General features: G+C 45.6%; 72 protein-coding genes and 1 pseudogene (2 of these 73 cut by a window edge). 9 read left to right on the plus strand and 64 right to left on the minus strand.

The genetic code is table 11. From position 1 onward, the window contains the following. The 6 genes from A8708_RS15090 to A8708_RS15115 form a co-directional block, all read right to left on the minus strand. Positions 1-411, minus strand: partial view of a carbohydrate ABC transporter permease gene (locus A8708_RS15090; RefSeq protein ID WP_068664775.1) — the start only. It extends 483 nt beyond the left edge of the window; only the first 411 of its 894 coding nucleotides appear in the window; its start codon is at positions 409-411; the stop codon falls past the left edge of the window. A gap of 13 nt (positions 412-424) precedes the next feature. Further along, a complete protein-coding gene (locus A8708_RS15095) occupies positions 425-1381 on the minus strand; it encodes an ABC transporter permease (protein WP_068664777.1) in 957 nt (318 codons plus the stop codon). Positions 1382-1408: 27 nt separating this feature from the next. Beyond that, positions 1409-2992, minus strand: coding sequence for an extracellular solute-binding protein (locus A8708_RS15100; RefSeq protein WP_068664779.1), 1584 nt, complete (start codon positions 2990-2992; stop codon positions 1409-1411). A gap of 116 nt (positions 2993-3108) precedes the next feature. Next, on the minus strand, positions 3109-4701 hold the full coding sequence (locus A8708_RS15105) for a response regulator (RefSeq protein ID WP_068664781.1): 1593 nt from the start codon (positions 4699-4701) through the stop codon (positions 3109-3111). 47 nt (positions 4702-4748) lie between these two features. Then, positions 4749-6503 (minus strand): cache domain-containing sensor histidine kinase, encoded by a 1755-nt coding sequence (locus tag A8708_RS15110; protein WP_068664783.1) that lies wholly within the window; start codon positions 6501-6503, stop codon positions 4749-4751. Positions 6504-6590: 87 nt separating this feature from the next. Next, positions 6591-8378: a family 43 glycosylhydrolase gene (locus tag A8708_RS15115; RefSeq protein WP_068664785.1), complete on the minus strand. Its 1788-nt coding sequence runs from the start codon at positions 8376-8378 to the stop codon at positions 6591-6593. A gap of 224 nt (positions 8379-8602) precedes the next feature. Between A8708_RS15115 and A8708_RS15120 the strand changes: the two genes are divergently transcribed. Then, entirely contained in the window at positions 8603-9442 is an 840-nt protein-coding gene (locus tag A8708_RS15120) for an AraC family transcriptional regulator (RefSeq protein ID WP_068664787.1), read from the plus strand. Positions 9443-9656: 214 nt separating this feature from the next. Here the strand turns inward: A8708_RS15120 and A8708_RS15125 are convergent, their stop codons facing one another. Continuing rightward, complete coding sequence (locus A8708_RS15125; RefSeq protein WP_068664789.1) at positions 9657-10481, minus strand: phytanoyl-CoA dioxygenase family protein; 825 nt, start codon at positions 10479-10481, stop codon at positions 9657-9659. Between the two features lie 150 nt (positions 10482-10631). Between A8708_RS15125 and A8708_RS15130 the strand changes: the two genes are divergently transcribed. Beyond that, positions 10632-11426 carry a helix-turn-helix domain-containing protein gene (locus tag A8708_RS15130; RefSeq protein ID WP_239696714.1) on the plus strand — a complete coding sequence of 265 codons (795 nt, stop codon included), beginning with the start codon at positions 10632-10634 and terminating at the stop codon, positions 11424-11426. Positions 11427-11438: 12 nt separating this feature from the next. Here A8708_RS15130 and A8708_RS15135 read toward each other — a convergent pair whose 3' ends face one another. From A8708_RS15135 to A8708_RS15175, 9 genes are all read right to left on the minus strand, one after another. Then, positions 11439-12383, minus strand: coding sequence for an ABC transporter permease (locus A8708_RS15135; protein WP_167355891.1), 945 nt, complete (start codon positions 12381-12383; stop codon positions 11439-11441). Continuing rightward, entirely contained in the window at positions 12376-13314 is a 939-nt protein-coding gene (locus tag A8708_RS15140; RefSeq protein WP_068664793.1) for an ABC transporter ATP-binding protein, read from the minus strand. The genes A8708_RS15135 and A8708_RS15140 overlap by 8 nt, the downstream gene beginning before the upstream one ends. A 403-nt stretch (positions 13315-13717) precedes the next feature. Next, a complete protein-coding gene (locus A8708_RS15145; RefSeq protein WP_068664795.1) occupies positions 13718-15991 on the minus strand; it encodes a glycoside hydrolase family 3 C-terminal domain-containing protein in 2274 nt (757 codons plus the stop codon). Between the two features lie 38 nt (positions 15992-16029). Beyond that, on the minus strand, positions 16030-16920 hold the full coding sequence (locus A8708_RS15150) for a carbohydrate ABC transporter permease (protein WP_068664797.1): 891 nt from the start codon (positions 16918-16920) through the stop codon (positions 16030-16032). 11 nt (positions 16921-16931) lie between these two features. Beyond that, positions 16932-17864, minus strand: coding sequence for an ABC transporter permease (locus A8708_RS15155; protein WP_068665223.1), 933 nt, complete (start codon positions 17862-17864; stop codon positions 16932-16934). A gap of 176 nt (positions 17865-18040) precedes the next feature. Next, positions 18041-20332: a glycoside hydrolase family 2 protein gene (locus tag A8708_RS15160; protein ID WP_068664799.1), complete on the minus strand. Its 2292-nt coding sequence runs from the start codon at positions 20330-20332 to the stop codon at positions 18041-18043. Positions 20333-20430: 98 nt separating this feature from the next. After that, positions 20431-21945, minus strand: coding sequence for an ABC transporter substrate-binding protein (locus A8708_RS15165; protein WP_068664801.1), 1515 nt, complete (start codon positions 21943-21945; stop codon positions 20431-20433). Between the two features lie 139 nt (positions 21946-22084). Next, entirely contained in the window at positions 22085-23686 is a 1602-nt protein-coding gene (locus A8708_RS15170) for a response regulator (protein WP_068664803.1), read from the minus strand. A 17-nt stretch (positions 23687-23703) separates the two neighbouring features. Then, positions 23704-25434 (minus strand): sensor histidine kinase, encoded by a 1731-nt coding sequence (locus A8708_RS15175; protein WP_068664805.1) that lies wholly within the window; start codon positions 25432-25434, stop codon positions 23704-23706. A gap of 304 nt (positions 25435-25738) precedes the next feature. Between A8708_RS15175 and A8708_RS15180 the strand changes: the two genes are divergently transcribed. Then, the gene (locus tag A8708_RS15180; protein WP_239696697.1) at positions 25739-27640 is read left to right on the plus strand and encodes an acyltransferase family protein; all 1902 of its coding nucleotides are present in this window, start codon (positions 25739-25741) and stop codon (positions 27638-27640) included. Positions 27641-27915: 275 nt separating this feature from the next. Here A8708_RS15180 and A8708_RS15185 read toward each other — a convergent pair whose 3' ends face one another. From A8708_RS15185 to A8708_RS15240, 12 genes are all read right to left on the minus strand, one after another. Continuing rightward, positions 27916-29973, minus strand: a complete 2058-nt coding sequence (locus tag A8708_RS15185; RefSeq protein WP_068664807.1) for a beta-galactosidase — start codon at positions 29971-29973, stop codon at positions 27916-27918. After that, a complete protein-coding gene (locus tag A8708_RS15190) occupies positions 29973-30878 on the minus strand; it encodes a nucleoside hydrolase (RefSeq protein WP_068664809.1) in 906 nt (301 codons plus the stop codon). The genes A8708_RS15185 and A8708_RS15190 overlap by 1 nt, the downstream gene beginning before the upstream one ends. Before the next feature lie 31 nt (positions 30879-30909). Continuing rightward, a complete protein-coding gene (locus A8708_RS15195) occupies positions 30910-31674 on the minus strand; it encodes a discoidin domain-containing protein (protein WP_068664811.1) in 765 nt (254 codons plus the stop codon). Positions 31675-31686: 12 nt separating this feature from the next. Then, the gene (locus A8708_RS15200; RefSeq protein WP_068664814.1) at positions 31687-34347 is read right to left on the minus strand and encodes a glycosylhydrolase-like jelly roll fold domain-containing protein; all 2661 of its coding nucleotides are present in this window, start codon (positions 34345-34347) and stop codon (positions 31687-31689) included. Between the two features lie 70 nt (positions 34348-34417). After that, the gene (locus A8708_RS15205; RefSeq protein ID WP_068664816.1) at positions 34418-36001 is read right to left on the minus strand and encodes a type 2 periplasmic-binding domain-containing protein; all 1584 of its coding nucleotides are present in this window, start codon (positions 35999-36001) and stop codon (positions 34418-34420) included. Between the two features lie 66 nt (positions 36002-36067). Next, positions 36068-36937, minus strand: a complete 870-nt coding sequence (locus tag A8708_RS15210; RefSeq protein ID WP_068664818.1) for a carbohydrate ABC transporter permease — start codon at positions 36935-36937, stop codon at positions 36068-36070. Between the two features lie 2 nt (positions 36938-36939). Then, positions 36940-37821 carry an ABC transporter permease gene (locus A8708_RS15215; protein ID WP_420848566.1) on the minus strand — a complete coding sequence of 294 codons (882 nt, stop codon included), beginning with the start codon at positions 37819-37821 and terminating at the stop codon, positions 36940-36942. Positions 37822-37999: 178 nt separating this feature from the next. After that, positions 38000-39583, minus strand: a complete 1584-nt coding sequence (locus tag A8708_RS15220) for a response regulator (RefSeq protein WP_068664821.1) — start codon at positions 39581-39583, stop codon at positions 38000-38002. Then, on the minus strand, positions 39580-41439 hold the full coding sequence (locus tag A8708_RS15225) for a sensor histidine kinase (RefSeq protein ID WP_068664823.1): 1860 nt from the start codon (positions 41437-41439) through the stop codon (positions 39580-39582). Before A8708_RS15225 ends, A8708_RS15220 begins: the two co-directional genes overlap by 4 nt. 417 nt (positions 41440-41856) lie before the next feature. Next, the gene (locus tag A8708_RS15230; protein ID WP_068664825.1) at positions 41857-42333 is read right to left on the minus strand and encodes a GyrI-like domain-containing protein; all 477 of its coding nucleotides are present in this window, start codon (positions 42331-42333) and stop codon (positions 41857-41859) included. Between the two features lie 56 nt (positions 42334-42389). Beyond that, positions 42390-43337, minus strand: a complete 948-nt coding sequence (locus A8708_RS15235) for a helix-turn-helix transcriptional regulator (protein ID WP_068664827.1) — start codon at positions 43335-43337, stop codon at positions 42390-42392. 169 nt (positions 43338-43506) lie between these two features. Continuing rightward, positions 43507-44616, minus strand: coding sequence for an SGNH/GDSL hydrolase family protein (locus tag A8708_RS15240; RefSeq protein ID WP_068664829.1), 1110 nt, complete (start codon positions 44614-44616; stop codon positions 43507-43509). Positions 44617-44883: 267 nt separating this feature from the next. On the opposite strand from A8708_RS15240, the gene A8708_RS15245 reads away from it, so the two are divergent. Beyond that, complete coding sequence (locus tag A8708_RS15245; RefSeq protein WP_068664831.1) at positions 44884-47265, plus strand: AraC family transcriptional regulator; 2382 nt, start codon at positions 44884-44886, stop codon at positions 47263-47265. Between the two features lie 66 nt (positions 47266-47331). On the opposite strand, the gene A8708_RS15250 is transcribed toward A8708_RS15245, so the two are convergent. The 11 genes from A8708_RS15250 to A8708_RS15300 form a co-directional block, all read right to left on the minus strand. Beyond that, positions 47332-48384 (minus strand): zinc-binding dehydrogenase, encoded by a 1053-nt coding sequence (locus A8708_RS15250; RefSeq protein WP_068664833.1) that lies wholly within the window; start codon positions 48382-48384, stop codon positions 47332-47334. 83 nt (positions 48385-48467) lie between these two features. Next, a complete protein-coding gene (locus A8708_RS15255; protein ID WP_068664835.1) occupies positions 48468-56015 on the minus strand; it encodes an Ig-like domain-containing protein in 7548 nt (2515 codons plus the stop codon). A 131-nt stretch (positions 56016-56146) separates the two neighbouring features. Continuing rightward, entirely contained in the window at positions 56147-57703 is a 1557-nt protein-coding gene (locus tag A8708_RS15260; protein WP_068664837.1) for a DUF3502 domain-containing protein, read from the minus strand. 86 nt (positions 57704-57789) lie between these two features. Further along, on the minus strand, positions 57790-58698 hold the full coding sequence (locus A8708_RS15265) for a carbohydrate ABC transporter permease (RefSeq protein ID WP_239696699.1): 909 nt from the start codon (positions 58696-58698) through the stop codon (positions 57790-57792). A gap of 12 nt (positions 58699-58710) precedes the next feature. Next, positions 58711-59610, minus strand: coding sequence for an ABC transporter permease (locus A8708_RS15270; RefSeq protein WP_068664839.1), 900 nt, complete (start codon positions 59608-59610; stop codon positions 58711-58713). 262 nt (positions 59611-59872) lie between these two features. Next, complete coding sequence (locus A8708_RS15275; RefSeq protein WP_068664841.1) at positions 59873-60634, minus strand: DeoR/GlpR family DNA-binding transcription regulator; 762 nt, start codon at positions 60632-60634, stop codon at positions 59873-59875. A 44-nt stretch (positions 60635-60678) separates the two neighbouring features. Then, entirely contained in the window at positions 60679-61707 is a 1029-nt protein-coding gene (locus A8708_RS15280; RefSeq protein WP_068664843.1) for a DUF4432 family protein, read from the minus strand. A 10-nt stretch (positions 61708-61717) separates the two neighbouring features. Then, complete coding sequence (locus A8708_RS15285) at positions 61718-62266, minus strand: D-lyxose/D-mannose family sugar isomerase (protein ID WP_068664845.1); 549 nt, start codon at positions 62264-62266, stop codon at positions 61718-61720. Continuing rightward, entirely contained in the window at positions 62263-63477 is a 1215-nt protein-coding gene (locus A8708_RS15290) for a carbohydrate kinase family protein (RefSeq protein ID WP_239696701.1), read from the minus strand. The genes A8708_RS15285 and A8708_RS15290 overlap by 4 nt, the downstream gene beginning before the upstream one ends. A 2-nt stretch (positions 63478-63479) precedes the next feature. Further along, positions 63480-64637, minus strand: coding sequence for a Gfo/Idh/MocA family protein (locus A8708_RS15295; protein WP_068664849.1), 1158 nt, complete (start codon positions 64635-64637; stop codon positions 63480-63482). Between the two features lie 25 nt (positions 64638-64662). Further along, positions 64663-65496 (minus strand): class I fructose-bisphosphate aldolase, encoded by an 834-nt coding sequence (locus A8708_RS15300; RefSeq protein ID WP_068664851.1) that lies wholly within the window; start codon positions 65494-65496, stop codon positions 64663-64665. 191 nt (positions 65497-65687) lie between these two features. Here A8708_RS15300 and A8708_RS15305 point away from each other — a divergent pair, with 191 nt between their 5' ends. Continuing rightward, the gene (locus A8708_RS15305) at positions 65688-66593 is read left to right on the plus strand and encodes an AraC family transcriptional regulator (protein ID WP_068664853.1); all 906 of its coding nucleotides are present in this window, start codon (positions 65688-65690) and stop codon (positions 66591-66593) included. A 2-nt stretch (positions 66594-66595) separates the two neighbouring features. On the opposite strand, the gene A8708_RS15310 is transcribed toward A8708_RS15305, so the two are convergent. The 8 genes from A8708_RS15310 to A8708_RS15345 form a co-directional block, all read right to left on the minus strand. After that, positions 66596-68140, minus strand: coding sequence for an ADP-ribosylglycohydrolase family protein (locus tag A8708_RS15310; protein ID WP_068664856.1), 1545 nt, complete (start codon positions 68138-68140; stop codon positions 66596-66598). Between the two features lie 216 nt (positions 68141-68356). Continuing rightward, on the minus strand, positions 68357-70840 hold the full coding sequence (locus tag A8708_RS15315) for a hypothetical protein (RefSeq protein WP_068664857.1): 2484 nt from the start codon (positions 70838-70840) through the stop codon (positions 68357-68359). Positions 70841-70856: 16 nt separating this feature from the next. Beyond that, the gene (locus A8708_RS15320; RefSeq protein ID WP_068664859.1) at positions 70857-72299 is read right to left on the minus strand and encodes an L-fucose/L-arabinose isomerase family protein; all 1443 of its coding nucleotides are present in this window, start codon (positions 72297-72299) and stop codon (positions 70857-70859) included. A gap of 206 nt (positions 72300-72505) precedes the next feature. After that, positions 72506-73390 (minus strand): carbohydrate ABC transporter permease, encoded by an 885-nt coding sequence (locus tag A8708_RS15325; RefSeq protein WP_068664861.1) that lies wholly within the window; start codon positions 73388-73390, stop codon positions 72506-72508. Between the two features lie 14 nt (positions 73391-73404). Further along, positions 73405-74304: an ABC transporter permease gene (locus tag A8708_RS15330; RefSeq protein ID WP_068664863.1), complete on the minus strand. Its 900-nt coding sequence runs from the start codon at positions 74302-74304 to the stop codon at positions 73405-73407. A 73-nt stretch (positions 74305-74377) separates the two neighbouring features. After that, positions 74378-76075, minus strand: a complete 1698-nt coding sequence (locus A8708_RS15335; protein WP_082927530.1) for an extracellular solute-binding protein — start codon at positions 76073-76075, stop codon at positions 74378-74380. A gap of 180 nt (positions 76076-76255) precedes the next feature. Then, positions 76256-77923 carry a response regulator transcription factor gene (locus A8708_RS15340; protein ID WP_068664865.1) on the minus strand — a complete coding sequence of 556 codons (1668 nt, stop codon included), beginning with the start codon at positions 77921-77923 and terminating at the stop codon, positions 76256-76258. Positions 77924-77926: 3 nt separating this feature from the next. Further along, positions 77927-79693, minus strand: coding sequence for a sensor histidine kinase (locus A8708_RS15345; RefSeq protein ID WP_068664868.1), 1767 nt, complete (start codon positions 79691-79693; stop codon positions 77927-77929). A gap of 230 nt (positions 79694-79923) precedes the next feature. On the opposite strand from A8708_RS15345, the gene A8708_RS15350 reads away from it, so the two are divergent. Then, positions 79924-80712 carry an AraC family transcriptional regulator gene (locus tag A8708_RS15350; protein ID WP_068664870.1) on the plus strand — a complete coding sequence of 263 codons (789 nt, stop codon included), beginning with the start codon at positions 79924-79926 and terminating at the stop codon, positions 80710-80712. A gap of 143 nt (positions 80713-80855) precedes the next feature. Beyond that, positions 80856-81953: an SGNH/GDSL hydrolase family protein gene (locus A8708_RS15355; protein ID WP_068664872.1), complete on the plus strand. Its 1098-nt coding sequence runs from the start codon at positions 80856-80858 to the stop codon at positions 81951-81953. A 92-nt stretch (positions 81954-82045) separates the two neighbouring features. Here the strand turns inward: A8708_RS15355 and A8708_RS15360 are convergent, their stop codons facing one another. The 14 genes from A8708_RS15360 to A8708_RS15420 form a co-directional block, all read right to left on the minus strand. Further along, positions 82046-82708: a zinc-binding dehydrogenase gene (locus A8708_RS15360; RefSeq protein WP_204787539.1), complete on the minus strand. Its 663-nt coding sequence runs from the start codon at positions 82706-82708 to the stop codon at positions 82046-82048. Continuing rightward, positions 82669-83013: an alcohol dehydrogenase catalytic domain-containing protein gene (locus A8708_RS36135; RefSeq protein ID WP_204787540.1), complete on the minus strand. Its 345-nt coding sequence runs from the start codon at positions 83011-83013 to the stop codon at positions 82669-82671. Before A8708_RS36135 ends, A8708_RS15360 begins: the two co-directional genes overlap by 40 nt. 81 nt (positions 83014-83094) lie before the next feature. Further along, on the minus strand, positions 83095-84075 hold the full coding sequence (locus A8708_RS15365; protein ID WP_167355892.1) for a hydroxyacid dehydrogenase: 981 nt from the start codon (positions 84073-84075) through the stop codon (positions 83095-83097). A gap of 14 nt (positions 84076-84089) precedes the next feature. Then, complete coding sequence (locus A8708_RS15370; protein WP_068664876.1) at positions 84090-85154, minus strand: Gfo/Idh/MocA family protein; 1065 nt, start codon at positions 85152-85154, stop codon at positions 84090-84092. A 24-nt stretch (positions 85155-85178) separates the two neighbouring features. Beyond that, positions 85179-85979 carry a sugar phosphate isomerase/epimerase family protein gene (locus A8708_RS15375; RefSeq protein WP_068664878.1) on the minus strand — a complete coding sequence of 267 codons (801 nt, stop codon included), beginning with the start codon at positions 85977-85979 and terminating at the stop codon, positions 85179-85181. Between the two features lie 21 nt (positions 85980-86000). Continuing rightward, positions 86001-86918 (minus strand): carbon-nitrogen hydrolase family protein, encoded by a 918-nt coding sequence (locus A8708_RS15380; RefSeq protein WP_068664880.1) that lies wholly within the window; start codon positions 86916-86918, stop codon positions 86001-86003. A gap of 63 nt (positions 86919-86981) precedes the next feature. After that, the gene (locus tag A8708_RS15385) at positions 86982-90440 is read right to left on the minus strand and encodes an endo-1,4-beta-xylanase (RefSeq protein ID WP_204787541.1); all 3459 of its coding nucleotides are present in this window, start codon (positions 90438-90440) and stop codon (positions 86982-86984) included. Positions 90441-90541: 101 nt separating this feature from the next. Beyond that, entirely contained in the window at positions 90542-94021 is a 3480-nt protein-coding gene (locus A8708_RS15390; protein WP_068664884.1) for a right-handed parallel beta-helix repeat-containing protein, read from the minus strand. 197 nt (positions 94022-94218) lie between these two features. Then, positions 94219-95736 (minus strand): extracellular solute-binding protein, encoded by a 1518-nt coding sequence (locus A8708_RS15395; RefSeq protein ID WP_068664886.1) that lies wholly within the window; start codon positions 95734-95736, stop codon positions 94219-94221. A 75-nt stretch (positions 95737-95811) separates the two neighbouring features. After that, positions 95812-96678 (minus strand): carbohydrate ABC transporter permease, encoded by an 867-nt coding sequence (locus tag A8708_RS15400; RefSeq protein WP_068664889.1) that lies wholly within the window; start codon positions 96676-96678, stop codon positions 95812-95814. 27 nt (positions 96679-96705) lie between these two features. Then, on the minus strand, positions 96706-97665 hold the full coding sequence (locus A8708_RS15405) for an ABC transporter permease (RefSeq protein ID WP_239696702.1): 960 nt from the start codon (positions 97663-97665) through the stop codon (positions 96706-96708). Positions 97666-97809: 144 nt separating this feature from the next. Next, positions 97810-99408: a response regulator transcription factor gene (locus A8708_RS15410; protein WP_082927531.1), complete on the minus strand. Its 1599-nt coding sequence runs from the start codon at positions 99406-99408 to the stop codon at positions 97810-97812. After that, complete coding sequence (locus A8708_RS15415; protein WP_068664893.1) at positions 99399-101189, minus strand: sensor histidine kinase; 1791 nt, start codon at positions 101187-101189, stop codon at positions 99399-99401. The genes A8708_RS15410 and A8708_RS15415 overlap by 10 nt, the downstream gene beginning before the upstream one ends. Positions 101190-101377: 188 nt before the next feature. Then, positions 101378-105550, minus strand: coding sequence for an RCC1 domain-containing protein (locus A8708_RS15420; protein WP_068664895.1), 4173 nt, complete (start codon positions 105548-105550; stop codon positions 101378-101380). Positions 105551-105794: 244 nt separating this feature from the next. On the opposite strand from A8708_RS15420, the gene A8708_RS15425 reads away from it, so the two are divergent. Beyond that, positions 105795-107543, plus strand: a complete 1749-nt coding sequence (locus tag A8708_RS15425) for a sensor histidine kinase (RefSeq protein ID WP_068664897.1) — start codon at positions 105795-105797, stop codon at positions 107541-107543. Further along, positions 107524-108639, plus strand: coding sequence for a response regulator (locus A8708_RS15430; RefSeq protein WP_068664899.1), 1116 nt, complete (start codon positions 107524-107526; stop codon positions 108637-108639). Before A8708_RS15425 ends, A8708_RS15430 begins: the two co-directional genes overlap by 20 nt. Before the next feature lie 156 nt (positions 108640-108795). On the opposite strand, the pseudogene A8708_RS15435 reads toward A8708_RS15430, so the two are convergent. The 3 genes and pseudogenes from A8708_RS15435 to A8708_RS15445 form a co-directional block, all read right to left on the minus strand. Next, a pseudogene (locus A8708_RS15435) lies at positions 108796-109398 on the minus strand (Type 1 glutamine amidotransferase-like domain-containing protein); the annotation flags it as partial. A gap of 356 nt (positions 109399-109754) precedes the next feature. Continuing rightward, positions 109755-110363, minus strand: a complete 609-nt coding sequence (locus A8708_RS15440) for a class I SAM-dependent methyltransferase (protein WP_068665233.1) — start codon at positions 110361-110363, stop codon at positions 109755-109757. 206 nt (positions 110364-110569) lie between these two features. Then, a protein-coding gene (locus A8708_RS15445; RefSeq protein ID WP_068664901.1) for an S-layer homology domain-containing protein crosses the window boundary here: on the minus strand, positions 110570-115343 show its 3' portion. It continues 557 nt past the right edge of the window; 4774 of the gene's 5331 nt are visible here — the last part of the coding sequence; its start codon lies beyond the right edge, outside the window — the gene reads right to left on this strand; it ends in the stop codon at positions 110570-110572.

Raw genomic sequence — 115343 nt, forward strand, 5'->3', positions numbered from 1 at the left:
TTTTACAAGGAGATACGACGGGATGAGTCCCCCGCTGAAAAACATCGTTAGCGTAATAAATACCATAAATATGCCACGCCCAGGCAAATCTGGCCTCGACAACGGATAAGCTGCCAACGTCGTCATAATCAAATTAATAATCGTTCCTACTGCCGTATACAAAATGGTATTGCCATAACCGTTCCATATTTGCTCGTTCTGAAAGACATTCTTGTATGCTTCTAACGTGATCTGTTTCGGCAGCAAAATCACTTCCCCATTCAGGACCAACGCAGGGTCACTGAAGGAGGCGCTAACGATAAATAGGAGCGGGTACAGGACCACGACGACGATAAGGAGAGCCAGGGAGTTAACCACGGCATCGAATATTTTCTCATCCGATTTCCTCTTTTTGAGTATTTGTGCCTGCATCATAGAACCCTCCTCACCATAGACTAGTCTCCGCCTTCTTACGGGCAAAACGGTTCACGAGTAATAATAATGCCAAGTTAATGACAGAGTTAAACAAGCCAATAGCTGCCGTATAGCTGTATTCGCCTTTTAAAATACCTGTGTTATATACGAAAGTGGAAATCACATCACTGGAATCCAAGTTCAAATTATTTTGCATAAGCAGTATTTTCTCAAAACCAACATTCATGAAATGTCCTACGTCGAGAATAAGCAGAATGACGATGACTGGCAGTATGCCAGGGATTGAAACGTGCCAAATGCGCCGCATCCGGCTGGCTCCATCCATTTTGGCCGCTTCATATAGCTGCGGATTGACTCCAGCTAGTGCTGCAATGTAGATAATGGACTGCCAACCCATATTTTGCCATATATTCGAGCTAATGAAGATCGGCTTGAACCACGCTGCCGAATCGAGAAAGCGAACTGGATCTCCGCCCAACGTCTCAATAATGGCATTCAATGGACCGCCACGCGGAGATAAGAACAACATGAGCATCCCGACCATGACGACGATGGAGATGAAATGTGGAATGTACGTAATATTTTGCACAATTTTACTGAATGACTTATTACGGATTTCGGTAACGATTAAGGCAAGTAGAATTGGAATTGGAAAAGCAAACAATAAGGAAAACAAGTTAATGGAGATCGTATTCCATAACAATCGCCAGAAGTAGTACGATTCTACGAATCGCTGGAAATGATCAAGTCCCACCCAGGCGCTTCCACTAATCCCCTTCGCTGGACTGAAATTTTTAAACGCAATTTGTAATCCATATAGGGGTCCATAATGGAATACTGCGTACCAAACAATGGGAATGAGCAGCATCAAGTATAGATCATATCGACTACTCATCACTTTAAAGAGGCTGGAGCGCCTCGTTTTGGTTCGAGACGCAACGCCTGCTGTCTTTGCTGTATTGTTCATGTGTAGCCCTCCAGCCGTCAGTCGTGCTTATTTTTGCCCTTTGAGGTTGTCATACGCGACTTGATACAGCTTCTGCAGTTCATCGATTTTCATTTTCTTCAATGTGTTCTGGAACTCTGCCCACTTATCAAAGCTGAGGGCGCCAGCAATAAATTTGGTGCTTTGCTCTTCGTAATATTTATCAATATCGTTACGAAGAATATTGATCTGTTGCGCAGTTTGCTCATCAAACATCGGTGCTGCATAGCGAATCTTCGGCATGAAAGGATCAAGCTTCTTCTGCGCTTCTTGAACCTGCGGTGGATTAATGTAAGAAGCGACCTTTTCACTGATCAGATGCGGTGCTCCACCACCCGCGTATGGGGTAATTTTGGACTGATTGCCTGAATTCAAGAACGCAGCTGTGTAATAAGGAATTCCATCCTTCAATTCATAATTCTCACCTTGACGGCCGAAGCGAAGTAAAGTGGAACCTTCGTCACTATAGAAATAATCAATCCAACGCATCGTCGCTTCCGGATTCTTGTTCACCGATGTGATCGCAAATGCACCGAAATCCCTTGGTACCGGCGCTGCCAACTGCAGACTGTCGCCATGCGGTCCTTTAACCGGAGCGATCCCGATATATTGCTCGTTCACTTTGGTATCCAACATCGGATTGTTCGTCTGATCGAAGAAGAAACCTGTGTTTCCTGTCCCTTGTTTCGTCAGATATTGCGCTTCTTTCTGTGTAAACAACTCTGGATCCAGCAACTTCTCGGCGTATAACTTGTTCAAATACATCAGTAATTCTTTATTCCGGTCGCTTCCCATCCAAATATTAACCTTGTCATTCTCTAAGTTAATGTTGTAACCCAGTTGGAAGTCCAAACCAAACGAACCTGCCATGATCGGTACAATACTCAAGCCATTCCGTGCTGTCATTGGCAGTTCATCTTGCTTGCCATTGCCATTCGGATCCTTATCTCGGAAAGCTTTCAATACTTCATAAAACTCGTCAGTGGTTTCCGGTACCTTCAAGTTCAACTTCTGCAACCATGCTTGATTCATCCACCTCTTATCGGTTCGTGCGGAGTTCACACTGACAATACCTGGAAGCGCATAAATGTGTCCTTCGGGCGTTGTAATCGCAGGTCGAATTTCTGGATACGTTTCCATCAATTTCTTCAAATTAGGCGCATAAGCGTCAATCAACTTCTCAAGAGGGATTAATTGGCCGCCAGTCCCATATCGAATCGCTTCTAAAGGTGTAAGACCTGAGCGATACATGACGTCAGGCAACTCATTCGAAGCAAATAATAGGTTCTTTTTCTCATTAAAACCATCCGTCGGCGCTTCAATGAATTCAACTTGAACATTACTCATTTTCTCATAATCCTGAAAGACAGGCATATCTTTGAAAGGGCCGTTTGTTGGAGCGATTCTTGTAAACATTTTCAATTTCAAAGGTTCTTTAACGATTGGAAAACCTGCTGTAGCAACACCTTTCGTCTCATCCGCTGGGGTTTTACCCTCATTCTCTTTACTTGGTTTGTCTGAACTGCAAGCGGAAAGTGTTAGGCTGGAAATGATCAATGTTGAAAATAGTACTGTCCCCCAATTTCTTTTCATGCTAGTGTTCCTCCGATCAAGTTTTTTTCTCCCCTATAAGAAAGCGTTTTCTAAGGGGTGATCTCAGTATAAGGAATTATGACGTTCAGTTGATTCAACAATTATGACTTTCCATTCTACTTTTTTGACTGTTTCAATTGATCCATATAGGCCTGGGGTGTCATCTCTGTAATCCCCTTAAATACTTTGAAGAAATATGTGTAACTTATAAAACCGACCTCACTGCTGATCTGTTTCAACGAATAGGTGCCTGACTCCATCAGCATGCAGCTTGTTCGAATACGAACTCGGTTTAAATACTCCGTAAATGTCATCTGCATTTCTTCTTTGAACAATCTGCTTAAATAAGATGAATTCAGATTGAGTGCACTTGCTGTCATGTCTAGGGAAATGTTAGATGCATAGTTATCCTTAATAAACTGAAGTGCCTTGGCTATATGGCGTGAATGAGAACCTTCTACACGCTGTTTCTTAATGGCCTCAATAAGACTTGCATAGTAATCCAGCATCCAGATTTCGAGTTCTTCGAAACTTCTCATTCGCCCAAGTTCTGCTCTATCAGGCATGTGTTCGATGTCTTCGAAAGCTGTCTGCGGATTAAACCGCTTCCATGTCATTTCTACGAGATGAAGCATTTCACTGACAATGATTTGCACAGTCATCCCATATACAGGCTGGCTGCGCAGTTCAGCAAATATCGTAACAATGAATTGGCTGACTCGTTCTCCATCCAATTGTTCTAGGAAAAGCAACAACTGCTTCTGTTCCTTCCTGAATACGGAGTCTTTCAAGAGGGATGTATTCAAGCCTTGGTCGTGCTGATGATTCAAAGCTTGGTTGGCTTTGATATAACTGGAACCCACCAGCCGTAAGTTTCCGCATAGCGGACCTATGGCATATACGCATTTTAGGTTAAGGAACTTCTCAAGAGAATGCGTGAGTGCGCTCATCGCTTGGTTCATTTGCGTTGTAACGGCATGCTCGCTTCGCTCTTCAGAGGAAAATAAGACGATAAAACGTCCTTCCCCTACGTAGCCAACCGTTCGTTTCTGAACATCACCAATCGCCATCTGCATGACTTCAATTGCCTGAAGTACAAAGCGATTCTTCTGTACATCGTTCAAAGTTTCCGTTAACAACAGAAAGGGAACGATTTGTACAGCCGCAGATCTATAATTAACTGCATGTGAATAGAGCTTATTATCTTGAGCATATGACTGTAGCACTTCACTCGCACTACCTGTATCTCTAGCCAAATTAGCTACATGCTCACGGAGAATAACTGGACTTAGACGTTCAATCATAATGGATTGCGCATTTCGAGCTTCTTCGCTCTGCAATTGCTGAACAGCTTTATCCAGAAGTGTCAGAAGAGCTGGTGCTTGCAACCGATGCTTGAGCAAGTAGTCGATAGCCCCATTCATCAGACAGGTTCGGACATAATCATAATCGTCAAAGCTGCTTAACATAATCATTTTAACCTTCGGAAATCTTTCCTTCATCTCTCGGCTTAGCTCTACCCCATTCATGATTGGCATGCTCACATCCATAATCACGATATGAGGCGTCATCTGTTCCATCATCGCTAGTGCCATAGATCCGTTATATGCCTCCCCGCATATCGTGAACCCATGCTTTTCCCAGTCCAACATACTCTTCACATCGTGGCGTGCCAACGCCTCATCATCGACCAATAATACTTGAAACATGATTATTATCCCTCCTAAAGCAAGTTATTCGTGTTATTAGAGTCATCCTAAGCCGGCAGTAAAGGAAATCTAATCTGTACAATCGTATACACATCTGGCTCACTCTCAACAAACACCCCGTAAGGCTCCCCAAACAATCGCACGATGCGTTCATGTACGTTCCGCACACCCATTCCGCTAAAGCGCGTATTCGTCTGGACTTTATTCACTTCAAATAGATGCTCAATCTGCTCCTTGGACATGCCTTTGCCGTTATCTCTGACTTCGATTCTCAATTCATCATTAACCTTATAAATACGAATGTCTACCGTACCTTCATAAGAGGATGCAGATAGCCCATGTACGATAGCATTTTCTACAAGTGGCTGCAGCATTAATTTCAGAACATTAAGCTGTAAAAGATCATCATTTTCCACCTCAATATTCAAATGCAATGGCTCTACATATTTGTACTTCTCAATCGTCACGTAATTGCGGACATACTGTAATTCTTCTTGCAGGGTAAGGAATTCATTCGTATTCCCGAGTACACCGCGCATGAGCTCAATTAGAGATTCAGATACCTCTACGATATTCGGAACACCGTTAATTTTGGCCAGATACTTGACTGTATTCAGTGTGTTATAGAGGAAATGAGGGCGGATTTGCGCTTGCAGAACAGCCAATTCCGCTTCACGTTTCTCCCGCTCCGTCTTCATAATGCCTTCAAGCAATCGCTTTAACTCTTCAACCATACTTTTGAAAACGAGATATAACTGCCCTATTTCATCCTTGGATTGAATCTCAACTGTTGGAAGCGTCATATTCCCTTCCATTACATGCATCATCATGGATCTTAACCTTCGAATATTTCTAGTTATTCTGGAGGAAACTTGCAGTGTTCCGATGACAATGAATATAAATACAATGATCGCTACGGTGGCTAGTACATTACGAATATGGGTCGTTTCCGTCAATAAAGACTTCATGGGAACGAGCGCGACCGTCGACCATCCCGTATAATCCGATTTGCGAGTAATAACGAGGTACGATTGCTGATTAATCACTTTCTCAACCGAGCCGTCTGTACCTGCTAACTGCTGATTGAATTGGATAAAAGCTTCCTTATCCAAAACACTAGTTTGAGGCTCATAAATGAATTCGTTTTTCCTATCCACCACGTACAGCATACTATCTGGAGTTGGTTTGACATCATAGATTTTCTTAATAAATTCGTCATTGAGATCGAACATGACCATACCGATTAAATTTCGGTTATACCGAAGTTCACGACCGGTAACGATTGAATTATTGAAACCTGTTTGATGAAAATAGGCATGCCCGGACCCATTTTGAAGTAAAGCATCCATCATGGGTGAGAATAATACGTTCTTATCTAGCCATGGAGAACCGACGAAGAACACTTTTTGATTTAACCCAATGACAGCTACGCGTGAAATGTAAGATTTATAAGCTATCAATGCCGCTAAAAATTCCTCGATCCGCTTCTGCTCCTGAAACCACTCGAAGCTTGGTTCCTCCGTCTTGCTAAGGAGCGTATCCAGTACCGTTTTATTCGTAGCAACGACTGTATTCAATCGACTAACCTCCTCCAAGCGGAGATTTAATGATTCATCAGCCTGTCTTATGCTCTCGTTAACGGAATTAATCGCATTATTCTTTACGGTTTCTCTCATGTAGAGATAAACAATACTTGTTACGGCAACGATTCCTATTAACGTAACTAGACTGAAGGCGACAAAGATTTTCCCCTGGATACTTCCCGTAGGCGAAATCAGCTTTTTAATAGAGAACATTTTCATGAACGGACGGCTCCTTTCCATGTCAATCAACTTATGAAAGAAAAAACATGAACCCAGCTCGTTTCGAGCTTGATTCATGTTTTTATATTACTCACAACAATGCACGATGCATAGTCCCGCTTCATCTTCTTCGACCTCAAGCGGGACAATTCCTGGACGCGTCCGGAAAGGAGCAGTACGGTCGTTGCCGAAAAATGTAGACATGAGTCTGCCCTCATGATCTATAAACATCGTTCCATGCCCGCCGTGCGGAACTGCTAATCGTCTTGGCGTATACGGACCGTACAGCTCATCCGCAACCGCATACATCAAATCGTAGGTACCGTCAACACGTTTGTCGCCGTTCCATTCGGCTGCACCCAGAATGTACTTGCCTTTATATTTGACGATGAATGCACCCTCGTAGCCTACGCGCTGACCATCGGCACATATCAACTTGCGAGGGTCTTCCGCGAAGCCCGTCATATTGGATTTCATCCTAGCTATTTTACCATCCTGCCAAACAAAATAAACGTGACCATCCTCATCTTGGAACAGACTGGAGTCAATATCCGTATTCGTCATGCGTCCCATATCGATATACGGTCCCTCTGCTAGTCCTGATTTACTTTTGATCATCCCCGTGCCACCGCCTTGAAGCGAATACGTGATCCAGAATGTACCATAGAGATAGATCATTTCAGGTGCCCAAAGACAAGGGTTCTCATATATGTTGTTCTCCCAAGTACCATTTTCGGACAAATCCCATACCTTCGCCACATGTTGCCATTCCTTCAGGTCTTGTGAACGCCACACATGAAGCTGGTTATTCCGATCCCAAAAATTGTGATAAGGCTGATCCGACGTCCCTGTCAAATAATAGGCGCCATCCGGACCCGTACTAATATGCGGATCACGAATGAGGAAGTCTGCGATAGGTTGAAGACTGCCTACGCCACCTTTTTCCAACCGCACACGCTCACTTGGTCGAATAAATCCTGACTTTACCACGGTCATAGGTACGACGGAAGGATAATGCTCAACCAGCGAATAGCTGCCGCAGCCCGAGAAGGAAGCATACAACTGATTGTCTGTATCCTTAAATAACGAGATTTGACCGCCATGAGGAAGTGCCAAGTACCGCCGACTGTAGGGACCATAGATGGATTCACTCACTGCGACGAATGTGTCTACCGCATCACTCCCCATCCTTGCCAAGGCGTCTGCGCAAAACATGAAATAAGTGCCATCCTGTTTATATATAAAAGCCCCATACGTTCCTACCTGTAGATTCTGACTAAATGAGGGATGATCTTCTCGTCCCGCAACCTTCCATGGTTGTACTTCTATCATGCGGGGCAATTCTATAAGTCCTGTCATCTCCGCTGTCATTCGAGCAATTTGACCATTCCCATATACCCAATAGACCGCTCCATCTTCATCCTCGAAAAGTGAAGCATCGTGGCCGTCATTTGTTATTTTCCCCATATCTTGGAATGGCCCCTGCATAGAAGTCGACAAGCTTCGTAACAATCCCGTACCGCCATTTTGCAAACCATAAGAAATCCAGAATGACCCTTTTACATAGTGAATTTCCGGCGAGCAGATGCCACTTGTACCCTTACTTTCCCTCTGCCACGTGCCTTCTTGCTCTAAGCTCCATACGTTCGACGGCCCCTTCCACGACTGTAAATCAAAGGAAGTCCACACTTGGATATAGGAACCATCTGTCGTTCCAGTCAAATAAAATACGTCATCCGGCCCTTTGCAAATACTCGCATCTCGCATAGAGACATCCAATATTGGGGCTATGGGTAAGGCTGATTCCGAATAGCCTGTACACGCAGACCATTCCGTCTCAGGATGCGGAGGCTGCATCACAAAATCACTCTTCATTTGCGCTTATTCCTTTCATCTTCCTGATTCTATTGTAGCTAAGTATACCGTGCTTTTTATAAACGCTTAATAGAGAAAGAGGTAGAGTAGGTGAGGAAAAGGGACATCGATGATCAAATAAGGAATTTGTACAAAATCGAGGGTTCTTGGTAGAATAACCGAGAGAAGATATGGATTACAACCGTACATACTATGTAAGAAGGAAGGGACTCCCCGTTCACGCAATGTTAAATAAACCCAATAAATCCGGACCTATCTATCACTTGCCTTTAGTTGGGGAACCCCCTCCTCTGAGCGTACAGTTCCTAGGCATTAACTATTGTGAAAAGGATTACAAGAATATTCGAATGCTTGCCACCATTACCGTCTTCGGTTATGTATTATCTGGCCAAGGCGTTGTTAAGGTCGACTCCCAATCTCACACAGCTTGTGAGGGAGACTTATTTATCCTACCGGCAGGCAGTTACCACGAGGTGATTGCTGATAACCATCACGAGGAACAATGGAGCTACATCTGGCTGAATATTAGCGGAAACTGGATGATTAAGATGCTCGAAGCCTATCAATTACTTCCTCATATTGTAACGAAGGACAGCGGTTTAGCTCATTTGTTCCATGAAGCTCTTGCAACTGCCCAGCAAACATCCGTCGAGAACATGCAGACCGAGCTTCAAATTATTCTCATGCGAATAATTGTTGATCTTTCTGACACTGTACGTAAGCGAGGCAATGCTTTAACAGCAACCGTGCAAGCAATTAAGCAAGTTTTGGATAACAGCATTCTTCATCCCTATGATTCGCGCGGACTCTCCTCCCAGATTGACCTTTCATTGAAACAAATGAATCGCTTATTCAAGCGTGAAGTCGGAACAACCATCTATAACTATGTCATTTCCAAGAAAATCGAATCCGCCAAGCTGATGCTGCTCGACACGCGAATGACCATAAGCGATATTGGATATAAGCTCGGTTACGAGGATCCACATTATTTCTCAAATCTATTTCAGAGCAAAACCAGTGTGAGGCCGAGCGACTTTCGTAGGATATTTAGTCAGAACGGATAGATGCGAGGACTGATGGTAGGAAGTTGCATACGGCTTTCGATCCCGTCTATGTGAAGTTTGGCGCTGCCGCTAGTCACATAGAGGAAAGCGCTTGTCGGTACACGATGCCAAACTTGAGAATAGTTCTCACTATGAATTGTCTATTCGTGAAACACAAAGAACGGTCCCCTTCTGTTAGCGGCCGTTCTATTGGATTTTGAAACGTGGAACGCCCTTATTTAAAATGACCCTTCGGCTTCATCCCGCTCCATCTTTCGTCTACCTTCTCATGGATGGATTGATACCTCGCATCCACACTGATCCGGTATTGATGCGTCGTATTTTCGAGCGAACAGTGCATCAAGAACATGCCGAAGATCAGTACATCCCCTGCCTGAAATTCGGTAGTCGCCCACTTACCGCCGAACTTCTCTGTTATGTGAAGCGGATCATCTGTATAATGGCCAATCCCATCTCGATCTGAATCTTTCGAACCATACGATTTCTTAAGCTGTTCAAATCGATGCGAGCCTAGGCAAATAGCTAATCCGCCCATGTCATAAGATATGTCACCTAATGGAGACCATACCGTGTAGACGTTAGGCGTACCTCTGCCCATATAGACGATATCATAATGGGCGCCTGTGAAGTCCCCCTTACCGACGGCGCGAAGCCATTTGTAATGGTAGGTTAACGAAGGTTCACCAAGAAACTCATCAAAAAAGCGCATGATATGTTCGCCATTTAGGACATTTAAAAGCGCAGGCAAGTCTTCATTGGTCCCGCCCATGAAAATAGTTCTCGAGCCGTCAGCCATGACGCCTTCTTCGAGTTTCGTATCTCGATCCAACTTGCCCATCTGAGCCATTTTCTCCAAGATACTCGTACGCGCTTCCAGCACTCTGTCCCGTTTATGAAATCCACGAATGAGCAGGTAACCATCCTCTTCCATTCGTTCACGCAACGCTGCAATATCATGAAAAATATCATTAGAGCTCCTAAGTTCCGTTAAGTGTTGACCATTGAGCTCTAGTTCCCGATTTCCTACTTTCACCATCATGCGTACAACCACTCCTCTTCGTTCATGTGATGACTACCCTGTCTTAACTGTACGTCATCACCACGAAATCTCCCATGGATTGCAGTATGCAAACCATGTATAATTGTACAAACATGATTAGCATTGGGGGGTGAATAAACATTGTCCTACATGGATATTCCTTATGGGTTACCTACCAAACATAAAATTTCTTCTTGTGAATTTATATCTATCTGGGAAGTACATGCGAACGATACTTATCACGTTACCAAACGTGAAGGCTTCCATGTTCCCGGAATATTTATTACCTACGAGGGAAATGGGATTCTTTCTCAAGCTAGCGAAACGAATGTCCTGCAATCTGGTACCTATTTTATCGTTCAAGAAGGCGTTCCTTCCACCTATCACTGTCAAAATAATGACTGGAAGTTTTATTTTATCAACTTCAGCTCGCTAGATATGTCCCGCTTTCTGGAACTTCCCATTAACGAAGTTGTATCATCAGGGAAAATCGGTTTGGCTATGCAAAAATGCGAGCATCTGATTGACCTTCTGATCGAACAGCAGCTTGGTTACGAATTTACCGCTTCGATCCTATTGCAAGAAATATTGCTGCTCTTCGCCAAAGAGCGACATGCGGCAACAACGCAACAGCATCAAGAGCTCAACAAAATTATTATTTACATGCATAAAAGTATCGATAAAACCATTCGAGTCGATGAACTCATAGCCATGAGCGGTCTCGCCAGAACGACTTTCTTCACACGTTTTCGATCCAGAACAGGGCTGTCTCCTAGCGATTACATGCTTAAGTTAAAACTAGAATCCGCTAAAGTATCACTTGAGACGACCAACTTATCGGTGAAAGAGATCTCGACTAATCTCCAGTTCTATGACGAATTCCACTTTTCTAAGCTATTTAAACGACATTATGATATTTCTCCAAGTGCGTTTCGGACTAAGTAGACATCATGTTGCTTAAGCCGCCACATCTCTTCGCGTAAACATAAGCCAGGAAATCAGATTAAACGCAATAAAGTAAACCGCAAGCATACTGATGGAGAACGAAAGCGTCATTCCACTTTGATAAGGTCTCCCACTCAAATATTGGGTGAGATCGGTGTTCGCAAACAGCAAGTACTTGCTCCAATTGAATCGTTGCAGCGCCTGCAGTAGTATGTTCCCTCCAAACAGGGCGACAATCGAGAAGCCTATAGCCATGGTGCTGCTGCGAAATGCAGATGAGATCATAAAGGCCATTGTGACATACAGAATCGTAGATACTCCGTTCATCAGGTAAGTTTTCCACAAGTTGAACACCATACTCTTCTCGACGATATACCCCTCATAGGTCACTTCGATCAATGGCAGTTTGAGATCTCCAAATCCAAACAAGATACCGTTGACTGTGACGGATACGGCAAAAAGAGTGAGCAGTAATAGCAACCCGAACAGCAAGGAAGAAATATATTTGGCCAGAAGGATTTTAAGGCGATTAGCCGGTCGTATGAGCAGCAGCTTAATCGTGCCCGTCGAGAATTCGCCTGCTAGGCTATCGCCTGCGATGATGATGGTGAAGACGGTGATCACGAGCACCAATGAGGCAGAGAAGTTGATGCCATCCCACATTGTACCATTCGGAGTGGATATGTTTTTCTCCAAATGATAGTCGATGAGCGCGATTCGCTGTAGATTATAAGTCCGGTTTTCTTCCGAAATATCAGGTTTAGTCAACAGTTCGTTTCGGTGCACTTTCTCCTGCTGCAGTTCCACTTGCCAGCTTTCACCTTGCGCTTGGGTTCGATCAGAATGCCATTCGATGATATTTACAAAAAGTACCAATGCGATCATAAATCCAACCAGAATCCACGTTCTTACCCTACGATAGATCTTCATATTTTCATTGCGGACAAGATTAACCAATCTGCTCCCTCCTTGTACCTGTAATTTGCAAGAAACGATCTTCCAATGATAGGCGAACCAACTGCACGCCATAGATGCGTATCCGCTGCTGCATTAATGCTGCCAGCATGTCCGGAACATGCTCACGGTCGGTCATGACCTCTATGACCCCCTCCTCGAGGAGCTCAATCTCCTGAATTCCTTCCATTTGTCCCAAGACGTCCAGCGCTTGTTCGATTGGCTGTGCTTCTATTCGATAGGTTGGCACCTGCTCGCTATCCTGAGTAAAATGGTGGGTAGGCTTCACGTCGATCAGCCTACCATGTTGTAAAATGGCTACCCGATCGCACATTAGTTCCATCTCGGATAACAGATGGCTGGAGACAATGACTGTTATTCCTTCCGAGCGGGTCAACTGTCTCAAATAATCGCGCAACTCCCGAATCCCTGCGGGGTCCAGACCGTTCGTAGGTTCATCCAAGATTAATAGAGATGGTCGATGCAGCAGCGCCTGAGCGACTCCTAGACGCTGACGCATGCCGAGAGAGTACTTCTTCACTTTGTCGTGAATGCGGTCTTCGAGTCGGACCAGCTTCACCACTTCATCAATCCGTTCTTTCGTCACACCTGACACCATACGGGCATAATGAACGAGATTCAAGTACCCGCTTAAATACTTATACATTTCAGGATTTTCAACGATGGCTCCAACGTGTCGGATAGCTTGCTCGAATTCGCTTTTAATATTTTTGCCTTTTATCAGGATCTGCCCCTTGGTTGTCGACATTAATCCGACGATCATGCGTATGGTCGTTGTTTTACCCGCCCCGTTCGGACCAAGAAAGCCGAAAATCTCGCCTTGCGGCACATCAAATGTAAGATCGTCGATCACAGTAGTTCGGCCGATCACTTTTGTCACATTCTGCAAACGAATGATAGGTTCGTTGCTCATACGCGGACCCCTTCCTTTACTTTACATGTTCCTTAACATGCACACTTTGAGTTAATGGCAAATTGAATCTAACATAAAATTTATCGAATTACAATATATAATTATTGTTATCACAGTAATTTGCATTGATTTCAGAATATGAATCTATACAATTGAGGGCCATCAACATTAGAGTTCTCCTAAATCAACAAACCATCGGAAATAAACTCGTTCTCTCAGGCTAGCCAACGTATAGTTGATGGATTAATTCAGCCACCGATTGTGCTCATGGTCATTTTAGACTTGTCTTGGGTGGTAGAGCCTGTATCGGCCCTCCTGGATTCCGTAGTCCATCTGCGACTACACAAAAAAAACGATTTTCCTCCGATCCACTAAGGTCGGAGGAAAATCGCGAAAATCCAAACTATTTTTTATTAAGCTTGAGGACTGCCTTATCTAACATCTCTTCTGTCAGTGCGCCTCCGCTAAATGCAGCTAGCCCTCGAAGCGGTAAATATTTAAGAAAGGCAGCCATCATCTCAGAACTCGAACTTTCCTCTCCATTATCTGCTGGAGAAGCGAATGGAGAATGCTGCACAAGCTCCATAATAACCGGTGCTAGTTCTGGATGCTCCATCACGTCACCAACCGTAGAATTACGTGTAAATCTTGGCTGTATGACAACTGAAGATGTCACATGAACGGTTTCCTTCAAAGCGATGTCCGCAGAAGATTTACCGATGAGCACCTCAAAGTCGCCTGTATCGACAACCCAATCCTGGAATTCAACGTGGTAATAAGCAAATGCTCTTTTACTTAATGTAAACGTCACTTGTTTCTCTTCACCTGGCTCGAGGGAGATCTTCCCAAAGCCTTTCAGCTCTTTATCTGGTCGGGATATATGGCTTACAACATCACGTACATACAGTTGAACGACTTCTTTCCCAGCAAGTGTGCCACCATTCTTCACCTTAACTGACACAAGTATTTCGTCGCTGTCTTTCACATGTGTCTGATCAACAGTCAAATCGGAATATTCAAAACTTGTATAGCTTAGGCCATGTCCAAAAGGGAATAACGGTCGCAGCATCTTTGTATCATAATAGCGATACCCGACATAAATACCTTCATTGTACGTAACGGTATCTCCATTGCCCGGGAAATAGAGATACGATGGATTGTCACTCAATTGCACTGGAAATGTCTCGGCTAGCTTCCCGCATGGATTGGCATCGCCAAACAGCAGATCGGCAATTGCCCCCCCCATAGCCTGCCCGCCTAAATATGCCTCCAAGACACCGTTAACATTGCTAAGCCAAGACATCTCAATCGGAGCGCCGTTACTTAGCACGACAATTACGCGACCTTGTACCGCAGCGACAGCCTCAATCACTTTGATTTGATTGTCTGGAATCCGCAGATGCTGGCGGTCAAATCCTTCTGACTCATAACGCTCGGGCAAACCAGCGAAAACAACAACGACATCCGCTTCTTTAGCAACATGGGCAGCCTCTTCGAGCAGCACTGAATTAGAATCATCACTATCCAAGTCATACCCTTTGGCATATGTAATCACTGCCTGACTCCCCGCCGACTTGGTTAACTCCTCCATGATGTTATCCAACTTCGTAGGTTTGATGTGTGAACTGCCCCCACCTTGGTAACGAGGCTGATTGGCTAATGCCCCAACGACAGCAATGCGTCCTTCCTTCGCTAGCGGGAGAATGTTGTTCTCATTCTTCAGCAATACCATGCTTTCCCTAGCTACTTCTCTAGCCAAGCGGTGATGTTCTTCTGCATCGTAAGATGCGTCCTGCTTCTTATGATCAACTGCCTTAAAGATTACATGGAGTAGTCGTTCAACAGCAGCGTTCAGACTCTCTTCGGAAAGTTGCCCACTTCTGACCGCATTTACGATCTTCTGGTCTCCCGAGCCGCCAGTAGATGGCATTTCCAGTTCAAGACCCGCACGCAACCCATCAACTCTCTCATTCACTGCGCCCCAGTCGGAAACAACAAATCCCTCATGTCCCCATTCTTCCTTCAAAATATCGGTCAGCAGACGTTCATTCTCCGCACAAAATTCATCGTTAAGCTTGTTATAAGCGCACATCACGGTCCATGGCTCACCTTGTTTAACAGCTCCCTCGAAACTTGCCAAATAGATCTCGCGCAGCGTTCGTTCATCGACAATCGCGTTCGTTGACATTCGGCGGTGCTCCTGATTATTAGCAGCAAAATGCTTTAAAGATGTCCCTACGCCTTGACTTTGAACCCCTTGGATATGTGCCGCTGCCATCTCGGAGGACAAATATGGATCTTCTGAGAAATATTCGAAGTTTCGCCCGCATAGCGGCGATCTTTTGATATTGGCGCCAGGACCAAGCAAGACACCAACTTCCTCGGCCTGACACTCCTCGCCTAGCGCAACACCTACCTTGCGAATTAGTTCTCTATCCCAAGAAGTCGCAAGCCCTGCCGCAGACGGGAAACATGTGGCCGGCACACTGTCGAAGAGGCCTAGATGATCGGCGGAAGCTCGCTGTTTGCGAAGACCGTGCGGCCCATCCGTCATCATGATGGATGGAATCCCGAGCCTCTCAATTCCTTTGGTGTTCCAAAAATCAAGACCAGAACAGAGCCCGGCTTTTTCCTCTATTGTCATCTCAGCAACAATACCTTTTATATTACGTTTCATCGATTTTAACCCCTCTCATTTATGGTCCTAACTTCGGATTAACCTTTCACAGCCCCAATGGTCATCCCCTTCACGAAATACTTTTGGAAAAACGGATACGCGATAAGGATCGGAATAACCGCGATGACAGCGATGGCCATACGGAACGTTTCGCTGGGCAGCTGAGCGATCTTAGCTCCTGCGCTTGCGCTTAATTCACCATTGCTTGCAAGGAATTGTATGTCGCTCATAATGCGATTGAGCACATTTTGCAAGCTGAACAATTGAGGATTTGTCACATAAATCAACCCGTTGTTCCAATCGTTCCAATACGCCAGCCCCTGGAATAAACCGACCGTGGCCAGAATCGGGAGTGATAGCGGCAGGACGATTTTATAATACATTTTGAATTCCGTTGCTCCGTCAATACTCGCCGATTCAAGTACCGGCACGGGGATCGTCGTCATGAAGAACGTCCGCATGAGGAGCACATTAAAGCCATTCATCAACAGCCCTGGCACGATTAATGCCCAAATCGTATTCTTCATATCCAGCAGCTGCGTGTAGACCAAATAAGTTGGAACAAGGCCTCCATTAAACAACAACGTGAAGAACAAGACGAAAGCGAAGAATGTTCCGCCTGGCAAATCCCGTCGTGATAACGGATAGGCAAGCATTGATGTGATAGCTAAACTTACCACGGTTCCAACGATCGTAATGAGAAAGGTAATCCCGTAAGCGTTATAAATAAGCGCAGATTGCTCCCATAGATACTGATAGGCAGTTAAACTAAAGTTTTCAGGAAAAAATGAATAGCCGTTTTGCAAAATGGTAGTCTCGTCGGTGATCGAGGACATGACGAGCAACGCGAACGGAAGCAAGCACGTTAATGAGAATAAGATCATCACCGTATGGGCTGCCCATTGCCAACCTTGATTTTCTTTATGCATGGTGATCCCCCCTAGAACAAAGCATTTTCTTTATTTATTTTGCGAACAACATAATTCGATACAATGACAAGCACGAATCCAACCAGTGATTGATAGAAGCCCGCCGCCGAAGACATTCCGATATTGCCCAGCTGCAGCAGTCCGCGGAATACGTATGTATCAATGACGTTCGTCGTATCGAATAAGGCGCCTGCGTTCATTGGAACTTGATAGAATAGTCCGAAATCCGAGTAGAAAATGCGGCCAATCTGCAAGAGTGTCAGCATGATGATGACGGGAGTGATGAGCGGAATCGTGATCAAGCGGATTTGATGCCATTTGGATGCCCCATCTAGCGTCGCGGCTTCGTAATACTCTGTGTCAATTCCGATAATAGCTGCGAGGTAGATAATACACGCATAGCCGGCCCCTTTCCATGTATGAACTAGAGTTAGGATAATAGGCCAATATTTCGGCTCGTTGTACCACGAGATTGGATCTATGCCCAGCAGCGGTAAAATCGTCTTGTTCATAAATCCGCTCTCCATACTCAGCATGGAAAATACTAAATAACTAACTAAAACCATGGAGATCAGGAACGGTAAAATAATAAGACTTTGATACAATCGCGAGGCAAATTTACTTTTGATTTCATTAAGCAGAATGGCGAAAGCGACAGCAACGACAAGTCCGATCACGATAAATGCCGCATTGTATAGAAGCGTATTTCGCGTAATAATGTAGGCGTCTGACGTTTGGAAAAGGAATTTAAAATTCTGGAATCCAACCCAGTCACTCCCCCATATTCCCTTCGCGAAGTTAATGTCTTTGAAAGCAATGACAAGTCCGAACATGGGTAAGTAATTGTTGATTAACAAATAAGCAAGCCCTGGCAGCATCATGAGATATAGTGGACTGTACTTCCATATTCTCTTCACTGCTAAGCTCTGCGCGTGCTTTCTCATACCAGTTTCCCCTTTCAATTTCGACAAGTTGTTAGGTCTCTTTGTGTAACTTAATAGTAATCGATCGCCCGTTCTGCTCACTACCGTTCCCACGACTTCCGATTTGCACTTTGCCGACTATCCCGCTAGTTCGAAAAAAGCCCCGTCAGGCCATATGGACCCAGCGAGGCAATTGATTATGATTTCGAGATGATGTTCAATTCATTTTGTATGACTGGCAGCAACTCGTCAGGTATTTCGTAAAAAGCGAGCTGGGACATCTTCTCGATCGACATGACACCTTTGGTCACCTCGAAGAACGGATTGTTTGTCGTATGACCGAAATATTTGAGAAATACCCCTTTCGCATCAACATGGCTGTAGAGGTCTTCGATGGTATCATAGATGGAAAAAAAACCATCCTTTAGCTCAATTTGCCCGCCGCCGGACAGGTCGAAGTTCTCAAACCAATTAACTACATGCTTGGTTTTCTCTTCTTTGACATGAATGTAACGCTGGTCCGCTTCTATGACAGAAACCAAAAGGATTTCGTCGATATGAACGACAACCTCTTCTTGAATACCCTCTACGCGTATACGGTTTTCCCCGCGAACCAGCGTAACATCCTTCACTTCGAACATGCGGTCACTGCCCTTCATTTCCGATAGCAGCTCATTGTTGTGATAGACACGGATATGGGTCATATTCGATAAAACTACGATGTCATTCCGTTCCTGATGTCGATGAACGAATCGACGCCCGGCCAAGTATACGAATGGATCTTGAGACCAATATGCCTTGCATAAATAGAACGAATCCTTTTTCAAAGTTCGATCAATCGTAATGAGTCCTTTCAAATTCTTGCCTTTCTCCCCACCTTCATTCCGGTTTGCGCTACCGAAATCAAACATGTTCCACACATACCCGCCAAGTACATATGGCCTTTCCTCGAAAGTCTGCAGCGCGTTGTGATGAAACTTAAGCTGATATTCTTCCGTATAATCCTGAACTTTCGGTTCGTAAGCGTGATAGTTCGGGTTGGTGTCCACGCCGTATTCGGAAACTAACACAGGAACGTTCGGACTCGTCTGGTGAAATTCATCAAGTCTCGTGCCTAAATCTTGGATCTCCCCATAATACCAACCGTAATACAGGTTATAGCCGACGAGATCCGTAAAACGATTAATTACGCTGTCATCCGCCACCCCATTAATATTCGCCTGAACGACGAAGCGACTGCGGTCCAATTTCCTGGTGATGCCGACCAGCTTTTGGATCGTTCGATACGTATTCTCTGTTTCCACAGCAATCGTGATTTCGTTCTGAACTCCCCAACAGTAGATGGAGCTGTGGTTGTACGCCTGCTTAATCAAGCGTTCCAACTGTTCAACCGCGTTGCGGCTCTCCAGATCTTTCGTAGACGGAATGCTAATGTACGGAATTTCAGCCCATACCAGAAGCCCGTATCGGTCACAAAGGCTGTAGAAATAGTCATCATGCTGGTAGTGAGCGAGCCGAATACTATTGGCGCCTACCTCCCTGATAAGTTCCATATCTACATCCATATGCGCTTTGGTTATGGCATTCCCTACGCCTCCGAAGTCTTGGTGTCGGCACACTCCGTTGATTTTGATTGGTTTACCGTTCAAAATGACTCCACGTTCGGAAGACAACTCAACTGTTCGAAAACCAATGTCGATTTGACGTGTATCGAGCACTTGTCCTTGCACTTTGATTGCAATATGAGCTGAATATAAGTACGGACATTCAATACCATTCCAAAGAACTGGACTTAGGATCTCACCTGTAAAGGAAAACTCGCTATTCCCTATTAGGGCCAGCACCGAATTGTCGTGCCAAACCGTATTCCCCTCGTGATCTCTGAGCTCTACCTCTACAGATGCCTGTATCGTTCTAGAAGATTCATTCACAATCCGGCCATGAACATCGAGTTGGTAATTCCCTTCCCCCAGTGAACTCTGCGTAAGATAAACACCATCGCGTCCATTATCCATCAAATCAAAGTGAATGTCGTCCATCACTAAAAGCTTCACTTCACGGTAGAGACCTCCGAAGAAAGTAAAATCAGCTAGCAGCGGATATACTTCATTATCATAGCTGTTATCCACTTGAATTGAGATGAGATTGTCCCCAGCTTTTAAATACGCATTTAAGGGTACACGGAACATTGCATATCCACAGCGGCTATCCCCTGCAAGGTGGCCATTGATATACACATGGCCGATATTGCCAGCTGCACCGATCTCTAGATAATATCGTTTACCCAATTCTTCCTCGCCAATCTCTAGCGTTCTTTGATACCAACAAGCACCGCGGTAATAAGGTTCTTCTCCGCCCTGTCCATCTTTATCATTCCACGTATGTGGCAACGTAACCATTTGCCATTCTCTTAATCCCTCACTTGCGTTAGCAGGATCATTTTCTTTGGTGAACATCCAGCAATCATGAAGCAGCCTCGATTTATTCATAAGATTATCCTCTTTTCTTTAACATGGATTTGCGAGTAAAATGGCATGAAAAATGCCCAATCAACCTGCAAGTTGACGGGCATTGGTAAGACGGTAACTTATTTATTGTTTTTCGCCCATGCATCAAGTTGCTTTTGTTTCTCTGCAATAATTTTGTCGATTCCTGCTGATTTCAACTTAGCGATGAATTCCGGCAAGGTCTTGTCTGGATCAACGCTACCTGTTTCAAGTGGAAGTTTATACTGCGTAACAACGCTTGCCACCGCGGCATATTCCGTCTTAACCGCACTTGCATCAAATGTAAAGCCTAGTGCCTTGGATTTTAACGCCGATTTGTTGAATTGGTCCATATTGGTCCATATCTTTGGATCATTTCCGTTAAAAACATAGGACAAGAATTGGTTGCCGAATAAATAACCCATATTCAAGTTGTAACCCGAGGTTTTCGCATCTACGCCTTGCGGGAAGTCGATCACATTGTCTGATTTCACCACGTAATGTTGTCCCTCAATGCCCCAGTTGAACAAGTTCACGATATCTTTATCCGTATACAGCAGATTCATGAAATCCATCGCTTTTTCTTGCGCTTTGGAATTAATCGGAATTCCCCACATGACATTGATTACGCTTGCGGTTCTCGATACAGGTGGTACCAAAGTGGATGTCACCAATGGCATACCTGCAGCAGTAGATTCCGATTGTTCGAAGCCTAATTTCATATTAGCCAGGTACGCGAAAGCCCGATTCGACTTGATATAATCATATTGCGAAGTCTTGTTCGTTGCTGCATCTTTCAAAATCAGCCCCGAATTGTACCAGCCTCTTACCTTTTTGAGTAGCTGCGCATATTCCTGAGTCTCATATAAATTAACGACTTTCAAGTCGTTATCGTAATTCGGCAGTACACCCATCGAGTCGCCGAGATCATCATATGTGCGGTATCTGTCAAGAATGGAAACCCCAATGTTACCTGGAATAAGCGGCGTCATATTCGGTTCATTTGCTTTAATCGTTTTCAGCGTTGCTTCAACGTCGTCTAGTGTTCGGATGCTATTGACATCAATATGATACTTGTCGACAAGATCCTTCCGCATGGCTATCCCTTGACTTGAGGCAAAGTCGCGAATCGTCGGAACCGCGTAAATAGATCCGTTTATTTTCGTCGCATTTAAATAAGCGGGATCCATCGTTTTCATGATTCCTTGACCACGCTGCTCAAGAAGTTTATCAAGCGCAATAATTTGCCCTTTCACAACCAAGCTGCTGTAATTATTGTTCCCGACAATCATGAGATCCAGCTTCTCACCACTGCTCAGCATCAAGTTCACTTGTTGATCCCAGTTTCCATAACTAATCGGGGTGAGTTTCACGGTCGCATTAATTTTCTGCTGGGTGATTTTGTTAACTGCATCTTGAACAAGTGACATATCCTTGGGAATCGTCCCGATGACTGGAAAAGCTACATTTAATTCTGTCGTTTTCTCTGCAGGTTTCGAAGAGGCATCTCCTGTGGAAGCTGTGCTCGTGCTGCTAGCGTTATTTCCCCCACATGCAGTTAATACGATCATGGATCCAAGAATAAGTACACTTGCTGACTTTATGCTTTTTCTCATAGTTTTCCCCCATTTTCATTTTGTTGCTCGCTTTCAGAAACGATACTTGGATTCATTGGCGATATCTTTATTTTACCTTCACCCCACCTCATCTTCTGCCCCGTTCACGACTTTTCATTATGCATTTGCCGACTATAAGTCAAAGCTCCGATTGCTGGTGCAATTGACGGTATTCATTGGGATTCATATCCGTATATTTCTTAAACATGCGGGAAAAATGCGAGAAATTCGCGTATCCGATATGTGAGGCAACCGCACTGATCGGCATCTCAGTCTTGATGAGCAGCTCTTGCGCAAGCTTAAGTCTCTCTTGAAAGAGATAGTCAGAAATGGCTAAACCTGTCTCCTTCTTAAAGATGCGGGTTAAGTAATCGGGATTAAGAAACACGTGATTGGCAATATCTTCACGCGACAAATCCTCGGCGATGTGACGTTTAATGTAGGAAATGACGCGATTAACTACACTCTCCGATTGTTCAATGGTGCCTAAAAATTCCACCGCTCTGTCTATCGTGTGCTTCATCCACGCAAGCAAGTTCGTCACTGAACGGGTCGCTGTTTCAGTAAAGCTCAACGAAATAGAATCGCTAAACAATTGATGCGCTTGAATGCCCTTATTTTGAAGAGCCACATACATCATCTGTTGAAAATCTTGAAAGAAAAGTTGCAGCAGCTGTGCATCCAACCGATCTTGCTGCACCTTTTGCTCCAAATAGGCGGTTGCTTCTTGCAGCACTTTGATAAACGCCATTTCCTTCAGCATAACCGCCCATACCCCCATATTTGGCAGCTCGTGTTGTGAGAACCGGACTTGGAAGTCGGACAAGTGAAACACTTTATTATTGTAGGCGACATTACTCTTCTCAATATCGCGAAGCTGATTAACCATCGCGTACATGTCTTGGCCATGTACAAGAGACCCCATATAACAAGAAAGATCACAATAAAAGTACTGACCGCAAGCTTCAATATAGCGTTCACACTTACTTTTCAAGAGCAATTCGAACTCAGCATGGTTGTCTGCTGGTAATATGACTAGCAATCTTCCGCTTTCGAGAGCAATGACTTGACCGTTCTGTTTACGACCGATTATCAATTCTTCAGCAGCATTCTTGAGCGCGTATTCCATAATTTTCTCTTCGCGCAAAGTAAGCTTCTTATGCCACCTCTGCACACTAATAAGAATAGGGACAACCGTCATCGCTTCATCATAAGGAATGTTCCGCTCCGCGGCGGCATTCCGAACCGCCTCCGCGGCTGGGGGAATTGCTTGGTTGATCAGATCGATCCAGAAGCGCTCGATCAGCATAGGCTGGTGCTGAAACCAGAATTGGCCGTATTGACTGAACTGAGCTTGCTCCGAATCTTTTTGAATTTTATCTATCGCTTTTTGAATCGTGTCCTCTAGTTCTGTAAAGGGAATCGGTTTTAGAATATAATCGATACTTCCCAGTTGGAGCGCTTGTTTGGCATATTTGAAATCCGCATGGCAGGTAAGGAATATCGTCAATGTCTGTGGGTACTTTTCGTTAACCCAAGCTGTCAGCTCTAGCCCATTCGCTTGCGGCATCTCAATATCACAAAGCATGATATCGATTCGCTCGCTTTTGAATACATCCTTAGCTTGTTTCACCGTAAAAGCGGAAAACACGGACGAAATCCCAAGTTTTCCCCAATTGACACCAGACCGGATTCCTTCAACAGCATGAGTCTCATCGTCAACAATAAGAAGATGAAGCATGATGGTTCCCCCTTCTTTTATATCTCCGTTTCATAAGGCAGCTTGATCTCGACAACAGCACCCTGAGGATATCCATTGAAACAGGTAATCGATGCTTTTCCTCCATATAAAAGCTGCAATCTCTTCCGAACGTTCCATATCCCGATATGCTCCCCTTCTTCATCATGAACTGTATGTCCCGACTGAATGAGGGATAGAACGTGTTCTGAAAATCCTTTACCCGTATCCCGAATGACAATCTCAACGTACGGATCCAGACCATCCTCTTTCAAATCAATAGAAACGGAAATGGAAACGGGCTCTTCCAATGTCACACTATACTTAATCGAATTTTCCAAGAATGACTGTATCACGAGTGGAGGAATCGGGATGTTCTCCAAGAAATCTGGTACATCGATTACACACGTCAGGCTTCCCGGAAATCGAAGCTCTTGAATGCGAACATAGTTACGGACGTGCTGAAGCTCTTCACGAAGAGAAACAAACGTTAGATTGCTTTGAAACATAAACCGGAAATAACGGACCAAGCAGAGGGTCATCTCCTGAATCAACTCGTAGTTTTTCACTTGAGCCAGGTTAAACAGAATGTTTAACGAATTCATGAAAAAGTGTGGATTAATCTGAAGCTGTAGATGTTGCAGCTCCGCCTTTTGCTTGCTAAGCTGCTCCTCATAGACATGAATTTTGAGTTCCTCGATCTGCGCCATCATATGATTGAATGTTTGGTTCACCAGTAGAATTTCGTCAGAAGCTTTATGAGATTCAATCCGAACATTGACATTCCCATCATTAATCCTTTTCATAACCATAATCAATCGTTTCAAAGGAACCAGCAAAATATGACGAAGGAAAAAGAGGCTTAAGGGTAATAACGCAATCGAGATTACTGAAATAAACAACGTCAGTCGAGATAAATTCGGCAGGTTCTGTAGGATCTGGCTGTCTTTAATCACTGCGGCCAGACTAAAATTGCCTTCTTGTGAAGGTTCTCCGACGACGAGCAAACTATTCTTCACTCCAGTCATATAATACTGGTCAAAACTCTTTGTAAAGTCGATATGTTCGTCCGGCAGCGTATTCGTACTAATCATGAGCTCTCCCGTATTACTTACGAGAAGAGCACTCCCCTCTTGGCCTAAATCGATCAGATTAAGCGGTATCAACAGCGTCTTGGCATTTACCCAAGCTCCGATATAGAGACTACCTGACCGAAGGATACGCAGTGCATAAAAGTCTTGTCCGATTTTCCTTACAAACCATCGGCTTCCACCCTCTGCAAATTCTGGAGGACTTCCAAGTATCTCATGTAATTTCTGTTCAACCATATCCCGTTCAGCGAACTCGATGTTCGATTTGAATACATCAAGAAGATCCTTGCGTGTGTCAGAATACACAAAGAAAGCGTCAATAGATTTATAAAGCAGAATATCACTTGATAATTTAGTAGAAACACTGTGCTTCGCCAGTTGGTATTCGTCCTCTGAATTAGGAAGGTTCATCGACTGAATATCATAATCGGAAGTCACTAACCCGATCAGATTCCGCTCAGCATCTCTTAATTGCGTGTCGATCTGCCCCATATATAATGAGATCAGATTTTTATTGGATAAAGCCACTTGGTTGTGGACGACTCGAATACTATAAAAATTATTGTAGAATAGCAGCGTGATAAGAGGGACAGTTACCAGCAGTAAGCCCACAACCAGCTTGAAACGAATTGAGTTCCATGAAATATGAAGGATTTTCATTTCTCCGCCCCCTGTTCGGTCAGTTAAAAGACTGCCGAGCTAGGCTCAACAGTCCTTTACGTCTTCCTATTGTCGGTTATTTTGCGATTCCTGAATCATATCAAATTTTCTGATTAAGCACTACCGTTTTGACGACATCGGGCTGTGCATTTCACGACATTATGGTATCCATATAATGAAAATCCCCACACTCGAACCATCGGCTTGAATTTTTCTCAAATTCACGCCAACTTTCCTCGCTATCCCTCCGTCTAATTCTTATCTGAAATAGGTGAGCTTTGTTAACAGCAGGAGGAAGCAGATGATGAGAATGCATGTGGAAAGTGAATTGACAGCAAGTAACGATGCTAGTAAATGGAGGTATATGCCAGGGCTGGATGGGCTGCGTGCGCTGTCAGTTCTAGCTGTGATTGTTTATCATTTGAACAGTTCTTGGTTACCCGGAGGTTTATTGGGTGTTGGGGTTTTCTTCACCTTGTCGGGCTATTTGATTACCGATCAGTTACTTATCGAGTGGCGAACTACGAGGCGTATCGATCTCAAGACTTTTTGGATAAAAAGGGTACGAAGGCTCATGCCGGCTATGCTGTTCATGCTTGCCATCGTCAGTTTATGGTTACTTATTTTTGATCGAACCCGTTTGTTTCAATTACAAGGAGATTTCGTATCGGTATTCTTTTACTTTAACAATTGGTGGCTCATATTTCATAAGGTCTCTTACTTTGAAAGTTTCGGTCCGCCATCTCCGATCGGTCATTTATGGTCGTTAGCCATTGAAGAGCAGTTCTACTTCATCTGGCCACTGGTGCTGGCACTTCTCCTACGCTATGTTAACCGTCGAGGGATACTTCTCATACTCACGTTAGTAGGGGTATTCGCTTCAATGTTCGTTATGGCTTTCGTCTATCAGCCTGGTATGGATCCAAGTCGGATTTACTATGGTACAGATACACGTGCCTTTGCGCTGCTCGCAGGTGGAGCCCTTGCCATTATATGGCCTAGCAAGAAGATAACGAAGCAGACGACAGGCAAGTCAAGTGTGATCCTAGATCTGATTGGAGGCGCAGGACTAGTTGGAATCCTAGTTATGATGGTAACCACGAATGCCTATAACGCATCTCTTTATGTCGGTGGATTAGCCTTATTTTCCGTAATATCTGCGATCGTCATCGCTGTAATTACGCATCCAACCAGCCTATTGGGGAAAGTCATGGGCAGTAAGCCGCTGCGTTGGCTCGGTAAGCGTTCCTACAGTCTGTATATCTGGCACTACCCGGTTATTGTACTGACTAGTACATCTTTTGACAAACAGGAAACGCACATAAGTACCATCCTTCTACAGATTCTATTAAGCTTAATTTTGGCGGCTTTCTCTTATACCTGTATTGAGGAACCATTCCGACGTGGTGTCATCCAAAGACAATGGCTAACAAATCTCCGTTCTCCTGTGCGACTGCGCTATGTGCTGATGATCATTATTTTACCGATCCAACTTTTCGCCATCTCATGTTCCAATAACCTATTTGCTGTGAAATCGTCAGCTAGCGCTGCTACGATCCATTCAGAGGTAACGACTATCAACACATCAACAACAGATTCAACATTAGATATCCCATTTGTATCGTCATCTCAGATACAATCGTCAACAACATCGTCATCACAAGCAATCGTACAATCACCAACTCCACCACCAGCTGAGGTATCCCCTCCCCCTAAGCCACAAGTTAATAATGACCAAAGTGTTACAGCTATTGGGGATTCCGTTATTTTGGATGCAGCTCCGTTCTTGGAGAAACTGCTTCCAGGTATCGTTGTCGATGGGAAAATTGGCAGACAAATGTCCCAATTGCAAGGGGTTATCGATGAACTGAGGTCCAAGAATCTGCTGGGGAAAAGAATTATTATTGAACTTGGAACCAATGGCGCCTTCAATCCGGATCAATTGCGTGACGTCATGAGTTCGCTGGGGGATGCGAAACAGATTATTCTAGTGAACACGCGTGTGCCTCGCAACTGGCAAGATCAAGTCAACACTACATTGTCCAAGGTTGCCGCTGAATTTCCACAAGCGACGATCGTAGATTGGTATAAAGCAAGCAAGGGTAAGGAAAGCTACTTTGTCCAAGACGGTGTTCACCTCAAAGAGGAGGGTGCAAGTTATTACGCGTCACTTTTGAGCAAAGCGGTTAAAAGGGCTGGGAAGTAAGGCTTTTGGAGAACAAAATTAAATGAGGCTGTCTCAAAAGTCTATGTAGACTTATTGAAACGCCTCACGGATTAAGCGAATTCGGATGATTACCTGTATTTCCTGTAGTTAAATTTCTCCAATTATATCGCTTGTTCAAATTTCATAGAATTTACCTGAATGTTTTCCATCTAATCACGAAACACCTCAAATTCGAGCACATTAGCTGTAGTTTTTACATCTAAATGAGATGCGGCAGTGGACAGCCCCATCACATTCATCGTCATGAACCAACTTTACTTCTCTAGAATTAGAACCCCATACGGATCCATAGGAACCTCTTTATCAACAACACGCCCGTCTAAGAGAGATACAAATGGCCTTTTTACATGAACGGTTACTTGCTTATCTGAATAATTCAATAAGAACATATACGCCTTCTCTTGTGCGTATCGAATGCCCAACTCAACTTCGGAAGGGACATCCATATACGCAGCTACCGGAGATTTCAGACCTATTTCATCCAAAATAGCATCCACAACAGGCTCGTTGTAAGCGGCTCCGTAATACCATACTTGCCCCTTACCCACCGTTCTTCTTGTTAATGCAGGCTTTCCTTTGTAATACTCGGAGGCGTATTCCGCCATAATGACAACATCCGCTTGTTCAGCATGAAGAATTTCATTAAAGCCAACAGCTGTCGTTCCTGAAGGCAAGCTGCTGCTCCCCCTCCAGTTCAACTCGGCTGGCTTTACAGTTCCTTTGATTAACGTAAAATCATCAACTTTAATTCCGCACAGTTCAGCAACTGCACCCGGGAATGGCCGCATATAACAATGACCGCTCGGGTTCTTATATCCAGTACGCGCACCGAAGAATAACATACCTCCTTGTGCAACGTACTCTTGCAGAAGCGCTGCCGTTTCATCTGTCATGATCGCCGCATGCGGATAAACGATGGTTTTGTATTTCGTTAGGTCCTCCAGAACAGTTGTCGGTCGCAATGTGATCATATCGGTCGGCAGATGACGATATTGCAGCTGCTTATACCACGAACGAACACTTTGGTTATTTAGCGGACCGTGCCACTGATCCAGTTCTCCATCCCAACTATTATCATAATCCTGTAGGATGGCAATCTCCGCTTGATAGGTCGTACCCGCAACGAGCTCACCTATTTGGGCAAACTCTTCGCCTATCTGACCTACCTCTCTCACTCTGCGATTCGGTTCGTTCGCGTAATCGTTAATGCCATGCCAATACATTTCAGTCCCCATCGTTGCTGTTCGCCAGCGGAAATAGACAAGCAGGTCCGTGCCGTGAAGTACCGATTGGTACGACCATAGACGGATTTGCCCTGGCCTAGGCGTTCCCATTCCCTTGCTGTCCACCCAACCGCCAGGACCGGATTGCTGTTCCATCACACAGAAATTCGGCGACATCGAACGGACATTGGATAGCTTCATACTCCACGCGCGATCATTCAGTGGATTCTCATCGTCCCCCACACGAACCGTTGCAAACTGCGGGTAAGAATCATACGAGAAGAAATCCAATAGCTGATCCGTCATTTCGTGATTATCAATATGACCGAAGGTGCCGTTCGTCGTTACCCAATGATGCGGATCTAGTTCCCTGATAATATCCGCTTGCAGCTTGGCAAATGAAATCGTGATGTCCGAAATGAATCTCCTCTCATCCAAAGCCAAATGAGGATTCGGCGACGCACCGACCATGGTCCGCGTGAGATATACCTGCTCCCATTCGGTATAGGTCTGGCTCCAGAACACAGTGCCCCAAGCTTTGTTCAGGTTATCTAGTGTCCCATACCGAACTTGAAGCCATTCTCGAAAGGCTATATGATCCGTCTCTGCATAAAAAAGATCCATCTGGCAATTGAGCTCGTTATCAATCTGCCAACCAATAAGCGTGGGATGATGGCGATAGGCTTTCACCATGTTGCTAACGATACGTTCACACAGCTCTCTGTACTTCGGACTGGAATAATTCGTATGGCGTCGCATACCGTGCCGATACAGGACGCCATCCACATTCGCATTCAGCACTTCTGGATACGTATGCGTAAGCCATGCTGGAGGTGTTGCTGTCGGAGTTCCCAAGATTACTTTCAACCCATACTGATGCGCAAGATCCATGACATGCTCAAAGAAACTAAAATCAAAGTGGCCCTCCTGCGGTTCAAAAATCGTCCAAGCAAACTCCGCTAACCGAATGACCGAGATATTCATCTCTTTCATTCTTCTGAAATCGTCCTCCCACAGCTCTTCGGGCCAATGCTCTGGATAATAACAAACGCCTAATCGTAATTTATCCATTTGAATGGATTTTGCCATTAGTTTACCTCCGCATGAAACAATGCTAATTTGGCATACATATCCTCTAAAATAAACCGGACATCGATATCTCGATATACCCTGATCCGTCTCTCCATTTGATGATGAATATAGGACAAGTCAGCAGCTATGCGCGGAGCTGGCTTCATGTCATAATCAAAAGGCTGATCGTGCATCAACAGACCTACAGCCGGAGAATCTCCCAATGTCCATACTTCTCCTCTAGGCCATCCTGGATTGTTTGCCCATTGGTCGTTAGTCTCCACCAATTGTTGATATAAATAGCGGCCGATAGCGCCGCAAGGTTCTACTCTCGCTTTTAATTCCGCGATACTAACTCTCATCTTGGCGTAGACGTTTCTAGGAATTTGCCACAACGGGATCTGTGAACCCAGCACAACATTCGCAGCATGCATATCGTTCCCTAGATTAAATTCCTCGCCACCGTTTGGCCAAGCTCCTCCTCCAATCCATACCGCTGTCAAACGACCAGCAATCGTCGGGTTCAGTAGATAAGCAGCCGCTAGATCAGTGATGGCTCCTAAGAAAATGACGAACAATGGCCTTGGGTCATCCGACATAGCTTCTCGTACAATCAACTCAGCTCCTTCCGATAGGGCCGGTGTTGTTTCGTCTTGCATCGCATGTTCTGCTCCACAAAGAACGGGATATTCTCCCGTTAAACCCATGAGTTCCAATAGAAGTTCGATTTCTTTCACACTGTCGAGCATTGAAGTCTTGCTTCGCTCCGGGCCAAAATGAGCGCCAATTAGCCCTTTCACGATAAATTGCGAGGTTAATAGCGCATGAACGATGGCATACTGGTCATCGGCTTCATTCTTGGCATCACTGTTCACGATTAAGCGGATTTTCTTAAGCTCAGGTACCTCTGCGGCATATTTCATTAGCCTAACCTCACTTTACTTTTATTTGCAGCTATTCAATTACGCAGCGTACTTCCCCTTCGGTGATGCCTACTTCATTAAATGCATCAACCCTGACATAGAGCGATTGCCCTTTAATTAAAGCGCCAATTTGGACGGATTTCCTCTCAAAAACCATATAACTGTGATAAAGTTTGTCTGGTGCAAAGCCCCATAACACATTAAATCCAAGAGCACTATCACTCTCCCATGCTACGGATAGGTCTAACTCACTCAACAGCTTCGTTTGAACGTTGGATACTTGTTCTGGATGTTCCCCTTCACCTATCCCAAACACTCGCAATCCGGATATGCAGGTATGTTGATTGTAGGGAAGTTCTTTAACCGTACACTTGATATACCGTGCTTTTAAACCCTCTTCTTTCACAACAAAATCATGTGACAAATCAGAATCTACGCATGATTTATCTTCCATCACAAAATAGTCTTCTCCATCAATGGAACCCTCCAGAAGCCATCTTGTCACATGCATCCGTTCATCCAGGTATCTTTTCGTTATGTTGATGACTCCGTTTTCCATTGGTGTTACCCCATTTGGAAACGAAAGGTCTAATTGATCATCCGCAAAATTAATTTGTACAGCTCGTAAGTCACATACATGCTTTAGATCAATCTCAAGCCATTCACCCGGTTCATTGGATGCTGCCCTCCACCAGCTCTGAGTATTTTCATCCGCTGCCTTCGAAGCCTCTTTCCCTACTTCACAAGAAGAGGCACGAGATGGCTTTGTCATCGATGGAAATTGGGTTACATACATATGTCATATAAGTTACTCCTTCAATGTTTTAATCACCCGAGCAGGCCCGATAAGTCCGCTTGGTTCTTGCTGTGCAAAGGCCGACAAGAAGTCGGGCAGCTCTTTCACCATCGTATTCGTAACTTCTACGACTAACTTATTGGTCCCCTTGTGGACAAGGCCATCGACTGCTAAAGCGTACGGTGGACAAATTCGAACACCCGCCTCTTCACCGTTAATCCATACTTGTGCGGTTTCATAGACTTCACCCAACTCTAATTGAAGGCCTTGATTCACCGTTTCATGCCACTCAAATTCCGTTTCATAACGGAAGGTTCCCGTAAATCGCGGCAAGCAACCAGCTTCACTCATATTGCTTAAAGCGGTCGTTTTCCCCCATGCCTCAAAATGAGGATATTGTTCCGCAGTAGCAATAGACACCGCCCATTCGCTGTTTATCTCCAATTCCGAACTACTTGCAATCTGCGGTGCGCCCACAAATCCTTCAAAATCAGTACCATGAATGAGTACGATAGACTCATACGGATGAAGGATGACTTCGATTGTTGTGCTCGAATCGTTCTCCTGCAAGGCATTGAGCTTTGTCAGTCGATTAATAAAGGCATCATAGGCATAGACATCGCCTTGGACTGGCAAACCGATCTTCCTGCGAATGATTTGATGCGGATGTTCGTTAAAGAACATAAATACGTCCAAACCTTCATGCACGTAATGATAGTTCCGTAGATACGGTTGGAATGCGTCAATTTGAATCTCATAATGTCCATCCGTAACAAGCGTTTGTGCCAAAACGTCTAGTGCAACAACCTTTACATTTCGGTGATTAGCAAGCTCAACCAGCTCAGCGGAAACCTCGCTGCCTTCGCTCGCTCGTGTCGGCAGTCCGCCTACAAAACGCACAGCTAAGCCTTGTTCGGCAAACGCTGCCAAACGGCGAATCGCCGCGGCTGGGAGCGCCTCTGCATAGGGCACGATAAGGCATGCAAAATCCTCGTTATGAACATGCAGCTTGCCCTCCTTCACGCTTGCCGCATCCATAAGGATATCGATTGGCAGGATTTCGCAGTCAATCTGATGCTGCATCAATTGCTTCACGGGCTTTTGGAAGGGCATCGCCTCGCCTGACCACTCAGCTTCCGCATGATACACGACGGCCGCAGTCGCTACATGCCTTCCACCTGAAATCAGGTGACTGATCCGATTCATGTAATGATTTAAGTACTTGTAATAGCGATACTGTGGATTCTTCCCACCCGCATACATATGCGGTGGACAATCAGGATCCGGATCCTTCTGCGTAAAAGCATGCGGAACAAAATAATTGACGCCGCGGACTAGCATATGGTCGGTAAGCCATTTCATGAGCTTCAGGCCCTCCGCCCAGCCGTATGCCCCATAGACTTCACACATCGTTCGGCCTTGCTTCTTCGGATCGAGGTGTCCCAGCGATACCCCAAGCTTGGCAAGCCCATAGTGGAAAAATTCACTATCCGTATCTCCGCCCGGCTTGCTGAAGGATAATTCATCAAAGCCAGGAACGATCTGCCACAGTACCACATCGAGGCCAGACATATCTTGCCCCCACATGGAACGGAAGAAGTGTCCGGCTCCTGAGCCAAGCCTTGCATGCACGTTATTGTCTTCGAGAACATGCCCAATATATTCGACTCCGCGATCTCTGCACCACTCTCCGATTTGACTGCAAAAGTTGTCCGCGTAGAGCTTGCTTACGATATTCATATAGGCGTACCGCACGACTTGAGTCTGTTCTCCCCCATCATGAAAGAGAAGATGAAGGTGTTTGCGGTAGTCGGCACCTAGCGCCTGCTCAAGTAGAACTGGCACATCACTGCTCCATGGCAGAGGCACGCCTTTTTTGCCTGGTCTTGATTGAAAGTCAAATGTTGTCTTGTCATTGTAAAATCCAGGTTCATCCGAGAAAAATCCGGCAAACGTCTTACCGAAATCAGCCTTGTATCTTTCATAGACAGTCTCATAAACAGTATCAATCAGAATGCGAACGGAATCCCGATCCAACGGATTCAAATAATCGTCTTGTTGCAGGCTCCCGCCATCCTTATTTTCCGTGATGATGAATACGCGCCAATACCCTTCAGGAATATCCCAGTATAGGATGCCGTCTTGCACGCGATCCGTGATATCGATACTATCGCTAAGCAAATCTCCACTTGTTGGGTCACGCCGGACCGCGACAACGGAGATTAGTTTATTAAGGCCAGTTGCCCGCTCCGGATGGGAGATCGTCGGTCGAAGGCCACGCATCAGTAAGGTATTCAGCAGCAGTGATGTGCCTTTGGCAGGGCCGAGCGTATCGATATAACGCTCAGCTAGAAACTTGCGATGAAGCGCTTCGGGAGCATCCTTTACTTTGCCTGCGGCATGTCCTGTTGGAAAATGGTCATCATCCAGCAGCCAAACCTTCATGCCGCGGATTCGGGCCTCATCCATAATAATGTCCATATCCGTCCACCACTTGGGTCCTAGAAAGTCCGGATGTGGACGAGCTTCTATACATAAGGCTCCGATGCCTGATTCATGCACACGGGCGATTTCTTCACGGATCACAGCTTCTTCCTCACCATGTTGCCACAGGAAAGGAAGAATGTAATTATTCTCTTGGCCTTGGAGCACTTCTTTCATACGATTACTCATGGGTACCTCCTATTTGTAACAAGATCCGCCCGACTTCGATAAGAAGCCGAGCGGATCGAGTCAATCCCTATTATTTTTTCACTTTTGCGTACCATTCTCTGGAGCGTTTCGTTACTTCTTCGCCACCCGTTTTGTTCCATTTTTCTACGAACTCGTCGAATTTACTGATCGGGAATTGTCCAAGGATAATCTTAGTTGCGTATTCGATAAACAGTGTACGGTTGTTAATGTCTGGGAAGCCGTCGTAAACACTTGCTGGCATACCATCGCCGGCAATCGTTTTTGCATACTTTTGTGCTTCTTGCATATTTCTATTCGTTTGATCAACAGCCCACATTCTATCATTGGAAGCTGTGCTTTTGTTTAGTTCAGTCATGAAGTCAAGTGTGGACAATTTGGAATATGGATCAAGAATTAGATTTTCCTGTGTGCTCTTGTCATCCGGAAGTTTAACCGCTTTGCCGTCCTTCATCGTATAGTGCATACCTTCTACACCAAGGAATAGGGAGTTCCAAGTCTTCTTGTCATACATGTTGTTCAACAACTTCAATGTTGCCATTAATTTCTTTTGATCCTTCGTGTTCTTAACAACCCATTGTGGCTCTAAGAATCTTTTCCACGTATAGAATCCTTTGTAGCCTGGCACCTCTGGCACAGGAAGGACTGCAAAGTCAGGTTTTACACCTGTGTTTTTGAACGTGTTTTCCATGTATAAATAACTTGTTTCTGCCCAGTGGAAGAAGTTCCCGGCTCTACCGTCATTTACTTTTCCATCCCACTTCGCCTTATCGTTAAGGAGAGATTCTTTATCAATCAGTCCGTCTTTATACAACTTAGCAGCAAATTCCAAAGCGGATTTCATGTTCGGTGTGACTGCAGCATAAGTCAGCTTGCCGTCGTACAGATCCCATTGTGGGTATCCTTCGAACATAGCTACACCATACATCGCGAACAAATGATCCATCCAGCGCGCTTCTTGACGACCACCTGTAGGAAGCTCGTCCTTCTGTCCGTTTCCGTTAGGATCCTTGTCTCGGAACGCTTCAAGTACCTTTACGTACTCATCTTGCGTTTTGGGCATCTGTAACCCTAATTTGTCTAGCCAATCTTTGCGAATCATCCCAGCATATCTGCCGTAGTCAACTACGCCAGGGATATAAAAGATTTTCCCTTGCCCCGTAGGGTCGTTCGCTTTCACGATATCCCAAATATCTTTCGGAATCGCATTCCAAAGATTCGGAGCATATTTAGGCAGCAGTTCTGTTAGATCCGCAATCGCACCATTTTTAGCTAAACTGTTTTCGATGCCTTCCTTAGGAAGGAATAAATCTGGTATTTCGCCGGCAGCGATTTTCAGGTTCAACTGATTTAGGTAATTCGTGCCCCCGTTCCATTCTACATAAGGATGAATGACACCTACACCGAGCTTCTCTTTATACAATTCATATAGCTTGCTGCCTTTGGTGATCGGTTTATAACCGATATTGGTACCCCACACTTCAATATCCACAACTTCACTGCCATTTGCATCCTGAACCTGTGCAGAAGGTGCAGTCGTACCGGAAGATTCTTTGTTTGCGCTGCTACAACCAACCACGGCCGTAATGGCAAGGAGACATGTCGCAGATACCAAACCTAACTTTTTAAAACCCATGTGTTAATCCCCCTATGAATTGAAATAATATGTTTAAGGCAAATGCCTAGAAACCTGAAGAATTTCTTACCCTTTTACCGAGCCAATCATAGCGCCTTTGACAAAGTATTTCTGAAGGAACGGATACACCATGATAATTGGTAGTATAGCGAAGATAACCGTAACTGCCCTCAACGTTCGCTCGTTATAATTCAAGTCAGCTGTAGAAGCTGCCCCAACCATAATCACGTTATCATCCGTGATGAACTGGCGAATCTTAATTTGCAGCGGGAACCAGTTAGGATCTTGCAAGAACAAGAGTGGATGCTGGAACTGATTCCATAACACAACTCCGTAAAATAGGGCCAGTGTCGCCAATACTGCTTTGGACAGCGGTAATACGAATTGAAACAACATTCGGAAATATCCGCTTCCTTCCATAAATGCCGCTTCCTCCAACTCTTTGGAAAATCCCTTGAAAAAGGATCTCATGATAATTAGATTGAAAGGATTCAGAATGTGAGGAATGATGAGCACCAACGGGTTATTATAAAGCCCAACACCTCGAACCGTCAGGAAGTAAGGGATGAGCGGTGCTTTGAAGATCATCGCGATGACGACAGCGATCATGATAACAGGTCCCCAGCGAAATTCCGATTTCGACAAAGGATACGCGAGTAAAGCAGTCATCAATAAAGCAAGCACCGTGCCTACGACCGTCGATATGAGCGTTAGGGAGAAGGATTTCCACAGGTCTACGCGGTCAATCATTTGCCCCCATGAGTCCAGCGTAAATTGTTTGGGCCAGATCGTGACCAAATTCATATCAACAGCACTTTTGGAACTTAATGATGTGGAAATGACGGACAGCAGCGGTATCAGTGCCATAATGGACAACAAGATGAGAAGGATCGTGATGGTTGATACGAATATTTTTTCTCCACGTGATTCAAACATATCTACCAGAGCCCCCCATCTGAGAATTTCTTCGAGAGTTTATTGAAGATAAACACCAACGTAAATCCAATTACGGATTGAAACAATCCAACAGCGGTTGCAAAACTATATTGTGCCTGCTGAATACCTGTTCGGAACACATAAGTATCAAGGATATCTCCTACGCTATAAGTCATTGGAGTCAGCATATTGAAGACTTGATCAAATCCCAAATCCAGGAAATTACCAATTTCTAGTAAGAACAGGACGAGCACTGTAGGAAGTAAGAGCGGCAACGTAATATGACGAATTTGCTTGAATTTTGATGCGCCATCCATCATAGCTGATTCGTAAAGCTGAGGGTCGATCGCACTAATGGCAGCCATGTATACGACTGTTCCCCAGCCGGCGTCTCGCCAAATGGATGAGATCACATAGATAGGACGGAAGTATGCACTCTCCTGCATCGCTAGCACAGGTTCATGACCAAACCACCCAATGACAATGTTGAACAATCCGCTGATTGAAAAGAAATCAAAGATAATACCAGAAACGATAACCCATGACAAAAAGTGTGGAATGTACAGCGCGGTTTGAATCCCTTTCTTGAGCGCTGATCTACGAATTTCGTTCATCATAAGTGCCAGTAGAACAGCGACCGGAAAAACTAGAACGATTTTCAAAAATCCCAAAATCATGGTGTTGCTGAACACCCTTACAAAATCAGGATGATGAATTAATGTCTTGAAATGCTTGAGACCTACCCATGGACTATCGATGAATCCTTTAAACACCGAGTAGTCTTTGAAGGCGATTACAGCGCCGGCCAACGGGATGTATTTAAATATAACGAGAAAAATGATTCCCGGAATCGCCATGACGTATAACGGCCAATACACCTTCATTCGATTGATTGAAGCTACTTTCACTGTGTTCCCTCCCCCGTATCTTCTCTTGTTGATATCGCTTACATGTATAATCATACCGCCAGGGGGGGCATCCCTCAATTGGGCAAATCCAAGTAAAAACAAGGTCATTTCTTAGAATTTGAAAAACCACTCCTGGTCGGAGTGGCCAATTACATTATGCATTTGGTATATTTTTTCTATATTCCCTTGGTTTGCATCCAGTTAGTTTCTCAAATAATCTAGCAAAGTGCTGGGTATCGGAATATCCAACCATCTCGCAGATCTCGTACACTTTTAAATCGGTACTCTGTAGAAGTTCTTTGGCTTTGTTGATGCGGATCTGAGTCAGAAAATTCACATATGTTTCCCCCGTCTTTTGTTTGAAAAACTGACTTAAATAAAGGGGAGAGATAAAAAAACGAGAGGCTAAATCAGCAATTCGGATCGGTTCTTTATAATTTTTCACAAGATAATCCTTGATCTCTGTTATAATGTCTTTCTTCTTGGGGATATTATGCTCCAATTTGAACGAGATAATTCTTCGAATGACTTTAAGCGTCCATTCTTCAAGGTGCTCTAACGTCCGAGACCGCGAAATACTCTCTAGAGATAGAATATGTCGGCCCAAGAAATCATTCTGCTGCAGCTGTTGAAAGGGCATATTTCGAACGCATGAGAGAAGTATGTTCAAACACTGAGACTGATGATCTGCCGCTCTCATGTTCTTTTCTGCTTCCATCCCTCGGAAGATCTCGCGAATGGTTTCTACGCAACCAGACTCGTCCATATTATCGAGACCGGCTTCCAGCTTGGCTATCAGCTCTTCAGGGACAGCATGACTTGGTCCTGTCAGGTTGTTGATCTCCGGAAACGGAATTACTTCATCGCTTCCTTTGATGAACTTGTAACTTAACGCATAACTGGCTTCTTCAAACGACTGACTGACTCCGGCAGCACTCTTCTGTATGGTTCCGATTCCTACGGTTGCAGACAGATTCAGTTCAAGTTGTACTTCTTCCTTCAAAAGGGCGCTCGCACGGACTAGATCCTCATACTTAATGGATTCACCATGAGCTATCACGATAGCCACTTGGGATCCCGCATAGCGAAAACGAAACACGCCTTGATATTGTTTAAAGATCCGATCGATATGCTCAAATACAGCATGTAAACTAAGTTCCTTCATCGCAGCGGCGCTGCCGTCTAATTCAAGAATGGCACACAGGAAAGAAGCATTCTCCATGGGAATCTGTGCCATCTGAAGCAACTCTTCCAAGAAATCCGAATTATCGCTTCCGAGATCTAGCACATCTCGCCAAGCTTTCTCTTGCTTACGGGTGAGTACCTCCTGCTTCAACTCATTCATTTCTTGCATCTTTGTTCTTTCTAAGCGAATCTTCTCCATGACCTGGCCTACGCATTCACGCAGTTGCTCAACTTCGACTGGTTTGTTGATATAGTAATGTACACCTAATTGCATGCCTCGCCTCGCGTATTCGAAATCGGTATACCCGCTTAAGAGGATGAATTTCGCCTGACTCCCCACGTCATTCAACATCTTAATCATGTCAAGGCCATCTGCTTTCGGCATACGGATATCCGTAATGACCAAGTCTGGTTGAAGGGTTTGAATTAATTCGAAGCCTTCCAAGCCATTATGAGCTGTACCGATAACCTCGCATTCCGGAATATAACGGTTTATCATTCTTCGGAGACCGTCTACAATACCTTTTTCATCATCTACTACGATTAGCTTCATTCCCCATGCCTCCCTCTCTTCGCATACTTATCCCCTAAGTTCGGAATACAAATTTCAACCGTCGTTCCACGATCCACGCCAGAACGAATCGTCAAATAATACTTGTCTCCGTAATGAAGCTTGATCCGCTCAGCAATATTTTTCAGACCTAGACCGCTATTCTCTGATTCATTATCCTCTTCAAGTTTGTATTTATCCAATACCACATGCTCCAACATGGCCAGGAGCTCTTCTTGCTTCTCTTCTGAGATACCTGCTCCATTGTCCCTTATCCGAATGATAATCTCCCCCTCATCCGTCCAGTCGCCTTCGATCACAATACTTATGGGATGACTATAATCCATAAATCCGTGGTTGATACTATTCTCAACGATGGGCTGAAATACGAGAGGGATAATCGTGCAGTGTTGAATTTCTTCAGGAATCCTGACACTTAAACTGAACATATTATCAAATCGGATGTTTTGAAGTTGCATATAATTAGCGGTGTACGCCAATTCATGCTGTATCGTATGGTATTTGCTCCCCTTGCCCAAGGCGAGCCGAAACATGCGAGCCAGAATCATGATCATACCGGCACTCTCCTCATCATCCTTGGCCAGTACTTTCATACGAATGGATTCCAACGTATTGTAGAGCATGTGAGGATTGATTTGATTTTGAAGCGCTAGTAATTTAGCTTGACGTTGCTTAATTTCCGCTAAATACACCTCTTCAATTAAGGTACGAATCGTTATAATCATTTTATTGTAGCTATATACGAGACTTCCAATTTCATCGTTAGCCTGTTCTCTTTCCAAAGGCAGATATTGACCTGCTTCTGCCTGCTTCATACTTCTGCGGAGGGCTTTAATCGGCCTGGTGATCGTGTAACTTAATCCGAAGGAGATTAGGGCTATGATCACACAGCTCAACAGGATGACAATTACAGTCACCCCTTTGATGCGATTAATTTTCTGAAGCAGTCTAGAACGCGGTATTTCCGTTTTGATATTTAGATCCCCTTCTATGGTAGTTCCAGTTAAAATAATCCGGTCTTTATCTTCACGATCCTTAACAAAGTCTGCACCAAACTCGAGTGTACGTTCCCATGTCATGCGACCGCTGGCCGCATCGGAATGGTAGACGATTTCCTTTTGACGATTACTGATAATGACACTCATCCCATATTTATCGCGTGCCAAGACAAAATCCGGATCAAGCTGCAGCAAGATGAAGGGATCAAGGTCAATCAGAAGTAAGCCGGCATAAGCCCCATCGGAGCTGAACAACAGCCTCCCTACCGTTACCACGGCTCCCTTGCCTTTATCCTCATAATAGGAACGATCATGCAATCCTGTAATAAAAAACGGATCCTCAGTGTTCCGATACCGCTCATTCCATACTTTAGCCTGGGAAAGTAAAGCGTTCTCATTCACTCTACTTGTTGTTGTCGTATATTGATATACATTGTTATCGCGGCTCACCAACATCAAAGTACTAATGTCAGACTTGAGCCATGTAACTCGCATCATCAGACGTTGAACCGCAATCTTTTGATTAATCAGTTCTTCCATGGACAGATTTTGCTCTCCAGCAAGATTGTATATCAAACCGTTCTCGACAAGAACGGACTTGGTCACTTTGTCATACTCTTCGACAAACTGATTCAACGTGGTCCGAATCTGAGATGTATACAGGGAAGCAAACTCTTCGGAGGAGTCCTCAAGGCCTGCTGCTGATTGATTAAATATGATAACGCTTACACTTATGAGAGGGATGACACAGGCGAGAAGGTAACCGAACATGAGTTTGTTTTGGAATTTCATGTTTCTGATGACGACAACTACTCTTTGTGTCCAACGATTGTTCCCCATGACTAGCCCATCCTTTTGTACACGTCTTATAATTGATTATTCGTAAAAGTTATTTTGTTTCTGTTCACACGAAAATATACCTAATTTGAATGATGAAATAAAGAGGTAATTAGTAGTTTTTACTAGGCCATTTCAAGGATATTTATATGTGTGAAAAAAAAACTAAGGTCTGAGCAGTGGTTATGTCTGCTCAAACCTTCTGGATCTTACTTGTTCTTCTTAATTCTGGTAAGCTCTCAATGGTTACTGCGTAGGAACACTCTTACCCAAGTACCAAACTTCTCCATCAACACATTCGGGAGATCCGGAACTGCTGAATGCAAGAACTCCTGTCCCCTTCGTATGAGCGAGACCTCCGAGGTTGAGAGCGATCTAATAACCCGGTGAAGTCGGATGATATGAAGTTGAACCTTCTTCCTACTTAATTGCTATAAAAATCTGTACCTGTGAATCATCTGAATGTCTGGCGTCATATAACTCGTAATCCCCTGTATATGCCCTTACTTCCTCTGAATCCTTGAAATAAGCCCAAATGTTTGCCCATGCCTGTGCAACCACTTCATAGACAGGGCCCTTTTCTGTCGTAAATACCAAGTATTTGCTTGCTGGCACTTGCACCTGATGGAACTTGTCTTCATCTCGTGAAATATTGTCAGCTACTTGGTGTCCTATCAGAGTGGTGTATTCGCCTGAAGCATCACTTTCATAATCCGTATATAACGCATAAATCAGATGAGAATGGATTGTCGGGATCAATGACGTTATTTGGCTTTGGAAATAGGTTTCCCACAGCTGCGGCAGCCTCCGATTCGGCCCTGCTTCCTCTGCGTTTGTTGTTCGTACATGAACACCTGTTAGTGTTATTGCTGGCTGTTCTGTTATACATGTGTGCATAATTACGTCCTCATCTCCTTGTATGTACCATCAGTATACACGGAGAAAGTGGACACCTATCTGTCCAGTTTGTTGTAACGTTCTATAATATTTCGTGCCCGATTCACAACTTCTTCGGCTACATGGTGCGGCTCTTCGACTCTGACATGTGCACCGTAACTCAGCAGCATGCCGTACAGCCATTCATCTTCGGTGAAGGATCCTTTTACCTGTAAAGAACCATCTTCCTGTCTTGTAACCTGTGCTGGATCGAAGCTATCCCAAACGCGATAGTGAACTCTCGAATGAAACCGAAATGTCATCTCTTGCACATTAGCGTTTGACCAATCTGACTCCCAGGCATAGCCCTCTAGCGAAGGAGCCTGTTTTCTTACAAAGGATTGATCCAGCACCAGCAACTCCTGTATACGAGAGAGTCGAAACACTCGAAATTCACTTCGAAGCGTGCAATAGGCCTGCAAGTACCATAAGTATCCTTTTAAAATTAAAGCGAGGGGCTCGACGACTCTCTTACTCTCTGTACCGTTCATATTTAAATACTTGAATTCAACCTTCTTGGTATGCACAATGGCTTTTCTCAGGTTGTTCACTTTATCACGTGCAAGGGGTCCTTGGCCCCACGGATTCAAATCAAAAACAATTTCCGCTCCCTGCTGTTCCATCTGAAGTCGGTCTCCTCGATTGAGCAGCGCCTTTACCTTATCCAACAGCGTGCCAAACATCCGGTCATCCATGGCCGTATGTATCCCTTTAACCGCTGCGACGATCGCTTCGATTTCACTGAGGGTTAAGAACTGTCGAGCCATCGTATAGGGTTCCATGATTTCAAATCCACCAGATATGCCCTTATGGGCGACAATTGGAATGCCCGATTGATTCAAGGTCTCCATATCCCGGTAAATCGTCTTCGTCGAAACTTCAAAACGGTCCGCCAATTCTTTGGAGCTGACTCGCCCGCGATTCAGCATCAACACCGTCATTGCCAGCAATCGGTCAATTTTCATATCAGATAGCACACCCCATTAGACTCTACATTGCATATACTCCGACTCATTTTAACCGAAAAAGGGCTTTCTGGCACTATCCCAGAAAAACCCTCTACAGCACTATGCGAGATCCGCTTGTTTGATCTGTCTTGTCACGGGATCGTTAATGGGATCGGTTACTCCGTTCTCACTTCACGATGCCGATAAGTCCCAAATGAAAATTCGTCCCCGTGCATTCCTCTCTGTTGCCATGAACAACTTCCAGTTCCATATGATGCGGCCCGTCCTCCAGATCATCCGCGATCCAGTAGATGCGAAACCAGCCGCTATCTCCGCACCAGTTCGGCCGATCCCGACACGTCGTGATAGGTGAACCTCCATCAAGCCTATACGTGAATTCAGCTGATTTTTTGCCATAATCGAAGGCTAGAGCCAACCCCTTGCCTGTAAAAGAAAAGGATAGCTTCGCCCCGATTGCAGATGTACATAAGATTTGATCTACTCTAGGCATGTGAGCCGTTGCCCGTCTAATCAGCCAAGGTCCTTCCAACTGAACCTCATCAAAGGAGAGCGTATGCACATCTCCCCAATGATTGCTGTTAAGCGGCGCTGCGAGCGGCGCAGAACTGTCACGCTTACCGTCGCCAAGAGCAGCCTCTGGAGCCACCAACAAATCTTTGGTCAAATAGTCGATCACACATTGTCCATAACTGAGACTCCCCCGATGCGTAGGATGCAGCCCATCCGGCAGCCACTCGTCCCAAGTCATTCGGCCCCTCTTCACTTCCTGCCAAGCATACAGCCCGACCCAAACCGTACTAATGCTATAATGCTCAGCTAGCTCTTCAAATTCAGCGATGCTGGCAGGAACTTTTCCCTGAGACATGTCCTCGTACATTCTCTGACTGTAGGTATAAATGAATAGGAGCTCACTTCGGCCATCTGCCAAGAGCTTGCGGATTAATCCTTCTCTTGCCCTCATCCGCTGTTCAGACGGTGTAAGGTAGTCATTAACGGCAAATTCAATGAAAATCAGATCACATTGATGATTGATTAAGTCCCGCTCTGCACGAAAAACAGCCAAATCGCTGCCTGTCGCACCAATTGCCGCATTCTCTACTGTGATACGTGCCTGAGGAAATGTTTCAACGAACCAACGCGCGACTGGCTCCGGCCAATTCGCCATCACTCCGCTGTCTGCGGTAATAGACCCACCAATGAAACCCAACGTTAATTGCCCAGAACGCAGCTTATTTCGGACTTGTGTTAAACGATTTCGAAGCTGTATGATCTCCATATCTCATTCATCTCCACGTGAATTACGAGCAGGGTGAGCAATCTCATTAGCCGTATACTCGTTAGCTTAAACATAGCGAATTCACGCTGGATTGTATACTACAAATTACGCCGATACTTCTAAAAATTGTAGTAAAGCGATGGAGAATTTGTACCCAAGAACTATATGATTTATGTTCATTACTATGAGATTCGCTAATATTATTTACTTTTACTTTTGTTTAAGGTATTCTCACTTCTACAAGGCATGGAAGGAGTAAGATCATTCATGAAATTAAACACCTCGTTTGCCTCGAAAAGCTTTCTTTTGAAAATCGTCATGTGGATCAGCGCGTCCGTACTACTCATCGTTGGCATTCTGTCCGTCATCATTTATTGGAATGCACAAAGCTTAATGATCAGCAAGGAATCCGACAACAGCAAAAAAATATTGCTTCAAGTCAAATACAATACGAACCTCATGAATGAAACCATAAGCCGACTCACGCAGTCCCTGTATATAAATAACGATATTACCTCCATTATGTATGCGGAGCAGGAGAATATGGTTGATGTCATCACGCGCATAAATAACGTCGTGAATTCACTAAACTCCTCCTACCCCTATATTCACTCCATCAGTGTATATAACCGTAATCTTAATCAATTCTATAATGCGGGCTCGCCCATTTTCTTTGATGATCCGCAAGTGTTAGCGTTGTTTAAATCAGATCAAATCCTTCCCAAATTAAAACCGATATTTCGCGATATTCACAAAGTCGTAAATGGCGGTAACAAAAGTGAACGCGTTCTTTCCTATTTTATGTATGAGACGGCCACGAAGATCGAAAATCCGAATGGCGCTGTGGTTATTAATGTGAAACCGGAATGGCTGCTGGGCAACATTAAGCAAATCAATATGGTTGATCGCCAGAAGGGAAATAATATTTATATCCTTGATTCGAATGGAAACTACATTAATGAGGATGACAACCAAGAAGATCCCGCCAAACTGACATGGTTAAAGGATGAGGTTAAACGTCACACGCAAGAAACTTTGTCGGCAGAATCCGAAAGTTCGTTCAAAAGCAAATACATGGACACGCAATATTTAGTTACTTACTTATATATCGATAGCATTAACATGACGTTATTGAAGATCCAACCAACCCTTGAAGTATACGGGTATATCCAGGGCTTTAAGACGAGCATTATCTTCATTACACTCATATTTCTTGTCATGGCTATTGTTATTTCTGTCAGTATTTCCCGTAAAATCTATAGTCCTATCGGCAATTTGGTGCAAACGATTTCATCCAATCGCCTTCATCCCTTTCAACAAAGAGGAAAAGGCGATGAAATCTCCTATTTAGATTACGTTTATAAGCAATCCATGGAAAAGCTGAAGCTTTATGATAAACAGCTCTACCAGTACGGAGATGTGATGAAGCATTACTGGTTAAACCGTATCCTTACGGAAAATTTGAAGTTGGATACTGCGGAGCTGGCAAGCATCTTTCAGGAAATGAAGATAGCCTTGCCACTGGACACATCTTATGCCGTTTTACTTTTAAAAATAGACAACTACAAGGATTTCCAGCAAAGATTTTCTTCCAAAGATAAAGAAACCATACGCTATGCGATGATCAACATTGCCTCGGAATGTATTTCTCGAACGTATATAAATGAAGGCTTAGACTTAAAGGATGACCATGTTGTCCTCATTCTGAGCATTCCCCAGGCGGCTGAACATGTTGAATCCACTGTGACATCCCTGATTCAAGAGGCCCAACAATACGTCGGTCAGTTTTATAAAATTACATTTACGGCGTCCATCAGCCCTTTATCTACTACGATCGAATCCTTACATAATCTCTATAACAAATCGCTGGATCAAACGGTATATCGTTTTCATTATGGTCATCATGCCATTCTGGATGCTACAGTGTTACTTCTACATGAAAACAACGCCAAAACAGGATATGCAAAGAAGTTAGAAGAAAACTTGCAAGACGCGCTCCGCAAACGGGACTTAACTGCAATTGATGACACGATGAAGCTGATATTCCATGAAATTCGCCAACTCAACTATTATAATGCGTTAGCTTCGACCTTCCGGCTCTTAGAAACGGTGAAAAAAACATTAGAATCAAGCTCAGAACCAGCTATGCCCTCTTTGATGATCGATCTATCTAGTTTTTCGCTTCAGCTAATGGAGAAAGAGACGTTAGACAGCATCTATGAAACGATCATGGACGCGCTGAAAGATTCCTTGCAAACCATGCCAGGGGAGCCAGCGAAAAAGTTAAATCATTATGTCGTAGATACCGTATCTGATTACATTGAGACCCACTATCATGATCCTTCCCTCTGTTTGGCATCCATCGCAACCATGATGAAAATATCGCAGCGACGTCTAGGCAATCTATTCAAAGAGGCCAAGCAAGTATCTGTTTCTGACTATATTAATGAAACAAGACTCGCGAAAGCAGCCCAATTACTCAGTGAAAATAACATCAGCGTGCGCGAAATTGTAGAAAAAATAGGCGTTATAAATGAAACGTATTTCTTTAGTTTATTTAAAAAACATTTTGGTGTAACTCCTAAAGAATACGCGTTAAAAAGCAATGTAAAGCAATTAATACATTCAAAGAACGATTTGGAATTCTAAAACAGAACATAAAAGACCGAACAAGGTACCACATCACAGGGTACCTTGTTCGGTCTTTATTCGTTATTAAGTCCAATCAAATACAACTGAGAAGACCTCATTCGGGTGTAAACGCAATTGTTCGTAGGCTGCCGGCGCTTCTGTATAAGGGACGACGCGATCGATATAAAGCCGAGGATCAATCGCTTTACTTCGAATCGCTTCAATCGCATTCAATCGATCTTCATTTCCTCGGTCCCCAGGCATGAGAAGGAGAACACCTTCCGACTGCAAATCAACTCTGGGGTCAAGGCTAAGTTTGTCTATGTAGGTGGCTTGATAGACGATACGCGGCCAATGACCGACAATACCTGAAATAGGGTTTACGTAATAGGTTTTCGGATCCCGAAACACATTTGGCGTTCTCCGAATTAGCTTATGAGCAAGCGCTACGCCATGTGTGGAGCCTGAAGCTTCCACCACAATGTTGGCCCCACCATCACAATAGGCAAGTATTCGTTCTAAGGCATCAGGATCTGAAGCCTGAACACAAGCGTGAACACCGTAGCTCAAGGAACGCTGAAGCCTAGATTCAGACAGATCAACAGCGATCACCCGACAGCCTTTGTTGACAAGAAAGCCCGCAGAGAAAGCCCCAATGACCCCTTGTCCGATGACCACTGCGCATTCATCACGTTGTGGTTGTGCTGCCATGACGCCTCGCAAGCTGATCGCCGCCACAGGGCTCACGACATAGTCCAAGGGATCTGATCCTCTGGGCAGCAGCATTGGCTTTTCTTCCACGCCAACCAGATGCATACTCGCCTGCCCTCCCCATTGCGAATTGATCTCTTTCAGGTTCGTTTGCGGATTGTAGCTCAGCAGGTCACCAACGCGGTACCCCTTTACATTTCCACCCACGCTAACCACCTCACCAACAGCCGTGTAGCCTGGAATAAGTGGAAATTTGTCAGCAGCGCCATAGTACCCTCCTAAGACGCGCGTTTCCGTTCCACTTGAAACAAAGGTATAGCGTGTTTTCACAAGCATTTGATTCTCATTCATTTCAGGCAGCGTAAAGGTACCGAAACCCACCTCGTTTACACGTTCAAATACGATAGCTTGAATTGTTGTTGTCATGGCTAGTAGCCTCCCTTATAAATTGCTGTATAAGGAAAACAAAACGAAGATCCGGAGACCTTCGTTTAGTCGTCCTCGCAAGCTTACATCTCAAATATGACTGTTGGATTTGTTGTAATTACCGCAACGATTTCTTTATAAATGCCGCCATAGGTTATCCCGAACGTATACGTACCAGGCAATAATTCCTTGCTGATCTCACCACCTGTTGTAGTTCCTACGGTCAACCAGCTGCCCGCATAATAGCTCACAATGCCGCCATCAATCAGATTGCCCTGGCTATCCTTCAATTGAACCTTCACTTTAATCGTTTGGAAGGCAACTAAGGGATCAATACCTACGTTCTGTACTTGCTCCTTATACGTCCCTTCATAGGCAATGCTAAAGGTGTAGGAACCAGGCAACAGCTCCTTGCTGACTTCGCCGCCAACGGTACTTCCCGTGGTCCGCCAGCTGCCCGCATAGTAACTTACATGGCCACTGTCGATCAGATTCCCCTGGCTATCCTTCAGCTGTGCCTTCACATTAACCGTCTGGAAGGCAACTACGGGATCAAGACCTACGTTCTGCACTTGCTCCTTATACGTCCCTTCATAGGTCATGGCAAAGGTATAGGAACCAGGCAACAACTCCTTGCTGGCTTCGCCGCTAACGGTCCCCCCCATCGACAGCCAACTTCCTGCATAATAGCTCACAGTGCCGCCGTCCATTAGCTGTCCTTGGCTATTCTTCAACTGTGCCTTCACCTTGACTGTCTGAAAGGCTACCACGCCGTTCGTTCCTGTATGCTGCACTTGCTCTTTATACGTTCCTTCGTAGGTCATGCTAAACGTATAGTTATTAGCAGGGAGGTTAAGGCTTACTTTGCCGTCGGTGCCCGTCACACCGAAATCCTTCCATCCCCCATCATAGTATGTCACGATGCCTCCACTGAGCGGATTGCCGTTACTATCTTGAAGCTGCACCACTAACGGCGATGTCGTTACCGGTGCAGTCGAATCCGTGACAACCGGTCGAACTTCCACATCGTCTAGATAATAGGAATCCAATCCCGAAGGTAAATCCGTGAACATGTACATAGCCATATTCGTAACATTTCCTGTCTCTTGAAGGGTATACATACCTTCTAGATGCATCCAAGACGAGGCACTTAAGGGTTGACTTGTTAGGATTATTTTTTGCTTCGTTACGCCATCTACCTTGTACGTCAGACCTAACCGCAGCACCACACCCGTTGTGGATTCAGGCGCCAATTTGGCCCAAGCCGAATAATAGTACGCATTTCCCTTCAGGATATTGGCAGGAAAGTTGATGCTTCCAAAAGCGTTCGTCTTGGTAATCTTTAACGACTGGCTTCCGCTATGAGCTTGGATTGTACTCATAGCTCTCACAATTTCCCAACCGGTATAAAGCGGCGTTGCCCCCTCCATACCCGCGTCGTTAATCAAGTTGCTGCCTAGATTCGGAGCAAGCACCGTCACAACAGCCGTTGCCGATTTCCCGCCCTTAGAAGCTATCACTGTGATCGTAGCTGTACCGGAACTAATTGCATGCACAGTTCCCGTCGCATCTACCGTCGCCACATTCGGATGATCCGAGCTCCACGTTACCGCATTGCTCGCATCCGACGGCAGCACGGTCACAACGAGTGCTTCTGATTGACCCAAGGTTAAGCTCAGCGAAGCCTTGTTCAGGATTACTTCAGTAACTTCAGTCCAACTGGTATTTCCTTTAAAAGAAGCCCAATCCGTCAAAACGCCCGTTAGTAAGGCAGGTTTGTTCGCATTCCCTAGCAAGCTGCCAGCCTGGGTTCCAATCGAGATTTTGGTTCCTACATTGATACTTCCCGCAAATCCATATAATTGATCCTTTCTCATGATGCCTTCCGTCAATACTCTTCCTGACTGTCCTGGTGCAATGGGCTCTAGTGCAATGCCGATGAAGCTCTCCGCAGAATCACCAGGTGTCATCAGGCGCACTGTCGTTGAATCCGTATCAAAAGATACAGCGGCAAACCGCGGAATGCCCATCTGCGTATGGTTCTCCAGCGTCATTTGTTTATCCGGCACTTGGGGATAATATTCGTTCCCGGTGACGTTATATTCTACCGCATAGCCTGAAGTACCCAACACGCTATTAATGACATTGATGATGTAAGCGTTGGTCTGTTCCGTATAATTCTCATTAAACAGGATGGTTTTAGTCGTGCCATTTTCAAAAAGTACTTGTAAGGTTTTCGGATTCACTGTACCGTCCCCAAGCCTTCTACCCAGCGTATTATTCACTTGGATATTGGAACTAGCACCAACTTTAATACCCGAGATATCCCAGTAGCCGTATAAGTACCCCTTCAGGCCCCCTCCACCATCACGAGTGGTATAAGCGCCTAGAATATCTGACACGGCACTCCCGCTCACCTTCACATTGGAGCTGCTTCCCGTGGATGAACTAAACAGCGCAAGTGCTCTCCCTCTGTGACCATCAACATAACCGATCGGTGTACTGTGATTGAACGTTACGTTATAGTCCGCGTGATTCGCATATTGATTTTCCGGTTTTTGCGTGATCCATGGCGAATCATTTTGAAGCAAATAGGTGCCTGTGAATTCACTGTTATTGAAAATCACTTCATCCTCTGTTCCGCTTCCCAAGGATTGTATAACAATCGGGTTTGACGTTACCGTTGAAACAACTTGGCTGTTATTAATGATATTTATTTGAGGTTTAGTAAAATCCTCACGATTATGCACATACCAGCCGGTAGCCTTAGAAACAAAGGTACTATCGTAGAATGTTTCGACTACACCGCTCGCTGAACCGTACCCCCAAGCATGGGAACCATTCCCGCTGCTTCCTCCCCAGACTTGAGCGGGATCTAAATCCGCTGGAGGTGTCACCCCCGGATGCGCTGCTATCCAATTCTTCCGATAGTCGACCGCTTCCAGATTCCCATAATGCTCAATGTAGACATTCTTGATCACATGGATGGCATCTTTATTTCGACCTGATTCCTCGCTATGAAGTGGATATCTCATATTTTTGGCTGTAATCTTCAGGTTCTCTAGATTAGCCGTTCCTTGCAACCACAAGGTTGATTGTTCGGTAATTTCACTATTCGTAGCCGATGGGCTGTTCTCTCCCTTGAGCCATACTAGATCCCGATCTGTGCCTCGAAGCGTCACATAGGGCTTCACGACCCAATTCTTCTCCGTATACACGCCTGGATAAATCTCAATCACATATTGTTTCTCAGCGCTGCTATCCTTAATACTGTCGTTCGCCAGCTTCGGTGAGATATAATCCCCTGTGCCGTCAGGCTTCACTGTTATCGTGACGATTTCGTTCGTTCTTTCAACAACGGTCACGGTACTGGTTGCTATTTTGCCACTATCCAACGTGATTGCCGTAATTTGAGCGACACCCAAACTTCGACCATATACAGCTCCATTCACGTCAACAGTGGCAACTTCCTGACGATCCGAATACCAGACAACCTCTTTATTAAACGCATCAACAGGCTGAATGAAAGGCAGCAACGTTTTGGTTTTCCCTTCCATAACAGTCGTAGAACTTGGATTCAGGCTCATATCTGTCACATATACCCATGCAGGTGATTCCTTATACGTGATTGGCCTTACCTCTACATCATCCAAATAATACATGTCATTCTCAGCTGGCGCGTCTGTAAACACATACATCGTGACATTCGTAACGTTGCCTGTCTCGTTGATGGTATGCGTGCCCGTCACCTGTTTCCACTCCGTACTGCTCAGAATAGGACTGGAGTTTAGAATTTGCTGTTTCACTACGCCATCTAATCTATAGGAGAGAGCAATCCTTAGCACTTTGCCAGGTGTCAAATTGGCTTGCAGTTTCACCCACGCGGAATACTCGTATTCCTTCCCTATCTCGATATTCACGGGAAACTGAACACTGCCGTATTGGTTGGTCTTCGTAACTTGCAGAGATTGGTGTCCGCTATGATACTGCTCCGTGTCCAGTTCCCTTATCGTTTCCCATCCGTTTGGAACAATCTCCGCTTCCATACCGGGATTAGCAATAATGTTATCTCCCTTCACAGCTACGCTTGCCGCCGTATCCAGCGTGATGGCATCAATGCCAAATTCTCCTTGGGCATTCGTCGGTATGACTTTGATTTGTTTGATCGTACCCGTCCAAGCCGGATGATTACTAGGGTCCCACACATATTCCCTGATGTTCGGATCATTCGGCAGCACGAATGTCGTTAGTTTATTTAGTGGGTTCCATTCGGAAGATGCCGTCGTCCTGAAGTATATTTGGGCTTCATTCCCGCTTGTGTCGTTCCTGAGCTTGATCTTAACCCGCTTAATCGCTGAAGCAGCGAAATTGATGTTGTCTGGCGATATGAGCTCAGGGCTACTACCCGTTGAGGTTGCTTGATAGATTCCCCCTGCTGTCTGACCTCCTGTCACTTGATTGTTCGTCGTCCACCCCTCCAAGGTGGTAAAATCCCAAATCTTAGATGTGGTATACATATCGACGCTCTGAGCATTCGAATCCCAATTCACAACATACCCGAAAGCTTGGTTGAAGAAATGCACGGGGATTAAAAGCTCGCCCGATGGCTGCAGTTCTGGCGCACGCTCCAGCAAGATAGTTTGGCTATCTTTGTAAGCCGTCTGATCACCAACCTTGAGTCTGTATACCTGATTGTCTTTCACACCAATTAACGTTTGCGTCGATGCCTCCCATTCTGTGCTGGCACCGATTAGCTTGAGCATCTCCCCCGCTGGTACCATGACAGTTTGATTAGCCATTACTGGTTTTTCATAAAACTGAGCTTTCTTGCCGTCGATTTTCACATTGATTCCTGCATCTGGTGAGTAAACGACCCCAATGGCATCTATGCTGAAATCTCCAGGAACTGTCATAGGATCGAATCGAATTTGCCGAATGATCCCTTCCCATTTGGCAATCTTCCACATATCCACCACATATTCGGTATACCCAGTTTCATTGCGTTCCACATAGAAGCTAATGGACTTGACCTCGTTCCAAGTCGTATCCTCATTGGTAATAAAGAACACCTGACCTGAAGACCCCGTCGTACTCTTCATTCTGATTTTCAGATAGGGATGCGCAGCAGCTTGAATATTCAAGTTGTCAGCAGACATAAGGCCAGGATCGATATTGTTCGCTGTGCCAGAGAAAGCGCCGTCGCTCACCCCAGCGTTGATGACCTGTTTCTCCACACGCCAACCTTCAGGATCGCCATTGGTATCGAACCCCCAGAACAACCCGTATTGGTCTGTAAGCGCTGGAGGTGCTGGGTTCTTTAATGGCAATACTCTCCCTGGCGGATGCAAGATGTTGATCCTATCCTTCTGGGCTTGCGTTGGCTGTACATCCGAATGCGCAGTACCGTTTGTGAATACATGGCTAATCGCATCCAGGTAGCCAAACCCCGCTAAGCCTGCAGGCATAATGAAATGCCCTTCCCCTAACTCATTCCAATTATCCAACATCACCATCTTCTTGCCTAAGTTACCCGCTGGCAACGATGGTTGCAAGGTATCCTTGGTCCACTGTACAACAGATTGGAACTCCGAAGGCGTGGTGTAGTAACCGGCATTTCCTCCCCAAGCCACATCATCTCTTCCCATGCTGAGCATGGGCAGCGCATCGATAATGCCTGTATCGCGTTGTGCAATCATGTAGGATTTCTGAACGTCTGCATGCCCGCCAACACTGCCCCAAGAATAGGCATAGACGGCATCGAATCCAGCCAGTTTGCGATCACTCATGGACGTTACATCCGATGCGGAAGTAGTCGTCAAGAGAATGATGTCATCAAATCCAAGCGCCTTGACTTCATTTCGCAAATAATCCATCTCCGCCTTGACGCCTGCCAAGGTACCGCCGAAATCCCTTTTGAGTCCGGTAAGGCTATAGATAGAGATCACCGGTTTATTATCAATCACCATATAACGCGGATCTTTGAAATAATACTCGATCCAGTATGGCACGATGTTCGTACGGAAATCTTGACTATCCTTCACTTTGGATGCTGCATTCTCCCACATAATAGCAAACTTTGTTTGATCGCTATATTGGGCATTGAAATACCCATCATGAAGCGAGTTATGCAGATAAGGCTCTTTGACTGGAACGCCTTCCCCATAAGAGGGTCTAAACCAGCATGAGATTTGGAAATCAACACCGTGTTCAGCCAACCATTTATTCTCCCAATCAGCCGTCTCTGGGTTCCCCTCGTCATAGTATCCCAAATACGGTTCCCGATCCGAGTAAGGCGTTATGGTATCCCAACCGAGATGGTTGCCTTCCCGCCAGATGGGACAGCTCTGAATGCCTATAGCCTGATCTGTCGAGACCGCAGGAGTCGGAGCAGGTACATAATCCGCTGGAAGCGCCAAATCTTCAAATACGAGAATATCATCGAGCCATATCACACCTTGCGTTGTTGCCGATGCCTTAAATGCAATTCCGTCTAGACTTGCCGTGGCAGCTGAGAATGGTACCCCTTGTGCTTGCCGTTTCCCATTGACATAAAGGTCTGCTGTTGCATTGGCCATATCCAACTTCACTTTAATTTCATACCACAGATTTGCCTTGTAATCATAAAAGGGGACCGGCTGGCCTACATCATTGATGTAATTGAGTTTACCATTCGCGGTTATCAGCTTCATCGCCGCCGTGCTGCCACTCAAGACCTCTGCTGAATAGCCGTCCTGCTTTTGCGGAATAAGCATCTTGTAGGCAAAGACGGTATTCGCCGAAGTGGAAGACACATTTTTCTTAAGACTCATCTCACCAGTGGCTCCAGCCGCATTCATTTTCAGACTAAATACATCGGGACGCACTGCGCTCTTCATTTCCTCGACCGCTACAGTTCCGCCAGCAGAAGCGATCTGCCAGTCTTCAGGCAGAAATCCCGGCATCAGGGAAATGAATCTTTCATTGACCGCGTATCCCTTGTGGATTTTAACAGGAGCCAGGAACATATCGCCTTTCGAAGACGCACCTGTCTGAATCTGCACATGATCGAGACTGGTGACAACATGCTTGAAGCCTGCATTGGAGGTTTTAAGATCACCATTAATAAACACATCCGTCGTATTTGCGCTGATATTTGCAATGACTTTCACACCATACTCTGTATTCGCCGTATAGGATTGCAAGGTCTGAATCGTACCGCCCGAGGTTTCCAGACGAAGCTCACCATTTCCCGTCACGATGCTGACAGCCTCAGTATCGTTACTACTGAGCTGCCATTTAACGCCATCCATCATCGCAGATAGCTTAAAGCGATACTCCATTGTAATAACACCGTCATTTTGTTGGATGAACTCCCGGCGTATCGAGACAGGCAACGTTGCATTCGTATCACTGATTTTGAACCAGTTCAGATAGGAAGAGGACAGACTGCCCCCCGCCTTGCGGACATCCCAACTAGAAGGCAAAACGTCCATCGTGTTGTTATTGGGAAAGGAAAAACTCTCGTCAACCAGATAGCCTACCCCTACCGGAACATCCTCCGCTTTCGCGGTAGGGGATTGTAGCATGAATACAAGTACCATTAGCATGCAAGCATAGATGATCGCCCCAGCGGCCCATCTTCTCTTGTTCATCAATGATCACGCTCCCTTTAATAATATAATGAATGCGCTTCCAATATCTTCTCGTCATGTCCCCCTATATCTGTTGGTTGCCATATGAAATTGGAACCGAGTAACAAAGTAGCCCGGTTCCAATTGTTTAATTACTTATTTTGCGCTTTCCAAGCGTCGAGCTGCTTCTGAGCTTCAGCTTTAATTTTCTCTAAGCCAGCATCTTTCAACCGCTGCTTCATATCGCCCAAGAACTTATCATAATCAGGCATCGCGCCGGAATATAAAATGGGTTGCAGTTCCGCATATACCGCATTGACTTGAGCTATTTCGGATTTTACGACTTCCCCATTAAAAAGAAATCCAAGGATCGACGATGTTTTGGCTTCATTATTGTTTTTTTGCATTTGCTCTAGGGATGCCTTTGAGTTCCAGCCCGAATCCCATTGATCCCACAGCGGCCCCAGCCAGTTATGCCAGATGGCCCAGGTTTGTTCTGCTCCGCTCTTCGCATCTACAGACATGGCATCTGTGCCAGCACCGGATTTAACCGTATAGTTCTTTCCTTCTAGCCCATAAGCCAACGTGTTGGAAAGCTTCTTGTCTTTCCAGACCAAATTGAGCAGTTCCATGGCTCTTTCCGGATTTTTGGATGTTTTGGAGATGGCGGTTGCCGCCCCTACCATATTACTTGTTGCTATGATGGGATAAAATGCAAGCGATTCTACTGTTGGGAACCCAAACAACGCCGTGGATTTCGAACCATCCTCCGTATAACCACCGGAATCACGCATGACCGCATATTTCCCGGACTTGGCTTCTGCAGTGAAATCCGTTTTGATTGCCGCATCTTTGGCTACATAACCTTTCACATAGTAATCGTGCATCGTGCGATAGTTGTTGACGAATTGGGGAATGTCCGTTTCCAAGACCAATTGGTTCGCCTTTTCATCATATCGGATCCCTTTGGTTACATTGGTATGGTCTGCAATAAAGTCACCTGGCGCAGAAACTGTTTTCGTGACCAGCAATGGCGTTATTGTAGGCTCATTCTTCTTAATCATTTCTAAATAGGGCTCAAGATCCTGCAAATTCTTTATTTTCTTATAATCCAGATTGTACTTCGTCACCAAATCTTTTTTGAACACAATGCCATTCGGCGTGGTAAAAGGTCCCTGACCTGGTACAGCCATAATCTTGCCATTATACGTAACCGACTTCCAAGCACGTTTATCCACTTTTGCAAGAATATCCTGCCCATATTTCTTCAGAAGATCGTCCAGTGGCAGGAACGCACCTTTTTGCACATTGGTGTCGATCGCATTCGTCCAGTTGGAGGTAAATACAAGATCGTATGGTTCACCGGAAGCTGACATCAGCTTCATTTTGTCTTCCCAGCTTGCTCCGTCAATAAAGTTAAAGTGCACATTCGCGTTTACAGCGCTTTTAATCGTTTTATTCGCTTCCGCTTCAATCGCCTCTTGATCCTTCATCGTATCAATCGGTTTACGCATGTACCAACTAAGGTTCACCAACTCTTTGGTTGGCTCGACTGCTGTAGTCGCATTGGGAACCGCTGAGGAGCTGCCCGTGACAGTTGGCTCATCTTTCTTATCTGTACTGCACCCGCTAAGTACCACGGAAACCACTAACCCCATCGATACCACGCCGCCTACCACTTGCTTTGTCTTTTTATTTCCCCTGCTCACAAACATACCTCCCTAAGAATATGATGTTCATTTATATATAACAGACACAGGACGAAAGATCCATGCGCTGGACTTACTTGTATTCGCTACCCTTTTACAGATCCAACCGTCAACCCCTGAACGAAATAACGCTGAAAGAATGGAAATATGACCAGCATCGGGCCTGCTGCAAGAATACACATCGCCATCCGCGCAGCTAGACTCGGTACTTGTTGTCCCGGCTTAACTAGACCATATTGCATCGCTTCGGCGCTGTTAAGGAACTCCATATTGCGCAAGACGCGAATAAGCAGATATTGCAGTTTCATCTTATTCTCGTGGTCAATGTACAACAGGGTTAACCACCAGTCATTCCAATACTGCAAGACCAGGAATAAGCCAAGTGTCGCCAACGCCGGTTTACTAAGGGGAATGACGATACGCGTGAAAATGGTAAGTTCGCTTGCGCCATCGATTTTGGCCGATTCAAATAATGCATCTGGAAGTGTTTGTAAGAAGCCTCTCATTAACAACACATGCCAACCTGTGATGAGGAATGGAAGAATCAGCGCCAAGAGGTTATTTTTCAAGTCCAGCCAACTCACCATCAATATATAAGAAGGAACTAGCCCACCTTGGAACAACATGGTAAAAAATACATAGAAGGAAAGCCCCTTCCGATACGCATAATCTTTCCTAGAAATCGTGTATGCGAAGCTTGTGGTAATCCACAGCCCTGCCACAGTCCCAATCAGCGTTGTATAAATCGTCACCATATACGCATTCAGCAAGACAGCAGGATCATGGAGAATCACACGATACGCAGTTAAATCGATCTTCTTTGGCAGAATAGAATATCCATACGTCATAATATCACTTTCATTTTGAAAGGAGGTGCCTATTATAACTAGAAAGGGATACAAGCAAGCGACACAGACTAGTATAAAAATGCCATGAATAATCCATGTACTGAGCATCAATGGTGAACGAGTGTTAGCAATCCGTGGTGTCATCATAGGACATTCTCCTTAAAATAATGAATTTTCACGATTAATTTTTTTCACGATAAAATTCGTCAACAGGACCAACATGAAACCAACCGTAGATTGGAAGAAGCCCGCAGCACCAGCCATACCAATATCACCCATATCGACTAACGACCGATACACGAACGTGTCGATGACATCTGTTGTTGTATACAGAGCGGATGAATTCAGGGTTACGTTATAAAATAATCCGAAGTCACTGTAGAAAATTTTTCCAATTTGCAAGATAACCATCATGATAATAATCGGTTTAATCATGGGAATCGAGATCGAAATGGCCTGACGCAGCTTGCCTGCCCCATCTATTTTGGCCGCTTCATAGTACTCCGCATCGACGCCCATCAGTGCTGCATAATAGATGACCGCACCGTACCCAAGCCCCTTCCATACCGCACCAATAATAAGAATAAAAGGCCAAAACTTCGGCTCGTTATACCACATAACAGGCGCTATGCCGAGCATCTCCAATCCCTTATTAAACACACCATAATCCATATCCAAGAGCGCCCGGAAGGCAAACCCAGCGACGACCCATGAGATGAAATAAGGAATGAACAAAACGGTCTGATACACCTTCACAAACCGCTTACTGACCTCCCGAAGCATTAATGCAAAAGTGACTGAAATCATGGTGCCTAACGTAATGAACGCCAGATTGTAGAGGAGTGTGTTCCTCAGCACGCGTTGTAAGACATCGCCCTTAAATAGAAATTGAAAATTGTCCAAGCCTACCCACGGGCTGTTCCAAATCCCCAGATCATATTTGTAATCCTTGAAAGGAAGCAATAATCCGTAGAGTGGCACATAATCAAAAATAAACAGTAGCGCGATGCCCGGAAAAGCCAATAAGGTTAAACTGAAGTTCTTTTTAAAAGTTCTCATGTATCTGCCCCTTCTTGCTAGAGTGCCTGTGATGATTGCGTTAGTGATACCTTTACTGTAGATAGTTGAGGACCGAATGTATATTTCGAAAAGTGTCTTTCTCTTCGAAAAATGACTTTCTTGCCTGCGAATGAGCTGCGATTCATGCCGATAGCTTCGATAATTACGCTATGGCTCGGGAAAGTGTGTTTACAGAACACAAAAAAGCGTTCAAATGACTACAGGGCAGTCAATTAAACGCTATTGGAATTACAATATTTTGCTATGAACAAACGAGCATTTCGACAGATGCTTCCTCCACAATCGTAAGAAGTTCACCTTGGGGTGGGTTATCTGAAATGATACGATGAACAGCACTTATATCGGCAAACGAGAATAAATCACGCACGCCATACTTCGTATGATCCATCATGACGTTTACCTCGGACGCTTGTTCGATGACAAGTCTCTTGATTTCAGCTTCGTGCATATTGGAATTGCTGAACCCATGCTTCGTCGTGAACCCCGTTGTTCCTATAAAGACGCGGTCAAATGCCATTTTGGCAAGAGCAACGGATGCCACAGGTCCGACCAGCGTTGATGTTTTATCCAACAGCATGCCTCCAACGACTATGGTCGTAATCTGCTTGCCTTGCAGCTCAACAGCAATGTTCAGCGCATTGGTAACCACAGTGATTGGCATCGCTGGTGTTAAATATCTGGCAACTTGAAGCGTCGTTGAGCCGCCATCGAGGAAAATGGACTCACCCGCTTCAATAAGTTGTGCCGCGCGGAGACCCATTCTCATTTTCTCTTCCATCATAACGCCTGTGCGATCCTGCAGAGCAATATCCTTGCCGATGAGGATAGCACCACCGAAGGTACGCCTAAGCAGCCCCATGGTCTCAAGCTTCTCGATATCACGACGTATGGTCATTTCCGTGACATCGAACATTTCTTTCAATTCAGCAATTCTAATCTCTCCATCAAGCGCCATGCGATCAAGGATTTGTTGTTGCCGCCCGTTTATCTGATTCGTAATCATGGTGAACCTCCGTAAATGTATCTTAGCTTCATTATCCCAGTCATTTAACTGAGGTTCAACCTAATTTCATAATGGACTGTTTCACCTGGTGCCAGATAAACCAAATTCCCTTGTTCACGTTCTTCTTGGCGTCCACCAACATGACAATTGGCAGGCTCTATGCCGAGCACATGCGTGCCTGCGCCTGGCATGTTCCACTGGACAAGCCTAGGAAGCGTTTGCGATGACCATTCGAGGGACGCTTGAAACCTCGTCGTTCCTCCGTTCAGTGGGAATCTCGGATTCGTAATCTGCACGGAAGGATGATTCGAAGTCACATGATAATAAACCTGTTCATGGGAAGCAGCATCAGGAGATTGCCACGCTTGCTCTACCCCCGCCTGAATGGAAGTATGGGACTCACGCGGGCTCACCTTATCGCTATTAAAGTGAACGTGTGTCTCTTCCATAAGTAACGGAAACCCAAAGTTGAAATGATATAAAATCATGTGCGGGCAAGGGGAAAACCCCATATTCCGAACGGTATCCTTAATGAGAATTGAATTTTCACCAACCCGGCTGCTTATTTCCCTTGATAATTGCAGCCATCCACCGAATATCGACGTTTCGTTAATTAGACCGGTAATACATAGATCCATCTCGTCTTCCTGCCAGCTGCTTCGTGCACATACTTCTTCTGCTGGTGTATGGTGATAGCGTCCATGAAGTCCTAGATGCTCACCCTCGTCATCACAACTAGCCCCTACTTGCATAAGACCACATGTCATGAGGAGTCCGCCCGATGCAGTCCGAAGCCAATGATTACCTTCCGCCTCATAGAACGCAGGATGGACATTCCCATTGGGCGATTGCCAGCTAATCGGCACACCATGATACTCAGCCAATGAAATGTCTAGGCCCTTGGAAGGGGTTACGTGATAACTCAAGCCAGCGCCTGTGCGCACCTGGATATGTTCCACGCCTGCTTCTTTACCCTCTACGCTAACGAACCGTTTGATGCCAGCTATTTGTTCAATCTTGCCTACTCGCGCTTCTAACTCTCTCCGTGACCATTCTCTTCCATATAAGTTCATAGGAATTCACCTATTCATCCTCGTGAATAACAGGCATCCGTTGGATATGGGCATCTGTGAAAATATCGAACTCATCCCGACTCGTACTTGAAAATTCAGAAATGATTGCCCCCTGTTCGCCAGCCTGGAACCAATGCTTTATGCCGGGTTCAATTGTATATTGCTCGCCAGGATACAAGACGATTTCATGCCTGACGGTGTAATACTCCTGACTGCCTGGAGGAATCATAGCAGCAATCACAGGAGTCGGCTCCCCCTCCACATAGAGATATACGTGTCCCCCGCGGCAGCGGAAGGTTTCCTGTTTACCTGGCTCATCCGCGATTGGCGGATGCAGGTGTTCTGGACATGTTTGTCTAGGAAAAAGAACTAATTCCTTCGCACAATAACGTTCGGTATTGATATAGGTTATGAGTTCTAACCCTTGTCGCTCAAGTTGTCCCAGCCCAAAGTCTGCCACTTCAATACGCACAATCTCTTCCGGAGTTAATTGAATGTGGGCTGCGTTTAACATCTGTTCAGCCCGCTGCTGAGCTATCTTGATCTCACTTCGCTTCATTCACTTATCACGCTCGCTTTCGAAGACTTATGATGGGGGCCAATCCATAACTGATCCCCATTCGCATGCCAATTGGTCAGGTTTAACTTCATCGCTTGTTTCTTCCATCCGTTGTTCATTCGTTCCCTTATCGCTGCCCATTCCGTTATTCCACTCGTTGCGTCTGCTTGTTCAACATTGCATGCACCGACGCCAACGGCGCAATGCAGCGTCTCACTCAGTGTTAAGCCTTGGGTTAGTCCGAAAAGAAAACCTGCTATCGTGCAATCGCCTGCACCTGTCGTACCTACAACATCGACCTCATAACAGGAGGAAATTATCTCGCAGTTCAACCAATCTTGCTCCGGGGCATCTAGTCCCATCTGGGGTAATCGCCTCTTATCCGATGTTGTTCGTACATAGATCCCATGCTCCCCGAGCTTAATGACCACAATCGCCGCGCCCATGCCAATGAGTTCGGAGGAGAGACGAGCTAATAATTCACCGTCTGCATAAGATAGCAGATCCCCCTCTGGCGCTTCTTGTTCCATCGCATCGAACAGTTCCCGATCGAGCATATACACCAGTTCCTCGAAGCTAGGTAAACATACATCAACAAATGGCATTGCCTGTGTCAGAATAGCACGCCAATCTACCCTGCCAGCAGGGGATGATGGATCCGGTTTAGCCAAATCAAGCGAAACGGTTACGCCGCTCTCTTTGACTTTCTTCAATAATCTAAGAAGTTCAACCCCTTCATGTTCATACATTTTCTTCATCAGGGGTGGATAACCAAAATGAAATAGTCTTGCTCCTTGCAGCTGTTCCTGATTCAAATCAGCGGCCGAAAATGTATCATTGGCTCCTGTCGCGTGGAGGAATGTACGGTCCCTGTTCGGCGGGGAAATCACAATGGAGTACGAACTCGTCTCCTTCGGCGATACAATCATCCCTTCGACGAGCGAAGGATCTTGCCCTCTAAGCAGGGTAAGAATGATCTGGCCGAAGGGATCCCCGCCAATCTTACCCATTAATTTCACTTGGCTGCCCAGACGGTGAAGCGCAATGCCAGTATTCGAAACCGCGCCTCCTGTCGACATAACGGCAGGGCCAATGTTAATCAGTTTGCCTGGTAGCAGCAGTGCAGCTATGTCTGATTGCGACTCATACATGGTCGGTATCATATCCAAGCAAATATGCCCAGCCACGATGATATCCGCTGGTCCGCTCACATTCATTCCTCCCAATGCAGCGATATGGTTTGACCCGTTCTATTGGATTCTAGCGCGGCAGTAAAGATATGATGACTCGACGCCGCTTCTTCTGGCGTTGCGCAATGGAAAGGCTGCGCCATCTTGCTACGATGTGTTAACTCATCACAGAAAGCAGCCCACATTTGCAAGATGGAATCCGAGAAACCGAATTCAAAGATGCCTCCTGTAAGAGTTTCATACGCCGATTTATAAGGTGTATCTGTGATGTGCCAGGATTGAACACCACCTGTTTTGTACGGTAATGAACGAACTTGCTTTGGATTCTTGGTTGTAAATTCAGCAGAGAATTCTGTGCCCATAATTCGAATAAACCACGTGTTTGCATGTCCGGGAGCGATACGCTTGGTCGACAAGACCATCGGAAATTGCTGATCACCGGTGTCTACCTCGCAGGCCAATATGGCATTGTCCCACGTCTCGCAAGGCACCATCTCCCCTTTGCCGTCGGGACGTTCCCGTACAATTTTGGACAGCAGCGCTCGTACCGAATTCGGTTTCCAGCCAAAGCGCATTGGCAAATGAAGCACATGCATCCCAAGATCGCCCATACAACCATATTCGCCATTCGTCGCGATACGCCTCTTCCAATTGATGGTTTTCGTGGGATCCAAGTCGCTTGAATGCCAGAATCCAGCCTCGACCTCAATAATTTTGCCGAATTTATTCTCTCCCACCCATCCCACAATTTGCTGAACGCCTGGGAAAAAGGGGAATTCCGATGAGCATCGGACGATGACATGTGGATTTCGATCAATAGCTTCCATAATCAGCTTATTGGCTGCCTGATCGATACCGAATGGCTTTTCACCAAGCAAATGTTTACCCGACTCAATGATATCGATATAGATTTCAGCATGAAGATTGTGGGGAACCGCACAATAAATGGCGTCGATGGTGGGGTTAGCAAGCATTTCCTTATAATCCGTATAGGTTGCTTCCACACTAGCTAAATTGTCTTGGAACCACCCCGTCGCTGCCGGATTCGCATCACAGACCGCTACAATTCTGGGTTCACTATCGATATGGGTAAGATGACACCATCTTGCAGCGCTACTGGCAAATTCCTTGCCCATGAGACCACAGCCGATAACGCCAAAGCGAATTATTTTCTTTTGCATCGCGTGAAGACCTCCTCTAGGTAACTTAGTTGCTTAATAGCGCAAGTGCCTGCTCTTCCGTTGCTCCATGATGAACAATGGACATTAACGCTTTGGTCATGCCAGCAGGATTGGGATGCTGAATGACATTGCGGCCATACACAATACCAGATGCGCCTTGCTTCATCAGTTCCACCGTGCGACTCATAATTTCCTCATCGCTCGCTCTTCCTCCACCTCGAACAAGAACAGGAGTACCGGATGCGATTTCAATGACACGATGGTATTCTTCCACATGATGGCAAGGATCGGCCTTAATTACATCTGCGCCAAGTTCAACAGCTTGCCTTACGAGCGGTAAAATTTTATTGATATCGCCATCGACAGTATAGCCGCCATTCACTTCGTTGGCTAACATAACTAAAGGCTCGACCATGAGGGGCATACCGTATCTTTCGCATGCTGTTTTGAGAAGGGATACATTGCGCGCGCACTGATAATGAAGTTCCGGCTGATTAGGTAGTTGCAAGAGATTCACACAAACAGCCACAGCATCCATTCGTACGGCTTGCTCAATGGCGTTATCAATCACTTCACTGAATAGAAACTTCGGCAGCACCTGCCCATAAATATTGGCAACATCCGTTCGAAGGACAAGCCCCGGTTTATTACTGCCAGGTATGGATTGCAGATGTTTGGCTTGACCTAGGCTAAGTTGAATACAATTGGGAGCCGCATTTACAATTGTTTCAATAGCGTCCTTCATATTCTCGATACCCGTTAGAAATTGAAATTCATTAAAAAAGCCATGATCAATCGCAACATCAAAGCATTTCCCCTGCTCACTAAACATGCGGTGGAATCTTGGTTGCACGGACATGTGTGCCATCCCCTTTTTTGAAATGTTTTAAAATAACATTATTAAGTTAGTTTATAACATTATAATACGTTATTTTGTAACATCCGTCTATGTGAATTTCCTGTAGTGATCTTGCCACGATGAAAAACTAAGGTATGATATAAAGTGACTGGATTACGTCATGCTATTCTATAGAACTTGAAGGTGCCCATATGGAATATTTGCTGCTATCTCGTTTAACCCGACTAGATGTGAAATGGATCTCCGAATTACAAGGGAATGAACACTTTGGGCTGCACAAATCCAACCCCTTTTTTGAACTTATTATGGTGACCGAAGGGCCTATCTATTTGCAAGTAGGTGAGGAAGCCTTAGAACTTCAAAGCGGGGAAACTTTCCTGCTGATGCCGTGGGAGAAGCATGGTGGCTGGCAACCCATCGCTAAACAAAGCGGATTCTATTGGGTTCAGTTCGCTGCTGATCCTGGATTGCTCTTACATAAGGAAGAATTAGATGAGGGAGTGCCTTTCACATCTGCGGCGCATCAAGACTTAAGAACTTCCTCGACGGAAAGTCTGACTGACTTTCTACTGCTGCCTCGTCGCAGCAAGCCCTTCAATCGCTATGAGATTTTGGGTATTTTCGAGAAAATCCAACAACAATTCAGCGCCCCCAAGGGGTATTTTCGTTATCGGGCTTCCCTATGGCTTGGACAAGTCTTAGAACTGCTGGCCCAGGATTTAGTAGATCAGAGACATATCAAATCCGAAGTCTCTTCTACTTTTCTGTTGTACAGGCGTCTGGTGAATGTACTGGATGAATCCTATACGTCCAATCCCTCCAGTAAGGAATTGGAGCAGAAGCTCTATCATAGTTATGATTATTTAAGTCAACTTTTCAAACGACACACTGGGATTACGATTGGTTCTTACATCCATCAATTACAAGTACAGAAAGCGAAGCATTTACTTTCGAGTACCACCAGCATCATTCGAACCATTGCCGAAGAAGTTGGATTTCAAGATCCCTTCTACTTCTCCCGGATATTCAAAAAGCTGGAAGGCATTAGCCCCCAGCAATTTCGAGATTCCGTATTAAATAGGCAAACAAATGAATGATTTTAACGAGATGAAGGGCCATTCATAAATACAAGAGGGATAAGGCCTTTCGTTGGACGTCCTTGAGATGTGATTTCTACAATGAGATCATATCTCGCTTCTTCCAACCCACTTGGCGTGAATGAAAATTCAAGTTCGGTTCTACCAACATGGCAGTGATATTGCTCAAGGGAAGCAGCTATTTTCGCTCCGGGAGTTATCGTCCACCCTGATGGCAGATGCCATTTGAATTGTAACCATTGCTGCATAAACAACTGATTATCTATAATAATTTTGATTGTTTTTGTGGTACCTTCTTGAATGAATGGCGCCTCTTTGTAATCAACTATTGCAGAGAAAATAACAAAATCATAGGCAACTTGAAACGGACTTTCGTTCAGTTTATCGGCAAAACTCCGATGCGTCCAAGCATTGATTTGCTTCGATTGACTAAATAGCTGTTCCTTCTCTTTCACCTCAATGGTATACCCATCTGTAGGCGTTACGACATCAACCAACTGACTGCCAAGAAAACTTGGCGTTAATCGAATAATTCGATCCGTCAATTCTGTCACTGTTTTGGGAATTTGCAATCCCTGATCACCTAGATTCAAACACAATGTCTTGATGGAATCTCCAATAGGATCTGTCCATTTGGTCGGAATACGCTCAGCTCCGCCGATTATTCCTAAGATTGAACCTATCGTAGCCGCTGTACAATCCGTATCTTCCCCACAGTTATTCGCAATACAAATACTGTTGCCGAAATCACCTTCGCCGTACAACCATCCAATAATCGTAATGCCTACATTACTTGGTGCATCATAGCCCATTCTGCCGATGGGTACATCCGATGGTAAATCTTCCCGTCGCATGGCGAGAATTCCGAAACTTCCCGGTACATCATTGAGCACTTGGATTCGTGCTTCCTGCCAAGACAATCCCCTTGCATAGGCATCTCTCGCTGACGCAACGCCTTTGGCTACACCGGAGTCGGCAGGGATATAAGACAGGCCTATATTTATTAAGGTATCTCGATCACCCTCTACAAAGGCTGCGCTTTCAATAGCTGCAAAGAATATTTCTGCATATACGCCTTCGCTGCAATGATCGACAATAGCATCCTCATACGCGTATTTAACGGCCACATCTGGATTGCCAGGGGCGAGACAAGCCCATATTTCGGATCGAATATATGCCCCGTTACTATCACCGAAAACATTATTTACATAGCCAGAAAGTGGCGGCACAAGACCTTGTCTTAAATTATTTTTCCCTGCTCCGTATTCGCCCCAGTTAGGAACAATATAGGAGAGCCAATATTCGCCCAAGATTGTCGCTGTGAGATTACGGCCATATTTCTCTGCCACATTCAGCCACACCAGTTGTAAATCGAGATCATCGTTCGGCAGCGGTTCTCCATTCAAATCTTGTGTATAAAAATCAACTTCGAATACGCCACGTTTGCACTCGAAAGGCGCTCCTAAAGTGCCACCTACATTCTTGCCAATCCAACAGCCTAATAATTTGGATCTGTATTCCTGTAAACTTAGTTTTTTGGTATTCATCCTGATAATTCCTCCTATATTGTCATACTTGCTAATTGAAGTATAACAAGCAATGTCATACGGCTAACATGAAGGAAGGATAGTTCTATTTGTTAAAAATCTGTCTTTTGTCCATCATGGAGACAATGTTTACCATGCAAAATGAGATCAAACACATGTCATTGTATGACGACATGCGTTTGATCTCAAATAATGGAACAACTAAGATTTAGCTCATTACCATGAAACGTGAATCGTTCCTGTTATACCTACCAGACGCAACCGATTATCTTCCTGTAAGCCGTTCCAATCCAAGATACTGCCATCTCCACGTTTAATCTCAATGTTTCCCGACTCTAACATGTCTAAGGGTGGATATACCGTCACATCGGCATGCAATAAATTGCTAATGCTGATGGTGCGAATCATGCGTTTCATCTTGGACGGCGTTGGCTGATTCTCGCGGCACGTCACTCGGCTCCGCTCTAGCTGGTTCACGAACACACGGCATTCATCGCGAAACGTTCGGTCAAGCGAATACTGCCCAGCAGCTCCGTTGCCAAGTATGACCGTTTGTCCTGGGAACAAGGGAACCCCATCGGGAAACCGCAATTGGAGTTGTACCGACGAATCCTGCTTGCAACCTGTCACAATGAAACCGTTCTGATGCCGCGATACGAATAGAAGCGCCGATTGCGATTCCTGATCTTGCTTCACTTGGCGCAGGGAGAGGCCAAAGTCCTGCAACATGTATCGCAGAATCATGGACGTATCCATCCATTCGATATCCTGTCGCACCGGTAGATGCGTAATGCCAGCCTGAACGAAAGGCAGCGAACCGCGTACCCAGCCAATGCGCCCGCCGTTCCATTCTAGCAGCGAACGGGACAAGGCGAAGATCCGTTCTTCCCCCTCCTGTACAGCGACTGCACCGACCCGTGTACCGGCATCTTCCTTGTTGCGCAGCGTTACCCCCAGCGTACCATCTCCGAGGTCAGAACGATGCCGCAGCTTGCGCTCGCCGCTGTCGCTGTATACTTCGTCTTCCTCGAAGGAAAGCGCTAGGGTCAAATCTCCCTCTAGCCCGCCGCCGTCGGCAGCTTGAAGATTCAACAGCTCCAGCAGTTGGGGCTGCCGCACATCGCCGTAAAGCAACACCTTGCCGCCGTTTTGGACGATAGCTGCCAGCTCGGCAATCCTCGCGTCGTCCAACCACATCGCCGATACGAATAGTATCGTATCTTTGAGCTTACGCCGAGCTTCGGCTGACATTTCACGGAACGTGTCTGTACCGAGTACCGTGTTGACCGGGAAACCATGATTAATCGCGCAGCGCACGAACCAATCATGGAAAAACACGCGGCCGGAAGCTTCATTATCCTCTTGGACTGCCTCATGGAGCTCACGGAACGGATACAGCCAAGTGACAAGCCCCGGTTCATCCGGCGCTTCACGGAAAGCCTTTTGCATATGAGGAATAACCTCCGCAGGCCCGTCACCCCATAGCTCACCTTTCTCCGTATCAATTGTCAGAATTTCCACGATGCCCGGCATTTCTGCTGCACCATCAGCATTAATGCGTGTTACCGAGAGAGGTCCGTAAATATCGTGAGGCTCCCGATCATAGTAATCCCACCACGGATTCTGCCAAAACCATGGATCATTCACGTAAAAACGATACGGAAACGTTTCTCCTGGCAGCTCGGCAATTCTAGACATGTAACCTGTCAGCTCCAGCCCAAAGTCGTAGTTGAGTGCACCCCAAGGCGAGTTTGGCGGAGGAAATTCAAGATACTTTTTCTCATATAGCTCAAGCAGTGGAATGTAATCTTTGGCCAAGTCCATGCCGGTTCCGTAATTGGTCCCTCTCACCTCTGTCCTTACTCCTGGGCATTCCTTCTTGAACAGATCCCAGAACGACATGACTTTAGAGGAAAGCTCGCTATAATCGGCTAACGGCATATCCGTCCCGTTATAATTAGCACCGAGATATGTCCAAGGGAAATAAGATAGGGCAAAGCCGTTCGAGAACCAGATATAGTCGAAACCGATCGCAGGTAGGAAACTTGCGCATTGGCGACCGAGAAACTCTCCAAACGGCGTGCCTTCTGGAATTCCACCAGGATAAGCAGCATATGCAGTTCCATCAGCATTTAACTTGGACCAGGAACAGACAACGGTATAATCGGCTTTCAGCGATACATACGTACCGCCAAGCTCCGCACGATTAATCTCTGGATGGTCTTTATATTTAAAATCAGAATAAGCAAACTCCGGACCCGCATCGAAAGGAATACCTATCTCCAGTCGAACACCGAATTGGTCTGCTGCAATCCGTTTGAATGAATCGACTACTCGGCGCAAATCACCGTATGTAAATCGAACCGGATTGTCGGTATATAGGCGGGCAACGTGAGGATCGCTCTTGTCCTTGATATGACTGAACATCTCTTCGTTGGCAAAACCGATATAGCGAGCCCACTCGAATTCGTCTTCGTGCTGACCGTTCCATGTTAGAATCTCACTGCCATCCGAAACCCACAGCAGCACCGAAGCTGAATCTGCCATGCCGATGAGCGGTTGCCATTGTCGCAGTGCTTCCGTACAAACTTCATCAATCGCAGCCTGTTCAAGACTCCTGAACGGCTTCAGACTCATTTCCAGCGTAGCGCGCTTCAACTGCTTAGCACCGCTGTTAGCTTCCTGCGTCACCTTATTCAAGCCAGTTCACTCTCCCTTATACGATTTCCAGTTCAATGCCCAGCACTTTGGCAACATTGCGGATTTTCGGAGCGACATGCCCAACGCCTAGCGCGAAATGGTGAGTTGGACCGGCCGAGCACCACTTCTCAACGAATTCGGCAACGGAGCAGCCGAAACTACAGCGCGTGTTCGTGTTGCCTGTCTGTGGAATTTCTCCTTTGATCGACTCGCCTTCCGTGGCGATCATCTTGAACTTGCCGTCTACCGTCTGTGAAATCCCCAGCAAAGTGACTGGGCCTGACTTGATGCTGAACTCAACGCCGATGCCGGAACCGCGCTTGCCGTGGAACAAGTCCAGCCCGCGAATAATCGGACTGCCATCGCTGATTTTAATGTTATGCGGTCCGTCATGGCCCACTAACACGATGTCATCTACGAAATCGCAAGGGTGCAGCTCCGCGAATGAGCCTCCTGCATCGAGCCTGTCCATGATCAGCATCGCTGCGCATGTTTTGAGATCCGCTTCGCCCGCAAGCGGGATGCCTTTACCTGTCAGCAGGGAATTCCCAAGCACCATATTGGAACCGATTCGTTCGTATTCATTGCCATCCAATCCTCGGTAATAATACGCGAGTCCCGTTAAACCATTCTCCGCTACAAGCTTATCGAGCCCGACAGCAACCTTGGCTGACCAATCCAAATCTTCCGGCTTAATTGGTCTTGTCACAGGATCGATGAACGGATCGGAGATCGTAAATATGCTCTTAATCTCGTCGAGCTTATTTGCTGTTTCAGCGGCGGTTACCCCGTTCACCAGCTTAGCCAAATCGCACATTTCCAGCATCTGCACATGGGAGCCAAATGCGGCTGTAAATGCTGTCGGGTCCGAATTCATATCATACATACCCTCGTAGGTATGACCCAAGTAACCAATTCGTGCATGCTTGAAAGCACGACGCGCATTCGCGACCTGGCACCATGACTTCAGCTCATTCGCAGCTCGTGGATCATCATGCAGCGTACCAACGATCATGCCTGCTGCAGGTTTTCCTGCGCGGATGAGTACTCCGCCGATTTCAGGAAGCGAACATATATTATCGTTGGCTAGCTGCATGTACGTTGTTGTGTTTCTATAATCAAGCCGTTTTCTCGGCTGAAGCGCTACCAGAACCGTTGGCACGCCGACATTCAGAATGGCCGTTGCTGCCGAGGATGAGGTTACATAAGTGCTCAAAAAGACAAACAGGAAATCGATATCTTGACGCTTTAAATGCGAAGCTGCCGCGAATGATTTATCAACATTATCTACAAAGCCAGCCGAAACGACTTCAACCTCATGAACGCCTAGCATCGCTTCGAACTCTTTACCGTAACCGATCAATTCTTCCCGAAGTCCAGGAAATTGCTCCCAATAGGGCTCATGCCCTACGTTCATGACGCCTACGCGCGCTGTTGCACGTTTGAATGATACACTCATTTTCAGTTCCCCTTTGATTGGTAATGACTACACTTATAGAGTATTAAATCAGCGCTTTTTTAACAATGAACAGAACAATTATTATTAGAGTAATTCTACGAATTGATATCTATAAAAAAAAAACAATCAGCTCTTGTTTCTGCTGATTGTTTATCGCTTATTCTTCGGAGAATACCAGCACCGTTGCAAGTAATAGACTTCTTCCCCTACTCCTTCACACTGCCCAGAACAATCCCTTTCGTAAAATACCGTTGTAGAAATGGATATACAATTAAGATTGGCAACGCACCAAGAAAGATTTGAGCTGCACGTGCGGTTCTGTCAGAAACGAGCGCGATAACCTCTAGATCGATATTACTCTTAACCAGCGAATCGAGGCCGACCACGACCGTGTACAAGTAGCTTTGAAGCGGATAATGCGTTGGCGAATTCATGAAGAGGATACCGTCAAACCAAGAATTCCAATGTGAAACAATAGCAAATAGCGTCAATGTCGCTAAGGATGGCGTAGATAACGGCACAAAAATGCGCCACAGAATGCGCCAATGTCCGGCGCCGTCCATCAGAGCAGCTTCCTCCAATTCCTTGGGTAAACTGCGGAAGAAGTTAAGCAGGATTACGACGTTGAATACGGGAACGGCGTTATGGAGTACGAGTGCCCAGATCGAATCAAGCAGCCCAAGCGAGCGTATCGTCATATAGAGCGGAATAATCCCCCCGCTAAACAGCATCGTAAATACGAATAGCCAGACGTAAATTGTCCGTCCTTTGAGCGCATTTCCCTCCTTAGAAAGTGGATACGCGACCAAGATTGTCAATACCATATTCAGTGTCACGCCCAGTGCAACCCTCTTGAGGGTAACGAACAGCGATGTCAGAAATGCTGGTTTACTCAAAATAAAATCATACGATTTCCAAGTGAAATCAATAGGCCAAAATCTTACTTCGCCTGCTGCCACAGCATTGTTAGAGCTGAGCGACATCGACAGCAAGTGGATGAGCGGCATGATACATAATATGGATAAACCCAAAAGAACCGTGTAGTTCGAGATAACGAACACTTTTCGCGGCCAGGATGTAGATTCGAGCATCACGAGTCCTCCTTTTAAAAGATTCGGTAGTTGGCAAATCGGTAGGCTAAGAAATAAGAAGTCGATATGAGGATAAGCGACACGAGTGATTTAAATAACCCAACCGCTGTTGCAACCCCATACTGTGCATCAACCATCCCAATTCGATATACAAATGTATCGATAATGTCCCCACTCTGGTAAACGATGGGACTGTATAGATTGAATACCTGATCAAAGCCGGCATTGAGCACGTTACCAATGCTGAGCGTAGCCAACAACACGATAATAGGTGCCATGCCGGGCAGTGTGATATGGAGTGTCTGTTTCCAACGACCCGCCCCGTCTACTCTTGCGGCTTCGTACAAAGCAGGATTAATGCCTAGAATGGCTGCTAGATAGACAATCGTGCTAAACCCAAATTCTTTCCACTCATTGGAGATAACCAATGTAAATGGGAACCAACGATTGTCGCCAAGGAAAAATATGGGTTCGATGCCAAGACTCTGGAGTCCAGCGTTCACGATCCCTGTTTTCGGTGAGAGCACGTCGATCAGAATGCCACTCAAGATGACCCAGGATAAGAAGTGCGGCAAATAAATGAGCGTTTGCATAAATCGTTTCATCGCTTCTTTACGAACTTCATTTAGCAGTAATGCTACAACAATGGGTATAATGAGCCCAGCAATAATTTTCATAATGGCAATGTAAACCGTATTCCACAGCACTTGATAAAAATCCGGGAGCTCCATGACGTAGCGGAAATTATCTAAACCAATCCATTTGGAATGAAATAACCCTTTCGTCGGTATATACTTCTGAAACGCAATGGCCGCACCTGCCATCGGATAGTAACTGAATATGATAATTGCTGCCAAACCCGGAATCAACATCAAATGCAGTGGGAGCTGGATTCTCCAGTTTCTGCCCTTCATTCTGTCTTCCCTCCACTCCATCATTCGTAATAAAAGCATAGAGGGCAGAGCTTAAGCTCCGCCCCTGATAGCACTATTTATTTTTGCTATACCAATCATTTACTTCTTTCTCGATGGAATCGCCGCCAAGCTTCTTAAATTCGTCAGCGAATTTATCAAAGTCGTCGATGGATGCGTCACCCATAATAATTTTCGTATACGTCTCGTATATTTTCTTTTTGAGGGTTGGCAGTTTCTCCGACATCGCAGGTGTTGCAGGACCCAGGAACAGGTTATACTGACCAAGTTTAGCCTGTTCGTACTTATCGATTACACTGAAAGTACCATCGGCACCAAATACCATATTCGAAAACCACATCGTATCGTCGCCTGCTTTAAACTTCGACAAGCGGTCGAAATGAATGGTCGCTGGGAATTCGAGCTTGCTGCCGTCACCTTTCTTAAGCGCTTCTTGTACTTTGCGGAACGCTTCAAGATTGGTATTCAACGGATCGATAATGACAGGCGCATACTTGCCTGGGAATATCCCTGTCTTGCTGTCCGTAATAAAAGGATTAGGATTAGGGGCATAAGAAGTTTCGTAATAACGATTGATATAAATATTAGCCAACTGAATGACAGCCTCTGGGTGTTTCGAGCCTTTCTTCACTACATAGAATGTGCTGGCCGTATCATTAAGTTGCGGAATAGCGGGCTGTGCGTCAGTGGAAATGAGCGGATACGCCTTCCATTGCGCCTTCGGATCCTTCGTATGGTTCTCTTTTTGAATAAAGCCGCCATCTGCTACAGTCCCATAAGCCAAGCCAACACGTCCGGCTGCCACATCCTCTTGAATTTTCGTTGCCGGTTTAACACCGAACTCCTTATCAATTACGCCATCCTTATACAACTGCTGCAGCTTTTTGAGAGGCTCCTTCAGCTCTTTCTGTACCGAGCTGTATACAAGCTTGCCTCCTGCATCCTTAATGAATAGATCGACATAGGCATGATAGCTGTTGAAAAATCCGTTTAGCGATCCATGTCCACCATCCATGAAGTCCTTGTTCAACGCAAGACCGATCGTATCTGCTTTACCGTTGCCATCTGGATCCTGCTTAGCAAATGCTGTAGCAGTTTTGAACACGTCGTCCATCGTTTTTGGCTCTGGCAAATTAAGCTTTTGCAGCCAATCCGTTCGTACATAAAGCATCGAGGCTGTGCTAGTACCACCGTTGGAATATGTTCTAGGGATACCGAGCAGTTTGCCGCCTACTGTTGCAGCTTTGAACCCTACACTACCGTCCTGATTGAGGACGTTTTTCAAGTAAGGGGAAGCATATTGTGCCCACACTTTCGTAAGATCTTCCAACATGTCTGCATCAATAAGCCGTTTCATTTCTTCCTTATTGACTTCCAGGAAGTCAGGAAGATCGCCCGATGCTACCGAAACGTTGAGCTTCTGATGATACTGAGAAGCATCGACAGACCATACATTTTTAACTTTAATGCCATAGTCATTCTCGAAGATCTTTGTCCAAATGTTACTGTCAATGGAGTCCCCTTCGGCGTATTTCATCGTTGCATCAACAGAGCGAACCGTAGAAACCTCGATTGGCGGATTGTACTTGGCTAATGGTTGAGCACTTGTCGCTGCCGATGGCGACGGACTTACTGCTGTACTGCTAGTTGCAGCCGGTTGATCTTCTGTCTTCCCACAGGCACTTGCGAGAACTGATAAGGCAAGAACCGCACCCAGTGAAGCAGCTCCCAACTTTTTATTTCCCATGTTCATTTCCGTTTCCCCCTATTTGGCAATTCGTTCCTGATTGGTACTCCTTTATTATAAAATCAAGTGATCCGTGTTCGAAACGGGACATTTTTGTGTCAGTTGACTTTTTTTAACTAGTTTTCGTAATGCTATTTATGACAAATAATTCAAAAAAAGAGGCCAAGGTATGGTCGCTAAAACGGACTATTTCATAACGGATTCTCGGTATTCCTGTGGAGTTAACCCTGTCTCCTTCTTGAATAGTCTAGTAAAATAGGCTGCCGAATCTAGGCCGACTAGTGCGGCAATCTCTTGGATTTTATGATCGCTTGTTCGAAGCAGCTGCTTACTTCTGGTTATCCGAACTTCCGTTACATACTCAAGTAAGCCTTGACCCGTTGTCTGCTTGTACATCCGAGACAAATAGGGAGAACTCAGATGAACGAGTTCAGAAATCTTCGTTAAGGACAATTCCTCATTCAGGAATTCGTTGACATATTGCTTGATCCGCCCGATCAAGTCGGTCGTCCGCTGCGCCTGCTTTCGTCCGTTATACTCGGCTAATGAATCGGCAATTGCCGCCAAGTGCTGTACGGTGGAATGGAGATCGACTCCCACAGGCAGTTGAACCAACGACTCTAAGCTAAATGCCGCACCAATCAGTGAAGCTAAACGACGCTTATTGATGTACGTAATGAAAAAGGCTGACATATTGGCAATCAGCTCCAATTTAAGCAGCTCCCCGTCTTGACCATCCGGTAGAACAGATGCCTTAACCGCGAGTTCCGCGAACAACTTACGGCAAGCCTCTCTCTCACCGTTATCGAGATACGTTTCCAGTAAGTCGAGATTACGCGTATAAGCTCGCATGTCATTCTCAGCGAAGAAATCTCGGCTTGCCCTTTGCCCTTCACCGGGGGCATCAGGGAGCTCTCTCATTAGAACCTCGAGATCGTTATACGCACCGCCTGCTAGCTGGATCTTGAGCATATCGACGCGTGTGGATAAGTCCTCCCACTTAGATGGTGTAGAAGCAAGTATGAGCGAAATAGGGACCTTAAGTGAGCTCTTTGTAGCATTCTGAATGAGCTCAGCATTTCCCGCTAGCTGATTGTATGCCTGCTCTTCCGCAGGTGTCCCATCTTCACTTGCACGGAACTGCACGAGCCATACGAACCTGCCACGGTCATAGGGAAAAGCCGCGAATTTCAGCGTGTCCTTCAAATATTCTTCCGCAATATTTTGAATGGAATAATACAGCAGCGCTTTATCACCAGGTAAGATGAAGGAGCCCCATTCGTCGATACGCCCCAAGGCAATTAGCACTGGCCGCCCGGCATCCAGTCCAATATCCAGCTCTGTAAATCGCCGAATCCGCGCATCAAGGGAATCCACCTCTCCTTGTGCAAGCTGCAACAAATAATCGCGCTGCAGAGAGGGTACAGCTACATGCAGTTGTTCGCGAGATCTCTTCAATATTGCTTCACGGTCAACTTCTCTTGCGATATCGTCAAGTGCCTTTCGAATCGCACTTATAATAGCTTCGTCCCCCTCCGTCTTGAGGACATAATCGATACCTCCCTTACGAATCGCTGACTGGGCATAACCAAAATCATCGTATCCCGTCAGGAAAATCACACGACAGCGAGGCCATTTACCACGTGCAAGGTCCGCCAGTTCCATTCCGCTCATACCGGGCATCCGAATATCGGTGAGCAGGATATCCATTTTTCCTTCTCCGAACTTTTGAAGAGCCTCCCTTCCCGAATAGGCCTTCACGATCTCGGCTTCCAGCCATTCCAGCTCCATGAGGGCATCCGCCAAATATTTGACAGCTAACGGTTCATCATCGACAATCATTACCTTAATCATCGCTTAAGCCTCTCTTTCTTCAATGGCTGCGGGGAGCGGAAGAACAAGCGACACACGGAGTCCTCCGCTTGGTAGGGTCGCTATGCGTATACCCGCCATATCGCCGTATTTTAGCCGGAGCCTGCGATGAACATTCAGTACGCCTGTAATTTCAGTTGGTTGGTCCCTGCCATTCAGCAAGCCGTGCCAACGTTCAAGCTCATCTGCCGTCATCCCTTTTCCGTTATCCTCGACATCAATGAGCAGCAGTTCGCCACCACTTTCTGACGAGGAGACATTGAAACCTATTCTTACATGCCTATTCTCATGCTCCAGTTCGAAGCCATGTTGGTAGGCATTCTCGACAATTGGCTGTAAAATAAGGCGAGGAATCATGATATTCTTAGGCGCGTCCTCCACTTGTTCGATCGAGAATGTAATGTGCCCGGAGAACCGAATCGTTTGAATTTCACAAAGCGCACGAACATGCTGCAATTCCTGCTCTATCGGGACCTCTTCCACACCGTTTCGCGTGATATATTGAAAATAATCACCCAAATATTTGGAGAACCGAGTAGAATTGTCAAAATCATGCGCCTTGGTCATGCGGTACAGCAAATAGAAGCTGTTATATAAAAAATGCGGATTAATCTGAGACTGGAGCTGCTTTAACTCCGACTGCTGTACGCGAATTTGTTGCTCATAGACTTCAAATACAAGCTTATTGAGATGGGTAACCATGAAGTTGAATTGCTCATATAAATCGTGAAACTCATCACTGCTTTTGTAAGCTAGTGCGACCTGCAGATCACCGGACTCCACCTTCCGAAACGCACGGATCAGCTTTTGGAGCGGTCTGTGAATCAACCGATACATATACAGCGAAAAGAGCACAACAACTACGATAGCGACGAGCGTGATCAGCCACATATATAATCGATATCGGTCAAGCGCACCCATAACAGCGTTTTCAGGGACAAAGGCAAGCAGCGTAATCCCGAGCGCAGGCGAATACGCCGAGACCGTTAGAAACGGCTGCCGATCGATGGAAATGGTCCGCATTTCTGCTGGAGCCTCCATCTTTCCGGATTTCTCCAATTGTAAAGCTTGTTCTCGAAGCAGAACGCTAATCGAATCATACGCTGATTCGTTACTTGTACTCACGATGGCCCAATCCGGGTGAATTACGGCCGCGCCCCCCAGTTTACTATCCGTCATTTGGGACAAATATTGTTTGATTTTCGGAATGGACAACTCTAACTCCAAAACGAACATCGGGTCTCGACCTTCCACGACTTGCGTTGTTGGGTAGTATTCTCGCAGCAGCACTTTTTCCTCATCATGGTAGAAGAGTCCGCGGTGCGCGATGGCAGCGTCTTTCTTCAACTTCAGCAACTTATCCTGAAGTAAGTTACCGGACAGCTCGTCCGACGAAATGGTCTTCCCGATTGGCGGAATATAAGCGCTAGCTCTGGCAACGTAAAGGCTTGACTGTTTCATCACATTCAATCTGGCCTGGAATCGCTTGATGGCAGCAAGCTTCTGGTAATCCGTTAAACTTTCACTCGTAATGCTGAGCGATTCCAAATCTTCGTCGTTCACATATTCCCGCTGCAGGCGCTGCAATCGATCGATCTCATTTTCAAGCGATGTTCGATAGAAGAGAAGTTGGAACTGGAGCGATTTAAAAATCTCTTTGCGAACAAGTGTGGAGCCCCAATCGTTAATCCGCGTGCCGACAACATACATCGGTGAGATGACGATCAAGAACGTTACAATCAGTTTACTCAAAATTGAAAACCTTCTAATTCCCCATCCGTTTCGCACAGATTCACCCGCATCTTTCTTTTCTTTTTATTATATAGGAGACAACGTCTACCGAATACTGTTGGATTTCTTTCAGCATAATCAACACCGCTTTAATTTAGCTATGAAGATGACAATCATTATTGGAGGAATGCTACGATTTTGATATAATCAGCTAGACATCTGAGGATTGAGAATGTAAGGAGGATTGCACGATGATTCACCCAATCGCTATTTACTTCGAGCACTGCGAGCCGGAATGGCATGTCCCCCGCGCAGCAGCGAATAATCATATTCTGATTCTGATGACTGGCGGTGAAATCACGTATACCGTCGGCAACCAAACATTTATCCTCAAAAAAGGAGATCTGCTATTCGTGCCGGAAGGCCATATTCGAAGCGCGCTGAACGTTTCCAAGCGAGACCACGATATGTATGTTGCCCACTTTCGTTATGAGGGGACTGGAGACGAGTTACCGCTGCTTGCCGAACCCGCTTGTCAACTCACCAGGCCGCACAACTTTGAATATATTAAGCAGCGATTCTCTTCGCTCACCCAGTACTGGCTTCAAAAATCCACGTATACACGAACGCTTTGCCATAGTGTACTTCTGGAAATCATCGCCATTATTAATGAAGAAGCCCATACAGGAACGATTTCACATCCTAAAGCTCATGGCATTTCCATGCAGCTGAAAGACTATATTTTGCATCATTACCGCGAACAACTCGACATGGAGGAAATGGCCAAACATATCGGACGAACACCGAACTATATCAGCACTGTTTTCCGGGAAACCACTGGACAGACGATTACAGCTTATATCCAGCAAATTCGAATCGCTGCCGCATGCGATCTCTTGACCGGCTCCCAGATGAGCATCGGAGAAATCTCTGATTATCTCGGATTTTGTGAGCAATCTTATTTTAATAAAGTGTTCAAAAAAGTAACGGGTACGATGCCCTCCGCCTATGTAAAAGAGCGTTTGAAGGTGTGGCAGTAAGCCACCATGCTATGAATCTACATGTAGACAATCGTAGAATTACTCCAAAAACCATCCCGGTGTTCATTGTTTCCATGATGTTTTTTTCCTACAATGAAAGGTAATCAAATTATCAATCTACCCATTGACTGGAGGAATCACTGATGGACACATCCGCTAATGCCACACATCAGCTTGACGCGAACTTGCAGCCCGACGAACCTCGTACGGATCAGTGGGAATGGCATTCGCCGCTCGCATCCCCATTCCAGTTAACTAGTCTTCCTTGGCTAGCTCAGGATGGACTTTATCGAAGATTGCCGCTGCATCCGAGCCACCCCATTCGCTCTGAAGTAGATCGTCTTGCCAATTATACAACCGGTGTGCAGGTACGCTTTGCAACGAACTCCCCGAAGCTTGCCGTTAGAGTCGTACTGGCGGACAAAGCCACGATGTACCAGATGCCCGCTACTGCGCAATGCGGCATCGATTGTTATATCGGCCCGTCAGGCGCTCAGCAGTATATCAACACCACGCGCTTTGACCTTGCGCAAGCAGAATATGAGAGCGTTCTCTTCGAATCCTTCCCCAAGGAGATGCGGGAGATTACGTTAAACCTCCCCTTATACCAAGGGGTCAAGGAGCTATGGGTTGGCACTTCTCCTACTTCTTCAGTAGCTGAATTTCATGGATTCGCCTCTGATAAAAAAGTACTGATCTATGGCACCTCCATCACCCATGGTGCTTGCGCCTCGCGACCTGGCATGGCTTATCCGAATCAGTTAAGCCGCATGTTTCCCCTCGAATTCGTAAGTCTCGGGTTCTCAGGCAACGCGCAGGGTGAACCCGAATTGGCTCATCTCATTAGTCAAATCCAGGATCCTGCCCTGCTTGTCCTCGATTATGAAGGGAATACGCCAAGCAAAGAGCATCTGGCACAATCACTGCCAACTTTTATTCACATCTATCGCGATGTTCATCCAGACGTCCCTATCCTTGTAATCTCCAAAATTCCTTACGCCAAAGAAGCCTTCGACGAGGAACTGCGTCAACGTCAAGAAGGCCTCAAAATACTTCAGCGCGAAACGGTAGAACGCATAAATCAAGAGGGGGATGCGAATGTTCACTTCTGTGACGGCTCGGAGCTGTTGGGGGCAGACTATCAAGAAGCCACGACGGATGGGATTCATCCTTCTGACTTAGGCTATAAGCACATGGCCGAAAACCTTAAACCGGTTATAGCGAAACTTTTAAGGATTTGATGCCCTTAGAAAAGGCTTATACGAATAAGGAGCTAAGCGATTTATTTGCGCTTAGCTCCTTTGCTTTTGGCATTCACTGTAGTCTGTGGGAACTACTCTTTGATTTCACAATCAACCATGACATGAATCGTATCGCCTTTGTGTTCATTCCGCAATTGAAAGGCACGTTCCACCTCACTGAGCGGCACAATATGCGTTATCATTTCTTCTGTATTCACCAGTCCATCCAGGACCAGCCGGAGTCCTTCCTCGAAATAACGCCGGTTGTCGATATCACGTTTCGGCTCCGTCGATAGAATGTCCAATCTTTTCTTGTGGATCTTGAAAAAATCAACAGGTTTATGGCAGGTGCCGATGCAACCATACATAACAATTCGCCCATTTTGGGCTGCTGCCTGGATCGCGTCTACCATGCCTTCGCCTTCTAGAAGACAAGGAATGACAACATCAAAACCATCTGGAAAATCATGCTTGAGAATTTCCATGGTATCCGCATGTTCATGAGGAATCTTGTACGTATGCGTTGCGCCGTATTTGCGAGCAAGTGCAAGCTTTTCGTCGAATAAGTCTGTCACAACTAGATTTCGCGGACTGAACAAGCTAACCACTTGCGTCATAATAAGCCCACTAACCCCTTGTCCAGTTATGAGCACGTTCTTATTCGGTGAGATTTCAGCTAACTCGGCAGCGTGGATGATACCTGGCAACACTTCGATTAAGGAGCCTTCGATGAGTGGCAAATCTTTAGGAAGCACTTTAACTGAGAACGGCTCGCAGCAGACATACTCCGCAAATGCTCCCCACACATATTCTTGCCGACTTTATCTATAACACCTGCTACCTCATGACCAAGGCGTGTCGGATACGAAATAAATTCGGGTTCGCGAGCCCCCCGGAACACCTCGACATCACTACCGCAAATCCCCACCCATTTCACTTTGACACGTACTTCACCTTCGTTCGGTTCAGGGATCAAAGCCCTGCGATTACTAACCTTTCCAATTCCGTCCATGACAGCACATACTTGTGTATGTGGTCCTTTATCATCAACTAGTTCCATAGGAGGAACAGACATTTTTCTAACCATACATCCACACCTCTCTTAGATAATTCAGTGTTACGATCTAGCAGCAAGAAACCATTATGTCATCAGTGCTAAGCGAACCTTGCTCACGCCGTGCTGGACAGATTCTCCATGCCAATAACGATATATATCCTCGACTAACGATCTTCCGATTCGCTTCCGGGAAGACGGGTTCACACCAGCAATATGCGGCCTGACTAGCACATTAGGCAATCGACGCAACTCACTGTTCAGCGGCAACGGCTCCTGTTCAAATACATCCAACGCAGCAAAAATACGATTCGTTCGCAGTTCCTCAATTAGTGCTTGCTCATCAATGACGCTTCCCCGAGAAGTATTAATGAGGAGGCAGCCATCTTGAATCAAGCGAAGCTCATCTCGTCCGATCATGTGGTCCGTTTCGGGAATCATAGGCAAATGTAGGGAAATTACCTGTGCACGCTTCAGTACATCATGCAAGGGAAGCAATTCTACACCGAGCTCTGCGGCTTTCTCCCGTTTCATATAAGGATCATAAGCGATGAATCGCACGTGGAACGGCCTCATTAAGCGGATGACTTCCTGAGCCACCATGCCAAGCGCGACAAAACCTACGGTTTTCCCTCGCAGCTCATCCGCCTCCATCGCGATAGATTTCCAGCTGACGCCCGATCTCATCGACTCATCCACCAGCTTAACCCGATGACCCACAGCAAGGATTAGTGCGATGATGGATTCCGCAACCGATTCGGCAATGGCGTGACCTCCTGATAATACCGTTATGCCTCTATCAAAAGCTTCAGCTGCTACGATATGTTTCACCGAACCTGCCATATGAGCTACTAACTCAAGCTTAGGAGCTGAGTCAAGCATATCCCTTGTAATGGGTAAACTCCCCCACGTGGAAATACAAGCGGATGCATTCCCAAGATGACTCATCAGTTCAGTCGGAGTGAATGGACGATCATATGGATTTAATACAAGCTCTCCTACCTGTTTTAACTTCTCTACTACGTCCGGTTCCAAAAAAGCAGACAGCTCATTTTGTTGTATTTGCACAACAATTTTCCTAGTCACAGTCTTTTTTCCCTTCTCTCATGTACGTCATCATCTAGACGAATCACCGAATTCGTCGATATGGACGCAAATATGGCATCCATTACCCGCATAACTCCCAGCACTTCATCTCCAGCCGCCAAGGGTTTACGTTCCTCTAATAGTGAATCAACAAATTCCTCTAACTGCCATGTAAAGTTGGAAGCATGCTTGCCCCAGCATTCTACTTTCTCCCCATTGTCCCAAAGTTCATGCTCATCCTTCAGATGCAGAACGCCTTTCGTCCCTGTCATGTAGCGGAGGTATACGCTGTCTTGCGTGCTCCAGATCCGTTCGCCGCCAAGTCCTTCCTCATCACCCGGAACTCTTCCAGCATTAAAGGACATCATCACGTTAGCCATCCGATTGCGGGAGAATTTCAATGAAATTGCAACCTCATCCTCCCCTTCCCAATGGGGATTATGAGAGTATCCTTGCGCATAGACAGTCTCTGGCAATTCACCGTATGCCCAAACGATATAATCCAAGATATGACTGCCCCAAAGAGGAATGATAAAGCCTCCGATGTGCTTAACATCCTTCCACCAATCCGCTGCCGGCTTATTAATATAAGCTAATAGCATGGCATGAATCGTAAACAATTCACCAATCTCACCGCTATGGATTTTGTCAATCGATGTCATGACAGGAGCGAAGAATCTTCGACTCTGTCCGACCATTAAGGTTACACCGTTCTGTTCAGCAGCTTCAACCATCCCCTTGCCTTCGGAATAGTTGAGAGCCATCGGCTTCTCAATGAGAACATGCTTGCCTGCCTCCATCGCTTTAATGGCGTAAGGCGCATGCAAATCATGCGGCAGCAGGAGCAAAAAGGCATCAATTGCTGGATCCCCAAGGGCATCGTCAAAGGACGTGTATAGGCTTACGCCATCCCAACCTGCCGCAGCCCTAGCTGCTTTATCCGGATCACGGGAAACAACTGCCTGAAGCGTGACTTTATCTCCAAGCTCTTTAATCGCTGGCAAATGCGAGCTTGATACTCGCCCCAAGCCAACGACACCTAAGCGTATTTTATTCGCCATATACTTGCCATCCTTCCTTGCTCACTAGTTAGATTGAAAGAGTGTTCTGGCATAACGGATATCATCCCGAATCAATCGATCTACTTCCGACTCCGCCGTATACTCTGCTGTCAAACAGATAACCCCTTCATATTTCCGTTTCGTTAGGTATGCCGCAACACGCTCCCAAGAAGCCATGCCTTGACGTCCGGATGTAAAATGACGCTCCCATTGTGCTTGCTCCGCTTCCGGTCCGTTGCTGCGCGTATAGAAAACATTTTTGAGATTGACCATATGGAGGTGGGACCAGACAATGTCCAAGCCAAATTCAGGCTGCTGTCCAGCCAAGGCATCATGCGAGCAATCCCAGACGGCTCCTATATGATTAGGATTGAGACCTTGCAGTAAGTCCATTAGACCCGAAGAATCCGGAATAAAGTCACCGTAATGCTGCTGAACGCTAACCTTAACCCCGTATTGCTCACAAAGATGAGAAACCTCTTCTAAGTGCTTACGCAGCTTTGCGACCGATTGAAGATAGCCTTCTTCAAGTGAAACGGCCGGCATAATTCGAATGCGGGGAATCCCTGCCTCAGCGCAAGCCGAAAAAATACGTTCATCCGTTTGACTAGCTACGCTAAATATCCGCAATCCATGATCCGCCATAAACGCAGCAAGCTTGTGCAAGCCTTTTTCCGCATCAGCCGGCTCCAATTGAAACCCTTCTCGCAAAGGGAACTCTATGCCATCAAAGCCGCTCTCTTTCACAAACTTGACTAATTCTTGCACAGGAGTCGTTCTCCACGGTTTGGTAAAAACAGAAAATTGAACAGGTGACTGCGTCATTTGTAACACTCCTTTTTTGAGTTAAACATCTGCTTTCCTTTTGGCATGCTGAACGTTCTCAGACCTCATGTGGTATTCCTTATAGGTTTCAAGCTTGAATACTTCTTGTATCCTAGCTAGGGGCCACTCTTGATCATTGGACTCCATGGTGAATATATTTTCTTGAGAAAAGCTTTCGATGGTCACTTTGCTTCCTAGTCTGCCTTGAATTTCTAGAAGCTTGTCATACTGATTGTCAATGTGGAAAATTTGCTTATCGAGATCGATTGTTTTCGTTATCCACCCTCCCCACTTGGAAGTCGACGCAAGAATTTTGCCTGTCTTATCAATAATCTTCGAATGATTCGTTCTTACCGAGGAGACGACATAGTAGGAATTTAACCAGGCATGGGCCTCGAGCGGAAAGCCGCCATCATAAGCGGAAGGCCATACAACAAGTTCAGCGCCCTTTAATTTCAGTGAATGCCATAGATTCGGATAACCGATATCATAACAAATGGCAATCCCGACTTTGCCGAAATCCGTCTCGAACACAGGTATTTCTGCACCAGGTGTAACTCCATCCTGCTTCATTTCACCATCGGTCGGATGATGCTTAAGATATCTCCCAGCTAACTTTCCTTCTCGGTCAAATAACCAAGCGACCACATACTTTTTGCCCTCTATCCTTTCATGGACACTAGCGATGATGTAACTATTGAGTCGCTCTGCTTGTTTGGAGAGCACATGGTACGTTTGCTGCGTCAATTCATCTGAAGTTTCATGGTGATGGTCGCCCCCGGTTACAAGAAACACTTCAGGAAAACAGATAAGATCGGGCTTCAGCTCCGTGAAAGCATCCAGCATGTTCATAGCTCTATGCAAATTGTCTTCTTGTGTGGCGCCTTGAATGAGTTCTTCGTTAAAGCAGGTGCTAATGACATTTACTTTTCTTGGCATACTGTGTCCTCCTTTATGTAGGGCCGTTATAGGACGGCCCCACCATTCTCTTTCGTTATCACACTAGGAATTCGTAAGCTCTCCCGTAATGCCTAGCAATGCAATAATCGCTTTGGACTGACCGCTCAAATCAATTGTAGTAATTGTTTTCTCTGGATTCGGGTTCGTAAACAACGTGTTAAATACAGCGCGTTCTCCTCCATTCGTCATAGTATACTTCTTGGCAATGACGACTGCTGGATTAATGGAAGGCACATACCAATCATCAATATTTTGTTGAAACACAATAGGCTGATCCACTTGTGTGCCGTCTGAGTAATGAATGATATAGTTCCCAATCGTTGTACTGCTAGGTGCGGTTGGATACATTAACGTGTGTAGAAATCCTATTTTACTAAACTTTTGATTCACAGGTATCCCTGTCAAACTTACAGGCAAGTTCGGCCTGATCGTCGATCCGCCAGCAATCATCATCACGGTGGGGTCGCTCATGCTCGCGGGCAATTGATAAGGAATACCGCCGATCACTTGCTCCCCTGTCTGAAAATTCGAGTTGGCAATGTTCTCTGGACCAAAGTCCGCCCAGCCTCCCTGCCCGTCTCCTGCAGGCGATTCGTCACTATACGATTGATTGGCCAAAGACGATAAGGAGATATACGATTTTTTAGACGTGTCCAACTGCATCGTCACCTCTTGCGGTATATCAGCGACATTGACGAAGTCGAGTGATTCGACGACAAAGGAGCCGCTGCTGTTTGCTGTAATGCCAATCCCTACAGAAACCGCACTCGTTGGCACTGGATCTATCACAATATCTTTGGTAATCGTCACGTAATCCGTCCCTAAATCCGTTATTTGCTTAGCAGCATAAGCCGTACCTTGATACCACAAGTAGACATTCGGATTTTCAGTTATTTTTTTGATTTTCGCAGATAATCTATACGTGCCGGGCTCTGGAGGCATGATCCCTGTCTGTCTGATCGTAACCCGCTCTTGTCCCGTCGCACTCATTTGCACCGCATAGTTGCCTTCCTGCTGACCTTGAACTGTACAGATGCTGCCACCTTTGGAAGGTAGATAATCCCATTCTTGCGGAATTGCCGTACACAAGTTCATATTCGCATCGCCGGTTAAATTAATAAAATCAGCGTTTCTGAGCAGCGGTCTCGATTCTAAAGCCACTGCACTTACCACTTGAATCTGGCCCGTGCTTTCGATATAAGCGATATTTGAACTCTGAATCACTTTATTGCCATTAGGTTTCGTAGTCACTGTAATCGGATGATCATAGAGATCAACAACAGAGGCTATATTTCCGCTCAATTCATATTCATAAGCACCTGCCGTTGTATTGTTCGCTCCAAGGATCGAAAGCCTTTTCCCATTGGTTAATTCAAAGGACTGTCTGACTCTGAAGGTGGTCGTTGAGATTCCCGGCCACGTTAACGTCTCTTGAATGGAACTCGCTTTACGAATTTTGTTATTGAACACGCCTAACACATAGTAATCGGGTTCCGGTGAAAGGGTATAGCGATTAAAGAATACTTCGAACGTGCCCATATTAATAAATTTGCTGTAACCCATTTTTAAATAATCGACTAACCATTCTACGGTCATGTATAAGCGAGTATCTCGATCTGGGGTTGTAAAATGCATCTGCTCACTCATCCAATACTCGGTTCCTGGACGTGCCAGCTTTAATTTATTTACCCACGGTGTCGTTTTCGAGTTCGCTTTGGCGCCATCATAACCATGCACATTATAAATATCAAAATAATTGACCCCATTCTGATACTGAGCCGCATTATCGAAGAAAACCGTCGGCAGTTTCACATTATCGGCATGATCTGAATACCCGCTCGTCAAAATTTGTGCATTGGGATCTGCTCGTTTGGCCTCCCGGTAAGCAATTTCGAGCAATTCCATGTATTGGGCATCTGTTCCCGTTAATGTCGCAGCAACGCTGGACTCCGCATTGAAATTGACTTCATTATAAATTTCCCAATATTTCACTTCGCCCTTATAGCGACTTACCGTTTGATAAATATAATTGGCCCACTCGCCTTCAAAATCTTTCGGGACCCAACGCTCAGGACGCTGTGCCAAGTTGCTCGTTTCCATGATTGCATCTGTCGGTTTCGTCGCTGCCCAACGGGACGGGTAGCCTAACACGCCTAGAACTTCAAGCCCCGCTGCTTTGCTTTTGGAAACGTATTGATCTGTTTTCTCCCATTTGAAGGTGCCTTTTGTAGGCTCAACAACATTCCAAAGGAATACTTTCGCTTCGGCCCACGTGCGCGTTATTCGAGCATTCACATCCGTCCAAATTTTCGGATCCCAATCATATTTGGAATGAAAGCCATAGAAATCCGCGTAGACCCCATCAGTGACAGACGTATCATTCGCAGGAAGTACAGCAATGGCACTATAATAATTGGCGATGGGGCTGCTGCCTGCGGATACAGTCGTTTTCAACTTGTAATAGCCCTCAGCATTCAACTCCGGTAAAGCCAAGTCGTGAATCGCATATTTCCCATCATTGTCGGATTGTACAGTGAAATTTTTGCTCACGATCGGCTCACTGTTTGTGTTTGCAACATCGAAGTTAACGGCCGTGGCCTCGATGTTAACTGTATAATTCTGGTCTTCCCCGCTATAGTTCAAAGAAAGCATTGGAAAACTAATGTTCTCGCCCACTACAAATTGCTGTGTTTCCGCGCGCCACGCAGGTGCCAGAACGTGATAATTTGTTAAACGATGCCAGTTCGTTCTATAGCGCTCTACTGTTTTCATCTCATTTTTGACTAAAAGACTTGTATCGCTGTCCGCTTTAAATTTACTGTCTGGCACACTTAGCAGCTCCGACGAAGATAACTCTCTCGTTGAAATTTTGAGTTGTTCAACATTGAACGGCTCCGCCTTTTCGACCTGAAGCACATTGGCATATAGATCTTCACTCAAGGAACCAGTCATGGACACTTCACTGACCATTCCACTCGGTATCGAGAGCTGCTGCTGCATCCCATTGATGTATAAACGGATCCGGCTAATGTTGGTCGACGGGGAGTAATTCCAGGTCAATGCCACGTTTACACGCTCTCCCGGGGTGTATGAAAATGAAGTAAGTGCGCCACTAAATGAAGTCGTGGCATCTTTACGAATAACAAATTTTAACTGAGCGTTCTCTTCAACTGGCGGTATATAAATTCCTAACAAGGTATTACGACCTGCACCTAAATCCCTTGAAGGTGTGACAGCAAACGCGAATTCATAGTCATTCCCTGATTCTACTGCAGGCTTCGTAGGATGCATCGTCATTTCAATGGTTCCTTGATCAGGACGAAGAATGCCTCGTGTGTAATGCTTAAATTGCGTATCATTCTGGTAATAATAGGTATTCTGTGCATTCGTAGTGGCCGCGTTCCCAACAGTGGGCATCAACGGTAGTGCGGAAAGTGCTAGAACTGAAATCATCAACCATATCAGGACTGTCATCCCTCTGCGCCTGTTACTCATGTTCATCCCTTTTACCTCCCTGTCTAATTGTACAAAATGGTGTTTCTTCCCAACAACTGGATAGAAGTAAGATATTTCTGACAATCCGATGAAGTAATTGCCTATGTTCATTCATTATTCATCCTCGACACAATAAACGTCATATCACTCATGCCAACTACGCCATCATGATCAATATCAGCCATTTGAGCTTCTGACCAATCGGAGCTTGAAGACGTACTGCCATAGTAATAAGCGACAATGCCTAGATCTCCGACCGTAATACCTGGTTGGTTATTGAGATTACCCGTTTCGGTCAGAATTCTTCCTAATTCAAAATGGCTTATCGCTGTCTCTACTGCTTGACGAGCAGTATCCACTTCAGCTTGTGTAACTGTATCTGATTGCACAACCGACTTCGCAGCAAGAATCGCTGCCGCAAGTGCTGGACCGCGAAGCGCAATAGAACCAGGGAAGTAATTGCCGATGGCATTACCCTCGACAGCCCCTTGCATGAGAGCTTCTCCCTCAGCGATCTTAGAAATCAGCAGCTCTTTATTTACATTACCGAGAATTTGAATTGTATAACTGCCATCTGCCACGTTCGTTTCGACACCTAGCCCGTTGGCAATCTTCACTTGCCTAACTACCAAACTTGAAGCTTGCGGAGTAACCGTTTCTTTGGCTGCGAAATTCATTTCAACTACACTCGCTGCGCCTGTTATCACATTGCTGCTGCCCAAACTAGCCAGAATGAAATGAACCTTACCCTGTTCGGCATCATGCTGCTCCTGAACAATGCCAATACCGCTTCGCAAGCTGTGGGAACTTACGTAGATGAAGCGTTCCGGATCATACACAACTGTAAATTGAATGGCAGATGCGTTCACCGCATTCTTAAGTCCTACCGTTACAGCCATTTCCGCACCTGAGTGGACATTCGTAGGCCCCGTTACGACTACGCTCGGATTTGTCTCTGGTTCAGGTTCTGGTTCTGTCACGGGATGATTCTGAATTTGAAAAGAAACCTGCGCAACGTTATAAACAGCATCCGTCACGGTTAAACGATAAGAACCTGGTTCGTGGATCACTGTCCCTGACAAGAAGTTCGGGTTCACCAAGATTTCGGTCTGTAACATGACATTGGATAGAACATAATCTTTCACCCATTCACTTATTTCTTTATCTAGAATGCCATCTAAGGCTTCGATCTGAGAAACGATTTCATACGTGCCTATCTCACTTTGTTGTTCTCCTTCTGACGTTGACATCAGATAAAGCTTCGCTTTACCTTCCATAAATACGGGAGAAACGTCTTCCGAATAGATTTGGCCATTTACGACGCCCGTTATAACGGGTGCGGTCGTGTCGATTGTGAAACGAATCACTGTCACATGTCCATTTAAGTCAAGCAGGGAGAAAATATAGGCGCCTTCCTGCTCAATCCATTTACCAGAAGTGTAGGACTGATAATCTCCTCCGTTGCGAGACAACGTCCCTTGTCCCGAACTGTACGCGATCTTGACTGGTTGATTGTAGGAGGCACCGTCTTGAACGCCTTCGAAGAGTGCGCTAGGGAATGCAATGGAGAAATTAACCGTTGTCGTCTGAGTCTGATAGGTCACACGAAGAACATAATTGCCAGGTTGCGTTATGGGAGATCCTGAGAGGTATACAACTGGCGCTTCACTATTTCGAGTGAGCCAAGCTTCCCCTCGATCATAGGTGGCCGAAACCACACTTGGATAGATCTGTCCAGTCGTCACTCCTGAGACAACGGGAGCTGCGACAATGGGATGCTGTTCCTCATAAGCACCGATATCCGTCCCATCCCCTACCGGCCTAGGATTCCCTAGGTAATCAACTGTGAGGCCGACATTTGCCCCCGCATCAATAGCCGGCGAACTAGGTTGCAAGGCATAGTTCGCTTGATTCGCATTTAGGAAGAGTGGGTCCCCCACTATCGCATGCGAATCCTGATTTTTTTCAACTGAATAACTGCTTGGAGATCCAAACATTTGATTCGCTTTGTAGATTTTCTCCGTACCGCCCTGATTCCAGTACACACCGCCAGCAGTGGCATCCGAACGTGTGTATAAATTATGATCGATGGCAAGCCCGCTTATTGCAGCGTCATTATCCGCATGAAAGGACAGCATATAGTTCCCTTCATTGCCAGCAATCAGATTGTTCATGATACTTACGTCATTCATCGTACCTTTAGCTCCTGCAACCGATGACCCCTGAACACGAATGAACACCGCCGCTTCCCTGTTAACTGTATCCGCTTTGAAACGTGAATTGGCAATCGTGTTGTTATACACGGTTGTGCCATCAATGTAACCCGATCTCGTATTTAAATAAATAGCCGAATTGAAAAAGTCGACAGACGTAACCTTGCCCACATGGTCAATGACATTATTGCGGATAGCTGTATGCGTGGCATCCCCTGTAGCCGTAAAAATGAGAACTCCCGTACGATACAGATCATGAATGTGGTTTTGCTTAATCGACGTATCGGTGGAAGAATCTACTAGAATACCCGCGTGATATAAGTTCCCCTTAGCAGATGTCCCTCCTTTGCCTTTGTAAATATCTCTGCCAATCTGCTCTATCTCATTCTTTTCAATCACATTCTGTTTTGAATTTAATCCAGCCGCTCCTCCAACGATTTGGATTCCGACCGTATCACCATCATCCGTATCAAGTAGTCCGATGCTGTGTACACGATTGCCACTTATGACATTATTGGAAGCCCCTCCTTCTAGGGCAATCCCGAAGTAATTCATATCGTAGATTTGGTTATTCAGAAGTTGATTATAGCTGGCTCCGCTGATGCGCACTCCCGCTCTGTCGACACCATGAATATTGGAATTTTGAACCGTGACATGATGACTCCCTGTACCAATAAATACGACAAAGTCATATCCGCCACGGAAATCTATTCCATCCAGGAGAATATAATTCTTACCATTTGACGAAAAAGCAAAGGTGCCGTTTTTATTTGCTATTTCGATGACATGATCGTTGGCAACACCCGTGGACGGTTTGTAGTAAACGCTTCCCGTGACGGAATCTGCAACAAAGGAGCCAGGCGTCAACGAACCGATTGTCGGTCCCGGCAATCTAGCATCGATATGATTGCCTTTCAGCCTTTTTCCATCCTCAAGCACGGTGACCCTTAGTCCATCCCCGGTCAGCCCCGTTTTCTTGTATTCACCATTCGCATCTGGGCCGATCCACGTATCCATGCGTGACCCGCCACTGATGATCGGCTTGCCCAACGTTGGATCTCCATAAGAGCCATATTGAATTGGATTTCCGTCTACGCCAGAGCTTGATGGCCGAAGCGTAACGCCTTGCCACACTTCCCCCCGCTTAAACAAGACTTGGTCTCCAGGCTGCAACGTTACGCTATTTAACTTCGTGATCGTCTTCCAGGCATGTTCAGACGAAATTCCGTCATTGCCGTCATTCCCTATCGAGGCATCCACATAATAAGTTGCTCCGGCAGCATAAGTCACATGAGACAGTGACAGCACACTGAGTAATCCAACACACAGAAACAAGAAGAGAACGATCTCTTTGCGAATCTGTTTGATTAACAAATCATTTGCCTCCTTTTGGCTACTTCATTTGGTTACTTCTTTCTATTTAAACGCTATTTCTAGCATCAGGAAATAAAGCTGTCCGTAACAACAAATAATTTAATCTGAATATTCAGTAAATTAATGTTAGTAGTAGACAGCCCTGTTCCCTCCCGGCCATATGCTGAACTTAGGCCGGGATTACATAAGGATAATCATTATTTTTTCGTATACCATTCATTCATCGCGTCAATAGCAGCCGTGCCTCCACGGGAGTTAAACTCCTTAACAAATGCGTCCCATTCATTTAAATTCCGAGCACCCATAATAAATTTGACAACATTCTCATTCTTGAACGTAGTCAGATCAGTAAGCTTTTTATCATAAGCATCAATAGAAGGGGCATAGAAAGTCTCTTCTTTTACCTGTGCGTTCTTGGTTAACGGTTCATAGTAAGGAACGAAGCCTTTTGCCGCTAGTCGATTCTGGAAATTCTCTTTCGTATCCATAATTTGATACAGAATTCTCCAGCCAATAGCTGTGCTTTGTTCAACCGTTTGATTCACTTTGCCATTCTCCACTTTATAATCCGTGCCTTCAATACCGTAATCCTGGAGTTTCAGCGCTTCAGGTGACGAGAAGTAATTGAGGAATTCCGCCATGCCTTCCGGATTTTTGGCTCCTTTCGGAATCGTTGAGAAACGATTGGTTACCGGTTCTTGGATGATGCCCGATTTGCCAGTTGCCCCTACAGGAAGCGTTGTATAGGCCGTTTTGGCTGTCGGTATTTTAACTGCTAATGTGTCCGCAATCGTTTTCGCTTCCCACCAGAAGATATCTGCTGCAGCCGCTTGCCCGCTAATAATCTTATCTTTGACGTTAGAAATTTTGGTTACTGCAAACTCCCGATCGACGAGCCCTTCATCATAGAGTTTCTTCATAAAAGTAAGAAATTCTTTGAATTCTGGCTGTGTATACGCAAATTCCAGTTTGCCGTTCTTCACAACGGTTCTGGAACTGACTCCGAAGGCACCTGCAATGGATCCTAACGAAGTATCAATGTCTTCTGGGCCTCCAGCGGCAAAGGTGAAGGGAATCATGCCTTTTTTCTCTTTAATCGTTTTGAAAACTTGATAGTATTCGTCTAGCGTGGTTGGTTGTTTTAAGTTCAGCTCAGCCAGTAAATCAGTTCGAAGTAATAACCCTTTCGCCAACGATGTCGTATTCGGGTAAGGGAACGCGTACAATTTACCATCAACTCGGCCTACGTCTAACTCTTCCTTCGTGAGCAGCTTTTGGTAATTTGGCGCTTTCTTAATCAGATCGTCCAAAGGTAGGAATGCCCCTTGACGAGCGAGCTTGTAGAAATCTTCCTTACTACCGATCGGCAGCAAATCCGGCACATCACCAGAAGCTAAGATGAGAGAAATCTTCTGTTTCGAATCATCTTTGGGCAGTAATTCAAATGTTGGATTGTAACCCGACTTTTGTTGATGTAAAGCAAAAATCGGATTATTGTTAATCTCCATTCCGCTCTTAAATGTTTCCGCCGCCGTATTATAGACATTTACGATTTTAACATTTTTATTCTTCGGCGAGGCTGATGCTGTTGTAGAACTTGTCGGTCCCGTTGAAGATGATGATTGCGCATTATCCCCCCCATTGGACGAACAACCTACAGCTAACATGGATAGGGCAATTAATGAAACGAATACTTTCCTTCTTTCTCTCTTCATCTTGCAACCTCCTTATTTATAAGTAGATCCTTGGTTCTATATGAAGGGCGTCCCCTTGAACCCACAACTGCGTCCTTACTCCTTAACAGCTCCTACCAATGCACCCTTTACGAAATACTTCTGCAGGAAAGGATAGATCAGCAGAATAGGCACAACCGCTGCGATGATCGTCGCTGCTCGGATGGATTCTGGTGCGGAATTCATCAGTGCCTCTACATTACTCATACTGACATTGTTCTCATCTTGAATGATGGACATCAAATAGACTTGCAATGGCATGAGATTGCGGTCTGTGATGTACAGCATGGCGCTAAAGAAGTTGTTCCAATAGCCAACTGCATAGAACATCGAGATCGTGGCGATCGAAGACATCGACAAAGGCACATAAATCGAAAATAAGATACGCGTATTCGAAGCACCATCTATTTTGGCAGACTCATCTAAAGCATCTGGAATACCCATAAAGAAACTTCGCATTAAGATCAGGTTAAAAGGCGCAACGAGTGTCGGAATGATCATGGACCAGATCGTATTCGTCATGCCGATTCCTTTCACAACGAGATACGTCGGAATGATGCCGCCACTAAAGAACATTGTAAGTACATATAGGAATAAGATGAACCTACGGCCAGGGAAACCAGCCTTGGATAAGGGATACGCTGCTAGCATCGTAATGAGCAGACTAAGTAATGTACCTACGAGCGTAATAAAGACGGAATTGCCAAATGTTTTGATAAATTGTTGGTTATTCAATACATAGGCAAAAGAATCAAAGTGCATTCCCTTTGGCCAAAATGTGATTTCATGAGCTAGTACATAAGATTCATCACTTAGGGCTTTGGCCAATAAATGGATAAATGGCAGCAACATAGATAGGCCAAGCAGCGATAGGCACATATAATTCAGCCACCCGAAAGCTTTCTCACCTTTTGAATAAATCATTGGAGCGATCTCCCTTCCTTCATCTGATTAATAGACACCTTCTTCACCCATTCTCCTAGCAAACCAGTTGGCACAAACCAGAAGGATACAACCGATCACAGATTTAAAAAGGCCGGCTGCCGACGTAAGGCCAAATTCCATTTTGCCAAAAGCTTCTCGGAAGACGTAAGTGTCAATAATATCAGATACATCGTAGACCGCAGGATTGTACATAATCAGCACCTGCTCGAGACCAGCGTCCAAGAGATGGCCGATTCTAAGCAATAGGATCACAATGATTGTAGAACGCATGCCAGGGATCATAATGTGCCAAATTTGTTTAAAGCGATTGGCACCATCCATGATGGAGGCTTGATAGAGCTCCGTATTAATCCCGAGTATAGCAGCCAAGTAGATGATTGCCGCCCATCCGGTTTCCTTCCAAATTTCGGACAGTACCAATATCCATCGGAATTTACCAGGATCCGCCATAAAAAAGATCGGTTCACCGCCGAGCGCTTTAATGAACGAATTGACGATACCTGAACCCGGCGATAGCAGATCGATGAAAATCCCTCCGACAACGACCCAAGAGATGAAATGAGGGATGTACGTGATCGTTTGGATTGTCCTTTTAAGAAAAACATGGCTCATCTCATTAATTAATATCGCTAAGATGATAGGAGCAGGAAATCCGAAAACCAACTTCATTAAACTAATCACTAATGTATTTCGAATGATCCTGGGAAACTCGTCATAAGCGAATAGTGTTCGAAAGTGCTCCAAGCCAATCCATGGACTATCCATCACACCCTGAATAATATTGTAGTCCTTAAAAGCAATGACAACGCCATACATCGGTGTGTACCGGAATATGATCAGAAAGACGAGTCCCGGAATGGACATCAAGTATAGATCCCAATGTTTGGTCATGGTTTTCCATAGTTTAGTTGGGATGCTTGTTTGCTGCATGGTTCGCGTTGATGAAATGTTCGTGTTCATGTTCATGGTGCCCCTCCTCTGCTAGATAAGTGATCGTGCTGCTTTCGATACTCTTATCTTACAGAGGGCTGAATACGTTTCCAATGCTACTGGCATGACATCGTATGCAACTTTCATGACTTCCATCTCTTAATCCTTTGATAGAATGACCTACTTGTTCAGGTCCCCTGGCTTCATTCCCCAGTACTTATGAAACGCCTTGGAGAAATAGTTAACATGTCGGAAACCGACCTGTTCAGCTGCTTCATACACCTTTGCACCTTGAACAAGCAAGGCTTTGGCCCGCTCCATTCTGCGTTCCAGCACATAATCGGTGAACGACATCCCCATCTCTTCTTTGAACAATCGACTCAAATAAGATGAATTCATATATAGGATTTCCGATATTCGGTATAAGCTAATATCTTCATGCAATCTCGTATCAATGAGTTTCAGAATATCGGTAACGGATTGTTTGGTGCTGTTTTTTCGGCTTTCGTTCACAAACAGACAGATGCGTCCAATGACGCGAATCATCCATTCCTGGATTTGTTCTCTCGTAAGCAGTTGATTCAGACTCTCGAAATACGTATAATCATCCCCCGTTACTTCCGTGAGCAGCCACTGTCTGGCATGAATGAACCTACTGAGCATGCCGCTGATATGAATCAGAAATTCTCGTACCTCCGGCACGCTGCCCGTCGAGAAGGCAGAACGAATCAACTGTCCGGCCACCTCCTTGGCCTGCTGCTCATCCCCTAGCTCAAACGAAGTTTCCAGTTGTTTCTCCATATCCCCGAGCGACGTCCATTTATTCGCAGCAGAAGGATTCTCATGAAACGTAATTGCAATGTTATGTCCGTAGACGATTCGCGTCTGCAGGGCCATCTTGGCTTTTAAATAAGCGTCAGGAAGCAGTTCTTTGGCATCAACAATGGGACCGATTCCTGCACTTGCTGTAATTTTCAAGCTATCCTTGGTCATCGTCAATACATCGGTAACCGCATGATTTACGCGCTGGTAGAAATCCATCCTGTTTTCATCCAGAACTCCCATAAATAAAACAATCGTGGTCCCATCCGTTTCCTGTACGATGAAGGCTGACGTTTCAGCTAAACGTTCCTTCGCTACGCCGTTTAACGAGAATAACAGCAGCGATCTGTCAGATGGAAGAAATCGCGTATCATCCTCATTAAGCGGATCGATATCCAAAATAACGGGAATATACAGCTGGTCCGGCAGCTTCAGGTGCACCTCTTCTCCCCTCTTATCCAACTCCCAGCTCGCATAGTTGCCTGTTAGCCAATTCCTGTAAAAAGATTCATGCAGACGAGGGAGATGCGTCCTCCATCTTTCCTTCAGCAGATCATACTGATGTTTCTCTTCCAGTTCCAACCTCCTCTTGCTGGCTGCATCGAGAACGCTCTCCAAGATACGATCGTTGCTTGCTGGCTTAAGGACATATTTGCTTACCCCATATTCAATGCTTTCTCTTGCGTAATCGAATTCATCATGCCCCGTCAGCATGATCATTTTGATATGTCGGTGGTGCTGCTGCAACAAACGAGCCAGCTCCAATCCGCTCATCACGGGCATTTGGATATCTGTCAGAACAATGTCTGCTCCTATCTTCTCAACCAATCGCAGGGCTTCTTCACCCGTTCCAACGGCTCCGATTAGTTCTATACCATGCTCTTCCCAAGCAATGCCTTCGGCAATTCGATCCCTCAATCTGACTTCGTCTTCCACAATAAGCAGCTTCATTCCCATGCCTCGCTTTCATCTATTTGGTTATGTTGCCTCTTAACGGAACTGACGCCGACAGGAATAATCACCATTACTTTCGTTCCTTGGCCTGCGACACTCTCGATATGTAGATCAGCTTGTTCTCCATAGAACATCTTTAATCGGGATTTGACATTCTTGAGCGCAAAAAATTGCACCGAAGTCGATTCCTCTTCTCGTACGAGCAAGCGTGCTTGTCTGTCACTAATTTTTTCCAATTCTTCCTGTAATGTGTGCAGCGCATCTAGCTTCAATCCTATGCCCGTATCTTGAATAACAATCTGAAGGCATTGGTGCTCAACCGTAATCGTGAGTGTAAGGTTCCCTTGACCCGCAACTTTCTCCAAGCCATGTACGATGGCATTCTCAATTAATGGCTGAAGCAACAGTCGGAGCAGCGGAATCTTCCTCGCTTCAGGCTGCACCGTTACGTTAACCGTAAAGCGACCCAGCAGTCGGATTTGTTGAATACGAATATAATACATCAAGTGTTCAAGCGTTTCCTCGACCGTAAAAGTCTCACGACCTTTGCCAAGACTGACTCTGAAAAAGTTGGCTAAATTCATCACCATCTCGCTAACCTCATGCACGTCATGCTCTTCCGAAACGGTGTAAATACAATCTAGTGTGTTATACAGAAAATGGGGGTTAATTTGGGACTGAAGAAGCCTAAACTGAGATTTCGCTAGATGCAACTCTTTTTCGTAGCCTTCTTCAATTAACTCCTTTTGCTTACTGACCATCGTATTAAAAGAATTCATGACATACCCAAGCTCGTCTTGTCGTTGGTGCTGCACGAAGGCATTAAGATTTCCTATGCTGACTTGCTTCATCTGGGAAGACAAACGGAACAAGGGCCTGGAGATACCACTGTATACGAACACGGAAATGGAAAAAGCTAGGAGAATGCTCACGAACATAATCACGTAAGTAAAATTACGAATTTGATAATTCGATTGAAGTATTTCTTGTTCTTGCTGCTTAATCGTAAGTTCCCAACCTGAAGCCATTACGCCCGAGGAGTGGGCAAACAGCTTCGATTCATCTTGCCGCTCGCTTGCAGCTTGGACAATCACTGGCTTTCCTTTGTAAGACAAACTCATATCTGTTCTAGTGGATGGAATCAGCGGTTCGACGATATCCTTTAGTGCCGATGTTGCAATCGCCGTGATGACAAGATCCTTCTCTTGCGATTCCAAGTTATAGGGATCCATGATGCGAATGAAATAGATGCGATCCTCTTTCCAATAAGGTTGTAGGCTTCTTGTTTCCTGATCTGGCACATAAACGACCATCGCGCCATTGGCTTGAACGGCTTCTTGATACCACGGCTGATCGTACACATGATCAAAATGCACAATGCCCGTTTCATAGGAAAGTGCATTCCCCGTGCTGCCATGTATAACGGACATCTCCTGCACCATATGATTCACATTAATAATCGCTGATAATTGTTGCTGAACTTTCCGAAGCTCATATAAGCTCTCATTGGATATTTCTTTCGTCATTTTACTGAGAACCTCATTGACATTCTTATCTGAACTAATCAGGAAAGACATCTGTCCTACATTTTGCACGATTAAATCCAAGTAACCAACAGAGGTTAAAATGGACGCATGAACCCGATCACCGATCTGTCGTTTCAGGATGGACTGCGACATCTGATTACCGAACAGACTAACCGACACTAGGGGAAGCAGGATAAGGAGAAATAGCGTTGTTAATTTAAATTGAATGGATTTCTGAAATTTCTGACGAAGAAGCACATTGGCCTACCTCCTTTTAACCCTCATTCTAATCCGAAACCGTGCTAGATTAAAGGGAAATTATTACACCAACGAAATAGAGCCCCTTTCCCAGATTGGGAAAGCAGGCTCTATGGTTTGTGCTTATTTCATACCGTGTGCCCGCGATGTCGACATACTGGACAAGCCTCTATTAACGCGCGCTCGTATTACTTAAGAAATTTCCAAAAGCGTAAAAGCATGACGGCAGCTTCCGCTCTTGTTGCAACGCCATTTGGCACGAATTGATTCCCTACCCGTCCAACCAGAATCCCTCGTTCACGGATTGATTCAACATATGCCTTAGCCCAAGCTGGAATGCTTGCCTCATCAGCGAAAGCTAGGCTTTTCTCACTAGTAGCGTTCCAACTCATCACTTTAGCGACCATTGCAGCCATCTCTATCCGATTAACTGTCTGATTCGGCCTTATTGTCCCGTCTGAATAACCATCTAGAATTCCTTTGTCGACTGCTGTCCAGATCGTCGTGCGCGCCCATTCCGGAATGCTATTCTTATCGCTGAAAGGAAGCTCGCCCTCGTCGTTACTCTTGTCAATTCGAAGAGTTCTAAGCAGCATGGCGGCAAATTCAGTCCGCGTTACATAACCATCCGGTACGAAAGTGTCAGCAGTCATGCCAACTACAATTCCCAGCCCTGCTGCCTCACAAATCTCCACCTTAGCCCAATGCTTCCCAATATCCGTAAATGGACACCCTGAGACCGATGGCGTCGATGGAACTAATGGAGCAATACGATTAATTGTTAGCGTATAGTTGGTCACAGTTCCATCCTCAGCTTGAACCGCAATCTTCAGAACATTGGATCCCATTGCCAGTGGAACGGTACTTGTCTCACCTACACGTTCACCAAGCAATTTAATAATTGCAGAGGAGTCAGATGAAGCTAAGTGCAGCTCGACCTGTTCAGCATCTGTCTCTGCTGTATACATGGTAGTCCCTGGTGTGAATGCAGGCGATAGGCCCAGTGGCTTGCCTGAGATATACACGGTTAATTCAGCCAACTCAGCATTGCTTGATAGCGTTGTTTCCTGAGGCGGCGCTGCACTTACTGTAACAATAACTGCTTTGCCTGTAACTTCTACGCCGTTCAGATAAACGGTTACACTATGATTTCTAACAGACTGAGTCCCATTGTACGGAAGAGAAATGCTTCCTTCCGCGCTCGTATTACTACTGACAATTGCTGTCGCTGCTTCCACGCCGTCAATATAGACCTTGACTGTCTGTCCAGTTAGGTTGATGCCTGTCACTGTAACCGTTGTACTGCCTCCGGCACTCGGTAAGTTTACCGTGTTGGCAGATATATTCATAACGATAGGCACAGCAACGATAAAGCTGGCATTGGCTGCGTCAAGCGTATTGTGAATGACGTTCTTAACCACATTCCCAGCAACAATAACCTCGTATACACCATCATCCAGCATGCCATTAAAGCTTAGGGTAAATGTTCGAGAAGGCTCGTCATAGCTTGGCGTAAAAGTGGAGAAGCTGCCCCCGTCCTTCTTCATACTGATCAACGGAAGCGCATTTGCCGCTGTGAGCTGGGCTCCTCCAGCAATCCAATATACGGCCTCGCTGACTGAAACGGATACTTCCGCTGGGGGTGAAGCAAATTGTTGTTGATCTGTGAAACCTCCAAAAGAAACAACAGGCTGCGTCGTATCGTATAGTAAGCTCAACGTATTGGACGCCGTATTGTCATTCCCTACAACATCGGCTGCTGCCCCAGCGCCAACCGCTACTGTCACAACCTGACCACTCGTCATTGGCGTAATAGTCGCTGTGTAAGTAACCGCGCTTACGGAAACCAAATCTGATGCTGTGCCATTCACGACGACAAGCTCATTCTCAGCCAAACCATTAACGCCTTCACTAAAGGTAATCGTTACCGGGAAGGCTGCGTTTACAGTACCGCTTGCTGAACTGGATAGTGTTGCTGTTGGTGCGGTATTATCCAACACAAATGGGCTTGAAACAGCATCCTTCACATTGCCCACGTTGTCTGTTGCACGAATGTGCAAGTACCAGTTGCCATCCCCGCTTGTCTGGCTAAGCATATCCAAGTTGCTAAAGGTCGACCAGCCGCTTGTCGGAACGGCTGTTCCTTGCGTCCAGGCATATGTTAGTACAGCAGTATCCACGCCACTTTGCGTATCGCTGACCGTTACCTCAGTTGCTGCCGTTTTCGCCGCCGTTGTACGTCCATTCGTACCAAACTGCACACTCGGAGGCGTTGCATCAATCTCTAGTGTAATTGTATACGTTTGACTGGGTAGCAAATAGGGCTCGACACGCACAGGGATAACTGTGTTCGTGGTTGCTCCTGCTATGTTAATCGTCTTCGTGGCGCCACTTGGCAACAGCTCGTTGTTCACGTACATGACTGTTTGACCCGTGTTCGCAAGTGTCGGTGTTACATGGACACTAGGCTGCGAGTGCCCGTCATAATAATACGTGTAAGCCGTGACGGTGGGATTAAAGGCTTCAGTAAAGTTCCCTTCCTGCAAAGATAAGCCACTCAGCTTGGCATCGCCTGGTGCGGTCCGTTGACTATAATTATCACGCCCCCATCCGACGATCGTACCATCTGATTTCAGTGCAATTGAATGGTACGCTCCTGCAGCAATCGCAACCACTTCGTTCAGTCCGTTAGGAATACTGTTTAGGCCAGAAGCAGTGTTTCCCCAAGCAACAACGGTACCATCTGACTTCAGTGCAAGCGAATGGGCTGCACCCGCAGCGATCGCCACCACGCCGTTCAGCCCGCTAGGCACTGTTATTTGACCAATTTGATTGTGCCCCCATGCGACAACAGTACCGTCTGACTTCAGCGCTAGCGAATGGGAATCTCCTGCAGCGATTGCCACCACTCCGCTCAGACCGACTGGCACGGTACTTTGGTTACCAGGACTGTTGCTTCCCCATGCGACGACGGTGCCATCCGATTTCAAAGCCAACGAATGGCTTACCTCATTAGTGCCTGGCGTTCCTCCCGCGGCAATCGCCACCACATCTTTCAAACCAACCGGCACGGTGCTTTGACCATCCGAATTCCCCCCCCAAGCGACAACGGTACCGTCTGATTTCAACGCTAGCGAATGTCTCGCTCCCGCGGAGATTGCCACAACGCCGCTCAGTCCGCTAGGTACGCTTACTTGACCATCAGTATTAATTCCCCAGGCAACGACGGTTCCATCCGATTTCAGCGCCAGTGAATGGTAGGCACCTGCGGCAATGGCTACCACATTATTCAGCCCATTTGGCACGGTTGCTTGGCCACCAATATTGTTCCCCCAACCAGTGACGGTGCCATCTGATTTCAGCGCTAGCGAATGATATAACCCTGCGGAGATGCGATTTCCTTTGATTGGCGAAGATATCCCCGCCGGAATAGTCGTCTTACTGTCACTACCGTCTCCCCAAGCAACGACCGTGCCGTCCGATTTGAACGCGAGTGAATGTTTCACCCCTGTGGAGATTGCTATTACGTCGCTCAGGCCAACCGGCACGGTTAATTGGCCTTCCGTATTATCCCCCCATCCGATGACGGTACCATCGGATTTCAGTGCGAGCGAATGTTTTTCACCTGCCGTTACTGACACTACATCGTCCAAGCCTGCTGGCACACTCGATTGATTATCATTATTTAATCCCCACGCAACGACCGTGCCGTTCGATTTCAGTGCGAGTGAATGATGCGCACCCGCAGCAATCGCCACCACATTGTTCAGCCCCATCAACACGTTGGCTTGACCATCATCATTATTTCCCCATGCAACGACGGTGCCGTCTGATTTCAACGCGAGCGAATGGAGTCGGCCTGCGGATATCGCTACCACATTGGTCAGACCACTCGGCACGCTGGCTTGACCATCATCGTTATTTCCCCATGCAACGACCGTACCGTCTGATTTCAACGCGAGCGAATGTTGCCACCCTGCGGCAATCGCTATCACACTGCTCAGGCCACCCGGCACAGTTCTTTGGCCTTCTGTATTGTGTCCCCATCCGACGACCGTGCCGTCCGATTTCAACGCCAGCGAATATCGCCACCCTGCGGCAATCGACATCACACCACTCAGGCCCGCTGGCACGGTTGTTTGGCCTTCCGTGTTGTTCCCCCACGCGACTACCGTGCCATCTGCTTTTAATGCAAGAGAGTGCTTTTCCCCTGCTGAGACCTGAATACCTGCCAAACTTCTCATCCCATCTTGTGAAGCGTAGACCGATTGTAGACCGAATGGAACAATAGTGCTGAACAACACTACCAAGCTCAAAACAAGATAAACGATTCTTCTCCAGTTTAAATTCAACGATAACACTATGTACTCTCTCCTTCATCCGACATTATTGAACAATTATCTTTAATTAGTTTCAATTCATATTAACAGCATGCTCTGAAAGAATTATGAAAGAAACGAAGAGGAATAGCACCTGGCAAGTAGTCAGCCAACTATTTAGCCATTCAAAGCCTTATGGAAACTACCTTCATGGTCGATATATAGAGAGAGGGCGCTGGTGCGATGGTAGATGAATCTCTTTAAGTCAAACATAAGGAACTATTCAATGACTACAACTATGCAACATATTTTTATGATTGCTTCCGTGATTATGATGTGTATCATCTTTTACTTTTTATATGGGTTTAGAAAAGAGCGCGGTATCAACTATCTGATCGGTGTAATCGGGTGCCGAATTATTTATGCAAGTGGTGTGATTTGCGAGGGTAACAGTTATAGCTTAATGGGGAAACTTTTCTTCCGCAATATTCATCAAACAGCGTTAAATTTAATGGTCCCGTTCTTTGTCTTATTCGTACTTGAATTAGTCGCTTATGATAAGTTATTACGCACACGAGGGAAGATTGTGATGTTCGCGTTATTCGCGACTTGGTCCATGCTGATGTGGCTAGATGCAGACCTTCATATCATCTATCGTAAAATCGAACTCTTTAATGGTCATTTATTAACAACGAAAACCATCTATTCTATCACGTACGCTATGATTTGTTATAGTATCTTGGCTGTATGTTTTTATTTTCTGTTTCAGTATATAAGGAATACCCGTAAAGATTTGCGCAGCCCAGGGATGTGGGTTCTGTTTCTGATCTCATTCACGTTCATCATTGAGATTGTGAAATTATTCAAATCGGAATGGTCTTCATGGTTGCTTCCAATGTCGGTCTACTGTGGTTTCTTAGGCATGCTAGTACTAGTAATTATACTGCGGTACAAATTCTTTTCTCTTACTCCTTTTGCTAGAAATATTGTGCTCGATACCCTGCAGGAGAGTATTCTAATTGCGAATGCTTCAGGTAAAATTATTGATAGCAATAAACAGGCTTCCCATTGGTTTTCAGAGATGGGTTATGCAACAATTTCCGGGCGCAATATCTCGGAGCTATTGTCATCTTGGCCCAATTGGGCTATGTTATGCCAATCTATGCAACAAGGCAATATAGAGATTGATGCTTGGCTAGGCGGAGAAAGAAAATTCTACAGTGTGAACGTATATCCACTGCATACACTACGCAGACAGGGAGAAGGCAGTATTTCGCTTATCTTTGATATTACGGAGAAGCAGCGCCATCTGGAGCAGATTGCCCAACTCAACCAATTGAAGGATCAATTATTTACGATCGTGTCGCACGATATTCGTGGTCCGCTTGCCTTGCAATTTCAACTTGTTGAATTGCTGGAAGATGATCGAGACAGTTTCGGTACTGAACACCGGGCGATCGTTGAGATGCTGGGTGACCAGATTCGTAATACTCTCGGTATGACTGCTAATTTATTAGAATGGTTTCGCAGCCAGCGGGAAGACATGGCTCTTCGTCCACAGTCCTTGGAATTATCTGAAGTCGTCAAGGAAGGCTGCCATGTCCTGCATATTAGAAGTGGTGCCAAACAGATTATGGTTCATAATAACATTGCCTTAGGCACTCGAGTGTATGCCGATCGGGAAGCACTTGGATTAATTATTCGTAATTTATTATCCAACGCGATTAAATTTACGGGTTTAGGCGGTTCTATCCATATACAAGATGAGGTATCGGAAAATATGGTAATCATTTCTGTCCGCGATAATGGGATTGGTATGAAAGAGGAGCAGACTCGTCAGCTATTTAGCGACAAGCAGATTCATTCAATTCCCGGCACAATGGGAGAAAAAGGTGCAGGACTTGGTCTTCTCGTAAGTCGACAGTTTGTTGAGCGAAGTGGTGGAACTATGTGGGTGGAAAGTCAATTCGGGCAAGGAAGTGTCATTTACTTCACCATGAGAGGGGTACAGCGTAATGAAAGTTCTCATAATTGACGATGAGCCTGCCATGTTGTTCGTAATGAAGCGGATGCTAACAACAATAGAAGGCGTCGAGCTCGTAGGCAGCTTCCAGCATGCAGAGGAAGTACTGGACTTCGTGCGGAACGGAGTTGTGGATCTAGCATTTCTAGACATCAAGATTGCTGAGGATAACGGATTAGAGCTGGCCCGCCGCTTGCGTTCGCTTCGCTCCGAACTTGACATCGTATTTATCACCTCACACTCAGAGTTTGCGCTTCATGCCTACGATGTCTATCCATTAGACTATATGGTTAAGCCTATATCTAGGAACCGGCTGGCACAGACAATTGCGAAAGCATCTAGCAGACAAAGTGTTTCTTCTGATGAGGTTATCGACCTCATGCTTCCTCGGCTGACAGTTCGGGGGATAGGTTGCCTTGAGGCCAGTACGAAACAAATGGGCGCTGTGAAATGGATTTCCAAAAAAAGCATGGAATTATTCGCCTATTTACTCCTTAACCGAGGGCGAAGCGTAAGCAAAATTCGTATTTTGGAGGATATTTTTCCCGAGAGGCCTCTTAAGAACGCAGAAACCTATCTCAATACGATCGTTTATCAACTAAGGAAAGCATTGTCTCCACACGGGTTCAAGGAAATGATCATTTCAGCACAAGAACAGTATCGTATAGACTTGGATCAAGCAGATGTTGATTTCATTCAATTTGAGCAAGGTCTGAAAGAATTATCCGAAATTAATGAAGCCAATATTGAGGCGGCAATCGATCTAGAGAAACAGTTTACAGGGGAACTGTTCGAGAATAATTCGTTCGTATGGGCAACCGTGGAACATGAGCGGTTGGCTATCCTCTATAATTCCTTTGCCAAACGTCTTGCCAATTGGCTACTAACCCAGCAGCAATTTAGAGAAGCTGCGCAAATTGTTAGAAGACTGGTATCTCGTAATGAATTTGAGGAAGAGTCCAATCTACTCCTATTGCATATCTACGGAGCGACAGGAGATCAACAATCCCTGCATAGCCATTACGAGCACTACAAGCAATTGCTGCTTCAAGAGCTTGACCTGCAGCCTTCTACAATTGTGCAACAGCTTTATGAACAATATTCTTGATTGACGTCTGGTGTTAGGACATGAAGGTGTAGGCTACTACTATGCACCATGCCATGCGTTCGATGAAAATAAAGAAATAGACTGGAATCGTTGATATAACAAAATAGAACAAGCACTAATGCTTAAAGTAGAATGTGTAACACGTTAATCAATAATTTATCTATTCGGAAAATATTTCCAACACCCTTCAGAAATAACTTCGACTTCTCCGTCGATTACTTTGATAGCGGTCTTATCATCAATCGCATATGCCGGCCCTTGCATCCCAGCGGCCCATCTCTCTGCAGCAGCCATGGTGTTTCCAGGCAACATCTCGTGGTCCAAATGAGGAAACATTACAAAATCAACTAGACTCAGCGTTTCATCACCACCAGTGGGTGGAGTCCAGCCGACAAAGAATTCCCCAATGTTAGGTGCCATCACCATACTCCCCGCGCTCATTCCCACATAAACTGCCTGCAGTGACGGCAAGAGGTCTGCCAGTCCGGACTGCCGCATCCAGTGGTACAGGTAGAGGGCATCGCCGCCCCCCACCAGCAGGACGTCCGTCTCCCTAACCAGCGGCACCCAGTGCTCTTTGTTAATGCTTGGCAGCGCGGTGAGCTCCAGCACGCCGATGGACTTCCAGCCTAGGTCGACCATAGGATTCTCGGAATTCCCGCTGATGAACTGCCAGGCTTTGACGCCGGGGCCGACCCAGGGGTGTCCGTACATCGCGGTGGGAATGCACAGAGCGTTGGAGTCAGAGATCGGCTTACCTTGTCGTTGTGTAGTTGCCGTTTATTCCTTAGCTTTTTCACAGTAGGGTATCGTAGCTTTCCCGATTGCTTAGGTGTTCGATAAAAGGGAGTTGATGCCCGCTCGTAGCAATCTACTCCATTGATTTTCAATAAGTATATCCTGTTATTAACTTCTTAACGATTTGTAAATTGTAAAAGAATCGGTACATTGTAACCTGCTGCCAACTCATAGATTTGTGGGAAATTCCCATCATTGGGATGATTCGCTTAAAAAGCCTGATTCCTCAGACTTTAGCATTTAAAATTATATAGGCACATTTGTGTCATAAACCATAAAGCTTTATGGTTTCTTTGTCATGCTATCCCCCATCTTTTTTACATCGACTTTCTCACGCACCAAGTACTCATACAACGTTGCCCGGCCACATTGACCGTTTTAATAGGCTCAAATAGTGTCCCCTTCAACTCTTCCGTAGTCTTCTGTAATCTTTCCTCATCCACAAGAAAACGGATGCTCCCGTCTGGAAGTTTATAACGTTCATCCCCGAGTGGCTTTATCTTCGTTTCAATTCCAATTGATGATGCAAGTCGTACAAACATCAGCCCGCCAGGCTTAAGTACACGCCATAATTCATGCACGATTTGCTGGAAATTAGCCTCATTCTCAGCAAAGTGAAGAACAGCGCTACTAATAATAAAATCAAAATGGTGATTATCAAAACTCATCTTCTCAACAGATTCCACCCGAGCGCGCTCGTTCGACCAGTCAGGTGCTAGCTTCATGGCAAGCCTCTGAACAGCGCCAATCGCTTCCTCAGATCGGTCCACTGCATACACCTCATACCCGTTACGCAGCAAATAGATAAGATTGCGACCAGAGCCGCATCCGGCATCAAGGATTCGCATTCCCGGCGTAATACGACCTTTTAATAACTGATCAAATAAATAGATATCAATATCGCCAAACTGCTCTATTAGATTCATATGCTTCACCTGTTTACCTTCAAAATATTAACCTAAGGGACGTTATTCTATCTAGAAATAATCCCAATATCCTCAGTAATTATACCATCAATTGTTTTCTTAGAGCATGGCATTTTTCTTAATTGTAAAGCCAAAAAACGATCACTCCCCGGCATCTAAACTGCCAGAGAGCGATCGTTTTGTACCTTCATTCAAACAAGCATTTCTTAATTCTTCTTTTCCATTGCCTTGAGCAACGTCGCTAGCATCTTAGCTGCTTCAGCTCTAGTTGCGCTCTTAGCAGGTGCAAATTGGTTGTTCGGCAATCCGTTAATAATCCCGGCTTGTTGCGCGAATTTCACCGCTTCAACAGCGTAAGGGGAAATACTCGCTTCGTCCCCGAACTGATTCGGTGTTACGTTGCTTTCCAACTTATATCCAACTAGATTCGTTAATCGGATAAGGATGACAGCCATTTGTTCCCTGGAGATTTTCGCATTTGGCGCAAAAGATACTGTGTCGATCCCATTGACTACTTTATTTTTCTCTGCCCATGCAACGTACGGCGCATACCAATCGGTAGACTTAACATCCTCGAATGTGCTGTTCGTATAGACGGATACATCCACACCTGCAGCACCTGCGATAAGTTTTACGAATTCGCCACGCGTAATTTCATTGTTCGGAGAGAACTGATTATCGCTTACTCCGCTGATAATGTCTTTGCCAGTCAGATAATAAATATCCGATTTTGCCCAGTGCTCATCAGCATCTTTGAAATCAAGGATTTTTTGCGACGTCAACATGTACTCGACTGCTGTTGACGTTGTGAATGGAATCGCAACTTCTCCATTGTCATCCGCGGTAACTTCAGACATGAGGACAGGAGATGCATCGGCCACATTCACGGCATAGAAGAACAGCTTTTTGCCCGCTTGTTCTTTGCTCGTCGGGATTTCAAGCGTCATCTTCCCTGGAAGAGCTCCGTTTTGATTGAGAGACAAGCCCATAACGACTTTCTTTATATTGACTTGAACAGGGGTCGAGACTTTCCCCGCAGGAGCTTGATTTGTGACGTTAACACCCAAGTCTATGTTAGTGTTAGGATTCGTGATGTCCGAGCCATTGACTTTCCATTTGTAGCCGTTGCCCACGAACGTCATCGTCGCGTTCTTGTCTTTCGCGAGCTCCGCAAAGACATCCGATTTCACGATGCTGTCCTTGGTAAGATCGACGTCCGTTTTAGTCGGAGGTGCGATCACGATTGGACCCGAATTACCCGGGTTGCCATTGTCTGAATCTGGAGGCGTGGTCGGCTTAGCAACGATTTTCGCGATGGCTGTCGCCTTCAAACCTTTAAACGTAACCGTAATTTCTTCGTCGCCTTCGGCATCTGCGATGATCACTCCAACACCTTGCATATGTGCCTTTCCGTTCTTAAAGCTGAAGGAAATATCCTTGTCCTTCGTGTCAAGGGCGTAAACCACGCCGTAAGCGTTAGTCGCTTTAATCGTCGGGATGAACGTTGCGCCGACTTCAGTTTCCGCAGGAACGGACAAATCGAGTTTGACCGGTTCGACGTCTGCCGGCTTAACTGTATCGACCGAAATAGAATGGCTCTTTCCTCCAGATGTAGCCGTAATGATTGTTGTACCGGAAGACTTTGAAGTTACAACTCCCTTTGCATCCACGGAAGCTACGTCTTCGTCGCTGGATTTCCAGTCAATCCCAACTAAATTACGGTTATTGATTTGAGCCATGTAATTAGCAGGATACTCTCTGAAGTCCCCGAACAAATCCAATTGGACTTGGGATCCGATTACAGTGTTCATTTTGCCCGAGATAATCGCGCTGTTATGAATGTATACCTTCGTTAAGAGAGGGTCGAAGGTGTACGCCATTTTGCCGCCCGAAACCGTCATCTTACCTGTGCCAAGTAAATCTCCATCGCTATGCGGGAGGTACGTCTTGTCGGCGCCGTTACCCGTAATGATGTATTTGACACCGCCGACTTCCCAATTTTGAAGAGAATGCAAATGTCCGAAAATGCTGTAGATATCCGTGTCCGGATGCTTAAGCTTATAATCGCTTAGAATAGACTCATATTTCGCAGCGTCCTTCGGATCCATTTCATGCTTGGTGCCGAATGCGTCGCGTGTAATTACGTGGTCAAGAACGATAACGTTTTTCTTCGTATTCTTCTTCAATACTTCTTCCAACCAATGGAACTGAGTGGAATCCGACAAGGTAAGACTTTGGATGTAGGCCGAGTTCAACATGATGACTAGCGTATCCCCATAGTCGAAATGCATCGTCGGAGAACCGAATTTCTTATAGTAGATATCCAAGCTGTTCTGGAACGCTTCATGATTACCTGCTAATACGAAGATCGGTTTAGAACCTGGGTCCCCGAAATACTGGTTGACGAAGCCCGATGCTTGATCGTATTGCAGTTGGGAACCGTCATCCACGATATCGCCCATGTGCATGACTAACGAAGAATCATCCGCTGCAACCTTAGCGAACAATTTATCGGTAAACGCGTTGCCTTGCGTATCTGGAATAAGCGAGATTTTGAAATTATCTCCATCTTGAGGTTGCGGGATTGAGACCAGAGACAACTGATCCTTATAAGTCGGCATGGCGTTCCCGGCTTTATCTCGAGCATTAATCCTTAAGGCATACTCGCCATTCGCCAAGTCGCTTGTCGGTTCAGCATAGCCCCAACCCGTGTCGGCGTCGTAATAAGCAGGCAACTCGATATTATTCATCCGAACGGAAATGCTCGCTGGATCTACTTGCGATTTGCTATCCAATAGCTTGAACGTGACCCTCGGCGTCGGAATTTTGACCTTGACGTCATGCGTCGGCGTAACGTCTGTCATCGTCGGAGCTTCCTCGTCCGGAGTCAAATCCACATGATACATTTTGTCGATATAGGGAACTGATTCGTTCGGCGTTAACGCTTTGTCGTAGGCGTCCACGAATACTCTGTAATCCCCTTGAGTTAGATTTTCCAACTTGAAACTAAGACGTCCCGTGACTTTATCGTAAGTGTAATCCTTATACTCCACGTCATTGATTTTAACCGTTATTCTGTTCTCGTCTACCCCGGAGAAACTGTCGGTAATCGTAGTCGAGAAATCAAGGGTATTGCTGAATAAGCCATCTGACGAGGGACTTGTCTCGGTAAACTCCGGACCGCTAGTATCCGTAACCTCGTCCGTATAAATAAATTTCATATCATCGAAATAGACCGTTCCGGAATATGCCGGCTTCGCTTTTGTTGTCTCAACCATATACACATAGTTAAGGCGAATCGGCAGCGTCCAGCCATCAGGGATAGGTACCTCTATATACTTCCATCCAACCCAGTTTATATCATCCGTCTCCGTTGTCAGGTCGAGCGTCTTATTTGAGGAATTGCCATCTCTAAAAATTGCCCTCAACCAAGGAGCTTTGCCGTCCCCGTATACCCACATGCCGAATCTCTTCGGGTATACTTCGGTCTTGTACGTTGCGTCCATTTGCGCCACACTAGACCAATGCGGCATCCAATTCATTGTTCCGTTCAAGCTTCTATTCGTCCATTTGGATGTGTCATAGCTCATTTTGAAACTTTTGTCGCCCGAATGCTTGACCGTCGTGGATAGACTTAAGAAAGGGCTCGTTCCAGCGCTTCCTGCGTATTGATCTACATTGCCATATGCGTAGCCGCCTAGATGGTAACCTTCGATCGGGTACGTCTCGAAATTGTCGATGACCTGCTCTTTGATACCGACGGTAACTCGTGTTGTTAACGTCTTACCCGCAACCGTTACCGTAAGCGTTGCCGTACCGTTGCTATCATTGGAAGTGACCAAACCGCTCTCGTTCACCGTACCGATACTGCCGGAAAGACTCCACGTTGCCACGGAAGGGTCGATGTAAACCTGTCCCCCTGTTGCATCAGTTGCGACAAATCCGAACTGCTTTGTCGCATTATTATTCATAACTACGTTGGTGCTAGTCAAGGCAAGGGTAGCCACGGCATCCACGACCGACACTCTCGCGCTTCCCTTCACGTTGTCGACTGTCGCGGAGACTTCTCCTGCACCGATTCCGGTATTCGCGACATAACGGCCGTTCGGGTCGATGGTTCCAATGGTCGATGCCCATGTTGCGGGGCCGTTGCCGGTGGAGATCGGATTGCCGAATTCATCCGCCAAACGATAGGAGAACTCATATTTCGAACCGTTGTAGAGCGTCACGTTCTTATCGACGACCACGTTGCCGACTGTCGTTCCTTTCGTTGCCGTGCTGACGAATAACAAGGAGCTGGAAACGAGTCGCGAGCCATTGACATCGCCAGGATGGCTTATGGTTACTGGGCGATCGCTGCCTGCTTGGCGTACGATCATCTCCGTTGAACCGCCGCCGTCCAGATTAAGCGCATTGACGGCTCCCGCTTCTAATAAATATTTCCCAAGATCGGGAAGACCTGTTCCAATGCTCCCCGTATAATTAGTGCTTGGTTTGTCTACGGTTACCACGACAAGGCTTCCATCTGCCTTCATGCCTAATGCCGTACGCGCGTTAGCGACCGGATCGCCGGTCGTCACCGCTTCACCGTTACGTACAAGCCAAGCATTAGAGGTGATCGAGGTCACGATATTGTTGTTCAAAGTATCTTGGTTCATGGCGTCATTGCCTGTGTATAAATCGTAATGAAAGCTAACCTCGGCATTAGTCTGCAACGCCTGGACAATAGATTTCGACGTGCCTACGCCTTCCAGAACAACGTAGTCGTCGGGAATATCGAAGCCTTCCGTCGTCGTTACGTTAACGACGGTACCCGTGTAAGTTTGTCCCGGATGAACGCCGTCGAACTTGTTGCCCACGCGAATCAACGCGAACACGGACTTGCCTTTGTCAGCAGTGTAATTATGCGTCATTTTACGCGTTTTCGTAATTTTGCTCGTATGGATAACTAAAGCGTTATTGACGGCCTGATTTCGGTTA

It is taken from the genome of Paenibacillus oryzisoli, assembly GCF_001653565.1.
Lineage (GTDB): Bacteria > Bacillota > Bacilli > Paenibacillales > NBRC-103111 > Paenibacillus_E > Paenibacillus_E oryzisoli.

What these genes read in the sequence shown, in the direction of transcription:
- A8708_RS15095 (WP_068664777.1), bottom strand. Translation starts at nt 1,381, where the DNA reads ATGAACAATACAGCAAAGACAGCAGGCGTTGCGTCTCGAACCAAAACG.
- A8708_RS15100 (WP_068664779.1), bottom strand. Translation starts at nt 2,992, where the DNA reads ATGAAAAGAAATTGGGGGACAGTACTATTTTCAACATTGATCATTTCC.
- A8708_RS15105 (WP_068664781.1), bottom strand. Translation starts at nt 4,701, where the DNA reads ATGTTTCAAGTATTATTGGTCGATGATGAGGCGTTGGCACGCCACGAT.
- A8708_RS15110 (WP_068664783.1), bottom strand. Translation starts at nt 6,503, where the DNA reads ATGAAAATGTTCTCTATTAAAAAGCTGATTTCGCCTACGGGAAGTATC.
- A8708_RS15115 (WP_068664785.1), bottom strand. Translation starts at nt 8,378, where the DNA reads ATGAAGAGTGATTTTGTGATGCAGCCTCCGCATCCTGAGACGGAATGG.
- A8708_RS15120 (WP_068664787.1), top strand. Translation starts at nt 8,603, where the DNA reads ATGTTAAATAAACCCAATAAATCCGGACCTATCTATCACTTGCCTTTA.
- A8708_RS15125 (WP_068664789.1), bottom strand. Translation starts at nt 10,481, where the DNA reads ATGATGGTGAAAGTAGGAAATCGGGAACTAGAGCTCAATGGTCAACAC.
- A8708_RS15130 (WP_239696714.1), top strand. Translation starts at nt 10,632, where the DNA reads ATGGATATTCCTTATGGGTTACCTACCAAACATAAAATTTCTTCTTGT.
- A8708_RS15140 (WP_068664793.1), bottom strand. Translation starts at nt 13,314, where the DNA reads ATGAGCAACGAACCTATCATTCGTTTGCAGAATGTGACAAAAGTGATC.
- A8708_RS15145 (WP_068664795.1), bottom strand. Translation starts at nt 15,991, where the DNA reads ATGAAACGTAATATAAAAGGTATTGTTGCTGAGATGACAATAGAGGAA.
- A8708_RS15150 (WP_068664797.1), bottom strand. Translation starts at nt 16,920, where the DNA reads ATGCATAAAGAAAATCAAGGTTGGCAATGGGCAGCCCATACGGTGATG.
- A8708_RS15155 (WP_068665223.1), bottom strand. Translation starts at nt 17,864, where the DNA reads ATGAGAAAGCACGCGCAGAGCTTAGCAGTGAAGAGAATATGGAAGTAC.
- A8708_RS15160 (WP_068664799.1), bottom strand. Translation starts at nt 20,332, where the DNA reads ATGAATAAATCGAGGCTGCTTCATGATTGCTGGATGTTCACCAAAGAA.
- A8708_RS15165 (WP_068664801.1), bottom strand. Translation starts at nt 21,945, where the DNA reads ATGAGAAAAAGCATAAAGTCAGCAAGTGTACTTATTCTTGGATCCATG.
- A8708_RS15170 (WP_068664803.1), bottom strand. Translation starts at nt 23,686, where the DNA reads ATGCTTCATCTTCTTATTGTTGACGATGAGACTCATGCTGTTGAAGGA.
- A8708_RS15175 (WP_068664805.1), bottom strand. Translation starts at nt 25,434, where the DNA reads ATGAAAATCCTTCATATTTCATGGAACTCAATTCGTTTCAAGCTGGTT.
- A8708_RS15180 (WP_239696697.1), top strand. Translation starts at nt 25,739, where the DNA reads ATGAGAATGCATGTGGAAAGTGAATTGACAGCAAGTAACGATGCTAGT.
- A8708_RS15185 (WP_068664807.1), bottom strand. Translation starts at nt 29,973, where the DNA reads ATGGCAAAATCCATTCAAATGGATAAATTACGATTAGGCGTTTGTTAT.
- A8708_RS15190 (WP_068664809.1), bottom strand. Translation starts at nt 30,878, where the DNA reads ATGAAATATGCCGCAGAGGTACCTGAGCTTAAGAAAATCCGCTTAATC.
- A8708_RS15195 (WP_068664811.1), bottom strand. Translation starts at nt 31,674, where the DNA reads ATGTATGTAACCCAATTTCCATCGATGACAAAGCCATCTCGTGCCTCT.
- A8708_RS15200 (WP_068664814.1), bottom strand. Translation starts at nt 34,347, where the DNA reads ATGAGTAATCGTATGAAAGAAGTGCTCCAAGGCCAAGAGAATAATTAC.
- A8708_RS15205 (WP_068664816.1), bottom strand. Translation starts at nt 36,001, where the DNA reads ATGGGTTTTAAAAAGTTAGGTTTGGTATCTGCGACATGTCTCCTTGCC.
- A8708_RS15210 (WP_068664818.1), bottom strand. Translation starts at nt 36,937, where the DNA reads ATGTTTGAATCACGTGGAGAAAAAATATTCGTATCAACCATCACGATC.
- A8708_RS15215 (WP_420848566.1), bottom strand. Translation starts at nt 37,821, where the DNA reads ATGAAGGTGTATTGGCCGTTATACGTCATGGCGATTCCGGGAATCATT.
- A8708_RS15220 (WP_068664821.1), bottom strand. Translation starts at nt 39,583, where the DNA reads ATGAAGCTAATCGTAGTAGATGATGAAAAAGGTATTGTAGACGGTCTC.
- A8708_RS15225 (WP_068664823.1), bottom strand. Translation starts at nt 41,439, where the DNA reads ATGGGGAACAATCGTTGGACACAAAGAGTAGTTGTCGTCATCAGAAAC.
- A8708_RS15230 (WP_068664825.1), bottom strand. Translation starts at nt 42,333, where the DNA reads ATGCACACATGTATAACAGAACAGCCAGCAATAACACTAACAGGTGTT.
- A8708_RS15235 (WP_068664827.1), bottom strand. Translation starts at nt 43,337, where the DNA reads ATGAAAATTGACCGATTGCTGGCAATGACGGTGTTGATGCTGAATCGC.
- A8708_RS15240 (WP_068664829.1), bottom strand. Translation starts at nt 44,616, where the DNA reads ATGGAGATCATACAGCTTCGAAATCGTTTAACACAAGTCCGAAATAAG.
- A8708_RS15245 (WP_068664831.1), top strand. Translation starts at nt 44,884, where the DNA reads ATGAAATTAAACACCTCGTTTGCCTCGAAAAGCTTTCTTTTGAAAATC.
- A8708_RS15250 (WP_068664833.1), bottom strand. Translation starts at nt 48,384, where the DNA reads ATGACAACAACAATTCAAGCTATCGTATTTGAACGTGTAAACGAGGTG.
- A8708_RS15255 (WP_068664835.1), bottom strand. Translation starts at nt 56,015, where the DNA reads ATGAACAAGAGAAGATGGGCCGCTGGGGCGATCATCTATGCTTGCATG.
- A8708_RS15265 (WP_239696699.1), bottom strand. Translation starts at nt 58,698, where the DNA reads ATGATGACACCACGGATTGCTAACACTCGTTCACCATTGATGCTCAGT.
- A8708_RS15270 (WP_068664839.1), bottom strand. Translation starts at nt 59,610, where the DNA reads ATGAGAACTTTTAAAAAGAACTTCAGTTTAACCTTATTGGCTTTTCCG.
- A8708_RS15275 (WP_068664841.1), bottom strand. Translation starts at nt 60,634, where the DNA reads ATGATTACGAATCAGATAAACGGGCGGCAACAACAAATCCTTGATCGC.
- A8708_RS15280 (WP_068664843.1), bottom strand. Translation starts at nt 61,707, where the DNA reads ATGAACTTATATGGAAGAGAATGGTCACGGAGAGAGTTAGAAGCGCGA.
- A8708_RS15285 (WP_068664845.1), bottom strand. Translation starts at nt 62,266, where the DNA reads ATGAAGCGAAGTGAGATCAAGATAGCTCAGCAGCGGGCTGAACAGATG.
- A8708_RS15295 (WP_068664849.1), bottom strand. Translation starts at nt 64,637, where the DNA reads ATGCAAAAGAAAATAATTCGCTTTGGCGTTATCGGCTGTGGTCTCATG.
- A8708_RS15300 (WP_068664851.1), bottom strand. Translation starts at nt 65,496, where the DNA reads ATGTCCGTGCAACCAAGATTCCACCGCATGTTTAGTGAGCAGGGGAAA.
- A8708_RS15305 (WP_068664853.1), top strand. Translation starts at nt 65,688, where the DNA reads ATGGAATATTTGCTGCTATCTCGTTTAACCCGACTAGATGTGAAATGG.
- A8708_RS15310 (WP_068664856.1), bottom strand. Translation starts at nt 68,140, where the DNA reads ATGAATACCAAAAAACTAAGTTTACAGGAATACAGATCCAAATTATTA.
- A8708_RS15320 (WP_068664859.1), bottom strand. Translation starts at nt 72,299, where the DNA reads ATGAGTGTATCATTCAAACGTGCAACAGCGCGCGTAGGCGTCATGAAC.
- A8708_RS15325 (WP_068664861.1), bottom strand. Translation starts at nt 73,390, where the DNA reads ATGCTCGAATCTACATCCTGGCCGCGAAAAGTGTTCGTTATCTCGAAC.
- A8708_RS15330 (WP_068664863.1), bottom strand. Translation starts at nt 74,304, where the DNA reads ATGAAGGGCAGAAACTGGAGAATCCAGCTCCCACTGCATTTGATGTTG.
- A8708_RS15335 (WP_082927530.1), bottom strand. Translation starts at nt 76,075, where the DNA reads ATGAACATGGGAAATAAAAAGTTGGGAGCTGCTTCACTGGGTGCGGTT.
- A8708_RS15340 (WP_068664865.1), bottom strand. Translation starts at nt 77,923, where the DNA reads ATGATTAAGGTAATGATTGTCGATGATGAACCGTTAGCTGTCAAATAT.
- A8708_RS15350 (WP_068664870.1), top strand. Translation starts at nt 79,924, where the DNA reads ATGATTCACCCAATCGCTATTTACTTCGAGCACTGCGAGCCGGAATGG.
- A8708_RS15355 (WP_068664872.1), top strand. Translation starts at nt 80,856, where the DNA reads ATGGACACATCCGCTAATGCCACACATCAGCTTGACGCGAACTTGCAG.
- A8708_RS36135 (WP_204787540.1), bottom strand. Translation starts at nt 83,013, where the DNA reads ATGGAACTAGTTGATGATAAAGGACCACATACACAAGTATGTGCTGTC.
- A8708_RS15370 (WP_068664876.1), bottom strand. Translation starts at nt 85,154, where the DNA reads ATGGCGAATAAAATACGCTTAGGTGTCGTTGGCTTGGGGCGAGTATCA.
- A8708_RS15375 (WP_068664878.1), bottom strand. Translation starts at nt 85,979, where the DNA reads ATGACGCAGTCACCTGTTCAATTTTCTGTTTTTACCAAACCGTGGAGA.
- A8708_RS15380 (WP_068664880.1), bottom strand. Translation starts at nt 86,918, where the DNA reads ATGCCAAGAAAAGTAAATGTCATTAGCACCTGCTTTAACGAAGAACTC.
- A8708_RS15385 (WP_204787541.1), bottom strand. Translation starts at nt 90,440, where the DNA reads ATGAACATGAGTAACAGGCGCAGAGGGATGACAGTCCTGATATGGTTG.
- A8708_RS15395 (WP_068664886.1), bottom strand. Translation starts at nt 95,736, where the DNA reads ATGAAGAGAGAAAGAAGGAAAGTATTCGTTTCATTAATTGCCCTATCC.
- A8708_RS15400 (WP_068664889.1), bottom strand. Translation starts at nt 96,678, where the DNA reads ATGATTTATTCAAAAGGTGAGAAAGCTTTCGGGTGGCTGAATTATATG.
- A8708_RS15405 (WP_239696702.1), bottom strand. Translation starts at nt 97,665, where the DNA reads ATGAACATGAACACGAACATTTCATCAACGCGAACCATGCAGCAAACA.
- A8708_RS15410 (WP_082927531.1), bottom strand. Translation starts at nt 99,408, where the DNA reads ATGGGAATGAAGCTGCTTATTGTGGAAGACGAAGTCAGATTGAGGGAT.
- A8708_RS15425 (WP_068664897.1), top strand. Translation starts at nt 105,795, where the DNA reads ATGACTACAACTATGCAACATATTTTTATGATTGCTTCCGTGATTATG.
- A8708_RS15430 (WP_068664899.1), top strand. Translation starts at nt 107,524, where the DNA reads ATGAAAGTTCTCATAATTGACGATGAGCCTGCCATGTTGTTCGTAATG.
- A8708_RS15440 (WP_068665233.1), bottom strand. Translation starts at nt 110,363, where the DNA reads ATGAATCTAATAGAGCAGTTTGGCGATATTGATATCTATTTATTTGAT.